The 109,806-nt window shown below is 57.7% G+C and carries 119 protein-coding genes, 1 tRNA gene and 2 pseudogenes (1 of these 122 only partly in view); 65 read left to right on the top strand and 57 right to left on the bottom strand.

The features are described from left to right. The 17 genes from GNF76_RS23070 to GNF76_RS22985 all read left to right on the top strand — a co-directional run. Positions 1-429, top strand: the 3' portion of a protein-coding gene (locus tag GNF76_RS23070; protein ID WP_155585382.1) for a phage tail protein. The gene continues 204 nt to the left of window position 1, outside the view; only the last 429 of its 633 coding nucleotides appear in the window; the start codon falls outside the window, past its left edge; its stop codon occupies positions 427-429. Between the two features lie 2 nt (positions 430-431). Next, on the top strand, positions 432-674 hold the full coding sequence (locus GNF76_RS23065) for a DUF2635 domain-containing protein (RefSeq protein ID WP_155585381.1): 243 nt from the start codon (positions 432-434) through the stop codon (positions 672-674). Beyond that, positions 674-2,152, top strand: coding sequence for a phage tail sheath subtilisin-like domain-containing protein (locus GNF76_RS23060; RefSeq protein WP_155585380.1), 1,479 nt, complete (start codon positions 674-676; stop codon positions 2,150-2,152). The genes GNF76_RS23065 and GNF76_RS23060 overlap by 1 nt, the downstream gene beginning before the upstream one ends. 56 nt (positions 2,153-2,208) lie before the next feature. Then, complete coding sequence (locus GNF76_RS23055) at positions 2,209-2,574, top strand: phage tail tube protein (protein WP_155585379.1); 366 nt, start codon at positions 2,209-2,211, stop codon at positions 2,572-2,574. Between the two features lie 3 nt (positions 2,575-2,577). Further along, complete coding sequence (locus tag GNF76_RS23050) at positions 2,578-2,868, top strand: phage tail assembly protein (RefSeq protein WP_155585378.1); 291 nt, start codon at positions 2,578-2,580, stop codon at positions 2,866-2,868. A gap of 111 nt (positions 2,869-2,979) precedes the next feature. Continuing rightward, positions 2,980-5,118, top strand: a complete 2,139-nt coding sequence (locus GNF76_RS23040) for a phage tail tip lysozyme (protein ID WP_155585377.1) — start codon at positions 2,980-2,982, stop codon at positions 5,116-5,118. Continuing rightward, positions 5,115-6,545 carry a DNA circularization protein gene (locus GNF76_RS23035; protein WP_155585376.1) on the top strand — a complete coding sequence of 477 codons (1,431 nt, stop codon included), beginning with the start codon at positions 5,115-5,117 and terminating at the stop codon, positions 6,543-6,545. The genes GNF76_RS23040 and GNF76_RS23035 overlap by 4 nt, the downstream gene beginning before the upstream one ends. Positions 6,546-6,581: 36 nt before the next feature. Next, positions 6,582-7,676: a phage baseplate assembly protein gene (locus GNF76_RS23030; RefSeq protein ID WP_155585375.1), complete on the top strand. Its 1,095-nt coding sequence runs from the start codon at positions 6,582-6,584 to the stop codon at positions 7,674-7,676. After that, on the top strand, positions 7,676-8,272 hold the full coding sequence (locus GNF76_RS23025; RefSeq protein ID WP_155585374.1) for a phage baseplate assembly protein V: 597 nt from the start codon (positions 7,676-7,678) through the stop codon (positions 8,270-8,272). The genes GNF76_RS23030 and GNF76_RS23025 overlap by 1 nt, the downstream gene beginning before the upstream one ends. Then, complete coding sequence (locus GNF76_RS23020) at positions 8,269-8,712, top strand: phage GP46 family protein (RefSeq protein ID WP_155585373.1); 444 nt, start codon at positions 8,269-8,271, stop codon at positions 8,710-8,712. The genes GNF76_RS23025 and GNF76_RS23020 overlap by 4 nt, the downstream gene beginning before the upstream one ends. 53 nt (positions 8,713-8,765) lie before the next feature. Continuing rightward, positions 8,766-9,893, top strand: a complete 1,128-nt coding sequence (locus GNF76_RS23015) for a baseplate J/gp47 family protein (RefSeq protein ID WP_155585372.1) — start codon at positions 8,766-8,768, stop codon at positions 9,891-9,893. 5 nt (positions 9,894-9,898) lie between these two features. Next, positions 9,899-10,495, top strand: coding sequence for a YmfQ family protein (locus GNF76_RS23010; RefSeq protein WP_155585371.1), 597 nt, complete (start codon positions 9,899-9,901; stop codon positions 10,493-10,495). Between the two features lie 8 nt (positions 10,496-10,503). Beyond that, positions 10,504-11,928 carry a hypothetical protein gene (locus tag GNF76_RS23005; RefSeq protein WP_155585370.1) on the top strand — a complete coding sequence of 475 codons (1,425 nt, stop codon included), beginning with the start codon at positions 10,504-10,506 and terminating at the stop codon, positions 11,926-11,928. Next, positions 11,928-12,374 carry a tail fiber assembly protein gene (locus GNF76_RS23000; protein ID WP_178123508.1) on the top strand — a complete coding sequence of 149 codons (447 nt, stop codon included), beginning with the start codon at positions 11,928-11,930 and terminating at the stop codon, positions 12,372-12,374. The genes GNF76_RS23005 and GNF76_RS23000 overlap by 1 nt, the downstream gene beginning before the upstream one ends. Positions 12,375-12,623: 249 nt before the next feature. Further along, complete coding sequence (locus GNF76_RS22995; protein WP_155585368.1) at positions 12,624-13,790, top strand: hypothetical protein; 1,167 nt, start codon at positions 12,624-12,626, stop codon at positions 13,788-13,790. A 118-nt stretch (positions 13,791-13,908) separates the two neighbouring features. Continuing rightward, entirely contained in the window at positions 13,909-14,334 is a 426-nt protein-coding gene (locus GNF76_RS22990) for a structural protein (RefSeq protein ID WP_155585408.1), read from the top strand. After that, positions 14,331-14,849, top strand: coding sequence for a lysis system i-spanin subunit Rz (locus tag GNF76_RS22985; protein ID WP_155585367.1), 519 nt, complete (start codon positions 14,331-14,333; stop codon positions 14,847-14,849). Before GNF76_RS22990 ends, GNF76_RS22985 begins: the two co-directional genes overlap by 4 nt. Here the strand turns inward: GNF76_RS22985 and GNF76_RS22980 are convergent. Then, entirely contained in the window at positions 14,836-15,522 is a 687-nt protein-coding gene (locus GNF76_RS22980) for an SOS response-associated peptidase (protein WP_155585366.1), read from the bottom strand. The genes GNF76_RS22985 and GNF76_RS22980 overlap by 14 nt on opposite strands. Positions 15,523-15,623: 101 nt before the next feature. On the opposite strand from GNF76_RS22980, the gene GNF76_RS22975 reads away from it, so the two are divergent. From GNF76_RS22975 to GNF76_RS22960, 4 genes are all read left to right on the top strand, one after another. Further along, positions 15,624-16,049: a LexA family protein gene (locus GNF76_RS22975; protein WP_155585365.1), complete on the top strand. Its 426-nt coding sequence runs from the start codon at positions 15,624-15,626 to the stop codon at positions 16,047-16,049. Then, positions 16,042-17,319: a translesion error-prone DNA polymerase V subunit UmuC gene (gene umuC, locus GNF76_RS22970; protein WP_155585364.1), complete on the top strand. Its 1,278-nt coding sequence runs from the start codon at positions 16,042-16,044 to the stop codon at positions 17,317-17,319. The genes GNF76_RS22975 and umuC overlap by 8 nt, the downstream gene beginning before the upstream one ends. Positions 17,320-17,779: 460 nt before the next feature. Further along, the gene (locus tag GNF76_RS29835; RefSeq protein ID WP_343037837.1) at positions 17,780-18,820 is read left to right on the top strand and encodes a polymorphic toxin type 44 domain-containing protein; all 1,041 of its coding nucleotides are present in this window, start codon (positions 17,780-17,782) and stop codon (positions 18,818-18,820) included. 213 nt (positions 18,821-19,033) lie between these two features. Then, positions 19,034-19,438, top strand: a complete 405-nt coding sequence (locus tag GNF76_RS22960; RefSeq protein WP_155585363.1) for a hypothetical protein — start codon at positions 19,034-19,036, stop codon at positions 19,436-19,438. Between the two features lie 220 nt (positions 19,439-19,658). Here GNF76_RS22960 and GNF76_RS22955 read toward each other — a convergent pair whose 3' ends face one another. Together GNF76_RS22955 and GNF76_RS22950 are read right to left on the bottom strand one after the other, a co-directional pair. Continuing rightward, the gene (locus GNF76_RS22955) at positions 19,659-19,868 is read right to left on the bottom strand and encodes a hypothetical protein (protein ID WP_155585362.1); all 210 of its coding nucleotides are present in this window, start codon (positions 19,866-19,868) and stop codon (positions 19,659-19,661) included. A 457-nt stretch (positions 19,869-20,325) separates the two neighbouring features. After that, the gene (locus GNF76_RS22950) at positions 20,326-21,159 is read right to left on the bottom strand and encodes an enoyl-CoA hydratase/isomerase family protein (protein ID WP_155585361.1); all 834 of its coding nucleotides are present in this window, start codon (positions 21,157-21,159) and stop codon (positions 20,326-20,328) included. Between the two features lie 104 nt (positions 21,160-21,263). Here GNF76_RS22950 and GNF76_RS22945 point away from each other — a divergent pair, with 104 nt between their 5' ends. Both GNF76_RS22945 and GNF76_RS22940 read left to right on the top strand, forming a co-directional pair. After that, positions 21,264-21,638: a winged helix-turn-helix transcriptional regulator gene (locus GNF76_RS22945; RefSeq protein WP_155585360.1), complete on the top strand. Its 375-nt coding sequence runs from the start codon at positions 21,264-21,266 to the stop codon at positions 21,636-21,638. 173 nt (positions 21,639-21,811) lie between these two features. Beyond that, complete coding sequence (locus tag GNF76_RS22940; protein ID WP_155585359.1) at positions 21,812-22,228, top strand: Ivy family c-type lysozyme inhibitor; 417 nt, start codon at positions 21,812-21,814, stop codon at positions 22,226-22,228. 45 nt (positions 22,229-22,273) lie between these two features. Here the strand turns inward: GNF76_RS22940 and GNF76_RS30000 are convergent. Then, positions 22,274-22,420, bottom strand: a pseudogene (locus GNF76_RS30000) (siphovirus Gp157 family protein); the annotation flags it as partial. Between the two features lie 668 nt (positions 22,421-23,088). Between GNF76_RS30000 and GNF76_RS22935 the strand changes: the two are divergent. Next, the gene (locus tag GNF76_RS22935) at positions 23,089-23,592 is read left to right on the top strand and encodes a hypothetical protein (RefSeq protein WP_155585358.1); all 504 of its coding nucleotides are present in this window, start codon (positions 23,089-23,091) and stop codon (positions 23,590-23,592) included. A gap of 145 nt (positions 23,593-23,737) precedes the next feature. Beyond that, on the top strand, positions 23,738-24,394 hold the full coding sequence (locus GNF76_RS22930; RefSeq protein ID WP_155585357.1) for a hypothetical protein: 657 nt from the start codon (positions 23,738-23,740) through the stop codon (positions 24,392-24,394). 211 nt (positions 24,395-24,605) lie between these two features. Here GNF76_RS22930 and GNF76_RS22925 read toward each other — a convergent pair whose 3' ends face one another. The 5 genes and pseudogenes from GNF76_RS22925 to GNF76_RS22905 all read right to left on the bottom strand — a co-directional run bounded on the left by GNF76_RS22925 (position 24,606) and on the right by GNF76_RS22905 (position 30,316). Then, positions 24,606-25,289: a peptidoglycan DD-metalloendopeptidase family protein gene (locus GNF76_RS22925; protein WP_178123506.1), complete on the bottom strand. Its 684-nt coding sequence runs from the start codon at positions 25,287-25,289 to the stop codon at positions 24,606-24,608. A gap of 166 nt (positions 25,290-25,455) precedes the next feature. After that, a complete protein-coding gene (locus GNF76_RS22920) occupies positions 25,456-27,162 on the bottom strand; it encodes a hypothetical protein (RefSeq protein ID WP_155585356.1) in 1,707 nt (568 codons plus the stop codon). A gap of 229 nt (positions 27,163-27,391) precedes the next feature. Then, the gene (locus GNF76_RS22915; RefSeq protein ID WP_178123504.1) at positions 27,392-27,913 is read right to left on the bottom strand and encodes a GNAT family N-acetyltransferase; all 522 of its coding nucleotides are present in this window, start codon (positions 27,911-27,913) and stop codon (positions 27,392-27,394) included. 440 nt (positions 27,914-28,353) lie between these two features. Continuing rightward, positions 28,354-29,649 (bottom strand): annotated as a pseudogene (locus GNF76_RS22910) (sensor histidine kinase); the annotation flags it as partial. Continuing rightward, positions 29,642-30,316 (bottom strand): response regulator transcription factor, encoded by a 675-nt coding sequence (locus GNF76_RS22905; protein ID WP_178123502.1) that lies wholly within the window; start codon positions 30,314-30,316, stop codon positions 29,642-29,644. The gene GNF76_RS22905 and the pseudogene GNF76_RS22910, both read right to left, overlap by 8 nt. Before the next feature lie 138 nt (positions 30,317-30,454). Between GNF76_RS22905 and GNF76_RS22900 the strand changes: the two genes are divergently transcribed. The 3 genes from GNF76_RS22900 (at position 30,455) to GNF76_RS22890 (ending at position 32,768) form a co-directional block, all read left to right on the top strand. Continuing rightward, positions 30,455-30,628 carry a hypothetical protein gene (locus GNF76_RS22900; RefSeq protein WP_155585354.1) on the top strand — a complete coding sequence of 58 codons (174 nt, stop codon included), beginning with the start codon at positions 30,455-30,457 and terminating at the stop codon, positions 30,626-30,628. Further along, positions 30,609-30,929: a hypothetical protein gene (locus tag GNF76_RS22895; RefSeq protein ID WP_246211963.1), complete on the top strand. Its 321-nt coding sequence runs from the start codon at positions 30,609-30,611 to the stop codon at positions 30,927-30,929. The genes GNF76_RS22900 and GNF76_RS22895 overlap by 20 nt, the downstream gene beginning before the upstream one ends. A gap of 129 nt (positions 30,930-31,058) precedes the next feature. Further along, a complete protein-coding gene (locus tag GNF76_RS22890; RefSeq protein ID WP_155585353.1) occupies positions 31,059-32,768 on the top strand; it encodes a polyurethane esterase in 1,710 nt (569 codons plus the stop codon). Positions 32,769-32,824: 56 nt separating this feature from the next. On the opposite strand, the gene GNF76_RS22885 is transcribed toward GNF76_RS22890, so the two are convergent. Both GNF76_RS22885 and GNF76_RS29830 read right to left on the bottom strand, forming a co-directional pair. Then, a complete protein-coding gene (locus GNF76_RS22885; RefSeq protein ID WP_155585352.1) occupies positions 32,825-33,034 on the bottom strand; it encodes a hypothetical protein in 210 nt (69 codons plus the stop codon). Between the two features lie 179 nt (positions 33,035-33,213). Then, on the bottom strand, positions 33,214-33,579 hold the full coding sequence (locus GNF76_RS29830; RefSeq protein ID WP_321210563.1) for a hypothetical protein: 366 nt from the start codon (positions 33,577-33,579) through the stop codon (positions 33,214-33,216). A 29-nt stretch (positions 33,580-33,608) separates the two neighbouring features. Between GNF76_RS29830 and GNF76_RS22875 the strand changes: the two genes are divergently transcribed. Together GNF76_RS22875 and GNF76_RS22870 are read left to right on the top strand one after the other, a co-directional pair. Continuing rightward, complete coding sequence (locus tag GNF76_RS22875) at positions 33,609-34,442, top strand: oxidoreductase (RefSeq protein ID WP_155585351.1); 834 nt, start codon at positions 33,609-33,611, stop codon at positions 34,440-34,442. A gap of 22 nt (positions 34,443-34,464) precedes the next feature. Next, on the top strand, positions 34,465-35,391 hold the full coding sequence (locus tag GNF76_RS22870; protein WP_155585350.1) for an AraC family transcriptional regulator: 927 nt from the start codon (positions 34,465-34,467) through the stop codon (positions 35,389-35,391). A gap of 15 nt (positions 35,392-35,406) precedes the next feature. Here GNF76_RS22870 and GNF76_RS22865 read toward each other — a convergent pair whose 3' ends face one another. Then, entirely contained in the window at positions 35,407-37,461 is a 2,055-nt protein-coding gene (locus GNF76_RS22865) for a prolyl oligopeptidase family serine peptidase (protein ID WP_155585349.1), read from the bottom strand. Positions 37,462-37,638: 177 nt separating this feature from the next. On the opposite strand from GNF76_RS22865, the gene GNF76_RS22860 reads away from it, so the two are divergent. The 4 genes from GNF76_RS22860 (at position 37,639) to GNF76_RS22845 (ending at position 40,189) form a co-directional block, all read left to right on the top strand. Beyond that, complete coding sequence (locus GNF76_RS22860) at positions 37,639-38,247, top strand: LysE family translocator (RefSeq protein ID WP_155585348.1); 609 nt, start codon at positions 37,639-37,641, stop codon at positions 38,245-38,247. Positions 38,248-38,783: 536 nt separating this feature from the next. Next, positions 38,784-39,263 carry a VOC family protein gene (locus GNF76_RS22855; RefSeq protein ID WP_155585347.1) on the top strand — a complete coding sequence of 160 codons (480 nt, stop codon included), beginning with the start codon at positions 38,784-38,786 and terminating at the stop codon, positions 39,261-39,263. 34 nt (positions 39,264-39,297) lie between these two features. Continuing rightward, on the top strand, positions 39,298-39,690 hold the full coding sequence (locus GNF76_RS22850) for a GFA family protein (protein ID WP_155585346.1): 393 nt from the start codon (positions 39,298-39,300) through the stop codon (positions 39,688-39,690). A gap of 97 nt (positions 39,691-39,787) precedes the next feature. Further along, positions 39,788-40,189 carry a hypothetical protein gene (locus GNF76_RS22845; RefSeq protein ID WP_155585345.1) on the top strand — a complete coding sequence of 134 codons (402 nt, stop codon included), beginning with the start codon at positions 39,788-39,790 and terminating at the stop codon, positions 40,187-40,189. 143 nt (positions 40,190-40,332) lie between these two features. Here the strand turns inward: GNF76_RS22845 and GNF76_RS22840 are convergent, their stop codons facing one another. Next, positions 40,333-40,788 (bottom strand): carboxypeptidase regulatory-like domain-containing protein, encoded by a 456-nt coding sequence (locus GNF76_RS22840; protein ID WP_155585344.1) that lies wholly within the window; start codon positions 40,786-40,788, stop codon positions 40,333-40,335. Between the two features lie 376 nt (positions 40,789-41,164). Here GNF76_RS22840 and GNF76_RS22835 point away from each other — a divergent pair, with 376 nt between their 5' ends. Then, a complete protein-coding gene (locus tag GNF76_RS22835; protein WP_379652598.1) occupies positions 41,165-41,878 on the top strand; it encodes a hypothetical protein in 714 nt (237 codons plus the stop codon). A gap of 156 nt (positions 41,879-42,034) precedes the next feature. Here the strand turns inward: GNF76_RS22835 and GNF76_RS22830 are convergent. Beyond that, a tRNA-Leu gene (locus GNF76_RS22830) sits at positions 42,035-42,121 on the bottom strand. Between the two features lie 317 nt (positions 42,122-42,438). Here GNF76_RS22830 and GNF76_RS29655 point away from each other — a divergent pair. From GNF76_RS29655 to GNF76_RS22820, 3 genes are all read left to right on the top strand, one after another. Continuing rightward, positions 42,439-42,630: a DUF2188 domain-containing protein gene (locus tag GNF76_RS29655; protein WP_246211962.1), complete on the top strand. Its 192-nt coding sequence runs from the start codon at positions 42,439-42,441 to the stop codon at positions 42,628-42,630. A 134-nt stretch (positions 42,631-42,764) separates the two neighbouring features. Then, positions 42,765-43,400 carry a LysE family translocator gene (locus GNF76_RS22825; protein ID WP_155585342.1) on the top strand — a complete coding sequence of 212 codons (636 nt, stop codon included), beginning with the start codon at positions 42,765-42,767 and terminating at the stop codon, positions 43,398-43,400. A 48-nt stretch (positions 43,401-43,448) separates the two neighbouring features. Further along, entirely contained in the window at positions 43,449-43,907 is a 459-nt protein-coding gene (locus GNF76_RS22820) for a GFA family protein (protein ID WP_155585341.1), read from the top strand. 1 nt (position 43,908) lies between these two features. Here GNF76_RS22820 and GNF76_RS22815 read toward each other — a convergent pair whose 3' ends face one another. Beyond that, positions 43,909-44,436, bottom strand: a complete 528-nt coding sequence (locus GNF76_RS22815; RefSeq protein WP_178123500.1) for a DinB family protein — start codon at positions 44,434-44,436, stop codon at positions 43,909-43,911. Positions 44,437-44,609: 173 nt separating this feature from the next. On the opposite strand from GNF76_RS22815, the gene GNF76_RS22810 reads away from it, so the two are divergent. After that, a complete protein-coding gene (locus GNF76_RS22810; RefSeq protein ID WP_155585340.1) occupies positions 44,610-45,374 on the top strand; it encodes a tellurite resistance TerB family protein in 765 nt (254 codons plus the stop codon). A 43-nt stretch (positions 45,375-45,417) separates the two neighbouring features. Here the strand turns inward: GNF76_RS22810 and GNF76_RS22805 are convergent, their stop codons facing one another. The 8 genes from GNF76_RS22805 to GNF76_RS22770 form a co-directional block, all read right to left on the bottom strand. Continuing rightward, positions 45,418-46,245, bottom strand: coding sequence for a hypothetical protein (locus GNF76_RS22805; RefSeq protein ID WP_155585339.1), 828 nt, complete (start codon positions 46,243-46,245; stop codon positions 45,418-45,420). Between the two features lie 160 nt (positions 46,246-46,405). Then, on the bottom strand, positions 46,406-46,753 hold the full coding sequence (locus GNF76_RS22800; RefSeq protein ID WP_155585338.1) for a DUF2493 domain-containing protein: 348 nt from the start codon (positions 46,751-46,753) through the stop codon (positions 46,406-46,408). A 144-nt stretch (positions 46,754-46,897) separates the two neighbouring features. Continuing rightward, positions 46,898-49,612, bottom strand: coding sequence for a magnesium-translocating P-type ATPase (gene mgtA, locus GNF76_RS22795; RefSeq protein WP_155585337.1), 2,715 nt, complete (start codon positions 49,610-49,612; stop codon positions 46,898-46,900). 272 nt (positions 49,613-49,884) lie between these two features. Then, entirely contained in the window at positions 49,885-50,199 is a 315-nt protein-coding gene (locus GNF76_RS22790) for a hypothetical protein (protein ID WP_155585336.1), read from the bottom strand. 317 nt (positions 50,200-50,516) lie between these two features. After that, positions 50,517-51,128: a LysE family transporter gene (locus tag GNF76_RS22785; RefSeq protein ID WP_155585335.1), complete on the bottom strand. Its 612-nt coding sequence runs from the start codon at positions 51,126-51,128 to the stop codon at positions 50,517-50,519. Positions 51,129-51,198: 70 nt separating this feature from the next. Next, positions 51,199-51,669 carry an arsenate reductase ArsC gene (locus tag GNF76_RS22780; protein ID WP_155585334.1) on the bottom strand — a complete coding sequence of 157 codons (471 nt, stop codon included), beginning with the start codon at positions 51,667-51,669 and terminating at the stop codon, positions 51,199-51,201. Positions 51,670-51,681: 12 nt separating this feature from the next. Further along, the gene (locus GNF76_RS22775; protein WP_155585333.1) at positions 51,682-52,965 is read right to left on the bottom strand and encodes an arsenic transporter; all 1,284 of its coding nucleotides are present in this window, start codon (positions 52,963-52,965) and stop codon (positions 51,682-51,684) included. 19 nt (positions 52,966-52,984) lie between these two features. Beyond that, a complete protein-coding gene (locus GNF76_RS22770) occupies positions 52,985-53,341 on the bottom strand; it encodes a metalloregulator ArsR/SmtB family transcription factor (RefSeq protein ID WP_379652597.1) in 357 nt (118 codons plus the stop codon). A gap of 177 nt (positions 53,342-53,518) precedes the next feature. On the opposite strand from GNF76_RS22770, the gene GNF76_RS22765 reads away from it, so the two are divergent. From GNF76_RS22765 to GNF76_RS22750, 4 genes are all read left to right on the top strand, one after another. Continuing rightward, positions 53,519-53,734, top strand: a complete 216-nt coding sequence (locus GNF76_RS22765) for a hypothetical protein (protein WP_169354475.1) — start codon at positions 53,519-53,521, stop codon at positions 53,732-53,734. Between the two features lie 129 nt (positions 53,735-53,863). Further along, a complete protein-coding gene (locus GNF76_RS22760; protein WP_155585331.1) occupies positions 53,864-54,559 on the top strand; it encodes an alpha/beta hydrolase in 696 nt (231 codons plus the stop codon). Positions 54,560-54,676: 117 nt separating this feature from the next. After that, positions 54,677-55,372 carry an AzlC family ABC transporter permease gene (locus GNF76_RS22755; RefSeq protein ID WP_155585401.1) on the top strand — a complete coding sequence of 232 codons (696 nt, stop codon included), beginning with the start codon at positions 54,677-54,679 and terminating at the stop codon, positions 55,370-55,372. Next, positions 55,369-55,680: an AzlD domain-containing protein gene (locus GNF76_RS22750; RefSeq protein ID WP_155585330.1), complete on the top strand. Its 312-nt coding sequence runs from the start codon at positions 55,369-55,371 to the stop codon at positions 55,678-55,680. Before GNF76_RS22755 ends, GNF76_RS22750 begins: the two co-directional genes overlap by 4 nt. A gap of 178 nt (positions 55,681-55,858) precedes the next feature. Here the strand turns inward: GNF76_RS22750 and GNF76_RS22745 are convergent, their stop codons facing one another. After that, positions 55,859-56,098: a hypothetical protein gene (locus tag GNF76_RS22745; RefSeq protein WP_155585329.1), complete on the bottom strand. Its 240-nt coding sequence runs from the start codon at positions 56,096-56,098 to the stop codon at positions 55,859-55,861. Between the two features lie 121 nt (positions 56,099-56,219). Here GNF76_RS22745 and GNF76_RS22740 point away from each other — a divergent pair, with 121 nt between their 5' ends. Beyond that, positions 56,220-56,573: a hypothetical protein gene (locus tag GNF76_RS22740; RefSeq protein WP_155585328.1), complete on the top strand. Its 354-nt coding sequence runs from the start codon at positions 56,220-56,222 to the stop codon at positions 56,571-56,573. Positions 56,574-56,719: 146 nt separating this feature from the next. Here the strand turns inward: GNF76_RS22740 and GNF76_RS22735 are convergent, their stop codons facing one another. The 7 genes from GNF76_RS22735 to GNF76_RS22705 all read right to left on the bottom strand — a co-directional run bounded on the left by GNF76_RS22735 (position 56,720) and on the right by GNF76_RS22705 (position 64,020). Next, positions 56,720-57,424, bottom strand: a complete 705-nt coding sequence (locus GNF76_RS22735) for a YoaK family protein (protein WP_155585327.1) — start codon at positions 57,422-57,424, stop codon at positions 56,720-56,722. Between the two features lie 82 nt (positions 57,425-57,506). Continuing rightward, positions 57,507-59,141: an ABC-F family ATP-binding cassette domain-containing protein gene (locus tag GNF76_RS22730; protein ID WP_155585326.1), complete on the bottom strand. Its 1,635-nt coding sequence runs from the start codon at positions 59,139-59,141 to the stop codon at positions 57,507-57,509. A 154-nt stretch (positions 59,142-59,295) separates the two neighbouring features. Beyond that, positions 59,296-60,375: a molybdenum ABC transporter ATP-binding protein gene (gene modC, locus GNF76_RS22725; RefSeq protein WP_155585325.1), complete on the bottom strand. Its 1,080-nt coding sequence runs from the start codon at positions 60,373-60,375 to the stop codon at positions 59,296-59,298. A 5-nt stretch (positions 60,376-60,380) separates the two neighbouring features. After that, positions 60,381-61,061, bottom strand: coding sequence for a molybdate ABC transporter permease subunit (gene modB, locus GNF76_RS22720; RefSeq protein WP_155585324.1), 681 nt, complete (start codon positions 61,059-61,061; stop codon positions 60,381-60,383). Continuing rightward, positions 61,062-61,829 (bottom strand): molybdate ABC transporter substrate-binding protein, encoded by a 768-nt coding sequence (gene modA, locus GNF76_RS22715; protein ID WP_155585323.1) that lies wholly within the window; start codon positions 61,827-61,829, stop codon positions 61,062-61,064. A gap of 127 nt (positions 61,830-61,956) precedes the next feature. After that, the gene (locus GNF76_RS22710) at positions 61,957-63,021 is read right to left on the bottom strand and encodes an NAD(P)H-dependent flavin oxidoreductase (protein ID WP_155585322.1); all 1,065 of its coding nucleotides are present in this window, start codon (positions 63,019-63,021) and stop codon (positions 61,957-61,959) included. 120 nt (positions 63,022-63,141) lie between these two features. Beyond that, positions 63,142-64,020 (bottom strand): alpha/beta fold hydrolase, encoded by an 879-nt coding sequence (locus tag GNF76_RS22705; RefSeq protein ID WP_155585321.1) that lies wholly within the window; start codon positions 64,018-64,020, stop codon positions 63,142-63,144. Positions 64,021-64,194: 174 nt separating this feature from the next. Here GNF76_RS22705 and GNF76_RS22700 point away from each other — a divergent pair, with 174 nt between their 5' ends. Further along, the gene (locus GNF76_RS22700) at positions 64,195-64,788 is read left to right on the top strand and encodes a CGNR zinc finger domain-containing protein (RefSeq protein ID WP_155585320.1); all 594 of its coding nucleotides are present in this window, start codon (positions 64,195-64,197) and stop codon (positions 64,786-64,788) included. An 18-nt stretch (positions 64,789-64,806) separates the two neighbouring features. On the opposite strand, the gene ada is transcribed toward GNF76_RS22700, so the two are convergent. The 5 genes from ada to GNF76_RS22675 all read right to left on the bottom strand — a co-directional run bounded on the left by ada (position 64,807) and on the right by GNF76_RS22675 (position 67,929). Beyond that, the gene (ada, locus tag GNF76_RS22695) at positions 64,807-65,871 is read right to left on the bottom strand and encodes a bifunctional DNA-binding transcriptional regulator/O6-methylguanine-DNA methyltransferase Ada (RefSeq protein ID WP_155585319.1); all 1,065 of its coding nucleotides are present in this window, start codon (positions 65,869-65,871) and stop codon (positions 64,807-64,809) included. Between the two features lie 77 nt (positions 65,872-65,948). Beyond that, complete coding sequence (gene alkB / locus GNF76_RS22690) at positions 65,949-66,614, bottom strand: DNA oxidative demethylase AlkB (protein WP_178123512.1); 666 nt, start codon at positions 66,612-66,614, stop codon at positions 65,949-65,951. 4 nt (positions 66,615-66,618) lie between these two features. Further along, a complete protein-coding gene (locus GNF76_RS22685; protein ID WP_155585317.1) occupies positions 66,619-67,347 on the bottom strand; it encodes a 2OG-Fe(II) oxygenase in 729 nt (242 codons plus the stop codon). Between the two features lie 82 nt (positions 67,348-67,429). Then, the gene (locus GNF76_RS22680) at positions 67,430-67,597 is read right to left on the bottom strand and encodes a hypothetical protein (protein ID WP_178123498.1); all 168 of its coding nucleotides are present in this window, start codon (positions 67,595-67,597) and stop codon (positions 67,430-67,432) included. A 29-nt stretch (positions 67,598-67,626) separates the two neighbouring features. After that, positions 67,627-67,929 carry a DUF1883 domain-containing protein gene (locus tag GNF76_RS22675; protein ID WP_155585315.1) on the bottom strand — a complete coding sequence of 101 codons (303 nt, stop codon included), beginning with the start codon at positions 67,927-67,929 and terminating at the stop codon, positions 67,627-67,629. A 211-nt stretch (positions 67,930-68,140) separates the two neighbouring features. On the opposite strand from GNF76_RS22675, the gene GNF76_RS22670 reads away from it, so the two are divergent. From GNF76_RS22670 to GNF76_RS22655, 4 genes are all read left to right on the top strand, one after another. Further along, the gene (locus tag GNF76_RS22670; RefSeq protein ID WP_155585314.1) at positions 68,141-68,491 is read left to right on the top strand and encodes a hypothetical protein; all 351 of its coding nucleotides are present in this window, start codon (positions 68,141-68,143) and stop codon (positions 68,489-68,491) included. Positions 68,492-68,706: 215 nt separating this feature from the next. Continuing rightward, on the top strand, positions 68,707-69,357 hold the full coding sequence (locus tag GNF76_RS22665; RefSeq protein WP_155585313.1) for a c-type cytochrome: 651 nt from the start codon (positions 68,707-68,709) through the stop codon (positions 69,355-69,357). Next, complete coding sequence (locus GNF76_RS22660; RefSeq protein ID WP_155585312.1) at positions 69,354-70,277, top strand: c-type cytochrome; 924 nt, start codon at positions 69,354-69,356, stop codon at positions 70,275-70,277. Before GNF76_RS22665 ends, GNF76_RS22660 begins: the two co-directional genes overlap by 4 nt. 64 nt (positions 70,278-70,341) lie before the next feature. Next, on the top strand, positions 70,342-70,572 hold the full coding sequence (locus GNF76_RS22655) for a hypothetical protein (RefSeq protein WP_155585311.1): 231 nt from the start codon (positions 70,342-70,344) through the stop codon (positions 70,570-70,572). Positions 70,573-70,580: 8 nt separating this feature from the next. Here GNF76_RS22655 and GNF76_RS22650 read toward each other — a convergent pair whose 3' ends face one another. Beyond that, the gene (locus tag GNF76_RS22650; RefSeq protein ID WP_155585310.1) at positions 70,581-70,862 is read right to left on the bottom strand and encodes a hypothetical protein; all 282 of its coding nucleotides are present in this window, start codon (positions 70,860-70,862) and stop codon (positions 70,581-70,583) included. A gap of 135 nt (positions 70,863-70,997) precedes the next feature. Beyond that, complete coding sequence (locus GNF76_RS22645; RefSeq protein ID WP_010562799.1) at positions 70,998-71,183, bottom strand: hypothetical protein; 186 nt, start codon at positions 71,181-71,183, stop codon at positions 70,998-71,000. A gap of 307 nt (positions 71,184-71,490) precedes the next feature. On the opposite strand from GNF76_RS22645, the gene galU reads away from it, so the two are divergent. Then, entirely contained in the window at positions 71,491-72,330 is an 840-nt protein-coding gene (galU, locus tag GNF76_RS22640) for a UTP--glucose-1-phosphate uridylyltransferase GalU (RefSeq protein WP_155585309.1), read from the top strand. Between the two features lie 120 nt (positions 72,331-72,450). Next, entirely contained in the window at positions 72,451-73,809 is a 1,359-nt protein-coding gene (gene gorA / locus GNF76_RS22635; RefSeq protein WP_155585308.1) for a glutathione-disulfide reductase, read from the top strand. Here the strand turns inward: gorA and GNF76_RS22630 are convergent, their stop codons facing one another. After that, the gene (locus GNF76_RS22630) at positions 73,810-74,817 is read right to left on the bottom strand and encodes a DNA-binding protein (RefSeq protein WP_155585307.1); all 1,008 of its coding nucleotides are present in this window, start codon (positions 74,815-74,817) and stop codon (positions 73,810-73,812) included. Positions 74,818-74,999: 182 nt separating this feature from the next. On the opposite strand from GNF76_RS22630, the gene GNF76_RS22625 reads away from it, so the two are divergent. The 3 genes from GNF76_RS22625 to ahpF all read left to right on the top strand — a co-directional run bounded on the left by GNF76_RS22625 (position 75,000) and on the right by ahpF (position 78,326). Further along, on the top strand, positions 75,000-75,932 hold the full coding sequence (locus GNF76_RS22625) for a site-specific integrase (protein ID WP_155585306.1): 933 nt from the start codon (positions 75,000-75,002) through the stop codon (positions 75,930-75,932). Between the two features lie 132 nt (positions 75,933-76,064). Then, entirely contained in the window at positions 76,065-76,628 is a 564-nt protein-coding gene (gene ahpC / locus GNF76_RS22620; protein WP_154742004.1) for an alkyl hydroperoxide reductase subunit C, read from the top strand. A 132-nt stretch (positions 76,629-76,760) separates the two neighbouring features. Continuing rightward, positions 76,761-78,326, top strand: coding sequence for an alkyl hydroperoxide reductase subunit F (gene ahpF / locus GNF76_RS22615; RefSeq protein ID WP_155585305.1), 1,566 nt, complete (start codon positions 76,761-76,763; stop codon positions 78,324-78,326). Positions 78,327-78,388: 62 nt separating this feature from the next. Here ahpF and gloA read toward each other — a convergent pair whose 3' ends face one another. Beyond that, complete coding sequence (gloA, locus tag GNF76_RS22610) at positions 78,389-78,910, bottom strand: lactoylglutathione lyase (protein WP_155585304.1); 522 nt, start codon at positions 78,908-78,910, stop codon at positions 78,389-78,391. Positions 78,911-79,109: 199 nt separating this feature from the next. Between gloA and GNF76_RS22605 the strand changes: the two genes are divergently transcribed. Beyond that, on the top strand, positions 79,110-79,646 hold the full coding sequence (locus GNF76_RS22605) for a DUF4946 domain-containing protein (RefSeq protein ID WP_246211961.1): 537 nt from the start codon (positions 79,110-79,112) through the stop codon (positions 79,644-79,646). 200 nt (positions 79,647-79,846) lie between these two features. On the opposite strand, the gene GNF76_RS22600 is transcribed toward GNF76_RS22605, so the two are convergent. The 3 genes from GNF76_RS22600 to GNF76_RS22590 all read right to left on the bottom strand — a co-directional run bounded on the left by GNF76_RS22600 (position 79,847) and on the right by GNF76_RS22590 (position 82,945). Continuing rightward, positions 79,847-80,212: a histone-like nucleoid-structuring protein, MvaT/MvaU family gene (locus tag GNF76_RS22600; protein ID WP_155585302.1), complete on the bottom strand. Its 366-nt coding sequence runs from the start codon at positions 80,210-80,212 to the stop codon at positions 79,847-79,849. Between the two features lie 198 nt (positions 80,213-80,410). Beyond that, positions 80,411-81,952: an EAL domain-containing protein gene (locus tag GNF76_RS22595; RefSeq protein ID WP_155585301.1), complete on the bottom strand. Its 1,542-nt coding sequence runs from the start codon at positions 81,950-81,952 to the stop codon at positions 80,411-80,413. 120 nt (positions 81,953-82,072) lie between these two features. Further along, complete coding sequence (locus tag GNF76_RS22590; protein ID WP_155585300.1) at positions 82,073-82,945, bottom strand: LysR family transcriptional regulator; 873 nt, start codon at positions 82,943-82,945, stop codon at positions 82,073-82,075. A 78-nt stretch (positions 82,946-83,023) separates the two neighbouring features. Between GNF76_RS22590 and GNF76_RS22585 the strand changes: the two genes are divergently transcribed. The 3 genes from GNF76_RS22585 (at position 83,024) to GNF76_RS22575 (ending at position 87,919) form a co-directional block, all read left to right on the top strand. Further along, positions 83,024-83,959 carry a DMT family transporter gene (locus GNF76_RS22585; RefSeq protein WP_155585299.1) on the top strand — a complete coding sequence of 312 codons (936 nt, stop codon included), beginning with the start codon at positions 83,024-83,026 and terminating at the stop codon, positions 83,957-83,959. 262 nt (positions 83,960-84,221) lie between these two features. Next, positions 84,222-85,298 (top strand): 4-hydroxyphenylpyruvate dioxygenase, encoded by a 1,077-nt coding sequence (gene hppD / locus GNF76_RS22580; protein WP_155585298.1) that lies wholly within the window; start codon positions 84,222-84,224, stop codon positions 85,296-85,298. Positions 85,299-85,537: 239 nt separating this feature from the next. Further along, positions 85,538-87,919, top strand: a complete 2,382-nt coding sequence (locus GNF76_RS22575; RefSeq protein ID WP_155585297.1) for a dermonecrotic toxin domain-containing protein — start codon at positions 85,538-85,540, stop codon at positions 87,917-87,919. A 68-nt stretch (positions 87,920-87,987) separates the two neighbouring features. Here GNF76_RS22575 and rarD read toward each other — a convergent pair whose 3' ends face one another. Next, on the bottom strand, positions 87,988-88,869 hold the full coding sequence (rarD, locus tag GNF76_RS22570) for an EamA family transporter RarD (RefSeq protein WP_178123496.1): 882 nt from the start codon (positions 88,867-88,869) through the stop codon (positions 87,988-87,990). A gap of 133 nt (positions 88,870-89,002) precedes the next feature. Here rarD and GNF76_RS22565 point away from each other — a divergent pair, with 133 nt between their 5' ends. After that, a complete protein-coding gene (locus GNF76_RS22565; protein ID WP_155585295.1) occupies positions 89,003-89,479 on the top strand; it encodes an Lrp/AsnC family transcriptional regulator in 477 nt (158 codons plus the stop codon). Positions 89,480-89,533: 54 nt separating this feature from the next. Here the strand turns inward: GNF76_RS22565 and GNF76_RS22560 are convergent, their stop codons facing one another. The 4 genes from GNF76_RS22560 to GNF76_RS22545 all read right to left on the bottom strand — a co-directional run bounded on the left by GNF76_RS22560 (position 89,534) and on the right by GNF76_RS22545 (position 93,060). Next, the gene (locus tag GNF76_RS22560; protein ID WP_155585294.1) at positions 89,534-90,544 is read right to left on the bottom strand and encodes an aldo/keto reductase; all 1,011 of its coding nucleotides are present in this window, start codon (positions 90,542-90,544) and stop codon (positions 89,534-89,536) included. Positions 90,545-90,679: 135 nt separating this feature from the next. Next, a complete protein-coding gene (locus tag GNF76_RS22555; protein WP_155585293.1) occupies positions 90,680-91,294 on the bottom strand; it encodes a hypothetical protein in 615 nt (204 codons plus the stop codon). After that, complete coding sequence (locus GNF76_RS22550) at positions 91,284-91,958, bottom strand: hypothetical protein (RefSeq protein ID WP_155585292.1); 675 nt, start codon at positions 91,956-91,958, stop codon at positions 91,284-91,286. The genes GNF76_RS22555 and GNF76_RS22550 overlap by 11 nt, the downstream gene beginning before the upstream one ends. Continuing rightward, positions 91,951-93,060, bottom strand: coding sequence for a T6SS immunity protein Tli3 family protein (locus tag GNF76_RS22545; protein ID WP_155585291.1), 1,110 nt, complete (start codon positions 93,058-93,060; stop codon positions 91,951-91,953). The genes GNF76_RS22550 and GNF76_RS22545 overlap by 8 nt, the downstream gene beginning before the upstream one ends. Before the next feature lie 210 nt (positions 93,061-93,270). On the opposite strand from GNF76_RS22545, the gene GNF76_RS22540 reads away from it, so the two are divergent. Then, on the top strand, positions 93,271-93,459 hold the full coding sequence (locus GNF76_RS22540; protein ID WP_155585290.1) for a hypothetical protein: 189 nt from the start codon (positions 93,271-93,273) through the stop codon (positions 93,457-93,459). 82 nt (positions 93,460-93,541) lie between these two features. On the opposite strand, the gene GNF76_RS22535 is transcribed toward GNF76_RS22540, so the two are convergent. Next, the gene (locus tag GNF76_RS22535) at positions 93,542-94,852 is read right to left on the bottom strand and encodes an MFS transporter (protein ID WP_155585289.1); all 1,311 of its coding nucleotides are present in this window, start codon (positions 94,850-94,852) and stop codon (positions 93,542-93,544) included. A 159-nt stretch (positions 94,853-95,011) separates the two neighbouring features. Between GNF76_RS22535 and GNF76_RS22530 the strand changes: the two genes are divergently transcribed. Both GNF76_RS22530 and GNF76_RS22525 read left to right on the top strand, forming a co-directional pair. Next, on the top strand, positions 95,012-96,112 hold the full coding sequence (locus tag GNF76_RS22530; RefSeq protein ID WP_155585288.1) for a sugar diacid recognition domain-containing protein: 1,101 nt from the start codon (positions 95,012-95,014) through the stop codon (positions 96,110-96,112). A 97-nt stretch (positions 96,113-96,209) separates the two neighbouring features. Further along, complete coding sequence (locus GNF76_RS22525; RefSeq protein WP_155585287.1) at positions 96,210-97,352, top strand: glycerate kinase; 1,143 nt, start codon at positions 96,210-96,212, stop codon at positions 97,350-97,352. Here the strand turns inward: GNF76_RS22525 and GNF76_RS22520 are convergent. The 4 genes from GNF76_RS22520 to GNF76_RS22505 all read right to left on the bottom strand — a co-directional run bounded on the left by GNF76_RS22520 (position 97,349) and on the right by GNF76_RS22505 (position 101,656). Next, positions 97,349-98,461, bottom strand: coding sequence for a class II histone deacetylase (locus GNF76_RS22520; protein WP_155585286.1), 1,113 nt, complete (start codon positions 98,459-98,461; stop codon positions 97,349-97,351). The two genes, GNF76_RS22525 and GNF76_RS22520, sit on opposite strands and share 4 nt — an antisense overlap. Before the next feature lie 34 nt (positions 98,462-98,495). Then, positions 98,496-99,659 carry an MFS transporter gene (locus GNF76_RS22515; RefSeq protein ID WP_155585285.1) on the bottom strand — a complete coding sequence of 388 codons (1,164 nt, stop codon included), beginning with the start codon at positions 99,657-99,659 and terminating at the stop codon, positions 98,496-98,498. Positions 99,660-99,681: 22 nt separating this feature from the next. Then, positions 99,682-100,557: a transporter gene (locus GNF76_RS22510; RefSeq protein ID WP_155585284.1), complete on the bottom strand. Its 876-nt coding sequence runs from the start codon at positions 100,555-100,557 to the stop codon at positions 99,682-99,684. Between the two features lie 127 nt (positions 100,558-100,684). Further along, positions 100,685-101,656, bottom strand: coding sequence for a helix-turn-helix transcriptional regulator (locus tag GNF76_RS22505; protein WP_155585283.1), 972 nt, complete (start codon positions 101,654-101,656; stop codon positions 100,685-100,687). Positions 101,657-102,884: 1,228 nt separating this feature from the next. On the opposite strand from GNF76_RS22505, the gene GNF76_RS22500 reads away from it, so the two are divergent. Beyond that, entirely contained in the window at positions 102,885-103,397 is a 513-nt protein-coding gene (locus tag GNF76_RS22500) for a GNAT family N-acetyltransferase (protein ID WP_155585282.1), read from the top strand. On the opposite strand, the gene GNF76_RS22495 is transcribed toward GNF76_RS22500, so the two are convergent. Further along, positions 103,385-104,086, bottom strand: coding sequence for an aspartate/glutamate racemase family protein (locus GNF76_RS22495; RefSeq protein WP_155585281.1), 702 nt, complete (start codon positions 104,084-104,086; stop codon positions 103,385-103,387). The genes GNF76_RS22500 and GNF76_RS22495 overlap by 13 nt on opposite strands. A gap of 126 nt (positions 104,087-104,212) precedes the next feature. Here GNF76_RS22495 and GNF76_RS22490 point away from each other — a divergent pair, with 126 nt between their 5' ends. Then, positions 104,213-104,707, top strand: coding sequence for a hypothetical protein (locus GNF76_RS22490; protein WP_155585280.1), 495 nt, complete (start codon positions 104,213-104,215; stop codon positions 104,705-104,707). A 127-nt stretch (positions 104,708-104,834) separates the two neighbouring features. On the opposite strand, the gene GNF76_RS22485 is transcribed toward GNF76_RS22490, so the two are convergent. The 3 genes from GNF76_RS22485 to GNF76_RS22475 form a co-directional block, all read right to left on the bottom strand. After that, positions 104,835-105,056 (bottom strand): cbb3-type cytochrome c oxidase subunit 3, encoded by a 222-nt coding sequence (locus tag GNF76_RS22485; protein ID WP_155585279.1) that lies wholly within the window; start codon positions 105,054-105,056, stop codon positions 104,835-104,837. Continuing rightward, a complete protein-coding gene (ccoN, locus tag GNF76_RS22480) occupies positions 105,056-106,483 on the bottom strand; it encodes a cytochrome-c oxidase, cbb3-type subunit I (RefSeq protein WP_155585278.1) in 1,428 nt (475 codons plus the stop codon). The genes GNF76_RS22485 and ccoN overlap by 1 nt, the downstream gene beginning before the upstream one ends. A gap of 126 nt (positions 106,484-106,609) precedes the next feature. Then, positions 106,610-108,868, bottom strand: a complete 2,259-nt coding sequence (locus GNF76_RS22475) for a multiheme c-type cytochrome (RefSeq protein ID WP_155585277.1) — start codon at positions 108,866-108,868, stop codon at positions 106,610-106,612. Positions 108,869-109,063: 195 nt separating this feature from the next. On the opposite strand from GNF76_RS22475, the gene GNF76_RS22470 reads away from it, so the two are divergent. Beyond that, positions 109,064-109,738, top strand: a complete 675-nt coding sequence (locus GNF76_RS22470; RefSeq protein ID WP_155585276.1) for a DUF3313 domain-containing protein — start codon at positions 109,064-109,066, stop codon at positions 109,736-109,738. Positions 109,739-109,806: the final 68 nt, after the last annotated feature.

Below are 109,806 nucleotides of genomic sequence, written 5' to 3'. Positions count from 1 at the left end.
GTCAGTGCCAGGATTCAGTTGAAGGCACTTCCCGGCAACGCTGCGGCGGCCAAGTCGATTGATGAGCTGGAGGTGTTCCAGCAGCAGATCAAGAGGGCATTGATCAATTACCCGCCATTGATGGAGCGGTTGCAGCAGTTCCCTTTTATCCGATCACAGATTCAGGAAGACGGGGATGCCGCTCTGGAGCTTGCCGAGCTGGTGATGGATGTCGGCATGGAGTTTTACCAGGGACCAGAAGAGTTTTATCCGGTCCCGACCGATCCCCTGCATGAGTTGAGCATCACCAGTGATCTGCTCAACGTTGTAGATGCTACAGGCACATATCTCGATCCAATGTTTCCCGATTCCGTTACCCCGGCGCCGCGCGTCGTTGGTCCGGACGGGCGGGCAGAAGGCTTCCTTTCGTACGAATTTCCGCAGGAGTAACTATGCGCATTTATCCCTCCCCTGGGTTGCTGGTACGCGACCCGGTCAAACGCGACGCACTGCCGGAAGAAGGCCGAGAGGTCGCAGACAACGATCACTATTGGCTTCGCCGGCTCAGTTGTAATGACGTGACACTTACCGCTCCGAAGGTGGTCGCTGTGGTTGAGCCAACGCCGGCGGACGAAGAAAAACCGGCAGTTGCCAAGGGCGCCAAGCCTGAAACCTCCAAAGGGAGCGACAGTTAATGACCGTCCCATTTAGCAACATCCCGTCGAACCTGCGGGTTCCGCTGTTCTACGCCGAGGTCGATAACTCCCAGGCCAACAGCGGCGCACAAACTCAGCGCACCCTGATCATCGGGCAGATCACAGATACCGGTAATGGTGTGGTTAATGTGCCGGTGCTCGGCCAGGGTAAGAGCGATGCCCAGGCTAAAGGCGGTCTTGGCTCGATGTTGGCGCTGATGACCGCAGCCTACAAGGCTTCGGATAACTTCGGTGAGGTGTGGTTTCTGCCCCTGGCTGACGCTGCGGGCTCGGTGGCGGCAACTGGTACTTTGCTGGTCGCTGGCACTCCGAGCGGTACGGGTGTTATCTCGCTTTACATCGCTGGTCAGCTCCTTAGCTTCCCTGTGTCCACGGCTGAACCGGCAGAAGACATTGCGACGGGCCTGGCGGCCCTGGTCAATAGCTCCAGCAATCTGCCGGTGACCGCTGAAGCCACCGCCGCGACCGTGAAAATCACGGCCAAGAACAAAGGCGCCACCGGCAACGACATTGACCTGCGCTTGAACTACTTGGGCACTGCGGGCGGTGAGGTAACTCCGGCTGGCCTGACACTGACCATTACCGCCATGGCTGCTGGCGCAACCAACCCGGTGCTCGATGTGGCTTTGTCGAGCCTGGGTGACGAGGCCTTCGACTTCATTGTCAGCCCATACACCGACACGGCATCCCTGAACGCCCTGAAAAACCTGCTCAACGACAAAACCGGGCGCTGGAGTTATGCCAGCCAGATCTATGGGCACATCTTCGCCGCTCAGCGCGGCACGCTCGCGACCCTGGCCACTGCGGGCAACGCTCGTAACCACCAGCACGAGTCGATCATGGGCTTCTATGACTCGCCGTCCCCGGCTTGGATTTGGGCGGCAGATGTGGCGGGTTCCGCTGCGGTGGCGCTGCGTGCTGATCCAGGCCGGCCACTGCAAACCTTGACGTTGAGCACGGTGCTGGCGCCGCCGCCGTCGTCGCGTTTTGATCTGGGCGAGCGCAATACCCTGCTGTGGGATGGTATCTCCACCTTCACCGTGGCCAGCGATGGCACCGTTGCGATTGAAAACCTGATCACCACGTACCAGAAAAACAGCTTTGGCGCCGCAGATGACAGCTATCTACAGGTCGAGACGCTGTTCCTGCTGATGTATGTGTTGCGCGCCCAGAAGTCGTTGGTGACCTCCAAATATGCCCGGGTGAAGCTGGCGGCTGACGGCACACGCTTTGCGCCAGGCTCGGCGATCGTCACGCCAAAAATCATCAAGGCCGACTTGATCGCTCAATACGGCGAGCTGGAGTACGACGGGTTTGTCCAGGATGCCAAAGCCTACGCCAAGGAACTGATCGTCGAGAAGAACCGGACCAACCCCAATCGAGTCGATGTGCTCTGGCCGGGGACCCTGATCAACCAATTGCGGGTCTTTGCGCTGTTGGCTCAGTTCCGCCAATAACCCAGGCATTTCGCCTATCGCCGCCTTGAGCGGTTTTTTTTCGCCTGGAGAAACCTATGGCTGATCCCAACCGCCTTGCCGGGACCTGTTACCTGTCCATCGACGGCGTGAGTTACATGCTGGCCGGTGACTTCTCTTACAAGATTTCCGGGGTCTCCCGCGAAACCTTGAAAGGGCAGGACGGCATTCACGGCTACAGCGAGACCCCGCAGCCCGGCTACATCGCCGCCACGCTGCGTGATGCCTCAAACCTGAGCATTGGTGACATCAATGCAATGAACAACGCCACGGTCGTCGCTGAGCTGGCCAACGGCAAAACCATCATCGGTCGCAACATGTGGACCACTGACCAACAAGAATCCAAATCTTCCGACGCCACTATTGAAGTGAAGTGGGAAGGCCCTTCTGTTACGGAGAACTGATCCATGTTTGAAGACGAAATCACCATCACCCTGAGCAAGCCCGTGATCATCGGCAAGGGTGAAAACGCTATTACCTACGAAGAGATCAAGCTGCGCGAGCCGACCGCCGGCGAGATGGAAAAAGCCGCTCGAGCAGACACCATGGTCGGATCTGCGATCACGCTGATTGGTCTGGTAGCGGGCATTCCACGCAGCTCTGTTGAGAAACTCAGCAAGCGTGACCTGGTGGCAGCCAACAAGTTCTTGGAGGGTTTTACCGAAGCTGGTCAGCCGGAGGAGGCTGGCCAGAGCTGATTGCCGAGCTCACCAAGTATTACGGTTGGGGGCCACGCGATGCGTGGTCGCTCACTTTGAAGGAACTGGTCGAATGGAACAAACAAGCCATTCGCATGGCGGGTAACTCAGATGGGTAATACCTTCACGATCACGATTGACGCGGTTGATAAGGCCTCGGCGACCGTTCGCAAGGTCAACGATTCTGTCAGCCGTCTGACCCGGCCCTTTGAAGAGGTCGGTAAGTCCTTCAAAAGCCTCGGCCGTGAGCTCGGCTTTGAGCGTATCGGCAAGAACCTCACCAATATTGGCAGGGAAGCCGGCGGTGCCGCTCGCAGCATCGGCAACATCGTTGCTCCAATGGCGGCGATCACTGGCATTGGTTCGGTGGCCGGCGTAGCGGCGTTGGCTGTTAACTGGGCCAAGCTGGGAAGGTCGATTGACAGCAGCGCGCACGGGATCGGTATTTCTGCGGATCAGCTGCAGACCTTCCAGGGCGCCGCCAAGATGGTTGGCATTGATACCGAATTGGCTACGGGCAGCCTCAACAGCCTGGCCACCACCATGCAGGACGCACAGTGGGGGCGTAACCAAGGCGCGCTGCTGATGCTGAACAAGCTCGGCATCGGCCTGAAGAAAGCCAAGGACGGCTCCTGGGATGTGGTGGGCGAATACAAGGCGATTGCCAACGCGATTGCCAGCCAGAAAAGCCCGCAAGTCCAAGCCCTGATAGCGAACAACCTGGGGCTGGGCGGCATGCTGCCATTCCTGCGTGAGGGCGCTGCTGGCATTGAGCGCTACGAAGCCACGGTGAAACGCCTGGGCTACGTCATGAGTGACGATGCGGTAAAGCGCGGCAAGGAATTCTCGCAGAGCCTGGCAGGCTTGAACCTTGTGGTCGACGGGACCAAAAACTCTATCGGCGACAAGTTGATTCCTGTCATGAAGCCGCTGGTTGACCAGTTCACCAATTGGCTGGCGGTGAATCGCGATTTGATTGCCAGCGACATTGGCGAGTGGGCCAAAGGTTTTGCCATCTGGATCAACAAGGTCGAGTGGAAGAAGATCGGCGACGGGATCGTCAACTTCGGCAAAGGAGTTGGCAAGGTCGTTGAGTGGTTGGGCGGCTGGCAGAATACGGCCTTACTGGTGATCGGTGTGATGAACGCCGGCCTTATTGGCAGTGTCCTGTCCCTCGGCGTGACACTTCTTCGTGGTGGCGCCGGGGTCTTGGCATTCACCAAGCTTCTGCTGGGCTGGGAAGCCGCTGCGGTTGCGGCGGGCGCTGCAACTGGCGCCGCTGGCGCTGCGGGAGCCGGTATGGGGGCTGCTGGTGCGGGCGCCGCTGGTGCCGCTGGGGCTGGCACGGGCGCCTTGCTTGGTGCTTCCGCAGCAGGTCTTGGGGCGTTGTTCTACTCCTCGACACTGAACGATGGCGAGGACAAGGAGGTTGCGCGTATTCGCCGCGCTCAGGGGCTTCCTGAAGTATCGCCTTCAGAGGTTTTAAGCAGCGCCTGGAAGGCGAAGGGCGGGATCAATGAAGACTCCACCAAGCGCTCGATGCAGTTCTTTCAGGACAAGGGCTGGACCAAGGAGCAGGCGGCCGGAATCAGCGCGAACCTCGGCCTTGAAAGTAACTTTGACCCGGCTGCGGTCGGCGACAGCGGACGCGCCTATGGCATTGCTCAGTGGCACGACTTCCGCCAGAAAGAGTTCGCAAAGTGGGCTGGCAAACCCATCAAAAACTCAACCTTGGATGAGCAGCTTGGTTTTGTTCATTACGAGCTGACCAAGGGTGGAGAGACTTCTGCCGGGGATGCGTTGCGGGCCACTAAAACAGCGGCCGCTGCGGGCGACATCGTTTCCAGAAAGTACGAGCGACCTGCCGACGCAAATGGTGATGCTGCCAAGCGCGCCGCTGTGGCTGACATTCTGGCGAGCTCGGCGGTAAATATCTCGAGGGCGCCGGCGGTACCGGGAGCACTCCCATCCTCGACACCGGCTCCTGCGCCCGCAGCGATGTCGGCACCGACGCTGATGCCAGCACCTGCAACAACGCAGACACCAGCGCCAATGCCGGCACCTACGCCGGTGAGAGCACCAGAGGGGCCTTACACCCAAGGCGCGGCCCAGGCCTCGACAAACGGGAGTGTGAAGGTGGAAATCGAGCACAAGAACGCGCCCGAAGGAATGAAAACAAAGGTCAAGTCTGACGGTAACGTCCAGGCTTCGAGTCGTGTCGCCTATACGGGCATGGGGGCTGTCGCATGAGTTTGCTGTCAGACATCATTCAGATCGCCCAGGAATCCAACAAGACCTGGCCGGAGATGCTCAATCAGGCATCGTTTCGTGGTGTTCCGTTCGCAGTTTACGGCGGCGATGCACGTTTTGGTCGCCGCCTGGCGCTCCACGAATACCCGGGGCGTGACAAACCCTACATCGAGGACATGGGGCGCTCGACCCGCCGAATCCGCATGAGCGGGTTTCTGGTCACCGACAGCCTGGTGTATGGCGGTGGTAGCGTTCTGGCTCAGCGTGACGCCCTGATCGGGGCTGTTGAGGCAGCAGGGCCGGGGGCATTGATGCACCCAACTCTGGGCGCGCTGAAGGTCAGCGTTCCCTCTGAAGGTCTGAGCGTGATCGAGCGCTGGGACATGGGGCGGTACTTTGAAATCAGTATCGTCTTCATCGAGTCGGGTGATCGGGTCTTTCCCTCAATCACCACCTCGACCGGTTCACTGCTGGACAAACTCGCCTCTGCCCTGGGGCTTTCGTCGGCGCTGGACTTTGTACGCAAGGTGATTGGTGGCGTCACGGCGGTGATCAATGCCGTGGAGGGCGTCATCAAGTTCGGCAGGGCTATTGTCGGCATGGTGGTGGGCGTGATCGCCGACTTCCAGGTGCTTGTGGGCCGTATCACCCGCGACGTGCGGAGTATCACCAGCTTGGCCAGCCTGATGACCGGTAACTTTGGGCGCTATGCCAACGGCAACGTCAGCAGCGCGCTCACGGTCAACAAAAAAGCCAAGGACAGTACGGCGACCATGGCCGACTTGATCGCCAAGAACACGACCAACCGTGCGGCAGTGGACACGGCGATGGATGTGCTTTTGGTCGCGGCTGCGAATCTGGACGCAAACAGCGGCCAGCAGTTCACGGACGCTGTGCAAGGTGTGATGGATGCGCTGGTGGCCAGCATTGCAGACCCTGGCAATGCCATTGAGCTGCTTGGATCGCTGGCCCGATTTACGCCGCCACCGGTTTCCGGTAGCAGCATCATTGGTGTCGCGCGGGAGGTTGCTCAGGATGCCACCAGTGCGCTGCTCCGGCGTTCGGCCCTGGCCTCAATTGGCAAGGTTGTCGCGACTTACGTGCCGACCTCCTACGACGAAGCCATGACCACCATGGCGACGGTGACCGGTTTTATTGACGGGGAGCTGCTGGTGGCGGGCGACAGTGGAGACGACGAAAGCTATGGCGCCTTGGTTGCACTGCGCCAGGCCGTGGTGAGTGCTCTGACCACCACCGGCGCCACGCTTCCAACGTTGGAGACGTTCACCTTTCGCGCTCCCATGTCAGCCCTGGCCATGGCCAACCGACTGTATCGGGATACCGGGCGCACGGATGAGCTGATTCAGCAGGCCAACCCAATTCACCCGGCGTTTATGCCGACGACCGTTAAAGCCCTGGCCCGCTAGGGCGTTTCCCCCCGTTCGTATTCATTGAGGCCTTCCATGCAAGATGACGACCTGACCATCACGTCGGGCGGCTTTGATATCGCCGGCTGGACGGATGTTCGCGTGACATGGGGTATAGAGCGCCTGCCCAGCGACTTCAGTATTGGCATGACCGAACTTTACCCGGGGGAATTTGACCGACTGGAACTCCCACCAGGTGCTGCGTGCCAGGTGCGACTTGGGCAAGACCCGGTGGTGACCGGTTATGTGGACCACTACATCCCGAGCATGAGTGCGGGTGATCACTCGGTACACGTCAGCGGACGCTCCAAGTGTTCCGATCTGATCGACTGCGCGGCGGAATGGCCAGGCGGCCAACTGAGTAATCAGACCGTACTCGGGATCGCCCAGCGCCTTGCGGCAGTTTACGGGCCAGCCGTCAACGGCGTGGCCGAAGGCATACCGGTTGCAACGGATGTGAGTGATTTGCCGGTACTACCCCAGGCAAACCTGATGTTGGGTGAATCCGCCTTTGACATCATCGACCGGATGGCGCGCTTCTCAGCCGTGCTGGCCTACGACCTGCCTGATGGGAGTCTTTTCCTCAGCCGGGCGGGGACGCGCCGTGCTGCCAGTGGCTTTGTCGGTGGCGCCAACGTTGAGAGGGCTTACATCGACTTTTCAACCGACCAGATCTACTCGGACTACAACGCCTATATCCAGTCGGTCGACACGTTTACCGACCTTGGACAGGGTGGGAACCAGATCCACACGGTGAGGGACCTCAACTGCAAGCGGCATAGGGCGCTGGTGATCATCTCCGAGGGTGGCGGCCTGGGTAATGATGTAGCCATCAAGCGCGCCGAGTGGGAAGCGGCCAGGCGATTTGGGCGCTCCCGGGTAGTCCGTTTGACCGTTGATAGCTGGCGAGACTCGGCCGGCGCCTTGTGGGAGCCAAATACCCTGGTGCCGGTTCACCTGCCGAAATTGAAGTTCTCGGCCGAGAGCATGCTGATCAGCGAGGTGACATTCCTGAAGAACAGCTTTTCCGGAACAACCGCAGAAATCACGCTCATGGCGCCTGAAGCGTTCCTGCCGCAACCCATCAACCTCACGCCGCTGTATGGCGAGCTTTTGCAAGGTGGTTTCTGATGACCTCAGCCACGAATCAATCCAGTGACTCCGGCGGCGTTCTACAGCGCATGATGCGGCGGATTCAACTCGCTACCGGCTGGGGCCGGGTGACGTTCAGCGACGACAGCAAGACCGCACAACTGCTGCAGGTGAAACTCAACGATTCCGAGACGCGAGACGGCACGCCTCGTATTGCTGAATTTGGCTTCACCTCTCTGCCGCCATCGGGTTCTGATGTCCTGGTGGTGTTCCTGGCTGGTGACAGGTCGAAGGGTGTGGTGGTTGCCACTGCGCACCAGGCCAGCCGTCCCACCAACCTGAAGGAGGGTGAATCCATGATTTATGACCTCTGGGGTAAGTCGATCTACCTGACCCAATCCGGCGGGATCATCGTCGACGCGAAGGGCACGCCCGTCACCGTCAACAATGCCACCACCGTCACGATCAATGCCGCCGAGGCGGTGCAGATGAACACCCCTGTTCTGCGCGTCTCTGGTGATATCGAAGCCGGCGGCAACGTCCAGGACAAGGTCCGCACCATGGCCGCCGACCGGCTGCTGTTCAACCAGCACACCAACGGGAGCGGCACCACCACGCCGAGCCCTCAACAATGAGCGATATCACCACTACCTGGATCGTAGAAACCGGCACGGGCGACTGGTCCATCACCGGTGGCGCTTTGGCGAGCGGCAATGACCTGGCCAGCGCCGTATTGATCAGCCTATTCACCGATCGAATTGCAGATGACGCGGACATCCCTCCGGACGGCGGTGATGACCGGCGCGGTTGGTGGGGCGATGCGGATGAGGACGTAGCCATTGGCTCCCGTCTATGGCTTCTGGACCGCTCCCGGCTGACACAGGCAGTTGCCAACACCGCCAAGATCTACATGGATGAGGCGTTGCAGTGGCTCATCGATGACCAGGTGGCGCTCAGTGTGAAGGTCGCGACTGCCATTGCTGGAGGGAGCCGGCTTAACGCCATTGTCACGGTGACCCACCGTGACGGGACGGTCACACCGCTCAATTTCAACTGGGTTTGGAACCAGACCTGATAGCACGTCATAGCCCGCCTTGAGCGGGTTTTCTTTTTCTGGAGAAAGACCCCATGCCGTTTACGAGACCTACGCTCTCGGACCTGCGCGCGCACGTCGCAGCGGACATCACCTCTGGTTTGCCCACCGCCGACGGGCTCCTGCGCTTTTCCAACCTGCAAATCACAGGTAAAGCCGTCGCCGGCCTGGCCCACCTGAACTATGGATACCTTGACTGGATCGCCAAGCAGGGCGTGCCCTATACCGCTTCGGGGGAGTACCTGGAGGCCTGGGCAGCCCTGAAGAAGGTTTATCGGAAAACTGCAACCGCAGCCGCGGGCAGTGTGACGTTCCGGGGAGCCCCGGGGCGGATAGTCGATGCCGGAACCCAGGTGGGGCGGAGCGACTCGGCGACCTTCACCACTCAAGCGTTGGCCAAGGTCGCGGCTGACGGCACGCTGGTCGTGCAGGTAAAGGCGGACCTGGCAGGAGAGGCCGGAAATACCCCGATGGGGAGCCTCATGACACTTGGCGTCTCGATTGATGGCGTCCAGTCCACTGGGGCCGTGACAGCCGCAATTACCGGTGGTGCTGATCAGGAGCAGGACGAATCGCTATTTGGGCGGATGCTGGAGGCCTATCAGAGCGTGCCCAATGGCGGATCGAACTCCGACTATCCAATGTGGGCGAAGCTGGTGCCGGGCGTTACTCGGGCCTGGGTAGCTCCGAATGGATTCGGCACGGGAACCGTGGTGGTCTACGCAATGCTCGATGACGCGAACTCGGCCCAGGGTGGCTTCCCCCAAGGTACGAACGGCATATCACCGAGCGATAACCGTGTCACCTCGGGAAACCTCGCCGCCGGCGATCAACTGATCATTGCAAACACCATCTATCCCCTGCAGCCGGTGACGGCAATGGTCTACGTTTGTGCGCCTATCGCATCCCCTGTTCCTTTCACGATCACCGGCCTGACAGGAGCAACCCTTGCCACGCGCGACGCGGTGGCTGCTGCCATTGCGGATGTTCTGCTTGATCAAGGCGCCCCTCTGTCGAACGGTACGTTTGTAGGCGTCTCTGACATCGATTCCGCAGTCTCCGCGATTGCAGCAACGAAAGGGTTCGTCATCACGTCACCGGTGGCGAACATCCCGAACCTACTTGGACGCATGCCCACCTTGGGCAGCATTACCTGGGCCTGACAACAATGTCGAAACCTTCATTTACGAGCGGAGACTTCACGTCTGCGCTGCTTGGCCTATTGCCGCGCGGGAGGGTTTGGCCGAAGGAGCTAAGCAGCATTCAGGCGCAGGCTATGTCCTGTTATGCACCCACCTTCCAAAGGCTCAGCGACTCGGCACTCAACCTGCTCGAGGACATGTTTCCGGCAACGACGGTGAACTTCTTGGATGAGTGGGAGGCAACGTTGGGGTTGCCAGATCCGTGTTCAGGGCCATCACCCACGTTCCAGGGGCGCCGCAAGCAAGTTGTCGCGCGCCTAACGAATTCAGGTGGCCAATCCATCCAGTTTTTTACGGCGTACGCCCTGGGCCTGGGTTACACGATCACAGTTACACAGTTTGCCCCTTTCCGCTGCGGGCAGAGCACCTGCGGGCAACAGCTTGGTGGCGTTGACTGGTTTTTTACCTGGGCGATCAACACCAAGGTCAACACGATCAACTACTTCAGGGTTGGCCAGGCGGCAATGGGTGAACCGCTCTCGTCGTGGGGAAACGCGGTGCTTGAGTGCGAGCTCACCGAAGTGAAGCCGTCACACACCATTCTTCAATTCCATTATTCGTGAGGCTCTAGATGTATCAGATTGATAACTCGACTGCTGCGACCACAATTCCGCCATCAGCACCCGCTGGCACTCCTGGCTTCTTTACCGACGGCAATCCCGCAACCGGCGTGGCAGCGACGATCCTTCCGGCGGAATTCATGAATACGATCATGATGGAGACATTGAATGTTCTGTCAGCGGCCGGCATCACTCCGGTTAAGGGGCAGTACAATCAGTTGGCTCTTGCCATATCGAAGATCGTTTCCTCCGGAGTCAGCTGGGACAAAATCGCCAACAAACCAACTACCGTTGACGGTTTCGGTATCACCGATGCGATGAAGACGGGGGCGGGTGGGCTCCTTTCAAAACCAGCCGTGGTGAATGGCAACATCAACGCAATCTCTGACACGCGTTTCTTTTCGATGGCCGATGCCACTGGGGATCGCCCAGCAGCGGTGGCGTATGGTGCCGGTGTCCACATATCTTTTCCGAGTGGTGGTGCGACAGATATTGGCATCGATTTCGCCGGCAGTGTCTCCGGAAACAGCTGGTTCGGTGGCCGTCGCTACTCGGCTGATGGCACGGGCGTTTGGGTTCAATTTTGGACTTCTAACGACTTTGATCCAGCAAACAAGGCTGAAAAAGCGACCACCTTGAGCGGTTATGGAATTGTCAACGCTTACACCAAATCTGAAACTGATGCCGCCTTGGCAAATAAAGCAAACAAGGCCACCACTCTCAACGGTTATGGCATTACTGATGCTTACACAAAGGCCCAGTCCGACGCCTCGATCAGTGGTGCCATATCCAATAAAGCCGATAAAGCCACAACTCTGGGTGGATATGGCATTGCAGACGCATATACGAAAACTCAGGCCGACACAGCTATCGGAAATGCTGTATCCAATAAAGCGGATAAAGCTACAACCTTGTCCGGCTATGGCATTACTAATGCCTACACGACCACTCAGGTAGATGGTTTATTGTCTGGGAAGGCGGACAAATCGGGGGCTGCGTTTACGGGGGCGATTTCTATCTCGGTCGCTCAGGATACTGGCTCACCAGGGCTCCGGCTTACAAACTCTGCTTATCCGGGAGCGCAGGTAGCGTTAAAGCTTGAAACTACCTCAACGGCTTTATACCTCCTTCACAACGGCGGATCGAGCGGTGGGCTGCTTCGCAATGCTTCAGGTGGCGTTGCTGACCTAGACCTTGGCACGGTCACCTCAAATGGCTCTGCCTGCCATACCGCCGCCACCTTCATGAAGCCAGTCGCGGGCCAGTGGGTTTCGCTTGCGAATGGTGCGACTTTACCCGCAGGCGGGACATGGGCTTATAGCCTGACAAACTACAACAGTTCGGGCGCGCTAATCAGCTCCTCTACTGGGCTGACTCCGGGCGGAACCCAGCTTGGCGGCACTTATTCGACTGGTTTTGCATGGAGATTTCAGTGATGGCTACGAAGGCAATAGAAGAAACTTCAGGCGTAGCAGCTACCGAGCCACCTCAGGTAATTATCGAGAGCATTCAAAAGAGAAAGGATGGGACCTATGTGGTAATCAACAACGGCTACCCATATCACGCGACTCTTAATGAAACGCCGGATGTGTATCAGCAGGTCCTTGATATGATCAAGGACGGCGCCGAGGTTGCGGACTACGCTGAGCCTGTAATGGTAAAGCCGAGCCCGGCCGAGGCTGCTACGGATGAGTACAACCGATTGCGTGGTGTTGCTGATTTCACAATTGCACCACTACAGGATGCTGTTGAGCTTGATGAGGCTACGGAAAAAGAGATAACGGATCTTAAGGCATGGAAACAGTATCGGGTGTTGTTGAGTCGAGTGTCTTTGCAGCCGGGCTACCCCAACACCATCAAATGGCCCTCCGCGCCGGAGTAATTCAAGCCTGAACAACTTTGCGCCTGGAGCGGTTTTTTGGTAAGCGCGTCGAATTAGAGGAGGATCTAAAATTTATTCAAGATAATGCTGTCAAATTGACAGTATTATGTATAGAATGCCGTGGCAAAAAATAGACCTCTCTTGATTGTTTATTGTTGCTTGGTGTAAGAGGAGCTTTCTCCTTTTACTTTATTGTTTTATCTGCCGCAATCTTGCCGTCAAAATTCTTGACGGGCGAAGGGACTCGTAATGTCTGTAGTGCAAGTCGTTAAGTTCGTGCAGCACCAAAAAAATGGCTTTGCTGCAAACTTGTGTGCTCTCTTGTTTTTATTGTCGCCCGTTCTTTCGAATATGGCAATTTTTGAAAAATTGTCTTTCGGTGACTTTACAATTATCGCCACTTTGATTGTTTGTGTTCTCTCAACAAGGAAATTCGATTTTAATTGCTTTTTAGGCGGGGTGAGCCTTGTTGTCATTTCGCTGGTTGCTGTGTTTCAGTATTTAAATTATTATCCTGAAGGGGTGATGGTGGTTGTTAGAATGAGCTTTTATATGATTTCTTTTTTCATCATATTAAGTTCATTTAAGAGTATGAAATATTCCTTTGCGGTGAAGAATATATATTTGTTCATGGTGTTGATTTCTTCGGTTCTCCTAATATTTCAAGTTTTTGTATATAATGTTTTTGATGCTGTATTTGTGTATATCGACACTCCTATTGATATACAGCCTAACTCTGTTCTAGGTCTTGATATCGCCACCCAAGGATTCAGAAGCGGTGGACTGTTTAAAGAACCTAGCTATTTTGCTATATTTGTGGCTCCCGCTATGATTTACGCGGCTTCAGTTAGGCGGTCATTTTTATGGCTTGTCATATGCTGTGCAACTATGTTGTCAACGTCCGCGCTTGGATTCGTATTTATTATGCTTTCGTTGACAAGATTTTTTAATGTGCGGTATCTGTTATTCTTTAGTCCTATCGTTATCTTCTGTGTCGGGCTTGTTGTATCTGGAATTGTTCCAATTCTTCCTGATCGAGTGATTCAAACCATGAATGGCGAAGGGAGTCTTTCTATTCGAGTGATTGAGCCATTTTTAAGAGTGTTTGTTGATGGTGATATGTTTTTACCCAACTACTCTGTGTTGCAGGATCTTGCTGATCCCGATATAGCTGCAGGGATATGGTTTAATTCTATCTCCTACGCCGTTGTGGTATTTGGTGTTTTGGCTTTTATCCCTATCTATTTTATTTTTGCGGTAAGTGGGTTAAACCAGTTTGCATTCATATGTGTTATGTTGATTGCTGTTAATGGTTTGACTAATCCATTCTTCCTGGTTTCCGTGGTGGTTTTGAAGGTCCTTGATGATATTATTAAGTTCTCTCCTGATCGGAGGCGGAAAATTGTTTTTTTCTAGTTGATGGGTTGTGCTTTGATGTTGCCCTAAGGAAAGCCTACTTGCGACTTACGCAATTTTGAGAATTTTCAAATAACAGCCCGCCATGAGCGGGCTTTTTTTCGCCTGGAGAAAAAGTATGCCTATCACCGAGACCCGTGGGGTACGCAACCGCAACCCAGGAAATATCGACTACAACTCGGCCAACCAGTGGCAGGGCCAGCTTAAGCCAGACCCGGCTATCGAGAAGCGCTTCGCCCGGTTCGATACGCCGGAGAACGGAATCCGTGCCCTGGGCAAGCTGCTGCTCACCTACCAGCGCAAGCATGGGCTTAAGACGGTGAAGGCTATCATCAGCCGGTGGGCGCCGGCGGTGGAGAACGACACGGCGGCCTATGTACGTGCCGTAGAGGCGAGCACCGGCACCGCGCCGGGCGCAGAGATCGACCTGACCCAGGCGCCGCTCATGCGTGGTTTCGTCAAGGCGATCATCCATCACGAGAACGCAGGGTATGCCTATCCGGACGCGGTGCTGGCCGAAGGCGTCCGCAGGGCGTTGGCATGACGCCGGTGCAGAGGCTGCTCGGTCTGGCGGTGTTGATCCTGTCGCTGATGGTTTTTGCCGCCGGAGTGACCTGGCAGGTGCAGGCCTGGCGATACACCGGGCAGCTTGAGCGTTTGGCGGCGGCCCGGGCCAATGATCTGAACGACCTGACCCAGGGCGTGTTACGTCAGCAGCAGGCCGAGCAGGCCAAGCGCGCGGCCCTGGAGCAACAGCTGGCAAGCCAAGACCAACAACACACCAAGGAGCTTTCCGATGCCCAACGTGACCAAGCCCGCCTACGTGACCGCCTTGCTACTTCTGACCTGCGGCTGTCAGTCCTTATCGACGCAACGGATTCAGCCAGTGGCCGCAACGTGCCTACCGCTCCCGGCGCCGTCGGCGTGGTTCATGGAGCCCAGAGAGCCCGACTTGACCCAGCGCATGCTCAACGAATTATCGGAATCACCGACGACGGCGACGAAGGATTGATCGCGCTACGAGCTTGCCAGGCTTATGTCAGGGCTATTGCGCGCTGATTGGCTGGATGAGTTCGGGTCCCTTGTTCCTCACATTGCCCACGGACACATTTACCTTGAACCATTCGAAGGCCTCGGCCGGTTCTCCTTGATGCAACACCATCTGCTCGGCGCGCTCCTTGGGCGTGGCCGGATCCAACCATTCCCGGGCCAGGTCCGGCGCCAGAACCACGGGGCGCCTGTCGTGAATATCCACCATGCCGCCGGCGCTGTCGGCGGTGATGATCACGAAGCCGTCATGCTCGCCCGGGCCTTCATCACTGTCGGGTAGTTGGCCAATGGATGCGCACAGCACCGGGGAGCCATCTCGCCGGCGGATCAAATATGGCTGCTTCTTCGGCCCACCCTCATCAACCCATTCAAACCAGTTGTCCACGGGAGTGATCGCCCTGTGTGGCCAGATCGCCCGAAAGAATTGGCCGTGGGCCACCTTCTCCACGCGGGCGTTGATCGGCGCCGCCCTGTCCTTGGCCCAGTGTGGCCGCCATCCCCACCGAACCAGATCAGCGTGCAGCGTCTCACCTTGGAGGTGGAGTAGGGCGACTTGGGTTGTCGGTGCCACGTTGTACCGTTCAAGCGGTGCGTCACCCACGGAGTTCACCAGGGTGTCGCCCATGCCCAGCGTGGCAACGTACTCTCGAATATCGCTGTACTGCGAAATCCTCCCGCACATAGGCACCTCTCCGTCTGTCGAAATCCCCTACAGAAAAATTGACCGCAAGCCGACTGCAAAGTTAACTGTACATTCGTACAGTGTCTGCAAAAGGCAGCATCATGAGCTTTACCATTTTAGGCCCTATATCCGAAGGCGGCACGAAGCTGCCTTTCTGCTCGTTTCGGGTGCCAGCGGGTTTTCCATCGCCGGCGTCCGATCACATCGAGCTGCACATCTCATTGGATGAGGTCCTAAATATTCGTGCCCCTCACATGTACATGATCCGGTTCACGGGCGACAGCATGCAGGGTGTAGGCATTTTTGAAGGTGATCTTGGAATAGTTGACCGCTCAATTGAGCCTGGCCACGGGCACTTGGTGGTCGCCGCGTTGAACAATGAACCCATTTGCAAGCGGTTCTGTAGGCGCGGGAAAGAGCTCATCCTATTGTCGGAAAACCCGAAGTACCCGGCGCGGTATGTCTTGGAAGGCGACGAGCTTTCTATCTGGGGGGTGATCACCAGCACCGTGCGCAGCCATGTCTAAGCCGGAGCCAGTCTTCGCCCTGATCGATTGCAACAGCTTCTATGCGAGCTGCGAGCGAGTCTTCCGCCCGGACCTGGCCAGGGTGCCTATCGTGGTTCTCAGCAATAACGACGGCTGCGTCATTGCCCGGAGCTACGACTCCAAGCCCTTTATCAAAATGGGCGAGCCGTATTTCCAGATCAAGCACAAGCTGAAGCAGCACGGCATCGTGGCCTTTTCCTCGAACTATGCCCTGTACGGGGACATGAGCGAGCGGGTTATGACACTGATTGAAAGCCTGGTACCGGCGGTTGAGGTGTACAGCATTGATGAGGCGTTCGCCGATCTGTCCGGTATCGATGGCCTGGACGACCTGGGCCGGCGGATCCGTGCCCAGGTGCTGCGTTGCACCGGAATCCCCGTGGGGGTGGGGATCGCCACTACAAAGACCCTGGCCAAGCTGGCCAACCACACAGCGAAGCGACTGCAGGCCCAGACCGGCGGTGTGGTGAACATCACTGACCCTGCCAAACGAGACTGGGTGCTGCGCAACACGGACGTGGCCGAGGTGTGGGGTGTAGGCCGAAAAATGAAACTCCACCTTGACGCCCTGGGCATCAAGTCCGCCATGGACCTGGCCAAGGCTGACCCGTGGATGCTGCGCAAGAAGTTCAGCGTGGTGATCGAGAAGACTGCGCGGGAGTTGGCCGGAACGTCCTGCCTGGAGCTGGATGAGCCCGACCCACCAAAGCAGGAGATTTGCTGTAGCCGGATGTTCGGCCAGCGCCTGACGGAGTTGCCGCCGATCAAAGAGGCGGTGGCCACCTACATGATGAGGGCTTCGGAAAAGCTCCGAGCCCAGGGCTCGCTGTGCAAGAAGGTCCGTGTCTGCATCCGCACAGGCATGTTCAATCCGGAAGAGGCAAAGTACGCAAACGGGGTGGTGGTCGATCTGCCATATCCAACCGATGACGTGCGCTTGCTGACCAGGGCGGCCGTTGATGCGGTCGGCCACATATACCGGCCAGGCTTCAGATACAGCAAAGCCGAAGTGATGCTGCTCAATCTGTGCCAGCCCGGCGAGTACACCGACGATCTATTCGCGGTATCGCAGCCGGCAGAAGCCACCAGGGTGATGACGGTGCTGGACCAGATCAATGGGCGGTGGGGAAGGGGAACGCTGCGCTCGGCCAGTGTGCCGACGAATCCTGATTGGGGGATGCGCCGGGAAATGATGAGCCAGAGCTACACGACTCGTCTGGATCAGCTGTGGCAGGTTCATTGCGGCTGATCTTAGGTTGAATTGCAGTTTCTTCTTGGTGTTGGGTCTACCACAACGATGCTAAAGGGATGGCCAAAGAGCGTTTTCGATGCAGCCCATAAGCATCTGGCAGTTGCGATGAGCTCATGAGCTGTGAGGAGGTCGTCCCTTGGAGCAGCTTGCGGCTATGCAAGTTTCTTTACTCATCCAATCAAATGCAAATAAAAATCAATACCATTTGTCGGAATGTATGCATTTTGCATAATTCAGATTGGATGCAATGCTGTATTTATGTACAGTCATCGGGTGACGTGGTTTCGCCTCCTAAAGCACCACTGCCACAGGAGGATTGTCATGACACGAAAGTCAGGAGTCCCAAGTATGGGTCTTCTTTTAGCGTGAACAATCAGCATAGATAAATCGAGCGTTTCACAGTTAGTGGCTCAGAATTTTGCATGTTGGTAAACTTAATCATAAAGGAATATGAATTATGCCAGTAGAACTTGGAAAAACAACTGTTACAGGGCAGCAAAGTGGTCCGTCGCTGTTGTCAGTACCAAATGGTACAGTAATTGGCCAACCTTCAATGGATGAGTATGACGTACTTGGTCAGCTTATTATTGTGGAAGATAATGTAGAGAGTTGGATTGCTGATAGTAAGCAGAAAGTAGATCAGCAGCATAAGAGTAATGTCGCCGCCATCGACTCTGAGATCGATGCGGAAGTTAAGGCGGCGGGCGGTCTAAATGTACGAATGGATATCTCCACTCCTAACCAGACAGTCATCAAAGAAAAAAATATCCTGGTAAAACTTTATCTGACGAAACAATCAAATGCCGATGGCAAATCAAAAGATTCGACATACGTTTTGAATGGTCGTACTGATAAGGCTGAAAGTAATCCGAGTGCTCGAAACTTTATACAAACCGGTATGAAGAGCGTTTATGTGCATCAAGAAAGCCTCCTTGGCTGGGCCCGTGGCTATGAAGCCTCGAACCTCGCTCTGGTCTACTCGGAAATGGCTCGACGTTTGAATGAAAAGGCACAGGCTTTGGACGGTGTATTGGCCGCTCAACAAGCCCGAGCGAATATTGAAGCGCAGCGATTAAGTGATGCTGAGGCGCGAGCAGGGCGTCAGGAAGTGCCAATGATCCCGCCTGGGGTTTCTTTGGATAACAACATGATTGAAGCCAAGGCCCTGAGAGAGTCGTCAAAGCTTGTGGTAGGTGGTGAGGAGGCGATTGTTTATGGGGTGTTTTACACAAAAGTCAGGAACGGTGGTGAATGGGATTACAAGCAGCGCGGCCCTCAATATGAAGAGGTTGGCAATTTTAATTATGGCGCCACTGGCCGAGCTGCGGGCATTCCCGAACAGGTACTGCTGAGAGCCGCAGGTGCGGCGCAGGGGATTGCGGGTACTTCGATGGAGGATTTCGGCAAGTGGTGGGCAGGATCACCTTATGGTGATGACAAGGTGGACCAAGTATGGATTAAGGCGGGAATTGAATTCGCCAAGGCAAAAGGATTTTGAGATCATCTACGGCGATAGAAATAATCTGAAACGCAAAAAATGGTAAATTTTTCTGCATTTTGAGCGTTTAAAATACAAACAAGCCATGCAAAATGTGGCTTGTTTGTCAGTTTGTGCTAGCGCCATAGGTTGTGACTTGTTGATAGGCTTTGTCGCAAGTTGGAGTTTGGTTTCTAGCTCTCCTTAATTTGATTTGTTGTCAAGGAATAGTAAATGTCTAAGTCATGGATTCAGACGGCATGTAACGGTTTGTTAGTCGCTTGCCTGTTGTATGTAGGAGTTGATTGGCTTGTCGAGCCATCTAAGCCTGCTTTGGATAAAATTGTATTTACATATCCTCTCGGCAACGGTAACTCCATTTACGGAGCACGCGACAACAGAGGCGGTGCGACGGCTGGGTTCTCTTATCGTTATTATATATCTAGTGACATAGTTTCTGATGAGGAGAATTTAAAGGTTTTAGGTTCAAAGCATGCGTTCTTAGTAACCAAGCAGCCAGACGTATCGGTAGAGAAGAACAATGGTGAGCTTAAAATTTCCACTAGAGGTAGAGTTTATGAATTCAGCAGTTATAGTCTGGAGAGCGCGGGAGCCGTAAATATAAACATGATATTGTGACGAGCACTTTATACGAGGACGCTTGCACGCCGATAATTATTTGCGGTGTTACAACCCGCAGATGCATCCATAGTAGTTAGTGTATTGCTCCAGAATAATGGATTGTGGGGAGCACTGCGGTCGGCCAGCCGACCAATCCTAATTGGAGAGTGTGCCGGGAGATGCTGGCCAGAGTCCACCACAGGGCTCGATCAACTTTAGTCGTAGCGGCATCTAGCGATCAGTCAGGAGTCATGAGGACGGCCAGGGTCAGCTTGATGAACTCTTCGTTACGGTCGAGGGTGTCCAGGGCGCCGCGCACGTTCTCGGCGACTTCGGCACCGCCTTGCTGCTCAACCCAGCTCGAGAGTTCCATGATGGAAGCTTCAAGGGCGAGCTGGTTTTCGTTCATTTTGGAAAGCAGGGAAGGGAGTAGATCTAAGTTCTGCATCGGTGTTCCTCCGTGGAGTGAACAGCGTAGCAGTTGGGTTGTTTACTGGTGAGTGGTGTTCGGTCGGCAGGACGCCGGGGAGGGGGCACGAGACGCTAAAAGAATACCAAAACTGGAAGCTACCCCTTTGGCAGGCGGGGGCTGTAGAGGTACGAAATTGCGAATGTTATGGTACTAAATATGTAATGTAGGCCTTGCCCTGCGGGCCTTTGGAGGTCGGATTGCAAATCCGCCTACGCCGGTTCGATTCCGACCTCGGCCTCCACTCTTAAAAACCCCGTAGCTCAGTGAGTTACGGGTTTTTTTATTGCCTGTGATCGACGTCTTCCTCTTGGCGCAGATCCGCTCTATAGCCTGCTCGATACCCGGCCCGACCTTCCAGGTGGTCCTACGTAACAGCACCTATGATGATCTGTAATATTTGATTTTTTGAAACCCAGTCGAACTACGTGGTGGATCATATTTTCAGCCCTCGGAGAAGGCTCTCCAGATTTCGTTCTCCTTCTTTAGTCTGCGCGCCAGCCTTGAGTCCTCCCCGAATGAGTTTTTCAGCTGCCGGGCGCTCGAAGAGCCCCGCCCAGGCATCGTGCTCGCGGCGAAAACCTTCCCGCAGGTCTGTTCTAGGCATTGCTTTTTTGGCGGCGGCGATGACTCCTTCGGGCAGTGCGGCGATGTTGCGCGCCAGCCGATCAACGAAACCGTCAAGCTGCTCTTCAGGCAGCGCCCTGTTGATCCATCCGTAACGTTCTGCTGTATTCGCGTCGATGAGATCGGCGCCAAGTATCACTTCAAGAGCCCGGCCGCGCGTCATCCGGCCAGGAAGGTATTGAGTCGCTCCGCCGCCCGGAGTGATGCCCATCAACGCTTCGCATTGGGCAAGGCCGGCTCGGCCTTGTGCGGCAAATATCATGTCGGCCGCCGAGATGAATTCTGCACCTCCCCCGCGCGCCAATCCGGCGAGCTTGATGATTGTGACCTGCGGCTGACCTCGCAGCAGTTCGCCGAATGCCTGGAACGGGTTGAGAGCTTCTGGAGCTTCATGAACAAAATCGTCAAATGCGTGTGGCTCGTCGATCAATGTCATATCGACATGCGCAATGAAAAACTCTGGATCCGCACTCTGGAAAACCAGCACGCGGGTGTTTTTGTCATCACGAGCGGAAAGGAGAAAGCGGCGTATCTCGCTCATCAAAGATACGTCGAGGACGTTCACCGGCGGATTATTAATCGTGATCGTTGCGACGCCATCCGTGCTGGAAATGTGAAGCCTGCCGAAGTCTGTGTCTGTCATCTCAGTTTTTCCTAGGTTAGGTGCGTTAGTGACCTGATAGTATTTATTGGATACCTGGAGTCAATTACGCACCTGAAGCATCCCAGGGGTGCTGGAGGATACCAATGGAAGACACTGACCCGATCTACCGCGCCGATTGTCCGAGCCGCGTGATACTCGACCAGATAGCAGATAAGTGGTCGATGATGGTTCTGGCGGTATTGTGCGAGCCCTGTCGCTTCAATGCCATCAAGCGTCGTCTCGATGGCATCACCCAGCGCGTGCTGACCCAGACGCTACGTAAGCTGGAGCGTAATGGAATGTTGACGCGTAGAGTTCTGGATGGACGAGTGCTCGGTGTCGAGTATGCCCTGACACCACTCGGTAGATCGTTGCAGGGGCCTTTCTCGGTTCTGTTCGACTGGACGGTCGAGAATATGGACGTCATTCAAAACTGCCGACGTAGCTATGACGCAGGTGAAAAACAGGGCGAATTATAAAGGCTTTACCTGCACTTTTTCTGTGCGCCTGTCGTGGCGTATTCCAATACCGGATTTCTTTGCCGGGCGAATGTCGAAACTTAAGCAGCGGTGTTTTGTCCGAGGAGTCATACCTGCGTTAAATGCCGCCGGCGAAGAAACGGCTGAGAAGTCACCGACATGGAGTAATTCGAATGAAAAAATTGAGCCTTTCGATTCTTACGGGCGCCTCCCTGATGCTAATGGTTGGAGGCGCTTGTGCTGAGCAGTATCTGCCGGAGATTGCGAGTAAAGCACCATACAAAAAAGCCTATGCTGAGATGCTCGGTTTCCCAAGCTGGGTTAGCAAAGCACAGGGCACTGCGTCACCAGTTGAGGACGTTAAAGCCGACGGAAAAACCTTCACTGTGGGCCACATGTGTAAGCCTCACGATTGTGCAAATAACCAACTGATCGTGGTTTTCAACGCGGATGGGACAAAGTCTTGGGGACTTCTCGCAACTCGCTCAGGCGATGGCGAGGCCTTCAATAAACAGCTGCTTGGCAATCCCGACAGTGTTGTTCAGGGCCTACTGAGCAAGTCCTTTTCTGATAACAACCCAGAAGACTAGTCTGCACTCCATGGTGGCGTAACGGCGGGGGACGATCGGACCGCACCTGATCCGAATCGAACTGTCGCCGCGCTCCAGGTGCGCCCGGGCCGGTGCTTCAAGCAGTTCTTATTCGGCGTCCTCCCCAGCAAGCATTCGTTTGCGCACCACATCGTTATGATTGCGGATTTCCTTGAGCCTGCTGGCGATAGCCTGGTTCAGGTTTTCGTCATCGGTGTCGGCCAAGGCTGCCGGTTCGGCCATGGGCACCTCTGTATTTGCCGGAGTCCCCTACAGAGAAAAGGATGCACATAACTGTGGTTTATCGGGTGGCAAATCGTGGCGGAGCAAGGTCACAGGGCAATGCACCAATTTGTAAAGGCATTGAGTGGCTTATTGTGAAGCACACCAGCAGAATTGTGGAGTGATCATGTCAGCGTAGAGTTTTAGCTGATTTTGGATTGGTGTTCGATCGGCAGGACGCCGGGGGAGGGGTAAAAACAGTTCCGAAACAAAAGACAGAGCCCGTATTCTACGCGGCCTCCAGAGGATGCTTTTTGCTTCGGTTTCGGAACTGAATATCGCTACAGGCCTTGGCCCGCTTGAGTTTCAGGCCCGGATTGCAAATCTGCCTACGCCGGTTCGATTCCGACTTTGGCCTCCACTCTTAAAACCCCCGTAGATTAATGTCTACGGGGTTTTTTATTGGGTGCGGGAAAGTGCAGGGGTTTTGTAATTTACAATGCTCTGTGCGAGTACTAGCGCTGACCATCGTCATGCGCTGCGAAAGTTGATAACATCCTGTGAAAATTCGAAGACAGGATACGGCGTCGCATGTTAAGTTTTAAAAAGCACTAATTGAAAATTAGAGATTTGATAGTATGCTTACACTGCTGAAAGGGGACGGTCAAGGCTTGAAGGTTGGGCCCCGCTGGCCATCTTCTAAAGTATTAGTTGAACAGGAAGTTTTCCTTAAATTAATTGAAGTTCAGTCAGAGTTGCCCTCGTCAATTCGGCTGTTACTTGTTCGTGGGTATGAAAATAAAAACAGCCATCTCGGTTTTTTTAGAAGCCTGTCCAGGTGGCTGGGGATCAAGCTGTTTTGCGCATGTTATCCAGAGCGCAAAGAGGAAGTAAGTGAAATATTTGGCTCCAATGGACATGATGTGGATGGCACGCATGTCGATATTTCCATTATTTTGAATGGACGGCGACTACGGTTTCTGCCGTTAGGTGTATTTACATCGCTGAACCGTCAACACCTAAGAGCAGCGGAACACCTGCGTGTTATTGAAAAAGTCAAGACTACGTTAGAGCGGTGCGGCTTTGAAATTCACCAAAATCAAACAGAAAGTATGCAGATTCATTGTGATTACAAAGGGTAAGATGGTGCTTTAGTTTGCAGGTTGGTGCCCATGAGGAGGTTTTTGTACACATCGTGGCTTTTGACCTTGGCGACCCCCTGTGCTTAATTGGTCATTGCCTTTCTAATAAATCCAATTTTAGTAACTATTGATGAGGTAAGTAGGCATGAAAAAAATTGCCATCGTCATTCTTCTGTCTGTCATTGCTCCGGTTTGCTTTTCGAAAAATAATGATGAGGGCGTTAGGGAAAGTACCATCCAAAATTCCAAGCCCGTTTCTGGACGTTTGGATTTGGCAAATCTTACATTTAAAGAAAGTATTCAATCTATCTATGAGTTGGCTGGTGTTGAAGCGACTCCATCAGAAGAGAAAACATTGTTTGGCTATGAAAGAACGGAAAGCTCTTCGCCGGGCTTGTTGAATTATAGTGGCTTGGTTCTTTCTGGCGAATTTGAAAATATGAAAAACAAGATAGTTTTTCATTTTTCTGAGAGTGGAGAGAAGTTGTCAATGTATGAGTTGCGCGTTTATTCGCAACCACAGAATAGCAATTTTGTTGAAGTGATCCAGAAGAAGATTGGCCCGCCGCTTGTTACAAAACTCAGCACTGACAATGAGAGTGGTGTTAGCTTCAAACAAGCTGTGTGGGCAAAAGGAGATGTTATCTACTTTCTTTTGCAAGAGTTGGATAAAGCTGGTGTCAAAACCTCGAACTTAGCAGTGTTTGAAAATAAGGATAAGGATTTTTATAAGTTGCTTGGGCAAAAGGGTTATGCCATTGATCCCTCATCACTTATTGACGAGGCATTAAAGCGGCGTTGAGGGATGCTTTCAGGTTTTTTACCTTTAAATCGTTCATTTTCAATAAATATAAAATTGAGAAGCTCACGGCATCGCTAGTGTCTGTATGTACACCCAGAAATTTGGCGTACTGGATCTAAGAGAATATTCAGATACCCCCCTCGACATCCGCCCTATGCATCAGCCGAATATCTGCTAATCGCCAAAGCTCCATTGGGGGATTGAGTCATCCTCAACCCGGTGGAAGCAGCCGCTGCGGGTCGACTGGAATGCCATTGGCGCGGATTTCGAAATACAGCTGAGCACGGTCGGTGTCCTGGGATCCAGCTTCAGCGATCTTCTGCCCTTTGATCACCATCTGGTTTTCCTTGACCACCAACCGACTATTGTAGGTATAGGTACTGGTGTAAGAAGGGCTGTGCTGAAGGATTAGTACATTACCGTAGCCACGCATGTATCCGGCGAACATCACTTTGCCACCCAGAGAGGCATGGATCGGTTGCCCTTGAGCGGCAGCAATGCGGATGCCCTGGCTAAGCTTGCTGGTGGGTGAGAAGCGCCCGATCAATACGCCGCGGATCGGCCAGCTCCAACCCTGCAGGGTTTCTTTTGGGAGAGGGCGCTGAGATGAAACTGTTTTGCTCTTGCTGGTTGAGCCGATGAGACGGGGTGCTGCCCGAGTACTTCCAATACGTAGGCGTTGACCGACCTCCAGCGTATAGGGAGGGCTAAGCTGGTTAGCCCGAGCCAAGTCCTTCCAGCTCAGACCATTGCGTGCAGCGATCGAGCGCACAGTATCGCCTCGTTTGACCCGGTATTCGCCGGGCGCGTCCCCGTTCGTCGAGGAGCCAGGAGCGTTAGAACTGCAAGCTGAAAGCGTCAGCAGCCATGCGATGAAGAGGAGTCTTAAGAACACGCAACACCCTTTATGTCTTGATAGATGCACCCAGCCGAATACGCCGGCAAAGTAGGCATTATTTTGATACGGCTAAGTATCACATTGGATGCCACGCAAAGCTCTCAATTTTATTGAGGTTGATAGGGGAGGCTTAGTGCAAGAGGCTTAAGCCTCTTGCATCGCTTTACTGTGCCGCGGTTTGTACGGCGATGCTCATGACTCCGCCTACGGCGGGTGTCACTACCCGATATTCAATAGTGATATTTGTAGCGTCCACCACGGAGCAGCGTATGAAACCAAGATCCAGTGTTTTTACCGTTAGTCCTGTCAGGGAAGGTTTGATGTCCTGGCGTCTAGGCGCGTAAAGCAGGCCGTGTGGGATAACCAGGGTTTTAACCCCGACAGTGTCCAGGTCGCCGGCTATGGAAGACTGCTCTTTAGATAGAGTGGTTGATTTGGTACCGCCGCTCAAACCTGTTCCTTCGATATTGAAACGGTCCGAGTTTGCTATTGGCGCGTTGCCTGTCGTATAGGCACCGGATGACGGGGATATGTCTAGGTTGATCCGGTTTCTGCCTCCGTGTGAGTCCACAGGGGTGGTGTACTCAAAACCTGACACCAACGTGTTCGCAACCCAGCCACGGATTCTATTACGGCTTGAGGTTACTTTCAGGCCGGTCTTGGTTCCGCGAATAAATAGATCAGCGATTGCGGTACCAACACCGCTGACAAGAACACCATTGGAAAATGCAGCGGCTTCAGAGTTGTCGTAAATTTGCATGACGCCGACGCTGTTGAAGTCCCCCGTGATCTTGGCAACCCATGCGTCTGGTGTGGCTGTAGATCCTGCTGCGCGCGCGAGGCCTCGCCACACCCCAATCATGTTGCGAGAACCCGAAACAGTCACCATGTCGCCACCTTGGCCACCAAAGTACTGGTTCAGATTTGAAATCAAGCACGAGCCGGCGTTAATTTCTAATGAGCCGCCATCCACGGTGATTTGGCCGAACGAACCATTGGTGCCGATATAGATGTTCTTACGCTTGCGACCGCTTGCGCTTGTCCAGCTCATGTCGCCTTGAAAGCAGTGCAAAATGGTGCAGTAGGTGGGCGCCCCGTTGTACGTACCGTCGAGAATCTCACTGAAATAGTTCCAGCCTTCATTTCGCATGCCAGTGATATTGTCCATATGGACATTGTGTGGCCCACGGTTTACCCAGCCGTCCCCGTTATTGTCGCGGACAATTAAATCTCGAATGAAGCCTTCTTCTTGATCGGCAACCGAGGCATTGCTGGATACATTCGTTGCGTACTCAGTGTATAGGCCGCCGCTGGCACCCCAGCCGATAACAACGTGATCTATGATTGTATAGGCGCCATAGAAGCAGCATGCTCGGCCGGTACTGTTATTCTCTCTGTTTCCATTGACCTGAATGTTTCTTAAACCGAACCAGGAGGGCACTCGGCTATCTGTTGCGACTGGCAGGCCGGTGCCGGTCAAAGAGGCGAAATTTTCTGACGTTACAAAGTCTACGTTTGACCCGGCTTGCTGTTGCAGGATAGATACCAAGGGGTTCTCGCCTTGGATAATGACCCCCCTCGGAATGACAAGGGTGCTGGCTACGTAGGTTCGAGCACCTAGAACTACCGTTCCGCCAAGTGAGCCGAGAGCAGCCACTGCGTTTGCCAAGCCATCTGTATTGTCGACAAGTCCCGGCAGGCAGTAGTCGTCAGCGTGGACACTGCGCCGCAGTGCAGACTCCACTGTAGAAAGTACGGAGCTTGTGCCGCGAGGTACGAAAGGAATAAGAGAAGCCCCTTGGTTGGGGTCAATCAGTCCTTTTACAGGTGGGATGATTTCAGCTGGTTGCGTGAATTCGCCAATGGTCATATTTACCTCAAGTTATATCGATCCCAAATACATGGGTATGTGTGCCAGTCCTTGCTGGTTCAGGCGTTTTGTGAGCTACATCCGAATCCCAGACTTTTCTTGAATCGCCTGCAATGCTCTATGGCATTGCTGCAGCGCGGCTTCAAAGTGGGTTCTAACTTCCAGCGCGTCATGCTGATGATAGGCAAGATGAGGACGAGTGCCGCCAACCGGAAAAGTATGAAAGGCTCTACTGGGAAAGGTCGCAGCCCATCACAACCATTCCGATTTCGGCCTTGTCGGTACTGAAAGGAATTTCACCCAACGTCCTGAAGCCGAAACCTTCATAGAAACGTTGTGCGTTTGAGTTGGTCTTCAGCACATCCAGCCATATGAAGTCTTCATTGTGGTTTTGCGCTGAGTCTTGAATGAACTTGAGAAACTGCTTCCCGTAGCCTTTACCTGCCTGAGACTTGAGGAAGTAAATTTTCTGGAGCTCGGCGCCAACCTGGGCAGAGAGAGGCGCTGGCTTGGACCAGTTGATCTTTGAGAAGCCGATTGCTCGGCCTTCTTCGTCGAATGCGATGAGCCAGCAATGACGGGTAGGTGATTCGATCGACTTCTGAAGCTCGAAAACCGAGAAGTCCTCGCTTAGGAAGTTCTGTATTCCCGTGGTGGTCCAGATGTCAGAGAAATGTTCTCGGTACGTTTCGATGCCGATATCACGGAGCACGTGAAGGTCTTCAATGGTTGCCTCTCGAATCGTGATCACTGTCCGGCTTCCTTGCGCCAAATAATTCCCACCAATACCGGCAACCAGCCGCTATTTCAAGCTTAAGATGACTCTGGGGCCAGGACTGATAGCCATAGGGCGTAGAAGTAATCCTGTGCTGATCGAGGGGGGCTCCTCACTCGGCAGCAGGTGATCGATTATTTCTTGGGACGGCCTAGCTCTTCCAGTCTCCCGCTTTCAAGCAACTCCTTGTATTTGATAGCGTCATTTTTATCGTGATAGACACCCACGATAGCTTCGCCTTGGTATACGTCCCACATCTCCACGACCGAGCCAGCTGTTTCGTGGGACATCCCACTTTCTTCTCGCAGTTTTATGGTGATCTTCATATTCATACACTCCGAATTGAGGGGAGGAAAATATAACTCGACGGGTTGAGAGACAACCATACTGTTTGTACCGCCAGTGGTTGGAACGGTGCTGGCCGGGGCGGCAGTAAAGTCGAGCGTGACCGTGAAACATTGTTGTTCGATAGCGACTTCAATGTGCCAACCTAACTTGGCGCACAACTGGCGCATCAGCTCCAGCCCCAGCCCGTATCCGAAATCACCTGACTCCTGCGTCGGCTTGGCCTCTCTGATCTGATTGACGATGCGCAATTGAGGGTACTTGAAACTGATTTCCACGTTGCCTTCTTCTGCGTATTGCAGGGCGTTGCGCAGGAAGTTGCCGATAACGATGCGGCACGCGGTGGGGGGCAGCCGACAAGGTTCATTGTGGATGTCGATAATCAGCTCGATGTCCCGTTTGCCGATCAGGTAACGGTGTTTTTCAATCAGTTCACCCACCAGCCCGCTCAGGTCGATGTCTTCTTCCGGCAGTGGCTCGGGATTTTCGCGGCTCATCCACAGCAAGGTCTCTGCGATAAGTTGCATGTTCAGCACCGAGCGTTCGATACGCTGCAGGGGTGATGGCAGGACGCCGCCGGACTGCAGGGCCAGCAGTTCTATATTGGCCTTGAGCACCGCCAGCGGGGTGCGCAATTCATGACTGGTGTAGCGCAGCAGGCGGCCTTCACGCAGGCTGGCGGCCTGTACCTGCTTCACGCTTTGGGCCAGGGCGTCGGCCAGAATGTTGAATTCCTTGAAGCTGAAATCAGGACGCTCACCGGACATGGCGTCCGGGTTGTTCAGCGTGGTGGACCATTGGGCCAGCCGTCCCAGTGGTCGGACCAGCCACCAGACCAGCAGAGCGATGATGATCAGCGCTGGAATGAACACCGCCAGGCTGATGAAGGTGATTCCGCGCAGCTCCTGGTCGAAGTAGGCATCAGACAGCGGCGTCTCGACTTCGCCGCCTTCTTCATGGTCGTGCTCAATGTCGTACATATAAAGGGTCTTGCCGTCACCCAGGGGCTGGACGAGGATCACCCGTATCTCATCGTCGTCGTCATCGGAGTCCAGATCGCCGAAGACCTGAACCGCGCCGTAGGACAGGCTCGGCGGTGTGTCCAGCACCTGACGGACGTCCTCCGGCAAGGCGTCCTTGCCGATAGCGCCGATGTAGAAGTAGTTGTGCGGCGGCTTCGTGGTTGGGTCTTTCTTGTAGTGCCTGACGAAATACTGGGCTTCTTCTTCCATCATGGCGCTGGCGGTGTAGAGCAGGCCGCGTAGGGTGTATATGGGCAGCAGTTTGCTGTAGATGATCAGAACGACCGCGATCAGCAACAGGAAGCTGCCGCTGATCACCCACTTCAGGCTCAAGACGTTACGCATATGATGTCAACTGGATACCGACGCCAGGAAGGGTGTGGATCAAGGGTTGGCCGAAGGGTTTGTCCACGGTCTTGCGCAGTCGATGCATGTGAACTTTGAGGTTGTTGCTGTCCGGCGGCTCATCGCCCCAGATCGTTGCTTCGAGACGTTCTCGGGTGACCGGCTCGGGACTGGAGCGCATCAGGCATTCCAGCAAGGTCCAGCAGATGGGAGACAGATGCAGCTCCTGCCCGGCACGACTGACCTTGCGAGTGGTCAGCTCCATAACCAAGTCCTCGACCTGCAGACGACTGACCTGGCCGCTGCGCCGCATGCTCAGTGCACGAATCCTGGCCACCAGTTCGGCCAGCTCGAACGGCTTGACCAGGTAGTCATCGGCGCCTGCGGCAAAACTGGCGAGCTTGTCCGACAGTGCGTCCAGCGAGGTGAGCATCAAGATGGGTGTTTGATTGCCTTGCTGGCGCAACTGTTCACACAGCTGCTGGCCGTCCAGTCGCGGCAACATGATGTCCAGGAGAATGACGTCGTAGTGCTGATTGAGTGCCAGGTTAAGACCGGCCTGGCCATTGCTGGCGTGGTCGCAGACGATGCCGCTGATCTCCAGATACTCGATGACGGTAGTGGCCAGATCAAGGTTGTCCTCGACCAACAGCAGGTGAATATGCACGGGAAAGTCCCCTTGGACGCTTGTTGCTCAGAGGTCCGAAGGATAACGGAAGCCGGACGCTTTTCGATTGATGTTTACCTGATGTTAACCCATCGCTGTTTAGGCTGAGGCTCTTCTTATCCAGAGCTCGTCACCGTCATGAACCTGTCTTCGATGGTCAAAGGAATTCTGTTGGCCCTGATTTTCCTCGGCCTGATGGCGTGTGTCCTGCCATCGGGAGCGCAACTGGTGCGCATGGGGGGGAGCAGCTGGTTTCTGGTTGGTCAGGGCGTTGAACGGGCAGGGCCGTATTATGTCGCCAGTGCGTCCTGATGACGTCGGCGCCAGCTACGCCACTCAGTTGGTGTTGTGTGTGGTGCTGATTATTTGTGTAACGGTTTCATTGGGTGCCTACATTGTTCGCTTGAATGCGCGCATTGATAAAGCACGGGAACTGTCGCCGGTGTATTTGCTTGAGTGTGGCAAGGATGGCGGGGCTTTTATCGTTTATCCCGACGGCAGGCGACGTAGCAGTGACCGCTGTCACCCGATCGATGACGGTGGAGGCGATGGGGTTATGCGGCTCGTCAATGAGTCGCAGGAGATGAACCTCACGGCCACGGAGCGTGGTTAGTGACGGATCATCGCGCCAGCTATTCATTTTTTAGGTAACGATTGACAGTGCCCTCGACCCCGCCCCCAATCAACCCCGGCCCTCTGAACTGAGGCCCTATAGAAAGCCATCAGAAAAAGGACAAGCAGCATGGGCGTTTTCGATTACAAGAGCATGACGGGCGAGAAGGGAAAGGTGCTGCTGAACGACGCCTTGGCGTTATCCGAGTACGCTTATGACTCTACCGGCCAACCACTGGCAACCGGTGGCTGGGCGCCTATCGGTGCGCAAGCCTTGGGCGTGACCCAACATGTCGACAAGCAAGGCACTTTCTGGGGCGAGACAGCATTGGCGTCTTCCGCCAACGTCGAGGTGCTGGGGCAATACGATAGCGCCGGCAAGCTGGTTGCGATGGGGATCGCGTTCCGCGGCACCTCCTTTGGCTTGACCCTGGATGGGCTGGGCGACGTGGCCAGCGATCTGGCGGCTGCCGTACTTCCCGGATACGCCACCGACTACGCCAAGCTTGCCTTTAACTCTCTACTGGACAGCGTCGCCAGTTATGCCAGGAGCCAGGGCTTGACCGGCAAGGACATCCTCGTCACCGGCCATAGTCTGGGCGCGCTGGGTGCCAACAGTTTGGCGACCTTGAGCCACGATCATTGGGGCGGCTTCTATCAGGACGCCAACTACGTAACCTTTGCCTCACCCACTCAAAGTTCGGGCGATACCCAGGTCTTGAATATCGGCTATGAAAATGACCCGGTGTTCAAAGCCATCGACGGCAAAGGCATCAATACTTCGGCGCTGTTGTGGGGTAACGACAGGGTTTGGGATTCGGCCGCCAACAACCTTGTCAGCTTTACTGATAATTACGCCTCGGCCTCGGCACATTTGCCCAACAGCCTTAACTGGGGTGTCGCCAAGGCCCATTCCCTGGACGGTTACACCCAGGGCCTGGGGCGAATCGCCGCCTCAGACTTCTACGACCTGACCAGCAAGGATTCGACCATCGTCGTCTCCAGCCTCTCAGATGCTGCGCGTGGAACCACCTGGGTGCAAGACCTGAACCGTTACGCTGAAAAACACACTGGCAACACCTTCATTATCGGCACTGAGGGCAACGATCTGCTCAAGGGCGGGGCGGGCAATGACTTCCTGGAGGGGGGCGCAGGCAATGATCGTTTCCGCGATGACGGTGGCTACAACATCGTACTGGGAGGCAAAGGCGATAACGTCTTCGAACTACAAAAGCCCCTGGCCACCTTCAGCTTTGCCAACGATGGCGACGGCACGCTGTACATCAACGACGCCTATGGCGGCATCAGCATGACCCGGGATATCGGTGCGCTGGTGAGCAAGGAAACCTCCTATATTCCATGGACCTCCATCCCATGGGGCTCACATGACATCACTTATCAGGTGACTGGCAACGGCCTGCTGGCCGGAACCGATTTGACGCACTACGCGACCTCGGCCAAAGGCGATGCCGGTGACAACGTCCTCACCGCCCATGCCGCCGGCGACTGGCTGTTTGGCCTGGGTGGCGACGATCACCTGATCGGAGGCCAGGGCAATGACGTGTTTGTCGGCGGGGCCGGCAACGACCTGATGGTTTCGGGCGGCGGCAGCAACACGTTCCTGTTCAATGGCCTCTTCGGCAACGACCGGATCGAGGGCTACCAGGCCAGCGATAAACTCGTGTTCATGGGCATCCCGGGACTGGGCCAAGACTACGATTACCGCTCTCATGCCACGACGGTCGAGGACAATACCGTGCTGTCGTTTGGTGATAACTCTGTGATGCTGGTGGGCGTAGGCATGACCCAATTGAACGGTGCGGGGATTTTCATCTCCTGATCTGACCCCGCGGGAGACATCGAGCAGAAGACTGGTCGCTGCTGCAGGTCAGTGGATCAGTCTGGCTCCATCATCAACGCGATACTCAGGTCTATGAACGCCTGGTTATGGGTGAGCGTTTCGAGGGCGCCATAGACATTTTTAACGGTGTCCACTGAGCCGCGATCACCGACCCATTTGGCTAGCTCTTCGATAGCCGCGGCCAATGCAAGTTGGTTCTCATTGAGCGCCTTGAGCAATGGGGGGATGACATCTTCATGTCGCATGGATAGAGACCGGCGAAGGAGGAGCTCATGAGCTGAGGTGGTTAGCGGCTGTATAAACTCAGCCTTTGCGTCGAGTGAGCACTGTTCCTTCAGCCACGGCAGTCTGCATTGCAAATGATTGCTGATCAATCAGATGGCGACGAAGTGTAAAGGAGAGGATACAAAGGTGACGCAGGCCGTTATTGGTCGTGAGAATCCGTCTTGAGCTTCTTCAGGGCCTGCGTTATTTGCCCGACGTTCTCCCCGATTGTCGATAGCGCTTCCCGAACGTTTTCGTCCACAGTCGCGTCGCCCTGGCGCTCGATCGCAAGGCTCAACTCCATGATCGCGGCCTCCAGGGCCAGTTGGTTTTCGTAGATCTTCTCGAGTACGTCAGGGAGTGAGTGCTGGTTTGGCATGGTGTCGATTCCATTCGCGGATAAGGCCAGTTTAGCAGGCAACCACAAAAAGCCTGTGGCCTTCCCGCTTAACTGTGGGCTCTGATAGGAATAGGCAATGCTGGAAGACAAACCGGCATAGGTGACCGGGTTTTCGATAGATACCATGGTGCTCTACCGACTTATTGGAGTTCGCCATGAGCAGCAGAAAAACCCTCTTCATCACGGGGGTGAGCAGTGGTTTTGGCCAGGCGCTGGCACAAGAAGCCCTTGGCGCAGGTCACTGCGTCATCGGCACCGTGCGCAGTCAAGCGGCCTTGCAGGCCTTTGAGGCACTGTCCGTGGATCATGCGCATGGGGTGATCCTGGATGTCACTGACTTCGCCCGCATCGACGGCGTCGTTGCTGACGTTGAAGCTACGTACGGCCCGGTTGACGTGTTGGTCAACAACGCCGGCTACGGTCATGAGGGCATCCTTGAAGAGTCGCCGTTGACGCAGATGCGTCGTCAGTTCGACGTCAACGTGTTTGGCGCGGTGGCGGTGATCAAGGCGTTCGTGCCTTATTTTCGCAAGCGGCGTGCCGGCCATATCCTCAATATCACTTCCATGGGCGGCACCATCACGATGCCGGGGATCGCGTACTACTGTGGCAGCAAGTTTGCTCTCGAAGGTATCTCCGATACGCTGAGCAAAGAACTGCTGCCGTTCAACATCTTCGTGACTGCGGTGGCGCCTGGCTCGTTTCGCACTGACTGGGCCGGTCGTTCGATGCAACGCACGCCACGGAGCATTGCCGACTATGACGCCAGCTTCGACCCGGTACGCAAAGCACGCGAGGAGAAGAGCGGCAAACAGCTCGGCAATCCGCAGAAGGCTGCACAAGCGATGCTGCAGGTGATCGCCAGCGAGGCCCCGCCGGCTCACTTGTTGTTGGGCAGCGATGCACTGGGTCTGGTACGTGACAAGTTGGCTCGCGTGGCCAGTGAGATTGATCAATGGGAAGCGCTGAGCCGTTCTACCGACGGTTGAGCGGCCAACAGAGGGGGCGTCAATGAATCAGGCTTCGCGCATGGTGCAATTGATGGAAAAGCTCGCGCCGCTTGAGGGCTACAATCTCAGCGCGCTGGAGGACATCCGTTTTTTGCGTTCGAATCGACCACTGACGCGCACGCCGGTGCTGTATGACCCAGGGATTGTGATCCTGTGCCAGGGGTGCAAGCGCGGCTATCTGGGGGATGACGTCTACGTTTATGACGCCCAGCACTACCTGGTGGTGTCCGTGCCGGTTCCGTTCACCATGGAGACCGACGCCAGCGAAGCGCAGCCCATGCTGGCGGTTTACATGCGCCTCGACTTGCAACTGGCCAGCGAGTTGATGCTGCAAGTGGATGAAGCGCTCGGCCCAAGTGATGCCCAGCCCAAAGGCATGTACGCCTCGCCGATGGACGATTTGTTGCGGGCCTCGACCCTGCGTTTTCTCGAGACGATGAGCCGTCCGGGCGAAGCGCACATACTTGGGCCGTCACTGGTGCGGGAAATCTACTACCGCATCCTGACGGGCGAGCAGGGTGGTTCGATGCGCGCCGCGCTCAATCGCCAGGGGCACTTTGGCAAGGTCACTCGCGCGATCCGCAAGATCCACAGTTGTTATCAGCAGCACTTGGATGTGGAGTCCCTGGCCCAGGAAGCCAATATGAGCGTGCCCAGTTTTCACCTGCACTTTCGCAGCGTGACAGACTCTTCTCCGATGCAGTACCTGAAGTCGACACGCTTGCACCAGGCGCGATTACTGATGCTACGCAACGCGATGAGCGCGTCGACGGCGGCGTTCAATGTAGGCTACGAAAGCGCCTCGCAATTCAGTCGCGAGTTCAAGCGCTTTTTTGGGCGAACACCTCAAGCGGAGATCGAATGGATGAAGGCGACCTATGCACTGCCCGCGCCGTCCACGCCATCCTTGTACGTTTCGTCGCATTAGCGATGTGCACCAGGCTCAGTTCTTTTTCAGTTGCTCCCACAGAAACTGATACACCAGGGCATCCATGTTCGCCGACTGGGCGTTGGTCGCGGCGCCGCCGTGTCCGCCTTCGATGTTCTCGTAGTACGTCACGTGCTTGCCGGCCTCAATCATCTTCGCCGCCATCTTGCGGGCATGCCCCGGATGCACGCGGTCATCGCGTGTGGACGTCAGGAAGAGCACCGGCGGATAGGCCTTGGCCGAATCGAACAGATGGTACGGTGAGAACTTCTGGATGTAGGCCCACTCGTGTGGCTGGTCCGGGTCGCCATATTCGGCCATCCACGAGGCGCCCGCCAACAGGTGGTTATAGCGCTTCATATCAAGTAATGGCACCTGAACCACGACCGCACCGAAAAGCTGCGGATACTGGGTCAGCATATTGCCGGTCAATAGTCCGCCGTTGCTTCCACCTTGCACGCCCAGGTGCTGGGGCGAGGTGATCCCGCGATTGATCAGATCCTGTGCGACGGCTGCGAAATCTTCGTAGGCCAGCGGACGGTTTTCCTTCAGCGCCGCCTGATGCCAGAGTGGACCGTATTCGCCACCACCACGGATGTTGGCAACCACGTAGACGCCCCCCTTCGATAGCCACGCACGGCCCAGGCCACCGGAGTAGTAGGGCGTCAGTGATACCTCAAAGCCGCCATAACCGTACAGCAGGGTGGGCGTGCTGCCATTCGGTTTCAGGTCCCTTGGACGCACAAGGAAGTACGGCACTCGGGTGCCATCTGCGGACGTGGCGAAGTGCTGTTCGGCGAGCATAGTGCTCGAGTCGAAGAAGGTCGGCATGGTCTTCAGCACATGCGGCGGTTGGCCGATCTGGGCCAGTGACAGAGAGGTCGGGGTCAGGAAGTCGGTGGTGGTGAGCCACACTGCGTCGCTCTCGTCAGGGTCCACCGCGTAGACATCGACTGATCCGACGCCCGGTACCCCGTCGAATCCGCTGTGCTTGAACCCATTCTTGCTGGGTGTCAGTACGCTGAGGCTATTTTTGACGTCATTCAGTACGTTCAGTATCAGGTGATTCCTGGTCCAGGTACTGTCGACCAGAGAAGTACTGTTTGTCGGTGTAAACAGAATCTCGAAATGGCGCTGGCCAACGAGGAAGTCATCAAGCCTGATCGCCAGTAACGAACCGGACGCATAGACCGTCCCCAAGTCCCAGTCATCGCGCAGTTCCAGCAGCAGCCATTCCTTGTGTACTGACTTGTTGGCTGAATCAGGAGCATCGATCTTGGTCAGTGTGCCGTCCTTGCTGCGTAAATACAGTTCGTCGCTGTAAAACGCCAGTGCACGGCTGACAAAGTCACGCTCATAACCCGGCGTGTGATCGTGTGCAGCATAGACATATTGATCATCAGGCGTGCCTTCATAGACAAGGCTGGCAGCGCTGAGCGGGGTGCCGCGTGCCCACTGTTTGACGATGCGTGGATAGCCCGACCGGGTCAGCGAGCCCTCACCGAAGTCGGTGAAGACATAGAGGGTGTTCATGTCGATCCAGTTTGTTCCGCCCTTGGATTCGGGTAGCTGAAAGCCGTTTTTTACCCATTGTTTATCAATCAGGTCGAACTCACGAACCACATGTGCGTCGGCGCCCCCACGGGACAGTGTTATCAGGCCGCGGCGGTAGTCCGGAGGCAGGCAGTCGGCGCCGCCCCAGACCCAGTTTTCTTCTTCGGCTGAGTTCAGGGCATCGATGTCGAGCACCGTCTCCCACGCCGGTTCGGGTTGGCGGAACTCATCCAGGGTGGTGCGGCGCCAAAGGCCACGCTGATGCGCCGCATCGGTCCAGAAGTTGTAATAGTACGCGCCGATTTTCTGCACATAAGGGATCTTGACGTCCGAATCCAGTACGGCCAGCAGCTCGGATGCTGTTTGTTTAAACGAGTCGGATTGCGCGAGCCGGGCTTCGGTGTCGGCATTCCGGGTGCGTACCCAGTTCAGGGACTCGGTGCCCTCAACGTCTTCAAGCCACAGATAGGGGTCCTCGGCCGAGGCGGTGAGGTGCGTTTCGAAGTGAGAGGGCATCTTGGAATTCCTGAAAACTTTAAAGATATCAGACCAAGCGCAGGCTGTTTTTGCTTTCCCGTGATGGGCGCAACGCCGGGGAAAGTGTATTCCTTGATTCACCCGTAGCTGTATGGGGCTCTTCAACCCTGAACACTCTACTGTCGCGGTTACAGTACTTCGTTCGGATGGTGTCCCATGTTCATGTCTTCAAGCCTGTTATCAGCCTTCGCGTTGTTCGCCTTCGTTTCCTCGATTACGCCCGGCCCGAATAACACCATGTTGCTCGCGTCGGGCGTGAACTTTGGTTTTCGCCGGTCGATCCCCCATGCCCTGGGGATCAGCATCGGTTTCATGCTGTTGGTGATATCGGTCGGTTTGGGGCTGGGGGAGGTGTTCAAGGCATTGCCTTGGGCCTACACGTTGCTGCGTTACGTGGGGGCTGCGTATCTGTTGTACCTGGCCTGGAAGATCGCAACGTCCAGTGCCATGGCCGATGAGCCTGATGCAAACCGCCAGCCGATGACATTTCTTGGCGCGGCGGCTTTCCAGTGGGTCAATCCCAAGGCTTGGGTCATGGCGTTGGGTGCCATTACCACTTACACGCCAGCCGAAGGTTATGTCGTTAATGTCCTGGTGATCGCTGCGGTGTTTGCCGTGGTCAATCTGCCCAGTGTCTGTGTGTGGGCCGGATTCGGCAGCGGCTTGCGCAATCTGTTGCGCGAACCGCGTTGGTTGAGGGTGTTCAATCTGTCCATGGCGGGGCTGCTGGTACTGTCGCTGTACCCGATGTTTTTCGCAGGGTGAAGTGAGGCCCTAGACCGGCGAAATGGTAGCGAGCAAGCCAATTGCGATGGTCAGCGCTAAAAATCCAAACAGAAAAAATGCCATCTTAGCCATAAGGCCTCCGAAAAGAAGGGGCGACGGGAAGGTGCCTGTCGTGCTCCACGGGCGTGTCGGGAGTGGGGTTATTGTCGCCGTTCAGTCGGGTGCGATACAGATGCAGGTGACGAAGAAAAAAGCGTATCAGATGCTCAGGCAACGCTTCAGCGACGGGGCTTGGCCTGAGTCTGATAGTTACCCATCAGTGTTGGTGCCGTCACGGTGAGCTCAGGATTTAAGGCGGGAGGCGTCGGGCTTGTCTATTCTAAACGGGTTCTGGGCAAGATCGCTGGCATGAGGACAAGAGATGGGCAAAACACTGGGGGCGCTGTCGTTTTTGTTGACCCTGGCCTGGGTCTCGGTCGTCATTGCGGTGATGACTTACTTTTCTTGATCGGGCGTTTTCGCAGATAAGACCGAGGAGGAAACTGCTCTTACCCACGTGATATTGGAGAATTCACATGAACAACAAGAACAGTATTTGTCTCTGGTACGAAGGTACCGCGTTGGATGCAGCGACCTTCTATGCCCGTACGTTTCCCGACAGCGTCGTGACCGCCGTTCATCACGCTCCTGGCGAGTATCCCGCGGGCCAGCAGGGCGATGTGTTGATGGTTGAGTTCACGATCATGGGCATCCCTTGCCTGGGGCTGAACGGCGGGCCGGTATTCAAGCACAACGAAGCGTTCTCGTTTCAGGTCGCGACCGACGACCAGGCTGAAACAGATCGGTTGTGGAATGCGATTGTCGGTAATGGCGGCCAAGAGAGCGCCTGCGGCTGGTGCAAGGACAAGTGGGGACTGTCGTGGCAGATCACGCCGCGCGTCCTGATGGCCGCCATAACCAACCCGGATCGCGTGGCTGCCAAACGTGCTTTCGAGGCCATGATGGAGATGGGAAAGATCGATATTGCTAAGATCGAAGCGGCGCTGGCGTCGTAGGTATTTCGAGCGTGTGATGTGGGAGGAGGTGCAAATGGACCGATTCACCGGCGGTTGCCTGTGCGGCAGTGTCCGGATTGAGGCGTTGGGGGCTCCCTACCGGGTCGGTCTTTGCCACTGCCTTGAGTGCCGCAAGCATCACGGCGCGCTTTTTCACGCGTCAGCGGTGTTCCCACAGGGCTCGGTGACGATCAATGGCGAAACACATGACTACGCCGGACGATTTTTCTGTCCCCGTTGTGGCTCATCTGTTTTCGCCCGCTCCGGCGATGAAATCGAAGTGAACCTGGGATCTCTGGATACCCCGGACCAACTGATGCCAACCTACGAAAGCTGGGTCGTCCGTCGCGAATCCTGGTTGCCGCCGTTTCCGCTTACGAGGCGATACAAGGGTGATCGGGCCGCTTCAGGGCGCTTTGAGGAGTAGGCGCGCTTGAGTGGCGAGAAGGCAGGGGAGATCAGATACATCGCGTAGCCTGATTAGGGGGTGGTAGAGTCTCGTGACTTTATTACGAGGGAACGTTATGCGGGTTTTAATCGGAGCGTTATTGCTAGGCGTTATCGGCGGGTGTTCTACATCACCCATATCTGCCGAAAATGCTGACCCAGTACCTGCCCCAAGATTGTATGCGTTCACCGAGAAGAGCGCAGCTCAGTTAGTGGTGACCAGAGACTCGGGGATCTATGGTTCTGAGGTCCGCTTTATCCTGCATATCGATGGCAAACCGGCTGCTGAATTTCACCCGGGCGAGGTTGCCAGATTTGGCTTGGCTCCCGGTAAGCACATTCTTGGTGTGTCGAAATACATGATCTTTGGACACTCAAGACTCATCGAGTCAGAAGTTGAAGTGAAGCCGGGAGATCTGGTTCGTCGTAGAATTTCCCAACATGGCAGCAGTTTTTCTTTCACCCCGACTGCTTACTAGATCTCAGCGGGAATGCCTGCTATTGAGCGGCTGTTTTGTCTGGGAAAAGTGATGCGGTTGCCGCCTGTACACCCTGCTACGAGAAGCCCGCATCAGGTGCGGACTTCTCGTGAGCTGTAGCGTTTGATTTCAACCATCAGCGGTTACGTGGCATCGCTCCAGTGCAGATTCAGATCCTGAACAGCCCCGCCTTTAAGTTCAACGACACTCCGATGTTCGTGACCATTGCGAGTTCCGACAATCACATACCTTCCGGGTGCCAACTGAACGTAGACAATGGGGCCGACCTGGTTCAGCGTCAGCAGTGAGTGTCCCTGCATATTCTGAATCGCGATATCGACATCAGGCACGTATTCATTACCTGGGCCGGTGGAAAATGTCAGGTGGAGGGTATATCCCTTGGCCTGTTGAATGGCTCGTGACTCGTCCAGACCAATACCACCCGACAGGTAGGCAATACCGTTTTGCTGTTGCTGCTCAAGTTGCACGGCTGACGTATCGATCGGCTCACTGCTGCTCGCGTGCGAGACCATTGCAGGGAACCCCGACAGCACGACCAGGGCAGCTCCAGAAAACGCAAGTAAGCGTAAGGACTTCATGATGATGACTCCTGGGTCCTTACAGAACCCATGTACGGATGCCACCCCTTAGTGCAATGCCATAAAACGGTGGTATCCCGATTTGAGTACCCCCTGGTACTGTTGATCACTCAGGCCACAAAAAGTTTATATTTCGCCGACTGGCAGTCTTGATACCCATTGGGTGATGGCTTCCACGAAGCAGAAGTCCAGTGGGCGGCTGGGCTTTGGTACGGCGTTTGGACAGCGCTCATCTCAATAATCTGACCACCACCATCGCACTTTTTTTCATTTTCTCGATCTATGCCTGTCCCGATCACGCTAATTCCCAGCGTGGGCAGAAGAACCAGATTTGGTGTCGATGGATCGTACGTTACCTGTTTTTGTCATTCGATGGATGCGTCGGCCGCTGGTGCTGGCTGCAGTTTTCATGCTCTGTACCATCGGTTGCAGCCAGCAGCAGGGGCGCGATATCGCCAGGCAACTCAGTGATGGCAAGCCTGATGAGTTCTTCCAAACCAGCGTCGATCGTATGGCTACCCTGGGCATGCACGACAATCTGCAAAGCCTGTACTTGCTAATGAGCAAGCTCTATCTGCGTAACCCCAACCAGTGGCGTCAATCGGGTTATCCAGATGCTGTAAGCGCTGCTCGGGAAGTCCGTCAGGCCATCGAACTTCGTCGACCCCTGCCTGCCCTCGGGGAGCGTCGTGATCTAGACGCGTTGAGCTATTCCTTAAGCCCTGAGTTTCGCGGAGACAGGGTTGGGGCCTTTATCTATGCGATCGGCAGCATGCTTGTTACCGCACACGGCGGGCGGACCGAGTTTTATATGACGAACTCGATCAATCCGCAGTTCGTTAGCAATGCCGCGCGTAATATCGAGAAGGCTACCTGGCTGCTCAGCCAGCGCCAGGATGCCAATGGGGTTTTATTGTTGTTCTCCAACGAGATATCGGAGGAGGCCAGCAACCTCAGTTTCGCCGTTGAGTTCGGCAAGATAGTTGCGCGCCTGGACCTGTTGACCCAGATGCTCGATGAGCGTTACCGACGTGTTGCTCTCAACTACGCGCAAAGCTTGTTATTGATGAACTTCCTGCCGGTGCAGTAATGCTCCCCGCAGGCAATCGTTTTTGATTGGGGCACGCAGTTGCAGGTTCAGGACGTTCGGGGTTTGTGTTCGGTCGGCAGGACGCCGGGAGATGGGAATTGCGGAGCAAAAAATAAGGGCCTGCATCAGGTTTCCCCGGCAAGCCCTTGATATAGATGGTGCCCGAAGCCGGAATCGAACCGGCACGCCCTTACGAGCGGGGGATTTTAAGTCCCATGCGTCTACCAGTTTCGCCATTCGGGCGGTAGCGCGGTGAAGCGACTCAGGGCCCTTGATGGTTCAAGACAGCCTTGAGCGTTGCAGCAGGCTAGGGAATATATAGATCCAGCCTCATTGGTGCAAGTTCGAACACGGTCATTGGCTGATAAATATGCGGATAAAAAAGCCAGACAGATCAGTGATCTACATCGTTTGCGTGATCTTGCCTGCGAGGCATGACCACCGAGGGAAGGGCGATCATATCCATTCCCGGGGCGACGTTCGGTAGGCTAAAGCCCGGTACCCGGGTGTATGGTGGATCAGGCAACTCCTGGATTATCTCTGGATAAAGAGAGGTGACTATGAGCGCTCCCATGCTGAAAAAGATGCATCTCAATGGCTATGAAATCGTGCAGGTCAACAGTGGACCTTGGCGGGTATGCACCCGGGATGACCGGTTAGCGTCCTTTGGCTCCCGTGAGCAGGCCTTGGCGTATGCCGCAGCGTTGCCGGGGTACAGACCTCGTACTTGCCCCGTCTCAAACGATGATTGAGTGGGCTTGAACGCCATTAATAGCCTCGGCAGGCCCGGGGCTTTTTTGTGGCCGGTGGTTGGCGGTGGGACGGCTTTTAATGGATCATTCCCCGATTGTTGGCCTGAATAAGGCCCGTTAGATAGGAGTTCCCCATGTCCCTGGCTACCTTGTTTTTATTCATCATGATGAGTGCGGCGATTATCGCCATCCCCGGCCCTACCGTGTTGCTGGCGTTGCAGAACGGTTCGCGGCATGGCTTGAAGGCGGCGGTGTGGGGTATGGCGGGGGCGGTGTGGGCCGACGCATTGCTGGTGACGGCGGTGGCGTGCGGCCTGGGGCTGTTGCTGGCGGCCAGTGAAGGATTGTTTCAGGCACTGAAGTGGATCGGTTCGGCTTATCTGGTGTGGCTGGGCTGGCAGATGCTGCGTTCGCCACTCACGGCGTTGCCGACAGCGGGCGAGGGTGAAGAGGTCGCGGTTCGTTCGGTCAGTATTTTCACCCGTAGCTTTCTGGTGGCGATTTCCAATCCCAAGGCCTTGTTGTTCATGTCGGCTTTCTTGCCGCAGTTTGTCGACCTCACCCAACCCCAGTTGCCGCAGTATGCGTGCCTGTTGCTGGTGCTGTGCGTGCTGAACGTGAGCACCATGATGTTCTACGCGGTGTGCGGGGCGCGGCTGCTTCGTCGCTTGCGGCCTGCGCACTTGCAGCACTTCAATCGGGGCTCCGGAGGATTATTGATGACGATGGGTGTGCTGTTGGCCGCCTACCGTCGCTCGCCAGCGCAATGACCTGAAGCGCTATCAGTGCTTCAAACCAATCATGAAAAGGAGTCAATGATGAGTGTCGATGGTTTTTCCCAGGACGGCGGTTGCCGGTGCAATCGGGTGCGCTTCAGCATCACTCAGAAGCCGGTGATCACCATGGCGTGCCATTGCACCGGCTGCCAGAAAATGACCTCCAGTGCGTTCTCCCTGAGTGCGTTGGTACCCAGCAGTGGCTTTACCGTGACCCTGGGTGACCCGGTGATCGGCGGGCTGCATGGCGTGGATCGCCATTATTGTTGCCCCCATTGCATGAGTTGGCTGTTTACTCGGCCCAACGATGTCGAGGAGTTCATCAATGTGCGTGCTGTGATGCTCGATGACGCCAACGACTATGTCCCGTACATGGAAACCTGGACCAGCGAGAAACTGCCCTGGGCGTCCACACCCGCAGTTCACAGCTTTGCACAGCTTCCCGCGAGGGAAGCGTTTCCTGGTTTGTTGCAGGCGTACGCCGAGCGCGACGGGGCGTAACTCAGTCGATGAGACGCAGCAGGTCGGTATCGCCCACATCGCGTCCTGCCTGCGTCAACAGCGTCGTCACCTGGCCCCGATGGTGGGTCTGGTGATTGAAAAAGTGGGTGACCAGGCTGTAGAAGTTCTTGTCGGCAGCGACACCCCGCATGTTGTGGTAGCGCAGGCGCTGATCCAGGTCGGGCTCGCTGACCGATTGCGCCCAGTCGAGGATGATCTGGTCCAGCCAGACACGCTGGGCCTGGAGTTCGCGGATGTTGGCAAACACCAACTGATCCAGCCTTTTGGGCGTGTCCAGTATGCTCAGTGGCGTCAACGCGGCGTATTGGGCTGGATGCTCGGCAAAGCGCTTGAGCCAGACGGTATCCCCCAAAGTGAGGTGGTTCAGGGTGCCGATGATCGAACCGAAAAAGGCACTGCGGTCGGCCAGCAGCGCTTCGTCGCTCAGCCCTCGGGCCGCTTCATAAATCTTCAGATTCATCCACTGGTTATAGGTAGCCATCAGGCTAATATGCTCGGCGCGGGTCACGTGCGTCCCTCCTCGATGGGGCTGCTGCTGAGTGTGGCGAAGCCATGATAAGGCGGCCAGAGGATGGACGATACGGCAGGGAGAGCACAAACCCAGCCGGGCGGTCACGACGTTATCGCCCAGGCAAGCTATTGTTGCTTGTCTGGAACCTGATGCCCGAGGAGGGCGACACCATGAACACCAGCGATCTACTGGAAAAACTGTTGCAAGCCGGTCAAGCGTCGATGAGCCAGCAGGGCGGCTCGACGGCAGCACCTCAGGGGAGCTCGGGAGGCCTCGGTGGGCTGGGCGGACTGCTTGGCGGCTTGCTTCAGGGCGGCAGCGCGGGTGGTGCGGCGTCTGGCGGTGGCGGGCTGGGTGGCTTGGGCGGCCTGCTTGGCGGCCTGGGTGGCCTCGGTGGTCTTTTAGGCGGATCGAACTCGGGTAGTGCGACTCAAGGGCGCTCGGGCGGGGCCAACTACGCGGCGCTGGCCTCCCTGGGAATGATGGCGTTCCAGGCTTACCAGGCGTGGCAGAGCCAACAGGCTTCCGCGCCGCAGCCGGCGTTGCAAACCGTTGACCAGTTGTCTGGCTCCCAGGTAGATGAACATAGCCATGCGATCCTCCGTGCACTGATTGCAGCGGCCAAGGCCGATGGCAAGATTGATGATCAAGAGCAGGCGATGATTTCGGCGGAGCTGGCGCGTCATACTGATGAGCCCGAACTGAAGGCGTGGCTTGATAGCGAAGTCGAAAAACCACTCAATGCCTCGGATTTCGCCGAGTATGCGAATAACCCTGCGATTGCCGCCGAAATCTATCTGACCAGTGTGATGCTGGTGAATGATCAGCAGGAGGATGAGCGCAGCTATCTGGATGAGTTGGCGGTCCAGCTCAATATCGAGCCTGAATTTCAGGTGCAGTTGGAGCGTCAGGCCAAGGGGCAGGCTAACGCCTAATAATGAAGGTGAGCGGGGCAAGCCCGCTCACCTTCATGCTCCTTCAGAACCGCAGCGTAGCTCCTGTCGTCAGCCACTGATGACGATCCCCGATCAGGCTGCGGCCCACCACCAGATCCACATCGATATTCTTCCCGACATGCACTCGTGGCCCCGCTTGCCACGCCTGGTCGCCACCTTCCTGGCCGTAGCGTTCGGCGATCAGCGTCAGCGACTGCGCCACGTCGTATTCAAATCCCGTACCCCAGGTCAGCCGATGATGTTGCTCGCCACCGTCATAGGCATGGGTCCACCCCGCATTGACGTTCAGCCGCAGGGCCTCCAGCGGCTGCCAGGTGAAGGGAATGCTCAGGTCGGCGCCGTCAAAGGTATGTTGCCGATTGAGGGCGAAATGCGCGGTAGCGGACGCCGCCACTTCTATCCCCAAGTCCTCCCGTGACCACAATTGCGCCTTGAGCTGTGGGCTGACCTGGGTTTCGCCATCGCCCTCGGCGGTGGCCCGCGCCACGGCGGCGCCCCATTGCAGCCACGGTACGCCAGCGGAGGTACACGCGGCGGACAGGGTTTCATTGTGGGTCGATCCATGGTGCCGATTGGCGGTGTGCCAGGCGTCGATGTTGCATTCCCCTGGCGCATTGATCGCGCCGTCGTCGACCACATACGAGCCGCCGGCGGCATATGCCTTGGAGATCAGGCTGAGGACCAGAACGACACCCAGGGTGGTGCCGATGAAGATCAGATTGCGCCGCAGCGCGCGTTGTTTGGAGAGGGGCAGGGCATGAAGGCTGGATTTGGATTTGGACTTCTGGTGTTGCTGGAGGCGGTATTTGGCAAAACCGTCAGGGCGCTGTGGCAGGTGTTTTTTGTACATGGTGAACCTCGATAAACAGCCGGCAGCGCGGTCCCGGTCGACCATTGAGCAATGGGCTTGGCAGGGACGCGCCGTGATTCAAATAAGAGGTGTGCTGCAGGGTGATGCCGCTACAACTGGGTTCTTCTGGCATGGGGTGATGCTCCAAATGGGGATTGATTCAGCTGTCCACGGTCAGCACATGGATGCCGCACGTTCTTGCCTGGATGATCAGTTGTGAGGTGTCGTCGCCACCGGGCAGTGCAATTACCACGTCGGGTCGGCTGTCCGTCAGCATGAACTGGTTGCGATGCCGTTCTGCCTGTTTGCCATGGCGTTGCCAGTTGGGTGGGTAACGCACCACATCCACTCCCGTTTCCCGGGCCCAGTCCTCTATGTCGCTGCCCAGGAACTGGCTGCCACCGTGGATCAGCACCTGTACAGGGCGCAGGCGGTGGTAGGCATCCAGCACTTGGCGGGACATTTTTGCATCGGCGTAATGACGACCTGCACAGATCAAGACGCGCATGGTGTTTTCCTTGTATTGCTTGTCGCTTTTCATTTTCTCGGTTGTAGCCGCTGCCGAGGCACGAGGCTGCGATGCGGGCCGCAGGACCGCCCTCGGCGCAGCCCATCGCAGCCTCGTGCCTCGTCAGCGGCTACAGGTGGTCGATCAGTACCACTGCTTGAAGCGGCGGATGTAGATCGTCTTCATCAGTTGGGCGACACAGCAGTAGGCGAGCAGGGTGCCCACCAGCCATGGGAAGTACGCCAGCGGCAGCGGCTCCAGGCCCACCAGGGTGCCCAGGGGCGAGAACGGTACGTAGATCCCGAGTGCAATCACGATGCAGGTCATCATGATCACCGGCCAGGCGGCGGTGCTCTGGAAGAACGGAATCTTGCGTGTGCGCAACATGTGCACCACCAGGGTTTGCGACAGCAGCCCCTCGATGAACCAGCCCGATTGGAACAGGGTCTGCATTTCCACGCTGTTGGCGGAGAACACGTACCACATCAGGGCAAAGGTGGTGATGTCGAAGATCGACGAGGTCGGCCCGATCCAGATCATGAAGCGGCCAATGTTTTTCGCATCCCACTTACGCGGCTTGGCCAGGTATTCCTTGTCCATCTTGTCCCATGGCAAGGCCAACTGGGAGATGTCGTACATCAGGTTTTGCAGCAGCAGGTGGATCGCCAGCATCGGCATGAAGGGAATGAATGCACTGGCCACCAGCACCGAGAACACGTTGCCGAAGTTGGAGCTGGCGGTCATGTTCAGGTACTTCATGATATTGCCGAAGGTTTCGCGGCCCTTGAGCACACCCTCTTCCAGCACCATCAGGCTCTTTTCCAGGAGGATGATGTCGGCCGACTCCTTGGCGATATCAGTACCGCTGTCCACCGAGATACCCACGTCGGCATCCCGCAGGGCTGGTGCATCGTTGATGCCGTCGCCGAGGAAGCCCACGGTGTGGCCGTTGGATTGCAAGGCCTTGAGCACCCGGGATTTCTGCAACGGTGTCAGTTTGGCGAAGACCGTACGCTCTTCGACTTGCAGCTTGAGGGTGGCATCGTCCATGGCTTCGATGTCCACGCCCAGCAATGGCTGGCCTGGATCCAGCCCGACCTGGCGGCAGATCTTGCTGGTGACCACGGCGTTGTCGCCGGTGAGCACTTTGACGGCCACGCCGATATCTTGCAGGGCAGCAATGGCCGGGCCAGCGGTTTCCTTCGGTGGGTCGAGGAAGGTCAGGAAGCCATGGATCACCAGGTTGCGTTCATCGGCGGTGGTGTATTGGTTACGCGCCAGGGATTTGGGAATATTGCGGGTCGCGACCACCAGTACCCGGAAGCCGTCTTCGTTGTAGTCACTGGCGAGGGCCAGCAACTCTTCACGGCGGCGCTCATCCAATACGACGGCGGTGTCGCCTTCCATCGTATGGGTGGAAATGCTCAGCATCTCCTCCACGGCGCCCTTGCACACCAGCAGGTGATCGCCCTGGGCATCCTTGACCACAATCGACAGGCGTCGACGTACGAAGTCGAAGGGCAGTTCATCAACCTTGCTATAGGCGAACGGCACCTGGAACTTTGGATTCTGTTGCGAGAACTGCACCACTGCCTGGTCCATCAGGTTGCGCATGCCGCTTTGGTGATGGCTGTTCAGCCAGGCCAGGGACAGCACCGAGTCATCACGTTGGCCGAAGGCGTTGACGTGGTGCTCCAGGATGATTTTGTCCTGGGTCAGGGTGCCGGTCTTGTCGGTGCACAGCACGTCCATCGAGCCGAAGTTCTGGATCGCATTCAGGCGCTTGACCACCACCTTGCGCTTGGCCATGGCGGTTGCGCCCTTGGCCAGGTTGGCGCTGACGATCATCGGCAGCATTTCCGGGGTCAGGCCGACAGCCACCGCCAGGGCAAACAGGAAGGCATCGCCCCAGTCGCCCTTGGAGAAACCGTTGAGGAAAAATACGATCGGTACCATTACCAGCATGAAGCGAATCAACAGCCAGCTGACGCTGTTCACCCCACGGTCAAACGCGGTTTGCACGCGGGAGCCGACGATGGCTTTGGCCAGCGACCCGAAATAGGTGCGCGCACCGGTGGCCACCACCACGGCTTGCGCCCGGCCACTGACCACGTTGGTGCCCATGAAGCAGATGTTGGGCAGGTCCAGCAGGTTGCCCTGGTCTGCCGCTTTGGACGTGGCGGATTTCTGCGTGACGTCCCCCAGGGTGTCGTACTTTTCCACCGGCAACGCTTCGCCGGTCAGTACGGCCTGGCTGATAAACAAGTCCCGGGATTCGATCAGGCGGATGTCCGCCGGGATCATGTCGCCGGCGGACAGTTGCACGATGTCACCTGCCACCAGGTCGCGCATCGGCACTTCCCGCAGAGTAGGCTTGGAGCCGACTTGTTCGCGACGCAGCACGGTCGCGGTGGTGCGGACCATGGCTTTCAAGGCTTCGGCGGACTTGGCTGAACGGTGTTCCTGCCAGAAGCGCAGCAAGCTGCTGAGCATGACCATGGTCATGATAATGATGACTTTGGTCAGGTCGACTTCTTCACCAGCCTGCAGTGGCAGCCAGTAATCAGTGACGAAGCTGATGGCGCCCAGGGTCAGCAAGACATAGATGAACGGGTTGTTCAGTGCCTGGAGAAATTGCACGAAAGCGTGCGGTGGCTTGTCGTGAGCCACCTCGTTATAGCCTTCCCGCTGCAGACGCGCCGAGGCGTCCAGTTCGGTCAAGCCATCCTTGGTTGCTCGCACGTTAGCCAGGGTGGCCGAGAGGCCGTTCTGGGCCTCCCGGGCAGCGCGCATCGACAGTTTGATATCGGTGTCGGTGCTATTTTTTTTGTGCAGGGGTGCGTTTTTTACTGCGCTCATTGTATGTGCTCCTGTCGCCAATTTTTCGACAAAACATACCCGGGACTTACCTGAAGACAGGCGAGCGAAAGCATGCCGAGTCGCTGACTTCGCGATCGGTTTAAATAAAGTGTTCAGCAACTTTCTAGAGGCCCGCTAGAAGCGCGTTAGTTAACTAGCGCGCAGCGGGCTACTACTGGCTTCGTCCATAGAGAACTCCAGCAAATCAATTAGCGGATAATAAGAAAACAGTCTTTCTCAAGCACTCGAAGAGGGGGCCTGGAGATGACTGTTCAACGCTTCCAGCCGTGAGCGCTCACGTAGAGACTCAGCATCAGGCTCGCTTGCGCGAACAGGCTGGAGGCGTTTCGACTCTGAGGGTCTTGAGGGTCGGCGTGATCCCAGTGCTGCAGCAGTTGGCCAGTCGTTGGGCAGATACGCCAGTGGGCCAGGGGAACCGGGCTTACGCGGGGGGCAGGGCTGATAAAGGCGGTGCGGCTAGGCGAAAAGCCCACGGGGTCGCGGCCCAGCTTGGCACGCAGGGCTGACGCCAGCGTACGTAGATCAGGCAAGATTACTTTAGGAAAAACAAAGGTTTGGAAGTTCATAACACACCTCGGGACCGGACTGGCGACCGGTGAGGCAGTTACGTGGAGCATCAAGCTCTAGCGCAGCTTACCCGACCTGAAAGGCGAGTCCCGTCATATTCTGGGTTTTGCGCCCGATTCGCCGATTTCACGGTGATCGGACAGCGACTAGATACTGTGTCCATTGGCTTCTTTTGTGAGGTTTAAAAAAGGCCCGAGTTGCAGGCACGGGCAATCTACTCAGGCAGTTACTGATTGTCAATGTTTAATGAATTAAATTGTCACTGGTTCAGAGTTCGTTCAGGCAAGAGGTACAAGGAAGTTTGCGTACATATGAATTAAATACCGCGCAGGGCTAACAGTGCCAGATAGATCAATACCAACCCGCAGGCGCCATAACTGATCCGTTGCCAAGTTGCCGATGCCGTTTTGCGTAACAGATTGACCAGTGCCGCAATCAGGAAGCACGACAGGATCGAGGCCGCCATGAAACCGGCGAAAAACATCAACGTCTGGTTGTGGCTTGGTGTGGCACCGACAATGCCTGAGAGCGCGCTGCCCAGGGCGCCCCAGTAGACAATGTTCTTCGGGTTGGCCAGGGAAATCGCCGCGCCGACCATCAGAGCGTTCTGTCCGGATCGGGCCGGTGTGCTGTCTGCTTCGGGCAAGCGCCAGGCATCCCTCAGGCTCTGAAGGCCGAGCCAGGCCAGATAGAGACCGCAGATGAGCGTCAGCGGGATGCGTATCGACTCATGCTGGATCAACAACGCCATGCCCGTCAGGCCAACCACCGCCCAAACGGCATCCCCCACCAGCGAGCCGATTTGCACCAGCAATGCCGGGGAAAACCCGTGGAGCAGGCCGCGGCGCAAGGTTTCCGCCAGCACGGCGCCGGGGGAAAGACAAAACACAAAACCGAATACCAGCGCCGAGAAAAAGATCGTCAGCATGCCTGCCTTCCTTCCTATGGGAGATGGCGAGCATACGCGGGTGCTGCCCCTTGCGAAAAGTCGTCGAACGTTACAGCGCGGCGATACGTTCCAGCTCACTCTGGAGCTCAACCGCGCCAAGGCGGGTGAACGGCAAGCTGAAGAAGGATCGGCAGCGTGTTTCGATGGTTTCCAGGGTGGCATTGAAGGCCGCATCGATGTGAGCCTCATCAGCCTGAACATCTGACGGGTCCTCAAGCCCCCAATGGGCCTTGAGCGCCGGGCCGAAATACACCGGGCAGGTTTCACCGGCGGCCTTGTCGCAAACGGTGATCACGATGTCTGGCGGGTTGCCCGCAAAAGCATCGTTGCCTTTGCTGTACAACCCTTCGATGCTGATTCCGGCGGCCTGCAAGGCACTCAAACTACGAGGCAAGACGTGGCCCTTGGGAAAGCTGCCGGAACTGATGGCGTGGAAACCTGGCGGGGCCAGGTGGTTGAACACCGCTTCGGACAGAATGCTGCGGCAACTGTTGGCGGTACACATGAACAGGACTTTCATGACAGGACTCCGTTAAACACTGAGGCGCAAGGCCAGGGCGGCGAGGGTGATCAACAACACGGGCAGGGTCAGGACAATGCCGACCTTGAAGTAGTAACCCCAAGTGATGGTGATGCCCTTGCGCGCCAGGATGTGCAGCCAGAGCAGTGTGGCCAGGCTGCCGATGGGCGTGATTTTCGGGCCCAGGTCGCTGCCGATCACGTTGGCGTAGATCATCGCGTCCTTGACCACGCCCACAGCGTGGCTGGACTCGATGGACAGTGCCCCGATCAACACGGTGGGCAGGTTGTTCATTGCCGATGACAGCAGCGCCGTCAGCACCCCGGTGCCCAGCGCTGCGCCCCAGATGCCGTATTCGGCAAAGGCATCGAGCCAGGTGGCGAGGTAAGTGGTCAGTCCGGCGTTGCGCAGGCCATAGACCACCAGGTACATGCCCAGGGAGAAAATCACGATCTGCCACGGCGCTTCTTTCAACACTTTGCGGGTGGAGATCTTGTGACCCTTGGCGGCGATCACCAGCAGCAACAGTGCACACACTGCAGAGATCGCGCTGATGGGAATGCCCAAGGGTTCCAGGGCGAAACAACCCACCAGCAGGATGCCCAGCACCCACCAGCCGGCACGGAAAGTGGCGTGATCATGGATGGCACTGGCCGGGTCATCAAGGTCGGCCGGGTCATAGGCTTGTGGAATGTCACGGCGGAAGAACCACAGCAACACCGCCAGGGTTGCGGCGATGCTGACCAGATTCACCGGCACCATTACCGCTGCGTATTCGTTGAAGCCGATCTTGAAGTAGTCCGCCGAGACAATGTTCACCAGGTTGGAAACCACCAGCGGGAGACTGGCGGTGTCGGCAATAAAGCCTGCGCCCATGACGAAGGCCAGGGTGGCCGCCGGGGAAAAACGCAGGGCCAGCAACATCGACATGACGATCGGCGTGAGGATCAGTGCGGCGCCGTCGTTGGCGAACAACGCCGATACCAGGGCGCCCAGCAACACCATATAGGCAAACAATCGTCGTCCGCGGCCTCGACCCCAGCGGGCGACATGCAAGGCGGCCCAGGCGAAAAAGCCGGCTTCGTCGAGTAACAGGCTGATGATGATCAGCGCGACGAAAGTCCCGGTGGCGTTCCAGATGATCTGCCACACCACCGGAATATCGGCCAGGCTGATCACCCCGCAGGCCAGTGCGAGGATCGCGCCTGCGGTAGCACTCCAACCGACACCCAGGCCTTTGGGCTGCCAGATGACCAGAACGATGGTGAACAGAAAGATCGCACCAGCGACAAGCATGGAAACACTCTCCTATGGGTCAGCAGCAACTGCTGGCACGTTGTGGTCTGTCGCCCATTGCGTCCAGGCGTAGTGCGTCGGTTTGCAGCCAGGATTGGTTGGCTTGCAGGGTGGTTTCCAGCACGGTCGTTACCCACTGTGGCAGTGCCGGATTGAGGCGGTAGTAGATCCACTGTCCCTGGCGTTGATCCAGCAGCAACCCCGCGCTGCGCAGTTGGGCGAGGTGACGGGAAATTTTTGGCTGGCTGTCGTTCAGGGCATGGATCAATTCGCAGACGCAAAGTTCGCCTTCGCGCAGGATCAGTAGGGTGAGCCGGATGCGTGTGGCATCGGCCAGGCATTTGAAGAGGTGGGGCGGGGAGAAAAGATCTGGCACGGTCAGGGCCTTTATGTATTCGATCATTCGAATATACGTATTTCCATATATTTCAGTCAAACCCTGTATCGATTGATGTGGATCAAACCCCGTGCAATGAGTGACAAGTGGTTGAAATTAAAATGAAACAATAATGTCCTAAAGTGCCCGCCCATTGGTGATGAAGGAAGAAAACGCGTGACCCGTGCCACACGAAACCTGCGCAAGACCCTCGATTCCGTCGCGGAAAATAACGAAACCGCGGCCTTTGACCTGATGCGCGCGGTGGAAAAACTCAGTGATGAAGTATTGCGCCAGCGCCTGCTCAACACCATCCACCGCCTTAACCAGGACGCCGATGAACTGCGCGAAGCCCGCGATTCGGTGGAGCAGGTGTCGGTCAAGCTGGCCTGATATTGGGGCACGACCGTTCGGCGATTGGCGAGTGAATATCCCCGGTGATAAGTGGACACTGAGTACGGCTGCGGTCGTGTGAAGTGAGGGCCGTCAGCCCAACTTACTCAATACACAGGAAGTCACCCGATGAGTGAAAAACCGGCAATTGTCCTCGTACATGGTTTTTGGGGCGGTGCGGCGCACTGGAACAGAGTGATCGCCCTGCTGCATAAAAAGGGTTACACGGATCTTCACGCGGTAGAAATTCCTCTGACCTCGCTGGCCGACGACGCCGAGCGCACCCGCAAGATGGTGGCCCAGATCAAGGGGCCGGTCTTGTTGGTCGGCCACTCCTATGGCGGTGCTGTGATCACCCAGGCGGGCAACGAGCCCAATGTCCAAGGGTTGGTGTTCATTGCCGCCTTTGCTCCGGACGCGGGCGAAAGCCCAGGCGGGATTACCCAGGAACATTTGCCCAAGGCGGCACCGAACCTGGCTCCCGACAGTGACGGCTACCTGTGGGTCAAGCCCGAGCTGTTCCACGAAAGCTTTTGCCAGGACCTGCCGCTGGAAGAAGGGCAAATCATGGGCATCACGCAGAAAGCCCCGCTGGCAAGCACCTTTGGTGACGCCATCAGCAACCCGGCCTGGAAAAACAAACCGTCCTGGTACCAGATCTCCAGCCAGGACCACATGATCCACCCGGACAACCAGGCGCGCATGGCCAAGCGCATGAACGCTAAAAAGGTCATCACCCTGGATGCGAGTCACGCCTCTTTGGCGTCAAAATCCGCCGAAGTGGCAGCGTTCATTGACGAAGCTGCCAGCTCTCTAAAGAAGTAATGTCCGCAAGCAAGGTCCCTCCCAACGGTCGGGGCCTTGTTTTGTGCACGATCATTCAAGACAACGTGTAACAGTGCTGGCATGCTCATCGACTGTCTGTTGATGAGCCCGTTGTGTATGCCTACTGCCTTGCCTCACCACGCGTTTGCCCGTGGCGCAATCGCGATCATTCCCTTATCCCTGGCCTGCGCGCCCTGGGGCCTGCTGGCGGGTTCGACCGCAATCGACGCCCAATTCACCCCACTGGAAAGCCAGGGCCTGTCGGCCATTGTGTTTGCCGGTGCTGCCCAGTTGGTGGCCATCGGCATGGTCAAGAGCGGGGCCAGTCTGATTTCCATTCTGCTGACCACCTTGCTGCTGACCTCCCAGCACTTGCTCTACGGCATGCACATGCGGCCCACGTTATCGCCGCTCAAGCCGCGATGGCGCATGAGCCTGGGCTTTTTACTGACGGACGAGTTTTTTGCTCTGGTTAACCACTATGACCGTGAGACCTTCAACCGTTGGTACGCCTTGGGCGTGGGCCTGACCTTCTACCTGATCTGGAACCTGTTCACCTTTGCCGGCATTGTGCTCGGCAAAAGCATTCCCGGCCTGGACCAGTTGGGCCTGGAATTTTCCATTGCTGCGACCTTTATCGCCTTGATCACGCCGGTGGTGCGGGATGTGCCGACGGTGATCTGTGTCGCCGTGTCGCTGTTCTTCTCGGTGCTGCTCAGTTACTGGCACTGGGAGTCGGCGGTGGTGGTGTCGGGCGTGTTGGGGATGAGTGTGGGCTATGCCTGCAAGCGACTGGGAGTGGGGTTGCAATGATATTTGTGATGATTGTTGCCATGGGCCTGATCGTTTTCTTTAACCGTTATCTGTTCCTCGAGCCGCGCTTGCCGGTGCGCCTGAACCGTGGCGCACGGGAGTTTCTCGGGTTTGCAGTGCCAGGCATGCTGACCGCGATTTGCGGCCCGATCATTTTCATGGCCGACCATAAGCTCAATGTGAGCCTGGGCAATCCTTATCTGTTGGCCGGAATTTGCGCGGTCGGCCTGATGTTCTGGACCCGCAGCGTATTGATCACCGTGCTGCTGAGCATGGCGTTGTTCTACCTGTTTCGCTGGCTGTTCTGAGGCCCCTGATTCCGTAGATACCGTCCTGAACCGCTACGGGGCCACGGGGAAACACAGGCGAAAAAAAGCCCGCGGGGAAGCGGGCAGGAAGGAGACTTCTAAAAATGAGCCAGCCCACTATAGGTGGCGAGATCTCCCTTCACAGTGAAACAAAGTTCACTGGGTTGTCAGCAGGGCTTCACTTCTTGTTCGCCTGGGCCTCGGCTGCCAGGCATTCCAGGGCGAACTGTTCGGTATAGGTCATCTGGATCGGGCTGGTTTCGCCTTTGACGGTACGCTCGCCATCGAGGATGTAGCGGATACGCTTGTCGGTCACACCGATACGCTTGGCAATCCACGAGGGGGTCTGGCCAATGCGGCTGATCAGTTTGTCGGCATAGTCGGTGGACGGGTTATAGCGCTCGGCGTTGGGTGTCATGGGGGTTCCGGATAAAAGCAGGTTCACAGGTAGCCCACAGGGTGACGCAATAATCGGTCGGTGTCGCCTGCCAAGGCGGAACCAGTGGTACAGTCGCGTTTTTTTCCAAGGAAGCAACGGTATGCGGATGGTGGTGATAGGCGCGTTGGTACTGGCATCGCTGGCCGGTTGCGCAGGATCGAAGATGAAGGAAGCGCGCTCCGGTGTGCCTTACAAAGCACTGGCCTCGGACAAGGCGGCCCTGGTAGTTGCGCAATGCGTTCAGTTCGGTTGGCAGGACGAGGCCGTATTCGGCGTCGACGCCGGTGGGTTCATGGAAGCGGCTCCGGCCGGCGGTTATACGATCTATACCACTGCCGGTGATTACTTCGTCGATGTGTTGACCACCGGTAAAGGGGCTACTGCCAATTATTACGCCGCTGAAGACAACTGGGCGGCCAAGCGGCGCCTGGCCGCCTTGGCGACCTGTCTGTAAGAATCAGCTTTAGATTTATTCAGAAATGCCCGGCGGACAGCCACCGGGCGTTGCCTTAAAATTCGCCAGCTCGCCCGACATCCAGGCTCTTTACCGGTACAGGGACGTCGAGGCCGAAATGTCGGGCGGGCACCTTTTCTGCCGATTCAGCGTGGCATATACCCCAGGTGCCAACGCCGCGGAATCTTCAATGACACCAGCCCCAGCAACGCCGACAGCAGGCCACTGACCAGCAGCGCGTGAATCCCCATCTGCCGCTCGAGCAGCGCACCGATCACGGCACCTGCAAACATCCCGGCCCACGGAATCAACTGCACTCGCCAGCCGTTGCGTCGTTCCCCCAGCATCCATCGCCCCAGCCCGCGCCCGAAACGTGACAGTGCCCCAGTGACGTAAGTCAGCCCCACCGGCAGGCCGTTGACCTCTTCGACCGCTGCATTGAGCATGCCCATGGCGATGATCGCCGCCAGCAAGGCGGGCAATTGATCGGCGAATGGCCAGGCCGCCGCGCCGCACAACAACGTGGCGATGCACAGCAGCAAGGGCAGGGCATGGCGTTTGCTGACACGACTGATGATTACCCCCAGAGCATTGCCCGCGATAAAGGTCGCCACCAACAGTGTCAGACGCCCGATCAGGCCCAGCTCGCCTTCGCTGATCGCCACCGCCAGGCGCGTGGTGTTGCCGCTCATGAACGAGACAAAATCACCGCTGGCCATGAAGCCGATTGCATCCGTCATACCGGCCAGTACCGACAGGCTGGCCACCAGCATCAACCCGACGCGGCCGCGCCATTTGTGTTGATGCAGTAATGCCGTGTTGGTGTTCAGCCTGAGGGATGAAGGCAGCATGGGGCCAGGTTCCTCGATGAGATTATCCGGCCACTACCGTAGGGGGCTTTGGTCTCGGCTGCAATGGCTTGGGGCATTCCATTCAAACCCCCTCGAAACGCCAACCTTCGGCGTGCCAGGTCAAGGTGTGAGTGGGCTGGAGTGCGGCGAGAAAAACCGGGTCATGGGACACCGCGACCATCGCGCCGGCAAACCCCTGCAGCGCCTGTTCGAAGGCAATGACGGACTCCAGGTCCAAGTGGTTGGTGGGCTCGTCCAACAGCAGCAATTGCGCCGGGACTGCACGCCACATGGCAATCGCCATGGCGGCTTTCAATCGTTCGCCACCACTGAGTCGCCCGACCGGCTGCGTGACCCGCAAGGCGTTCAGTTGTAATAGCGCCAGGCGTGTACGCACCTCACCTTCGGCCAGCGGCGTGTCCAACAAACGGAGGTGTTCGACAATCGATAGGTGATCCTCCAGCAACGCCAGTTGTTGATCGATGTAGGCAGTGGGGACGTGAATCGCACACTCACCGCTGACGGGCGGCAGGTGACGTGCCAGTACCTTGAGCAAGGTAGATTTGCCACAACCGTTGGGGCCGTTGACCACTAGCCGCATCGGCCCGATCAGATTGGCATTGACGTAGCTGGCGGGTGACTGCGGATCCAGCCAGGGCAATTGCAGGCCGTCCAGAATCAGCACCTGGCGCCCAGTGGGCAATACCGTGTCGGGCAAAGCCAGCAGCGTCGGCGTTTCATCCACTACCCGCGAATGCGCCTGGCGTACACGGTCATCCAGTTCCTGCTTGTGTTGCAGATGATCACTGCGCACGTTGCTGACGATTTCGTTGGCGGCGGCTTTCCAGTGCGCCCGGGTGAGCCGGTCGACATTGGCGGTGTCTGCGTTCTTGCGGGACCTGGCAGCGTGGCGCTGGATGTTGTCATGGTCTTTTTGCAGGCGCTTGCGTTCGCGGCTGCGGTCCAGGCGCGCATGTTCAAGGGCGGCCTGGGCGGCCTGCCGTTCGGTCTCGCGTTGAGCGCGAAAATCCTCGTAGTTGCCGCCGTAGATCTGAGCGCCCAAGGGAGAGAGTTCGATGATTCGACCCATGGTATTGAGCAACTGGCGGTCATGGCTGACCACAATCAAGCCGCCGCGCCAGTCGCGCAAGGCACCGAGTAGCCAGTCGCGGCCCTCCCTGTCCAAGTGGTTGGTCGGCTCGTCAAGCACCAGCAACTGAGGGTTGGATAACAGCGCGCCGATCACCACCACGCGTGCCAGTTGGCCGCCACTGAGGGTGTCGGCCGGGGTGTCGGCACGGACCTCAGGCAACCCCGACGTGTCCAGCGCGTGGCGCAAGCGTTCGGCCAAGTCCCAGCGGTCATCGATCAGCTCCAGGTCCTCGGGCGCGGCTTCACCCTTGGCCAAGCGTTCAAGCGCAACCAGGACCTTGGCGGTGCCCGTCACGTGTGCAACGGTTTCGCCAGGTGTCAGGCTGATTGTTTGTGGCACGTAGGCCAGGCTGGCCGAAGATTTACGGGTGCCGGAAGAGGGGGCAAGCACGCCCGCAATCAAGCGCGCCAAGACACTTTTGCCCATGCCGTTACGACCGACAATGCCGGTGGGCGTGTGATCGAACGACAGGGTCAGATTGTCCAGCAAGGTTTCGCCATTGGCGAACTGGAAGCACAGGTGTTGCAGGGATACGAGCACGGGCAGCCGTTTGACGTCAGTCATCAGCACCTCCAAAAAAATGTGAAACAAGCCAACAAGCGCGCCAGGCGGCTCGTTGCGAATACATTTTGGAAGGCTTAGAACTTCACGTCGGCGATCATCCCGGGAATTGGAAAGGGTCGATAGGGTAACGCAATTGAGTTTTTTCCTACAAGGGTCAGGCCAGTACCGCCACCGCCTTGATTTGTGCCCATAGCACTTGGCCTGGGTGCAGTTGCAACTGGTCCCGGGAAAAACGTGTGATACGCGCCAGCAATGGCGTGCCGCCCGCGTCCAGGCGCACCAGTACGTGAGCACTGTTATCGGCGGGAATTTCCTGGGTCACCGTCACCGGCAGACGGTTGAGAATGCTGCTGTATTCCTCGGCCTGCAAACTCAGGCTGACATCCCGGGCCTGCACCTTGAAGCGCAGGTGTTTGCCCAAGTCCAGCGGCGAATGAGCGACCCGGATTTGTAATGAGCTGTCGGGCAGTTGCAGGGTCAGCAGTTGGTAGTGGCTGTCATAGGCACTAACTGTGCCATTGATCACCACGCCCGCGTCGTCACCCAGCGCCATGGGCAGGTCAAGCCTGGCGAGGGTCTCGCCAATCGGGCCGCTGGCCAGGGCGTTGCCGTCACTGAGCAAGACGATGTGATCGGCCAGCCGCGCCACTTCATCCTGGGCATGGCTGACGTACAACACCGGGATTTCCAGCTCGTCATGCAGACGCTCCAGGTACGGCAGAATCTCGTTTTTGCGTTTGCTGTCCAGCGCGGCCAAAGGCTCGTCCATCAGCAGCAGTTGCGGGCTGGTCAGCAGGGCGCGGGCAATACCGACCCGCTGGCGTTCGCCGCCGGACAGGTGCTGGGGATGACGGTCCAGCAGGTGGCCGATGCCCAGCAACTCCGTGGCATGGGCCATGTCCACCCGACGTTGCTGGCGCGGGATGCGCTTGAGGCCGAATTGCAGATTGGCCAGCACCGACAAATGCGGGAACAGGCTGGCCTCTTGAAATACGTAGCCCAGGGCGCGTTTATGCGGGGGGACGAACAGCCCCCTGCGACTGTCCTGCCACACCTCATCATTGATCCTGATGAAGCCATCATCTGCGCGCTCCAGCCCGGCGATACAGCGCAGGCAGGTGGTCTTGCCGGAGCCGGAATGCCCATACAGCGCCGTCACGCCGCGCCCCGGCAACTGCAGGTCAACGTCCAGGGCAAACCCGGAATACTTCAGTTGCAGGCGTACTTCTATCATCGACATCAACTCCAGCCCGCTTTGGTTTTACGGCTGGAGTAGAGCGCCAGCAACACCAGGAAAGAAAACACCACCATGGACCCGGCCAGCCAGTGGGCTTGGGCATACTCCATGGCTTCGACGTGGTCGTAGATCTGCACCGAAACCACCCGGGTCTTGTCGGGGATATTGCCGCCGATCATCAGTACCACGCCGAACTCACCGACGGTATGGGCAAAGCCGAGAATCGATGCCGTGATAAACCCTGGGCGAGCCAGAGGCAGTATCACGTTAAAAAAAGTGTCCCAGGGGTTGGCCCGCAAGGTCGCGGCCACTTCCAGCGGGCGGGTGCCGATGGCGCAGAAGGCGTTCTGCAACGGCTGCACCACGAAGGGCATGGAATAGATCACCGAGCCGATCACCAGCCCGGTAAAACTGAAGGTCAAGGTGCCCAGGCCCAGCCATTGGGTGAACTGGCCGAAGTAGCCATTGGGACCCATGGTCAGCAACAGATAGAAACCGATCACCGTCGGTGGCAGCACCAACGGCAGGGCGACGATCGCCCCGATCGGGCCGCGCAACCACGAGTGGGTGCGCGACAACCACAGGGCGATCGGAGTGCCGATGACCAACAATATGGCGGTGGTCAGCGATGCCAGTTTGATGGTCAGCCAGATTGCGGAAAAATCGGCACTCGACAGGGACATTTAGAGCTCGTAACCGTAGGACTTGATAACTGCGGCGGCTTTTGGCCCTTTCAGGTACTCAACCAGGGCCTTGGCAGCAGCACTGTCCTTGCCTTTGTTGAGAATCACCGCGTCTTGCTTGATCGGGTCATGCATGGAGGCTGGCACGATCCACGCCGAACCGCTGGTGACCTTGCCGTCTTTATAAATCTGCGACAGGGCGACAAAGCCCAGCTCGGCATTGCCGGTGGACACGAATTGATAGGCCTGGGTGATGTTCTGGCCTTCGACGATCTTGTCCTTCACTTTTTCAGTCAAACCTTCCTTGGCCAGCACCTGAGTGGCGGCGAGGCCATAAGGGGCAGCTTTCGGGTTGGCGATGGACAAGTGCTTGTATTCATTTTTCTTCAGTACTTCGCCCTTGGCATCGACGTAGCCTTCTTTGGCCGACCACAGCGCCAGGGTGCCGACCGCGTAAGTGAAGCGCGAGCCTTTGACGGTATCGCCTTCAGTTTCGAGTTTTTGCGGGGTGGTGTCGTCGGCGCTCAAGAACACTTCAAACGGCGCGCCATTCTTGATCTGGGTATAGAACTGGCCGGTGGCGCCGTAAGCGGCAATCAGTTTGTGCCCGGTGTCTTTTTCGAAGTCGGCGGCAATCGCCTGGATCGGCGCGGTGAAGTTGGCGGCAACGGCCACCTGGACTTCATCGGCCTGGGCCGAACTGAAGGTAAAGAGGGCAATCAGGGTGGCCAGGCTGGTAGGGGCCAGGCGTGAGGCGCGAATCATCATGAAGCTGCTCCTTGGGGGGCCGACTGTACGGCTTGTTATAGGCAGAAAGGTCTACCGCTATGTATGGGAATATATAGCGGTTGGCCATTGCCGGTACAGTGTAAAGTTGCCCAGGAAGTCAGTGTTTTCAGGTTCTTTTGAATTTTTCCAGCGCTTGCTCCGCCAGCGTGCGGGTCAGTTGGTAAGTCGAGAGGTCTTTGCACAGGCGTAATGCCTGGCCTGACCACAAGTTACTGAAGCCAGCTTCATCCTTGGCTTTCAACGGCATCAACGCGCCGCCGGACAGCGGAAATGCGGGCGCTGTCGGGTTGATTGATCCCAGCTCACGCATTACCCGGTTGATGATGCCCCGCGCCGGACGCCCGGTGAACAGGTTGGTCAGGGCCGTCTCACTGGCCTGTGCCGTGCGCAATGCGTGGTGGTGCGACGGTGTGACATTGGCCTCGGGGGTAAACAGGTACGCCGTGCCGACCTGCACTGCCGAGGCCCCCAGGGCGAAGGCGGCGACAATGCCTCTGGCATCACCAATCCCGCCGGCGGCAATCACCGGCACACTCACGGCGTCGACAATCTGCGGCACCAGGGCCAAGGTGCCGATCTGGCTGCTGAGGTCTGCGGTGAGAAACATCCCGCGATGACCCCCGGCTTCATAGCCCATGGCAATGATCGCGTCGCAGCCGTGCTGTTCCAGCCAGATGGCTTCTTCGACGGTGGTGGCGGACGACAGCACCTTGGCACCGGTCGCTTTGACCCGGTCCAGCAGGGCTTTTTCCGGCAGGCCGAAGTGGAAGCTGACGACTTCTGGACGAAACGCTTCTACGACTTCGCAGGCGGCATTGTTGAACGGTGCGCGGCTGGAGGTGGGCGTCGGCGCATCGAAGTCGGCACCCAGTTCACGGTAGTAGGGTTGCAGCAGATTTTTCCACTGGCGGTCACGCTCGGCATCGGGTGTCGGCGGCTGATGACAGAAGAAGTTGACGTTCAGCGCTCGCGTGCTGCTTTGACGGACAGTGGTCAGCGCCTCACGCAGTTGTTCGATGCTCAACGCTGCAGCCGGCATCGAACCCAGGGCGCCGGCCTCGCTGGCGGCAATGACCATGGCTGTGCTGGTGGCACCGGCCATGGGCGCCTGAATGATCGGCAGTTCAATGCCCAGCAGGTCAATAATTCGAGTGTCTGGCCAGGTGCTCATGGGTTGCCTCTCCAACGGTGGAATGCCTGCCCGCTGTTTTAGCAGGGGCCAACAGCCCTCGCCAGTCTGTTTTATTCACTGGACGAACCCGGCGTTTCGTGCCGGGTTCAACCGCAGGTTTCAGTCGATGGCGTGCCCAAGTACCTCGTGGATACGCTGGGCAATGGGCGCAACATGGGTTTCAAGGGCGAAGTGGCCGGTGTCGAGCAACTCCACCACCGCGTTGGGGTTGTCGGTCTTGTAGGCGTGAGCCCCCGGCGGGATGAAAAACGGATCATTACGACCCCAGATCACCAGCGTCGGCAACTGTGTGGCCCTGAAAAACGCCTGGAAGGCCGGGTACAGGGTCAGGTTGTTGCGATAGTCGAGGAACAGGTCGAGTTGGATTTCGTCATTGCCGGGGCGCTGCATCAGTAGGGTGTCAAGGATGTAGGACTCCGGCGCTACCAACTCCGGTTGATCAACACCGTGCAGGTACTGATAGCGGGTGCCGTCCAGGCTGATCACCGCAGTGCGAATCACCTCCCGGTTGGCCTGGCTCGGATCGGCCCAGTAGGCGCGGATCGGCGCCCAGGCATCACCCAATCCTTCCAGATAAGCGTTGCCGTTTTGCGACACCAGCGCGCTGACCCGCTGCGGGTGTGCCACGGCCAGGCGCAGGCCAACCGGGGCGCCGTAGTCAAAGACATACAGGGCGTAGCGGCTGAGTTTCAGCGCGTCGACGAAGTGGCCAATGGTGACTGCCAGGTTGTCGAAGCTGTAGTGGTAGGCGCGTTCAGCGGGCACCTCGGTAAAGCCGAACCCCGGCAGGTCCGGCGCAATCACCCGGTAACGAGTGGCGAGCAGCGGGATCAGGTTGCGGTACATATGGGAGGAGCTAGGGAAACCGTGCAGCAACAGAATGACCGGCGCGGCAGGATCGCCGGCTTCACGGTAGAACACGCGCACACCATCGGCGTTGACGTGATGGTAGCGAATCACTGGCGCGAGGATCGACATGATCAGACTCCTGTGTAACTGGTTAATTTAATTTATCGGGTTACTGGTTGAGCAGGCTGATCTTATTTTTGTAACCTGTCAAATCAAATTAAGAGGTTACTTTTCTATTGGGTTCCGTAACTACACAGATGCTTGAATAGTGGTTACGATGATGGGCGTTCAAGAGGATTCGACATGACTGCCATCCCCCCATCCGATTTACCGCTGGAACCTTATGTACTGGCCGATGATCCGGTATTGGATATGCTCAATACGCGGGCGAATGTCGACGGTGTGGCTCGGGACTTCTGGGAGACGGATGCCGATGTCGAGCGTTGGCTGGTACGCCTTGGCTGGACCGAGGAGGGCGCCGTGCCTGCGTTCGAGGAGGGTGCTTTGCTAGGCGCGGCGCGGGGGTTACGGGAGGTGATCCGGGATCTGCTGGAGCAACGCAAGGCAGGCTTGCAAGGTGAGCCCGCGGCCCTCAACGGATTTTTGCGCAAGGCTGTCAGTCATCCACAACTGTCCTGGCCTGCGCCGGGCGAGGTGCACCTGGAGCGTCAGCGCAAACAGCAAACGCCTGAACAGTTTCTCTCGCCGCTTGCGGAGGCCGCTGCGGTGCTATTGGTCGAGGGCGATTTTGCTTTGATCCGCACCTGTGAGCATCCGGATTGCGTGCTGTGGTTCTATGACCGCACCAAGGCCCACAAGCGCCGTTGGTGCAGCATGGCGCTGTGTGGCAATCGGCATAAGGTCGCGGAGTTTCGTCGGCGCAAGCTGGAAGGGTAGCAGCCTCTTGCCGGGGCCTCAGGTGTGTGTCGAGCCTTCTCGCTCCAGCAACTGGCGTTTACGCTCCACGCCCCAGCGATATCCCGACAGGTTGCCATCGCTGCGCACCACCCGATGGCAAGGAATCGCTACCGCCAGGCTGTTGGCTCCACACGCCTGGGCCACGGCGCGGAAAGAGGTCGGGGCGCCGATGCGCTTGGCAATCTCGCCATAACTGGCGGTGCTGCCCACCGGAATTTCCCGCAACGCTTGCCAGACCCGTTCCTGAAACGCCGTACCGCGTAGATCCAGAGGCAGGTCCAGGCCCAGCGCCGGCGCTTCAATAAAACCAACAACCCGGGCGATCAACTGTTCGAACCCGTGATCGGCGCCGATAAGGTTGGCCAGGGGAAATTGATCCTGCAGGTCGTGCACCAATTTGTCTGGGTCGTCCCCCAGCAGAATCGCGCATACCCCCCGATTACTTTGCGCCACCAGGATCGCTCCCAGCGAGCATTGGCCGACGGCAAAGCGGATGTCACTGTTGGTGCCACCGGCTTTGTAATCACTGGGTTTCATCCCCAACAGTTGGTCGGCAGACTCGTAGAACCGACTGTTGGAATTGAAGCCGGCGTCGTACAGCGCATCGGTCACCGAATGGCTGTCCTTGAGCCTGTCACGCACCTTGCGTGAGCGGTGGGCACTGGCGTAGCCCTTGGGTGTCAGGCCGGTGACGGCTTTGAAGATCCGGTGGAAATGAAAGGGGCTCAAGCCGGCGAGGGTGGCCAGCGCTTCCAGGCTGGGCACGGTCTCGGCCTGTTCGATATGCCGGCAGGCGGCTGACACAATCCGGGCATGACGCTGCGCTACCTGAGTTTGATCCCCAGAAGCGCGTTTGCTGGGACGGTAGCCGGCCGCTTCGGCGTGTTGCGGGGTGTCGAAGAACTCGACGTTTTCCGGGCGTGGCAGGCGCGACGCGCTGCTGGGGCGACAATAGACACCGGTGGTTTTCACGCCATAGACGAACTGCAAGTCAGCCTTGGGGTCGCGGGCGACGATAGCGGCCCAGCGTGGGTCTTGTTCAGTGGGGTGGCGCGAAGTCATGGTTGATTACTCTTGAACGAACACGGCCAGATTAGTCGCACGCTGTATCCGCAACACTCCGATGCTTGCGGTCAAATTCAGCCGGCCATACGGAACGTCAGGTTGATGCGCTGTGGTCCCATTTGCGGGTGTACGCCTTCCTTGATCGGCAGCACGCCATGAAAGCGCAAGCGATCCACACCGCCCCAGACGACCACATCGCCATGGAATAACGAGACCTTTTGTACCTTGTCGCTGCGTTCATGGCCGCCGAATAGAAATACCGCCGGCAAGCCCAGGGACACCGAGACCACGGGCGCGGTGTAGTGACGTTCGTTCTTGTCCTGGTGCAGGGACATTTTTGCCCCCGGTACATAGCGGTTGATCAGGCAGGCGTCCGGTTCAAAGTCGTTGAATCCCGCTTCCTCCGCTGCCATTACCGCCAGTTGATGCAAGGCTTCGGGCAGTGCTGGCCAGGGTTGCTGGCTGTTGGGGTCAATGGTTGTATAGCGATAGCCCGTGCGGTCCGTGGTCCATCCCAGCTCGCCGCAACTGCTCAAGGCCGCCGACATGATGAAGCCGCCAGGTGTGACCATCTGCCGAAACGGTGACTGGGCCAGCACGCGCCGCAACTCCGGCAGCAGACGTTCGATCCAGGGCAGGGCATAACCTCTGAGAACATAGGACTGTTCGCCGATTTGCTCGCGCCCCGCCGGTTGCTGCAAAGCATCGTCGGCGAACAGCTCAGCGGTGGGGCCGGAAATCGGCTTATTGCGCATCGTGAAAGATCACTCCCAAAGTATGACGTTTGCCACTGTGCAGAACACTGACCCCATGGCGCAAGGTCACCCGATGAAAACCACGAGTGCTGGGCATTGGGCGCTGATTGACCGCAAAGATCACGGCATCCCCCTTGTTCAATGGCACTACCTGGGCCCGAGATTGCATCCTCGGGCGTTGCTCGGTCAGTACGAATTCCCCGCCATTGAAATCCTCGCCAGGCTGGGATAACAGGATCGCTACCTGCAGGGGGAAGACATGCTCACCATAAAGGTCTTGATGCAGGCAGTTGTAGTCTCCCGGGCCATATTGCAGCAGCAGGGGGGTGGGACGTTGTTGTCCGGCAGCGTGGCAGCGAGCGACAAAGTCGGCGTGTTGTGGCGGGTAGGTGATCGGCAGATTCATCTGCTCGTTCCAGCGATTGGCCTGTGGCGCCAGATAAGGATAAAGCTGTTCGCGCAGGTCGCCGACAAGGGCTGGCAGCGGGTAGCGAAAGTATTTGTACTCGCCCCGGCCAAAGCCATGCCTGGCCATCACCACGTGGGAGCGGAATGCCTCCGGTCGTGGGTAGTGGTCGCTGAGATCGGCGCATTCGCGGGCATTGAGCAGTCCGGGGATCAGCGCATTACCCTGTTGGTCAAGAGCGCTTTCGATGGCGCGCCAGTCCTGGGAAACCAGGCGATCGGCCAGAGGGAGGTGAGTGGATAAAGAAAGCATCGGCGATTTCCTGTGGCAGTGGGTGAGGGCTGCCAGTCTAGGAAGTCGCCGGGGGCACGGCACTCCGATGCTTGCGCTCGAATTACAGGGCTTTGCTCACATTGATATCGGTGATTTCGTCGCTGGCATCATGAATCTTCGCCAAGGCGGCTTTAGCCTCTTCTACACTGGCCGATTGCAGCTGGGCGAATTCAAAGCGGCGCTCACCATTGAGCTTGTACTTGATGACGTATTTGGTGGTTTGAGTCACGGTCTTTCCTGTCGGCTGCGGTTGAACAATCAGCTCAGTTTGGAGTTGGTACGGCGAACGATTCGGATTTTGTGAGACAAGGTTGGCTTGCGCGTCACGCTGATGGCGCGGCGGCTGACCACGTCGAGGGTAATGTTCCAGAAGCCGGTACTGGGTGCGGTGATTCTAGCCGGGAACGTGTCAAACGCGCCGCCGTGGTAGCTGTGGCGGCCACCGTTCTTGAAGCTGCGAAAGTTGGCATCGCTCATCAGGCGGATATTGCAGGTTTGGGAGCACTCGATGACGACAATGTCCCCTTCGTTAAGGTGCTCGCGCTGGTGAATGAATTTCATGGGGTGTCTCCAGAAGGGCTTTTTCTGAAAAATCAGAACGATACGTAGGTTAAGATGGAGTTTATCAGCCCCAGCACGTTTATTATCGGGCCGTCGTCGGTGTCTTCGACAATTTAAAACAGTTATTTACCGAGTTATCAGGGATAAGTCCTACGTTTGCGGGAGAAAAATACCATTCTCGCTGTCGTAGGGTCTTTATCGGAGGTTTTGTATGAAGTGGAGTGTGTTGGTCCTGGCCTTGGCGTTGGGTGGGTGTGCTTCGGTATCAGATATCAAGCAGACACCGCCAACGTTGGCGGTCATCTCCGGGAAAAAACCACAGGAGTATGCGGCCTGTGTGGTTCAGAAATTGTCGTCGACCCGCAGACCGTCGCAGATCGAGCCCCACAAGGACGGTGTTCGGGTGATCGTGCCGCAGAAATTTTCCGCTGATCCGTCGGCTGTCTTTGAAATTGAAGATCGCTCCAGCGGCAGTAGCATCAAGCTCTATGAAAGCATGTCCAATGTGCCTATTCGTCCAGGCGATGTGAAGAAAGCCGCCGAGGATTGCATTTCCGGTTGAGGCCAGGGCCGCTCATACGAATCCGATTCAAAAAGCCTGACACTGATGCCGTGTCAGGCTTTTTTTTGCCTGCGCTTCCCGTGAGGGCGCGTATTTACCCGAAGATGTTTATTTTTGTGCAGTGCGAAGGTGTTGTAGCTATCAGCTCATTGCCCTACCATTTGTAGGCTTATGCTTTGAGGGTCTAAGCATATAACTATAAGAATGGAGTCGTGATGATGTCTCTGGAACGAGTTTTGATGGGGAGTGCGCTGCTGCTGATACTGGGCAGTGCTCACGCGCAAGAAGGCCGAAACGTCTTTACCCAAGGAGGTTCGCAGCCTGGCGCTGCGCCTTGTGTGGCGTGTCACGGAGCGGATGGCCTGGGACTGGCGGCGGCCGGTTTTCCGCGTCTGGCCGGTTTGCCGGCGGGCTATTTGCGCAAGCAGTTGGAGGATTTCAAAAGCGGGGCCCGCAGCAGCCCGGTCATGCAACCGCTGGCCAGCGCCCTGACTGAAGAGGAAGTCGGCACGGTGACCCAAGCGTTGGCGACGATGCCCGCACCTGCCGTTGCAACCCTTCACCGAAGTGTCATGCCCGCCAATGCGGCGCAAAAAATCGCCTTGCAAGGTGCCTGGGATCGACAGATTCCTGCCTGTGTCAGCTGTCATGGGCCAGCTGGCGTAGGCGTTGGTGAGGCTTTTCCACCCCTGGCCGGTCAATCCGCCGCTTATCTGGTCGCACAACTGAATGCCTGGCAGAGCGGGGCACGGCATAACGATCCCAATGACTTGATGGGCCATATCGCTAAGTCGCTCACGGCTGAGGAAGTGCAGGGCGTGGCAACCTATTTCTCCTCATTGAGCGGCCAGGAGGCCAAGCCATGAAGGTTTTCCTGTTTGCCCCCGTATTGAGCGTGTTGATCAGTCTGCCCGTCTTGGCTGCGACTATCGCCATGGAAGATCAGTCGCAGTTACAGGCCCCTGTTGCGGCCCATCCGGCGAGTCAGTTCCAGCCACCACTGGAAAGTGAACTGCCGGACAATGCCTACGGCAAGCTGGTCAGGCAGGGATATGCGTTGTTTGTCGACACCAAGCGCCTGGCCCCGAAATTTGTCGGTAATGGCCTCAATTGCAGCAATTGCCACTTGGATCAGGGGCGGTTGGCTAACTCGGCGCCGTTGTGGGGGGCCTATCCCATGTACCCGGCCTATCGAAAAAAGAACGACAAGGTCAACACCTTTGCCGAGCGCTTGCAGGGCTGTTTCCAGTTCAGCATGAACGGTGGCACGCCACCGGCAGCTGACAGTCCGGAGATTACGGCGTTGTCGGTCTACTCCTATTGGTTGGCGAGCAAAGCGCCGTTGGGCGTTGAGTTGCCGGGGCGGGGTTATCCAGAGGTGCCGTCATCCGCCAACGCTTATGACTTGGCTCGGGGGGCCGAGGTCTACAAGGGGCAGTGCGCGGTCTGTCATGGTGCCGAGGGCCAAGGTCAGAAAGTCGGCGACAGCTACGTAATGCCGCCTTTGTGGGGTAAAGACTCCTACAACTGGGGCGCCGGAATGCACCGGATCAACACGGCGGCATCCTTCATCAAATACAACATGCCCCTGGGCAAGGGCGGCAGCCTGACCGACCAGCAGGCATGGGATGTGGCGGCGTACGTCAATAGCCACGAACGGCCGCAAGATCCGCGGCTGGTGGACGGTTCGGTGGAGAAAACCCGGGTCAAGTTTCACGCCAACGACGGGGTCAATCTGTATGGGCAAACGGTAGAGGGCGTGCTGATAGGCCAAGGCATCCGTTAAACTGTTGGTCACCCACAAAAATGCCGCTGAAACCCAGCGGCATTGTTTTTTTCGGAATTCAGTCATGAAGCGTGAGCAAGTCAGAGACCGACATGCAGCAGGTCACATATCGGCAACCCATGTCATACAGAACCCGGCCGATCCTGGAGAGTGGATTGTGTTCTTCAAGAAAAGCGCCGGGCGCAGTTTTTTTCTGGTGGATGACCAGGATGAGGTCGAGGCCTTCTCGCGGTTGGATGACCTGATCGAAACCATTCGTGGCCTGGGCATCAAGTTCGCCGAAATTCACATGTAGCTGATCGGTTACTTGCAGACGACGACTACGCTGCGGCTTTTGAAGTTGCCGACATCTTTGCCCAGGGTCTTGTCGCTTTCCTTCAAGGCAGGCGTACCTTCTGTACCGACGATGCGGTAGCCGGTGCCCGCGCAGGAGGCGTCGGCTTTCTCGTAGCAACTGGCCCAGGAGTTGGCCTCGCCGGAACAATCGATGGTCAGGCCTTGCTCGCCATTTTTCAGGTAAGTATCGGAGGTGGTAGTGCAGCCGGTGAGCACCAGTACCGCAATCAGTGCCAGGATCTTGTTCATGGTGTGGTCGTCGCTGAAGGTGTTGGAAGGGGCGCTGAAACGGTTCAAGCGAGATTATAGCGAACGGCCATTAACGTACAGACAAACACAAAAAAGCCCCGCTCACGGGGGCTTTGATGTACAGGGCTACAAGGCTTACTTGCCCTTGGGTCTTTTGCTTGACGCGTGGCCAGCTTCATCTACGAACACTTCCGCTACCGCAATAGCTTCACGTTCGGTTGCGAATGACCCGGCGACGCTGTCACCGTGGAAGTTGATCAAGTGCCAGCCATCTGCTCGCTGTGTGATCAGGTAGCCGTTCACGCCTTTTGGTTCTGACATCTATCTTTCTCGTTGTCTGGTTCAAGAGCGCAATGATAGCGCCAAATGCATTTGGACCGCCCAACTTGTTGCAGGTCAGTGCTGATCCTCATAAAGCATGCTAAAAAGGGTAAAACCCTTTAAAACAACGGGGCGCAGTCAATGTTTGCGATGCCGCCGGGAAGGCTTGTTCGAAGATGGGCGGAACTTAAGCCGACATTTTTTCTCTATGTTGACATCGCAACGCCAGCAGGACCCATTGTAAGGTGACTGCGGCCTGATTAGACTGCGCCGAATTTCGTACGCACAGCCCTTATTAAGGACTTTTATGATCAAGAAATGCTTGTTCCCAGCAGCCGGTTACGGTACTCGCTTCCTGCCAGCGACTAAAGCCATGCCCAAAGAGATGCTGCCGGTGGTGAACAAGCCACTGATCCAGTACGGCGTTGAAGAAGCACTGGATGCGGGTCTGAACGAAATCTCCATCGTGACCGGCCGTGGCAAACGCGCTCTGGAAGACCACTTCGACATCAGCTACGAGCTGGAAAACCAGATCAAGGGCACCGACAAGGAAAAATACCTGGTTGGTATCCGTAAGCTGCTCGATGAGTGCTCGTTCTCCTACACTCGTCAGACCCAAATGAAGGGCCTGGGCCACGCGATTCTGACCGGTCGCCCGCTGATCGGTGACGAACCCTTCGCCGTGGTACTGGCGGACGACTTGTGCGTCAACCTGGAAGGTGACGGCGTGTTGACCCAGATGGTCAACCTGTACAAGAAATACCGTTGCACCATCATTGCCGTTCAAGAAGTCGATCCTCAGGAAACCAACAAGTACGGCGTAATCGCGGGCGACGAAATTGGCGATGGCCTGATCCGCGTACGTGACATGGTTGAAAAGCCGGCGCCGGAAGATGCACCGTCGAACCTGGCGATCATCGGTCGCTACATCCTGACGCCGGACATCTTCAAGCTGATCGAAGAGACCGCCCCAGGCAAAGGTGGCGAGATTCAGATTACCGACGCGCTGTTGAAGCAGGCGAAAGATGGCTGTGTGATCGCCTACAAGTTCAAAGGCCAGCGTTTCGACTGCGGTGGCGCCGAGGGCTACATCGAGGCGACCAACTTCTGCTACGAGCACTTCTACAAGACTGGCAAGGCTTACTGATTCACGCTTGCCTGCCTGATCTCAAGAAAGCCACCTTCGGGTGGCTTTCTTGTTTTTCGGCCCCCTATATTGCTCAGAGGATGGCAGCAGGTATGCTGTTGGCCTGCCGAGGAGAGTGAAATGGCCTACGATTTTGATCTTTATGTAATAGGTGCCGGTTCCGGCGGTGTTCGGGCTGCGCGCTTTGCCGCAGGCTTTGGCGCCAAGGTGGCCGTGGCTGAAAGCCGCTACCTGGGCGGTACCTGTGTCAACGTCGGTTGCGTACCGAAGAAGTTACTGGTCTACGGGGCACACTTTGCCGAAGATTTTGAGCAGGCCAGTGGTTTCGGCTGGTCTCTGGGAGAGGCGAACTTTGATTGGACAACCTTGATTGCCAACAAGGACCGCGAGATCAATCGCCTCAATGGCATTTATCGCAACCTGTTGGTCAACAGCGGCGTGACCCTGCATGAAGGGCATGCGCGCCTGGTGGATCCCCACCAAGTGGAGATCAACGGTGAGCGCTTCACTGCCAGGCACATTCTGATCGCCACGGGTGGCTGGCCGCAGATCCCGGAAATCCCGGGGCACGAACATGCCATCGGCTCCAATGAGGCTTTTTTCCTCAAAGCGCTGCCCAAGCGTGTGCTGGTGGTGGGCGGTGGTTACATCGCGGTGGAGTTTGCCGGGATTTTCCACGGCCTTGGCGCACAAACGACGCTGTTGTATCGCGGCGATCTGTTCCTGCGTGGTTTCGATGGTGCGGTGCGCAAGCATTTGCAGGAAGAGCTGACCAAGCGTGGGATGGATTTGCAGTTCAATGCCGATATCGAGCGCATCGACAAGCAGGCCGACGGCAGCCTAAAGGCCACCCTGAAAGACGGTCGGGTGCTGGAGGCAGATTGCGTGTTCTACGCCACGGGTCGACGTCCAATGCTCGACAACCTGGGGCTGGAAAATACCGGCGTCAAACTGGACAAGCGTGGCTTCGTTGAAGTGGATGAGCGCTACCAGACGGCTGAGTCGTCGATCCTGGCCATTGGCGATGTGATCGGGCGTGTGCAATTGACGCCGGTTGCGCTGGCGGAAGGCATGGCTGTGGCGCGTCGTCTGTTCAAGCCTGAGCAGTATCGCCCGGTGGATTACGCGATGATTCCGACAGCAGTATTCAGCCTGCCGAACATCGGCACCGTGGGCTTGAGCGAAGAGCAGGCCAAGGCTGACGGTCACAAGGTGCAGATTTTCGAAAGCCGTTTCCGGCCGATGAAGCTGACCTTGACCGAGTGCCAGGAGCGCACGCTGATGAAGTTGGTGGTTGACGCAGAGACTGACAAGGTCCTGGGTTGCCACATGGTGGGGCCGGATGCCGGCGAAATCATTCAGGGGCTGGCGATCGCGCTCAAGGCGGGCGCGACCAAGCAGCATTTCGATGAAACCATCGGCGTGCACCCGACGGCGGCGGAAGAGTTCGTTACCATGCGCACGCCTGTGGCAGGTTGATCAACCTTCGGTAGTCGCCTCTGGCGCCGTTGCAACGACGGCCGCCAGGTGCAGCGCCTCGATACGGGCCTGGGCTTTGACCAGGTCCAGTTCGAGGGCCTTGTTGGCCTGCTGGTGTTCGCTCAATGCCTCCTGGCGTAACTGAACCTCCAACAGCGCAACCCGCAAGCGTTCCTGGAGGAGGGTGCGCTCGCTGTCGATCAGGCTGACCTGTTCGCTCAACTGGCGCTGCTCGTCCCGTTCCTTGCGTGATTGCTCTTGCAGCATACCCAGCTCCTTCACGGTGACGCGATGCTCAATCAGCAGTCGCTCGTTATCGCGGTGCAACTGGGTAATCTCATCCTGGCGCACCATCGCACTCTGCTGCGCCTGGCGCAGTTCCGCCTGCACTTGCTGCAACTGGCCTTCGTGGCGTCGCTGTTCCTGCTCACGCTGATCCTTGATGGCGTTACGGTAATGCTCCAGGGCATCTCGAGCGTGCAGGTGCTTTTCTTCCAGTGAGCGAATCTGCTCGTCCTTGTCGTTGATTCGTAGCTCGTAGTCGCTGCAGGCCTGGCTCAGGCCTGCGTTGCGGGTCTGTTCGGTTTGCAGGCTGGAACGGGTGGTGTTGAGTGCGGCGCTCTCATCGGTCAGCGCGTGTGCCTGAACCTCGAATGCTTGCTTGAGTTGGCTGTGCGCCTGTTCCAGTTCTTCGAGTTGAGCGAGCAGGGCGGCTTTTTGCTGTTTGAATTGCGCCAGGGCGCTATCAATCGGCTCTTGGGCCTGGTCTTTCAGGCGTTGGGCCAGTTTGCCCACAAGCTCCGCCAGTTCATCGTCTATAGGCGCCTGGGTGATGGTTTGCCGCGATTCGCTTTCGTCCAGCTCCTTCAGATAACGATGAATTGTGGTTTTCGAGCCGGTATTGCCCATCTCGATACGTACGGCATCGATGCTGGGGTTTTCGCCGCGGGCCAGGATCGCCAGGCGTGCCGTTTGAACTACTGCTTTATTGATGCCGCCGCGAGCCATGGGGTCTCCGTCGATTTAGTACTGTGGTACGTATTATGTAATTACATACTCTATCACGATTTATTTTCCATTGAAATTCATGAATTAACAGATGGGATATTGGCGTATTATCCCGTGTCATAGCCGTTTTGAAGCCTTCTTCGTCCAATGGCAGTACGCATACATCCTGCAAGGCCATCCCTATGAGCGAGTTGGACCGTTACCTCAACGCCGCCACCCGCGACAACACGCGTCGCAGCTACCGAGCGGCCATTGAGCATTTTGAAGTGAGCTGGGGCGGATTCCTGCCGGCCACCAGCGACAGCGTCGCGCGCTATCTGGTGGCGTATGCGGGTGTGTTGTCGGTCAACACGCTGAAGTTGCGTTTGTCGGCGCTGGCTCAGTGGCATACCAGTCAGGGATTTCCCGATCCCACCAAGGCGCCTGTGGTGCGCAAGGTACTCAAAGGTGTTCGCGCCCTGCACCCGGCGCAGGAGAAGCAGGCTGAGCCTTTGCAGCTCCAGCATCTCGAGCAGGTGATTGCCTGCCTGGAGAAAGAGGGGAGAGACGCCAGAAATGCCGACAATCAACCAGGCTTTCTGCGAGCCAAACGTGACACGGCCTTGATCCTGCTTGGTTTCTGGCGTGGCTTTCGCAGCGATGAACTGTGTCGTCTCAACATCGAGCATGTGCATGCCGTACCCGGTTCAGGGATCAGTCTGTACCTGCCCCGCAGCAAAAGTGACCGGGAAAACCTCGGCAAGACCTACCAGACCCCCGCATTACTACGGCTGTGCCCGGTGCAGGCCTACAGCGAGTGGCTCAGCGCCTCGGCGCTGGTGCGTGGCCCGGTATTTCGCGGCATTGATCGCTGGGGCAACCTCGGCGAAGCAGGGCTGCACCCCAACAGTGTGATCCCGTTGTTGCGCCAGGCTTTGGAGCGTGCGGGTATTGCCGGGCAGTTGTACACCAGCCATTCCTTGCGCCGTGGTTTTGCCACCTGGGCCCATCGCAGTGGCTGGGATTTGAAGTCGTTGATGAGTTACGTCGGCTGGAAGGACATGAAATCCGCCATGCGCTATGTTGAAGCGACGCCCTTTCTTGGAATGACGGTGGCGACTGATCAGCTGATATGAGATTTCTTCTATTAATACAGTCGCCTAATAGCGAAAACCAATCGTCAGCATCAGGTTTGCCAATGAGCCATCGGTGATGAGACTGGGTAGGATTCCCCCATCAACTTTTTAACCCCTGACGGAGAGTCAACGATGCCTATCATCAACAGCCAAGTAAAACCGTTCAAAGCAACCGCCTACAAAAACGGCAGCTTCGTCGAAGTGTCGGACGCTGACCTGAAAGGCAAGTGGTCTGTCGTTTTCTTCTACCCAGCCGACTTCACCTTCGTCTGCCCAACCGAGCTGGAAGACCTGGCTGACAACTACGCCGAGTTCCAGAAACTGGGCGTCGAAATCTACAGCGTTTCCACTGACACCCACTTTGCCCACGCTGCCTGGCACAACACTTCGCCAGCCATCGGCAAAATCCAGTACACCATGATCGGCGACCCGACCCTGGCCATCTCCCGTAACTTCGACGTACTGATCGAAGAAGTCGGCCTGGCAGATCGCGGCACGTTCGTGATCAACCCTGAAGGCCAGATCAAAATCGTTGAAATCAACGATGGCGGTGTAGGTCGTGACGCTTCCGAGTTGCTGCGCAAAATCAAGGCCGCTCAGTACGTTGCTGCTCACCCAGGCGAAGTTTGCCCAGCCAAGTGGAAAGAAGGCGAGGCCACTTTGGCGCCGTCCCTGGACCTGGTCGGCAAGATCTAAGTCTGTGAAACACCTCAGGGCGGAGTTGTCCGCACCTTAAGTAGGCCGCACCGCCCTCAAAAACGCCCGGGCGAGATTCGCTCGGGCGTTTTTTTTCGACCGTATTAAACGAATTAACAGGAAATCGCCCGTATGTTGGACGCCAATCTTAAAGCTCAGTTGAAGTCATACCTGGAACGGGTCACCCAGCCGATCGAGATCGTCGCCTCCCTCGACGACGGTGCGAAATCCCAGGAAATGCTTGCCTTGTTGCAAGACGTAGCCAGCCTTTCAACGCTGATTACCTTGCGCAGCGATGGCGATGATGCGCGCAAGCCATCGTTCTCCATCAACCGCCCGGGTGCCGATATCAGCCTGCGTTTCGCCGGCATCCCCATGGGCCATGAATTCACTTCGCTGGTGTTGGCGCTGCTGCAAGTCGGCGGCCACCCTTCGAAGGCCAGTGTCGAGGTGATTGAGCAAATCCGCGCCTTGAAAGGCGAGTTCAGCTTCGAGACTTACTTCTCGCTGTCGTGCCAGAACTGCCCGGACGTGGTCCAGGCGCTGAACCTGATGGCCGTGCTAAACCCGAACATCCGCCACGTTGCCATCGACGGTGCATTGTTCCAGGCTGAAGTCGATGATCGTCAGATCATGGCCGTGCCCAGCGTTTACTTGAACGGTGTCAACTTCGGTCAGGGCCGCATGGGCCTGGAAGAAATCCTCGCCAAGCTCGACACCAGCGGCATTGAAAAACAGGCCGAGAAAATCAGCGCCAAAGACGCTTTTGACGTGCTGGTCGTCGGCGGTGGCCCGGCCGGTGCCTCGGCGGCGATCTACGCTGCGCGTAAAGGCATCCGTACTGGTGTCGCGGCTGAACGTTTCGGCGGGCAGGTGCTGGACACCATGGCTATCGAAAACTTCATCTCGGTCCAGGAAACCGAAGGACCGAAGCTGGCCAGCGCCCTGGAAGAACACGTCAAGCAGTACGACGTCGACATCATGAACCTGCAGCGGGCAAGTCGCTTGGTTCCTGCGAAAAACGCCGGCGAGCTGCACGAGATTCACTTCGAAAGCGGTGCGACACTCAAGTCCAAGGCAGTGATCCTGGCCACCGGCGCCCGCTGGCGCGAAATGGGCGTGCCGGGTGAGCAGGAATACAAGGCCAAGGGCGTGTGTTTCTGCCCGCACTGCGATGGTCCGTTGTTCAAAGGCAAGCGCGTTGCGGTCATCGGCGGCGGTAACTCCGGCGTTGAAGCGGCTATCGACCTGGCCGGAATTGTCAGTCATGTGACCTTGCTGGAGTTCGACAGCAAACTGCGCGCCGATGCCGTGTTGCAGCGCAAGTTGTACAGCATGCCTAACGTTGATGTGATCACCAGCGCGCTGACCAGCGAAGTCAAAGGTGATGGCCAGAAAGTGACCGGTCTGGTGTACAAGGACCGCAATTCGGGCGAGTTCAAGACGGTCGATCTGGAAGGCATCTTTGTGCAGATCGGTTTGCTGCCCAACACCGACTGGCTCAAGGGCACTGTCGAGCTGTCGCCCCGTGGCGAGATCATCGTCGATGCGCGTGGTGAGACTTCACTGCCCGGCGTGTTTGCTGCCGGTGACGTGACGACTGTGCCGTACAAGCAGATCGTGATTGCGGTGGGCGAGGGGGCCAAGGCTTCCCTGAGTGCCTTTGATCACCTGATCCGCAGTTCTGCTCCGGCGTAACGGTTGGCCTGAAACTGAAAAACCCCATGAGTGATCATGGGGTTTTTTATTGGGTGAAACTTTTACAGCGGTGCTGGCTGGATGATCTCTACCCAGTAAGCATCCGGGTCCTTGATGAAGGCCAGGCTTTTCATGCGGCCATCAGTCAGGCGCTTCTGGAAATCGCAGCCCAGGGCTTCAAAGCGCTCACACGCGGCAACGATGTCCGGCACCGAGATGCAGATGTGGCCAAAGCCACGCGGGTCGGTGTTGCCGTTGTGGTAGGCGAAATCCGGATCGTTTTCGGTGCCGTGGTTATGGGTCAGTTCCAGAATGCCGGGAATCGACTTCATCCACTGAGTACGTTCAGCGGCGTCGGCAGGGATCTGGGCTTTGTCCACCAGGGCCAGGAAGTACAGGCTGAATTCGGCGTCCGGGAAGTCGCGCTTTTCCACCAGGGAGAAGCCGAGTACGCGGGTGTAGAAGTCCAGCGACTGGGTGATGTCCTTGACCCGCAGCATGGTGTGGTTGAAGACGAAGCGGCTGGTGGCGGTGTCCGGTTGGGCAGTCACGCCCGGGAAAGTGTTCAAATCGTGCAGGCTCATGGGCCCTCCAGAAAAAATGGGGTAGACGCAGCTCGTGGTTTGAGCGGTCCCTTGGCTTGCGGCTGACAGGCATCCGTGCAACTGAGCCATGATACGCAAGCCCCGCCTGTTGCGACAAATGAAAAAGGTCACGCGACCCTTGCGACCAGCGGGCTGGCGGGCTCAAACTTTGAGGCTTGAACCTCGAGTGTTTTTTGCAATGAGCCGATTGAGTAAACCGTTGTTGACCACCTTGTGCCTTGTATGGGGCAGTGCTGCTGTCTTGGCGGCGGACCCGGAAATTCATTGGCCCAGCGGCTGGCAAGTGGAAGAGGTGGTGCCTGATGCGGACGCACCGCCCAAGCCGTCATCGGTTTCTCGCCAGCGGGCGATAAAGAATGATGAAAACGGCGCAACGCTGATGGTTATGGAACTCACCGGTACGCCGATCGAAGCAGGGCATGCGGTCAATCTGCAAGGTGTGCTGCTGGAGATGCGCAAATCCATCCAGAAGGATTTTGCCCGGAGCGGTTATCAGAGTGTCTGCAGCAAGATGCACCCAACAACGTTAAGTCGTCTTGAGGCGTTGGAAACTACCTGTGTCGTCACTGAGAACGGCCGGCATGTGCTGTCGCAAACGCTGGTGGGCGCTGTCGATACGGATAAGGCGTATGTTTTTTCATACGCCGGGCAAGCCGATGCTTATGAGGCGAGTAAGGCTGAAGTCAGCTCCGTACGTGATAGCTTGAAACTTTGATGCTTTGGGCTAAACGCTTGGCGTGGGTCGGCGACAAAAAACGCACAACTAGAAGGCATTAGCGCGAAAGCGCTGACAAGTCGGATTTGTACCAAGTGAAATGTATTTTAAAGTTCACTTTCGAAAACATCCAGGTTTCAAATCACGACCCAAAATAAAAAAGCCCCGCGTCTGCGGGGCTTTTATTTAGTGCGCTTCTATTAGCCGCGCAGCCAGGAATCTACAGTGGCTGCGCCATACTCTTCTTTCCAGGCCTTCAAGCCGCGGTGGTTGCCGCCTTTGGTTTCAATCAGTTCGCCGGTATGCGGGTTGTGATACACCTTGACCACGCGTGCACGGCGCGTTTTGGGTGCGGCCGCTACTTGAATACCGGACTTGCCCGGGTTTGGATCAAGGATGGAAATGATGTCACGCAGGCTCTTGCCGTAGGTTTTCATCAGCCCTTGGAGCTTTTCTTCGAATTCGATTTCTTTCTTCAAGCCAGCGTCGTTCTTCAGGGATTCCAGCTGGGCGAGCTGCTCTTGAAGGGCTTTTTCTGCTGCGCGAAATTCGGCGAGTCTGGACAAAATCTTTACTCCAATAGTGTATTTGGCTGATACCAACTGTAAACAAAGCTATAAGCCAAGAGCCTCAGCGTGACTCATTGAAAGTGGCTCTCCTGCCCATTCAGCGCAGGCAGGAAAAATTGTAGTAGTTAATGAGTCACGAGTAAATCATGTCTTTTGTATAAATAACAATATTTCCTCCCGGCGCTAGATGGCTATTCAATGGCCGTGCAAAGACTTAATGAATGCATCAAAGGGCTCGGGGCGACCAAACAGGTAACCCTGCAAAAAGTCCACGCCTTGGGCCGCCAGATATTGGCACTGCTCTTGTGTTTCCACGCCTTCTGCGACGATCCCCAAGTCGAGCTTGGCGGACAACTCAATGATGCTGTCGAGTATATGCCGCGATAACGCGTCGACACCGATCATCGCGACAAAGCTTTGATCAATCTTCAAGTAGTCAACATTGAAGTTGCGCAAATAGCCCAGGCTGGAGTGGCCGGTACCAAAGTCGTCAATGGCGATCATCACCCCCAGTTCGTGCAGCGCCTGGAATAGCTGGCGGGTAACGTCGGTTGGTTCGATCAACTCGCGCTCGGTCAACTCAAGCACCAATATGACCTGGCCTGGCGTGAAGGCCGCGAGGAACTCGCGGCAGTCGTCCACCAGCGCCATGTCATGGCAATGACTGGCGGTGATATTGATGCCGATGTGGAAACCGCTGGTGAAGCGGTCTGCATGGGGCGCCAGGCAGGCGGCGGTCCGGCGCATCAAGGCACGGGTCATCGGCACGATCAGCCCGGAGTGCTCGGCCAGGGGGATGAACAGGTCCGGGCGCACGAGGCCTTCCTTCGGGTGGTTCCAACGCATCAGCACTTCACAGCCGGCCCATTGCAGGCTGTCACCGCGCACTACCGGTTGAAAATAAGGCACGAACTCATTGGCGCCCAATGCTCGTTGCAGTTCGTGAGTGGGCGCGGAGGAGCGCTTTTGTAGCCAGTGAGCGAAGACGCCCGCCAATACGCCGAAAAACACCACCAGACTGAACAGTGCCGGGTATCGAGCTTCCATATAGCGCCAGACTTCACCTTCAGGCATGCCGGCTTCAACGCTGTAGACATAGCGCTTGGAGTCGAGACGCTGATGGGCCACGGCAAACACGGGGGGCGCGGTCTGATGGACTTTGCCATCGGCGCCCAGCCAATTGGGCCCCACCTGCAATACCAGGTAGGCATAGCGACTGATCAGACGCAGGGCGTTCGTCAGGTGGTAGCCGTCAATGGAGGCAAAGGCGCCCTGGTCACCGTCTGTGAGCCGATACACCAGCAAAGCTGTGTCAGGGGTTACCGGATTGCCTTTCATCAGCCACAGCCGGCCGTCGACGTAGTCTTCAGGGTTGACCGGTGACACGTAATTGCCGCCAAACAGTGAGCTGCAATAAATGGTTCTCTTCCACGACAGAGTAGTAGCGCGTACGAAGGGGCGGCGCGTGACTTGCTCGCGAAGGGCCAGCTTCACCGACCTGTCACAGTCCTTGCCGGCCAGTGGCAGGAGGTCCTGGGCGGCGAGGGCGGTGTTGTCGAGCATCAGGTCAAACTGGCGCACGGCCTCTTCGGCCGTCTGCGCAGTGCTTTGTTCCAGGGTGCGTTCGGCCTGCAAGTACAGGATGACCACTCCCAGCAGAATCGGCAGCAGTACGCTCAGGGCGGTGATCAGGTAGCGAGTTGTAGGTTTTCGTGGGCCTTTGACGGTCAGTGGCATTTACGCGGCCTGTAGCAGATAAGGGCAATTGGGCTCTCAAAGGCGGACGGGACAACAAGGCCGTTCAAAAAAGAGTGCGGGCAGTCGCCATGATAGATGGCCTTGCGAGTCTGCGCCTGCTCAGTGGCGATTCAAACGGGTAGCCAGGTCGATAAAGGCCAGGGTGGCGGGGGACGATTGGCGTCGGTCCAGCACTGCCAACCCTACCTGACGCGTGACCGCCGGTTTGAGGGGTTTTTTCAGATAGCCTGGCCCTTGGGTTTCAGGTAGCGAACCTTCGGCAACGACCGTCACGCCATCACCCCGTTTTACCGCATCCAAAGTACTGAGCAGTTGAGAGCAGCGGTAGCGAATATCCGGTTTGAGTCCGGCGCCCGTGAACAATCGAGATACCAGCTCCGACGATCCTGCTTCGGTCAAGATAAACGGATCATTACACAACGCCCTGAGGCTGATGTTCTCCTGTTCGCCCAGTGGATGAGCGAGCGGCAGCAGCGCCACCAGTTGATCCTCGATCAGCGTGAAGGTGTCGAAGCGCTCCTCGGGTAACACCACAAACCCCACATCGATCCGCCGCTCTTCAAGCCATTGCAACACCTGCCGATCCGGGCCTTCGTCTACATGCACCTCTATCCCCGGGTGTTCCTGGCGAAAACGCTGCAGGATGGCGGGCAGCAAACGAATGGACGCGGTCGGTCCGAAGGAGCCGATGCGCAAGGTGCCGCGCTTCATACCCCGGGCATCCGCTGCTTCCTGCTGCAAGGTATTGGCCAGGCCCAACATGGTCCGGGCCCGCGTCAGCAATTGCTGGCCGATATCGCTGAGTTCTACCCGAGATTGATGCCGACGGAACAATTCGACACCCAGTTCCTGTTCCAGGGATTTGATGGCATGGGACACCGCTGACTGACTGATGCTCAAGCGATGGGCCGCGCTGGTGAACCCATGGAGTTCGGCCACCAGGGAAAAGATTTCAAGCTGGGTGAGGGTCATGAGGTTTTACTCATTTTACGATGATCTTGCATTAGGCGAAGAATACGCCAAACGTCCCCTCCAGTGCGCAGGATCCTTATGAGTACAACGCTTTCCTTGAAGTCAGACTACCTCACGTATTTGAAGCTGGCTGCCGTCACCATGATCTGGGGCGGTACCTTTGTGGCCGGGCGCTTCCTCGCCGGTAGCCTGGACCCGTTTCTAGCGGCGAGCCTGCGGTTTGTACTGGCGAGTCTGGCGTTACTGCTGTTCATGGCCTTCGCGCGGATTCCCCTGGTGTGTCCAACGCCCCGACAACTGGTGCAGTTAGTGACGCTGGGATTTTTCGGGATTTTTTTCTACAACCTGTGCTTCTTCTATGGCCTGCATTACATCAACGCTTCGCGGGCCTCGTTGATCGTCGCCTTGAACCCGGCGGTAATCGGATTGGCATCCTGGCTGTTGTTCAAGGAGCGACTGGGCGGGGTCAAGTTGCTGGGGATTGGTGTGTGCCTGGGCGGGGCAGGGTGTGTGATTGTCAGCCGCAACCCGCAGCTGCTGGAGGGCACGCCCGATGCCTGGATCGGCGACCTGCTGATTTTCGGGTGCGTGCTGGGCTGGGGTATTTATTCGCTGTTTTCCCGCTCGCTCAACCAAAGCCTCGGACCGTTGCAGACGGTCACCTGGTCGATTCTGCTGGGAACCCTGATGCTGGCAATCACCACGCTGGTGACCGGCCGGATGACGGCACAAGGTCTGAGCGCTATTCATGGGCCGCAGGTGTTGAGCTTGCTGTATCTGGGGGTGTTGGGTTCGGCGCTGGCCTATATCGGCTACTACGACGGCATTCGCCGCATCGGCGCAACGCGTTCAGGTGTGTTTATTGCCCTCAATCCATTGACGGCAGTGATCTGCGGGGCGCTGTTGCTGGGGGAGTCACTGACGATGCCGATGATCCTGGGCGGCGTGCTGATCTTGCTGGGTATCTGTCTGTGTAACAAACCCCTTGCGCGAGCCAGGGCAATGGGGATTTGATAAGAGTACGGACAAATGTGGTTACGCTGTGTAGAATCGGTTTACGCATACAAGAATAAGGACTTCCGATTACGGAAGCCTCGTCCCTCCGGGACGCCCGTAAGAGAATGATTCAACCATGAAGCTACTCGGGTCCCCACTCATCTACGGTGACTTCCTCGCCCGCAGCGTGCGGGGCATTTCCTGTGCGCCACCTTCCCACCTCATCCTTGCTGGCAATTAACGATCCGTTAACTACAAAAAGATGATGAGGCGCCAAACCATGGCAGATTTATACGAAAACCCAATGGGCCTGATGGGCTTTGAATTTATCGAATTCGCATCGCCGACACCGGGCACCCTTGAGCCGATCTTCGAGATCATGGGCTTCACCAAGGTCGCGACCCACCGCTCCAAGAACGTGCAGCTGTACCGTCAGGGCGCAATCAACCTGATCCTCAACAACGAACCCAACAGCCTTGCATCGTACTTTGCGGCCGAGCACGGCCCGTCGGTGTGCGGCATGGCGTTCCGGGTCAAGGACTCGCAGCAGGCCTACAACCGTGCCCTGGAACTGGGTGCCCAGCCGATCCACGTTGAAACCGGTCCGATGGAACTGAATCTGCCGGCCATCAAGGGTATTGGCGGTTCGCCGCTGTACCTGATCGACCGTTTCGGTGAAGGTAACTCGATCTATGACATCGACTTCGTTTACCTGGAAGGCGTTGACCGCAATCCAGTGGGCGCGGGCCTGAAAGTCATCGATCACCTGACCCACAACGTGTATCGCGGGCGCATGGTCTACTGGGCCAACTTCTACGAGAAGCTGTTCAATTTCCGTGAAGCGCGCTACTTCGACATCAAGGGTGAGTACACCGGCCTGACCTCCAAGGCCATGAGCGCCCCGGACGGCATGATCCGTATCCCGTTGAATGAAGAGTCTTCCAAGGGCGCCGGCCAGATCGAAGAGTTCCTGATGCAGTTCAACGGCGAGGGCATCCAGCACGTGGCCTTCCTCACCGACGACCTGATCAAGACCTGGGACGCGTTGAAGAAAATCGGCATGCGCTTCATGACTGCGCCGCCGGACACCTACTACGAAATGCTCGAAGGCCGTCTGCCCAACCACGGCGAACCCGTGGACCAACTGCAAGCGCGGGGCATTTTGCTGGACGGTTCGTCGGTGGCCGGCGACAAGCGTCTGCTGCTGCAGATCTTCTCGGAAACCCTGATGGGGCCGGTGTTCTTCGAATTCATCCAGCGCAAGGGCGATGATGGCTTCGGCGAGGGCAACTTCAAGGCGTTGTTCGAGTCCATCGAGCGCGACCAGGTGCGTCGTGGTGTACTGACAGCCGACTGATCGCTGATACGTCTGTAAAAAAGCCCGGCCGGGGTTTCCCTCGGTCGGGCTTTGTTTTGCCTGCAAGCATGCCTTGCACTGATGTACGAGGTGTGTGGCCCCTTCGAAATAATATCTAACCGCTTTTCTGGAACAAAATCTTACAGCCAGACCACATAGAGATGACGAATCTAAGTCGCGCAGTCCTGCGTTACTGGGCAGATATTTCGTCAACTTTATCCATGAATCGGTGGCTGAACATGACAACCCCTATTGGCAACTTTCCAGTAAGCCGCAATTCGATAGCTCCTCCGTCGGGGGGCTTGCTCAATGGCCATTTCATACCCTCCATCAGCCTCTCCCGGTCGGCACCGGTCGCCCCCTGGAGTGTGCCCGGCGATACTTACACCCTGAAAACAGTTAAGGAGACGTTTTCCGACAGCATTGTGAGGGATCTGAACAGTGGTGCGATGAAACCTGAAATCAAGGAACTGGTCGATGCCGTGCTGTACCCGGAGAAATCAACGACGCATAAGGTTCAGGTCAAGACATTTGCAGTAGACGGAATTCAAGCCAATGATCTGATCGTTGTTCAACGCGTGCCATCCAACCCGAATGGGCTAAACATAGTGTTGTACATGCCTGACCAACAGGGCGCTTCATTTCACGGGTTCAAAAATACCGAGGACATGAATACCTGGCTGAAAGAAACTGCCGCCGACCCTGAGCGTTTAGATAACTTCGCTCTTCACTTCACAGGTGTATCCCCTGAGCGGGCCAATCGTGTCAAAGAGGTAATGACCCGGTTCAAAGACAATGATAGCAATGCGATAGTCGGCCCTTACGCCCTTGAGGGCGATGATATTTTTACCCGGTTGGACAAAAAGACAACAGTGCCACCTGCTCCTGTCAATGGGCTGACTGACCTTCAATGGGAACGTGAGTCGCCTGAGGGCCGTAGCCTCTATTCGGGTAGACGCGCGGACGGGGAGAAGGTCTTCTATGAGTATGATGCCTACGGCAACCTGCTAGGCAAGACCCGTCAGGACGATTTCTATTTTGCAAAAAATGGATTGGCTAGCCACGAGTTGCCTTCTCCGATAACTCATCAGCAGTTCAAGCTGAAGGTTTCAGACGTAACGCTGGATAATGTGGGCGCGAATGACGTACGTGGGTTTTATAAGGAGTTCATTAAGCACCTTGAGCACCCAGCGTATGGCATGAGTGACGCATTACACGTTTTTGGAATAGGAAAAGATGCGGCCGATACTGTCGAGCGTTATCTGGATAACCCTGTAGGCGCAGCATTGGTTGACCTGAACAAAGACAATCAGATCGGCAAGGTCTTCGGCGTAGACAAGCAAACCATGGATGCAGACCTGAAAGGGGTAGGTGATTTTGCTCAGGGGTTTATTCCTGTCTATGGTCAAGCCCGAATGTTGGGGGCGCTGACGGCCAAGGCCCTGAAAAATGAACCGCTGACACAGGAGGAAACCAGAAATCTCGCTGACGCACTCGCATTGAAGCCTGGAAGTCCAGCAAGAAAGAACCTGGATGTTTCCGGGTCCAGGCCTTCGATAAAACAGATGCAAATTGACAGAGAACAGCCGAGAGTAGCTCCACCGCATCCGGAAAACCCTACGCAGGTACCTGTCCCGACAGGGCCGGAACAAACACCAGAGGTTCTTCCTGGTTCAATTAACTACCCGGGAATGAAGCAAGTCGAGTTCCAGGGGAAAAAGTATTTCGTCGCCGACAACCCTGATGCAGGGGATGGCGAACATTATCTGTTGCGAATACCAGACCCGAAAGATCCGGCAAAACTGGTGAGCAGCAGTATCGTCGCGAAACCCAATGAGGCAGGGGGCTGGGAAAGGAGAGGTGTCAGAGGCGGGGGTGATGAGCCTCAGCCTTCCAGCAGTACAGGCGCCTCGGCTCATGCAACTGCGCCTTTCAAGGGCGTTCCCATAAAAGAGGCTACCGACATAGGACTTGCTTATCAGAAGCCAGCAGAGCCCGAGCAAATTTTTGAACTCAAAAGAAACCCTGATGGACGTTATACGTTAACTTCTCAAGACCCAACGGATAACCAGCCTTTTATCTATAAGGAAGGTCAGGCTTTGGCCTACGTGGTTCGAGCAGACGAACCTGAAACGATTTATGTAGGTTCGTTAAACAAAAGCCTGACTCCGGATGGGAAACCCTATCGTTTTAGTCATGAGAGTAATCCGGATCTTGTGCAGGGGCATTCGGGGCTGACCCATGGCTTGAAAAGTATTAAGGGCGGCAGTACCGATGTGGCGTACGCGGGAACGATATATATGAAGAACGGCAAAGTAGAGTATTGGACTAACGAAAGCGGCCATTATCAACCTGATGCGGAACTGCGCCATACGAATCTTTCTCCCAAAGTCAAGGCGTTGCTTCCGGAAGAAACGTTCCTTGAGTCAGGTAAACAAACTGCACAACAAGACATGGAATGGGAGAGCCTTATCCGACTCACCCCAGCTGAGGAGCAGGAGATCAATGAAGACATGAAAGACAGGTATCAGGTACAAAGCAGCGATTCCGAGTTGAGTGACGATGATGAAAGTGTCAACTATGCCAAGAAGCTTCGCAAAGAACGTCTGAATCGTACCTAGTGCTCCACATGGCTGGCGCTTCGAGTCGATGTGGCATTGATCTGAGCGCCAGTCTATTGCGTTAGATGTCAGCGCTTTCGCTGATGCACCAGGTGCTTGAACCCTTCGAACACCAACACCATCACCGCCAGCCAGATCGGAATGTAGGTCAGCCATTCTCCCGGGCCGATGCTTTCGCCCAGCAACAACGCCACCCCGAGCAGCAACACCGGCTCCACATAGCTGAGCAAGCCGAACAGGCTGAAGGCCAACAAGCGGCTGGCAATGATGTAGCACACCAGCGCCGAAGCGCTGATGAGGCCCAGCATCGGAATCAGCGCGTACAAGCCTTTGTGGGCGTCCAGCACGGCAAAGCCTTGTTCGCCACTTTGTACAAACCACAGGGCCACCGGCAACATCAGCGCCATGTCCAGCCACAAACCGCCCAGATGGTCAGTGGCCAGGCGTTTGCGCAGCACGAAGTAGACGGGGTAACCAATGATCACCAGCAACGTGGCCCAGGAAAAACCGCCGACCTGGTACAGCTCGTTAAGCACGCCGATTGCAGCTAATACCACCGCGATCAGTTGCAGCCGCGACAGTTGCTCGCCATACACCAGGCGCCCGGTCAGGACCATGGTCAGCGGCAACAGGAAATAACCCAGGGACACATCCAGGCTGCGGCCGTTGAGCGGCGCCCACATGAACAGCCACAGTTGCACGCCCAGCAACGCCGACGACAACACAATCGCGCCGATCAGCCGTGGCTTGCCTGCCAGTAGCCGCAGCAGCTCCCACACGCGTCGCCACTCACCGCTGACCGCCATGAAGACGGTCATGCACGGCACCGTCAGTAGCATCCGCCAGCCAAAAATTTCCAAACCGCTCAACGGCGTAAGCAGCGATGTGAAGTAATACATCACGGCAAACAACACCGAGGCCGATACCGATAAAACAACACCTTTAGACACGCAATCCTCGCGAAACCGATTCAAACAAAAGAGGGGGGAATTTCAGGTGGGAATATATTGCTTTTGAGGTGAGACGTTTGCTCTGTTTTACGGCATCTTATGGGAAATTTTCTCACGCCCAAGGTTTGCCAGGATGCCCGTCACCCCACAACCACCCCTCGATGACTTCGACCGGGCGATTCTCAAGCACCTGCAACGCGATAACACCACTGCGCTGCGGGTGATCGGCGAACAGGTCAACCTGTCGACAGCCGCCGTGCAGCGGCGCATCAAACGCATGGAGCAGAGCGGGGCGATCAGCGCCAACACGGCGGTGGTGAATCAGGAGGCAGCGGGCAAGCCCATCACGCTTCTGGTGGAGGTGCACGCCGAGCGCACCCACATCGAGGACCTGGACGCGCTCAAGGCACAGATGTCGATCCCCGAGGTTCAGCAGTGCTATTACGTCACCGGTGATGCGGACTTCATGCTGGTGGTCGTGGTGGAAACCATGAAGGCCTATGAAGCCTTGGCCCGGCAGTTGTTCTACGAGAACCGTAATATCAAGTGGTTCCGCAGCATCGTGGTGATGGACCGGGTCAAGGTGAGCCTGGATGTACCGCTGGACTGACAGGCAATGCGAATCAAACGGGGCTCGACATCTCCCACAGGGTTAAGGGTGTTCTCAAGGGTGGGCAATCCGCCCCGAAACGAAATGGCCCACGTCATTGAACCCCGGTGTCGACGCATGCCCCGGCGTCACCAGCGAATCAATGAATGCCTCATCCTCGGCACTGATCTTCACCTCCAGCGCGCCCGTATAGGAATCCCACTGGGCCTCGGTACGCGGTCCGACAATCGCTGAGCTGACGGCCTGGTTGTTCAACACCCAGGCAATCGCAAATTCGACGATGCCCACGCCACGGCCCTGGGTGTACTGCTGGATCTGCTGGGCGATGCGCAGTGATTCCACGCGCCATTCGGTTTCCAGGATGCGCTTGTCCTGCCGTGCGGCGCGGCTGCCGGCCTCAGGGGCCAGGTCCGGCGCGTACTTGCCACTGAGCACCCCACGGGCCAGCGGACTGTAAGGCACCACGCCCAGTCCATAGGCCGCGGCAGCGGTGATCTGCTCGACCTCAGCCTGACGATTGACGATGTTGTACAACGGCTGGCTGATCACCGGCCGGTCCACCCCCAGGCGCTCGGCCACGCGGATCACTTCGGCGATGCGCCAGCCGCGGTAGTTGGACAGGCCCCAGTAACGGATCTTGCCCTGGCGGATCAGGTCGCCAATCGCCGATACCGTGACCTCCAGCGGTGTGTTGTGGTCTTCGCGATGCAGGTAATAGATGTCCAGGTAGTCGGTGTCCAGACGGCGCAGGCTGTCCTCCAGCGCAGTGAACATCCGCTTGCGGCTCAAGCCATTGCGGTTGGGCAAACCATCCAATGGGCCGATGCCGACCTTGGACGCGAGCACCCAATCCTGGCGATGGCGGGCGATGGCTTCGCCGACGATTTCCTCGGAACGTCCACCGGTGTAGACGTCAGCGGTATCGATGAAATTGATGCCTTGATCCCAGGCTTTGTCGATGATGCGCAGGGAGTCTTCGGTGTTGGTCTGCTCGCCAAACATCATGCTGCCCAGGGTCAACGCGCTAACCCTTAAGCCGGACTGACCCAGTGTGCGGTAAATCATGGTGAACACCTCAAAAGGGGAAACATGAGGGTATGCAATACCAGAGAGCAGGGCTCTGGAACAAGCCCTGCGTCAGTAGGTCAGTGTTCTTGAATCGATAGGTACTCACGACCATCACCGGCGTAGCGCGCCGTACTACACAGACCGAACGGACCTGTCCGGTGCCAGCGGCGAACCCAGGTCCAGGCAGCGATAGACCGCCTCCGTGACGCGTTGCCGGCGTGTGGGGAACCCGGCTTTCCAGCGCCAGCGCATGACGTACAGCGGCACTGCGGCGAGCAGCCATGCGCCGATGCACAGGCTGCTCAGGAAGAACCAGGACGCGCTGTCCGTTCCCGTCAGCGCGCCAATGCAGGCACCCATGACCAGCAGGGCAATCAGCAGGGCGCTCAGTGTCAGGACGTAGCGGTGTTCGCTGGCGGGCGGGATGCGTGTCGCGGCATAGGGCTCGCAGGTGCGTTGCCAGGCGAAGTGCGTGACGTAGACAGTATCGTCCTCCAGGTTGCGCAGGGCGTATACCCAGCGTTCGCCGGTAGGTGTGAGGGGGGTATTCAACACGGCCAGTTCGACGCGGTCGCCTTCGGCCAGGAAGGGCGAGCTCGGGTGCCATGAGGGCTCGCGGGTAAGGAGCCACATCGATTGGCCATCGACGTCGAAGCTGTAGGCGTTGCCCCGCTTGTAGAGCGACTTCGCTGCCAGTTTCTTGAGTCGGCCCTCGACCCTCAGGATGTCAGGGAGTTCAGCGGTCATGAGTGTACTCGCCGCAGTATTTCGTCATCACCGATGCCATCAACTGCAAGGTTTGTCGGCGGCTGAAACTCTCCCAGAGCGTGCTGATGGAAAAGGCGATCTGGAACAATGAGAGCATCAAGGCCGCCGTGGCCAGGGCCGCGACGATGAGGAACGGGAGGTTCCAGGCGGACTCGATCCGCAGCGCCAGAAAGAGCGCGACAGCCCCGATCAAGCCGCTGGCGACACCCAGCCGCAGTGCGCGGGGCAGCGACTGCCTAATTTTTTTGGTTTTCACTGACGTAGGCTCGGGTGCGATGGGTTGCTGTGCGCCCTGGGGCAGTAACCAGTCAAGCGTGTGCGTGCCGTCATGCATTTCGAAAACCCCGACCAGGACCGGTGTGCGCTGATCGGCCAGTGCCTGCAGAATCTGGGGGGTGGTGTGCTGTTCGCGCAGGCGGGCGTCGATCAGGATGCCGTCTAGGGTAAACCGCACTCGGCCGATCTCCATCGACGTAGTGACGGCGACACGCAAGTGCTCGAGCGGACCTTCTAGGACCTTGATCGCGCGTGCGCGACGGTCCCGTGCGAGGGGAATGAGTTCTTTCATGGTTTCAGCTGCCTGCGCCGAAGCGAATCCATTCGATGGGGGCGTCACGCCAGTGTTACCCATGAAATCACTCATAGCCGTTGCCCTTGCAATGAAACTGTTTGTCGATGGGCCACTTGCCGACAGGGGGCAGGGAGCGCTCTTTCAGTTTGAAATGGGTCCAGTTTTTTTCCCAGTCCCAGCCTGGGACTTGCGGCGTGGGGAGGTGCGTGCTCCAGGCCTCGTCATCCAGAACCAAGTAGAGGTTGTCACCGTTGAGATAGGCCAGGCGGCCTCCCAATCCGGTCGGGCTGCGCGACTGCCATGTCTTGCCGGCGTCGGCCGAGTAAAGCAACTGGGTCCGACCGCCGCCGCCTCCTGCATAGACGCCGGATATGTCATTGCGCCACGGTGCGAGCAGATAGCGGGTGTTGGCGGCGTCGACGACGAGTTGGTCGCTCCTGCCGGAGTACTCGTGGCGGCCCCAGTCTTCGACCCGGGAACGGATACCTTGCTGACGGTCAACGTACATCATCGTGCCGGTGATGCAGAAGTAGGACTGGCGCGGTACGAACTCAAAGTAGCGGTTGTCGTCGATCCGGTAGACCACCTGCGGTGCCGCGACCGGGCCTCGGTAGGGCTTGCCATTTTCGGGGGCGTCGCGATCTGCGTTGGGGTTCAGGTCATCCCAGTACCTGAAGTCGAGTGCATCCGTACCTGGCCACTCCGGGTCCATCGTGCCGTCCTGCCTGGTACGCAACTGCAACGCCTTGAAGTGAATGACATCGCCATCGAGCCAATACAGAACGAACCCACGGGCTTCGGTGGTCTTCGTATTCTCATACGTGCGCAGGGTGTTCTGCGACTCGAGCCGATACGGCTTGGCGCAACCGGGTTGGGCGTTGCGGATGCTTTGGGCCAATGTGTCCCAGCGATCACCTTGCAGGGTGTAGCCACCCGCCGTCGCCCAATCGATCGCGAGCTTGCGTGCTCCCGTCACTTGGTCCACGTAGTAGATGTTGGGTGCGGCGCAGGGATTATCCTGGTTCGGCTCGGCGACGAAATAGTGCTTGTCGTCGATCTGATTGATGATGCCGCCGGCGCCCGCGAGGGCGGGAGATAGATAGACGTTCTGGTTAGTGCATCCGGCGAGCAGCAGTGCAACGGCCAGTGCGCAAAAGCTGGTTTTTTTCTTCATTATTGTTCTCGCAAGGGCATGGCTCGCCGCCGCAGCATAACGGGAGAACGATGTAGCCTGCACGTTCAGTCTTTCTGTGGATGAGCTCGAAGCACTTGGCGGGCCGATCCCGCCACAATGGGGAACCGGTTGGGTCAGCAGACCACACACTGATGACGTGTTTGAAAACGACAGTCAACGTTAAATCAATCTCAGTTCGGAGAAATGCTCATGTCTTCAGTCAACCCACTTTCGCCGTTCCCTCAGGTCAATGCCCTTATTGACTCCGTGATCGCAGCAGTCCGGAACAACCAAAACCCGTCTGCTGCAGGACAAGAGAAAAACGCAGATGAGCCGTGGCGCAAGGCGGTGCTGGAAGGGCGTCCATTTGAGCGCAAAGGTTCGCCTATCACCTTTTGAAAAGGCCCAAGCCTTCAACCGCCAGCGCCGGTGAGCGTTGAAGGATCGTTCCCTTGCGAGGGAACGATCGGGCTACCGGTGTTTACGCGCGCAACGTCCGCGTCATCCGCAACGCCAACACGCTCCCCGCGACAATCACCGCCGCCAGCAGGTACAGCGCCAGATCGGTCGACCCGGTAGCGTCTTTCACAAACCCGACGATATACGGGCTCAGGAAGCCTGCCATCTGGCCCATGGAGTTGATCAACGCCAAACCACCTGCTGCCGCACCGGCACTGAGCATCGCGGTCGGTACCGGCCAGAACATTGGCAGGCCGGTCAGAGCGCCCATGGTGGCGATGGTCAGGCCGAGGATGGCGATAGCTGGCGTGGTGGCGAAGTTCACCGCGATGATCAGGCCGATGGCGCCCATCAACATCGGCACCACCAAGTGCCAGCGACGCTCTTTGCGCAGGTCGGCGGAGCGGCCCACCAGCAACATGAACACCGCCGCCAGCAGGTACGGAATCGCGCTGAGCCAGCCAATCACCAGGTTATCGCTGAACCCCATGTTCTTGATGATCGACGGCAGCCAGAAGTTGATGGCGTACACGCCGCTCTGGATACAGAAGTAAATCAGGCCAAAGGCCCAGATCGCCGGGTTCTTGAAGACTTCCAGCAAGGAGTCGCTGGCGGTTTTCGGCTTGTTGGCCAGGTCCGTGGCCTGGTCGGCTTCGAGGACTTCGCGTTCATGGGGTTTAAGCCACTTGGCATTGGCAAAGTTGTCGCTGAGCAGGAAGTAGGCGAGGGCACCGAGGATCACGGTCGGGATGCCTTGCAGCAGGAACATCCATTGCCAGCCCGCCAGGCCACCTTGGCCTGCAGCGAAGTGGTTGAGGATCCAGCCGGAGAACGGGCTGCCCAGCAAGCCGGACACCGGAATCGCCGACATGAACAACGCCATGATCCGCCCACGGCGGAACGTCGGGAACCACTGCGAAAGGTACAACACCACGCCTGGGAAGAACCCGGCTTCGGCGGCACCGGTAAACAGGCGCAGGGTGTAGAAATGCGTCGGCGTAGTGACGAACAGCAGGCAGGTGGACAGAGTGCCCCAGACGATCATCATCAGCGCGATCCAGCGCCGTGGGCCAAATCGGGTCAACGCCAGGTTGCTCGGTACGCCGCACAGCACATAACCGATAAAGAAAATCCCGGCACCGAGGCCGTACACGGTCTCGCTGAACTTCAAGGCGTCGAGCATCTGCAACTTGGCAAAGCCGACGTTGACGCGGTCGAGGTAGTTGAACAGGTAGCAGATGAAAATGAAGGGGATCAGGCGCAGGGTAATGCGCTTGTATACGGCGTTTTTATCGTCATCGTTGGCCTGGGTGACAGCGGCGCTCTGTGACATGGCAGTCTCTCTTTATTATGATTTTTCGCGATGCGAGGGTAACGTTGATCGCCCAACGAGTCTCGGCCACCTTGCAGGGTGATGTCTTTGTGCTTGCGCACAGTGAAGCATCGTTTGCGCTGTGCCTATGAACAACCTGTTTTCAAGGAATTTAGCCCCATGTTCGAGCTGGATCATGACCTGGCGCAGGATATCGTCGATCGCACCATGGCGATCCTGCCCTATAACGTCAACGTCATGGACAGTCAGGGCCTGATTCTCGGCAGTGGCGAACCGGAGCGGATCAATACCCGCCATGAAGGTGCGCAGCTGGTGCTGGCGAATGGCCGGGTGGTGGAGATCGATGGCCAGACTGCCAAGCATCTCAAGGGTGTGCAACCCGGGATCAACCTACCGTTGTTGCATGATCAGCGCTTGATTGGCGTGCTGGGCATCACCGGTGAGCCGGAGCTGTTGCGCACGTACGCCGAACTGGTGCGCATGACCGCCGAAATGTTGGTCAGCCAGCGCCACCAACAGGCCGAGCAACAATGGCGGCGCCAGCGCTGCGATGATTTGCTGGCGCTGCTGCTGGCCGAGACCGGCGACTCGCCGAGGCTGGTGGATGAGGCGCAACAACTGGGCCTCAAACCGCAGCTGCCGCGCACGCCGTACCTGTTCGAGTTGGGCGTTGGCCAGTCGGCGGAGGCCCTGAGCACATGGTTGATGTCACGCTACCCGGACAGTTGGTGCGTCAGTTCTGCGCAGTTTTCGTTGTTGTGGTGCCGCCCGGCGTCGGTGTCGGTGGACAATCCGCGGCTGCTGGAGAAGCTCGAAGGCCTGGGCTGGAATATTCTGCGGGTGGCGGTGGGCGGGCAGGCCGATGGGCTGGCGGGCCTGCGTCGCTGCTATCGACGGGTCGGCGACTTGCTGGCCTACGGGCGCGATGTGTTGCCGCAGTCGCGCTTGCTGACCCTTAACCGCTATCGCCTGCCGGTGATGCTCTGGCGTCATCGCAACGACGACGCCCTGGACGAACTGCTCAACCCGCTGCGCAAAGTGCTGGCCAAGGACAGCAACGGCCAATTGCAGGCAACCCTGCGCAGTTGGTGCGAACACGACGGGCAAAGCCAGGCCTGCGCCGATGCCTTGGGCATCCACCGCAACAGTCTGCGCTACCGCATGGAGCGGATTGCCGAGTTGAGCGGGGTCGACCCGTTGACCCTGGACGGGATGCTGGCGCTGTACCTGGGCGTACAGCTGTTGCCGCAGACTTTGTAGAAATGAACAACAAACCCCGTCCGCACTTGTGCAATGGACCGGCGTTATTGCCGATGCCAACTGGCAGCATGGGCGTTATAAAAACCGGAGAACGCCCATGAAGATCATCATCGCCCCCGACTCGTTCAAGGACAGCCTGAGTGCTGAAGGCGTGGCCCAGGCCATTGCCGAAGGGTTGGCGCAGGTCTGGCCCGACGCCGAGCTGATCAAGTGCCCGATGGCAGACGGTGGTGAAGGCACGGTGGAATCGGTTCTCGCCGCCTGCAACGGCGAACTACGCAGCCAGCGGGTGCAGGGGCCATTGGGCGGTACGGTTGAAGCACGCTGGGGCTGGTTGGCCGAGAGCGCGACGGCGATTATTGAAATGGCCGAAGCCAGCGGCCTGCAATTGGTGGCTCCGGTTAAACGTGATGCCTGTTCCAGCACTACGTTCGGCACGGGTGAGCTGATCCGCGCCGCCCTGGATGCCGGCGCCCAACGTATCATCCTGGCGATTGGCGGCAGTGCCACCAATGACGGTGGTGCGGGTGCCATGCAGGCCCTCGGCGTGCAATTGCTGGATGCCGAGGGCGTGATTCTCCCCAACGGTGGCCTGGCACTGGCGACGCTTAAGCGCATCAGCCTTGAGCAATTGGACCCGCGGCTGGCCCAGGTACGCTTTGAAATCGCCGCCGACGTCAACAATCCACTGTGTGGTCCTCACGGTGCCTCGGCGATTTTCGGTCCGCAAAAAGGGGCCAGTCTCCTGCAGGTAGAGCAGTTGGACCAGGCACTTGGGCATTTTGCCGATCACTGCGCCCAGGTCCTGCCCAAGGACGTGCGCGATGAGCCGGGCAGCGGTGCCGCGGGCGGCCTCGGGTTTGCCGCCAAGGCCTTTCTCGGGGCGCAGTTTCGTCCTGGTGTGGAAGTGGTGGCTGAGCTGGTGGGCCTGGACGCGGCCGTCCGTGGCGCCGACCTGGTGATCACCGGCGAAGGCCGCTTCGACGCCCAGACCCTGCGGGGCAAGACCCCGTTTGGCGTGGCGCGGATTGCCAAGCAACACAACGTCCCGGTGATCGTGATCGCTGGCACCTTGGGCGACGGTTATGAGCAGATGTACGCCCATGGCGTCGACGCGGCCTTTGCCTTGCCGTTCGGGCCGATGAGCCTGGAACAAGCCTGCCGCGAAGCGCCACGCTTGTTGCGCGAGCGGGCCGCCGACATCGCCCGGGTTTGGCGACTGGCGGCGCCCAAGGCTTAAGCCAAGAAGCCCTGCGCCAGCTGCTCGATCAACTGGCGCTGAAACCCCAGCAGTGCCTCGTTGGGCTGTTGCAACTGGATAAATGCCAGCATCGGGTCATCCACTGCCGTACGCACCCCGGCCAATTCTTCAATCGTTGCCAGCCCGCAAAACGGCACATAGGCTTCGCTGTAACCCCCTTCATGCACCAGCACCAGACGGCCCTGGCACAACCGTTCGGCAGCCAGGCGCACGGCCCGGGTCATCAGGCGGAACGATTCACTGTGCAGCAACATGCGCGCCAGCGGGTCGACGGCGTTGGCATCGTAGCCGCAGGCGACGATGATCAGTTCGGGCTCGAAGCGCTCCAGAGCCGGCAGCACGATACGCTCCATGGCATGCAGGTAAGCGAGGTGACCGCTGCCCGGCGGCAGCGGGATATTGATGTTCGCTCCCAGGCCATCGCCGTGACCGCGATCCTGTTCGCCGCTGTAGCCCGGCGGAAAGCAGCCGTCCTGATGCAGGGAAATGGTCAGCACATCACCACGGTTTTCGAAAATCGATTGGGTGCCATTGCCGTGGTGCACGTCCCAGTCGATCACCGCCACCTTGCCCAGTCCATGGCGTGCCTTGGCGGCCTCGATGGCGATGGCGATGTTGGCCAGGAAACAAAAACCCATGGCGCCATCCGCGAGGCAGTGATGCCCCGGTGGCCGTGACAGCGAATAGGCGTTGTCGGCGTGTCCGGTGAGCACCGCGTCCACGGCGGCCATAGTCAGCCCGGCAGAAAGCCGGGCGATGTCGTAGCTGCCCGGGCCGATGGGCGCTTGAGGTCCAAGGTCGCCGCCACCAGCGTCACTCATGGCCCTGAAACGTTGTAGATACTCGGCGCTATGGACCCGCAGCAAATCTTCTTCACTGGCGGGGATCGCGCTGTGCTGATGCAAATGGTGACTTAATCCAGACACGTCCAGCAGGCTTTTCAGGCGTCGCTTGGTTTCCGGTGATTCGGCATGTCCGGTGCCTGCAGGCGGCTGCACCCAGCCGCCCACGGGCAAGGTCAAGACATGGGCGCCGGCGCTGTGCCAAAGGCTCAACTCATCAAAGAAAAACGCAGTGTTTCGGGTCATTAGGGTCTCCAGTTCAGCAGGGTAAAAAAGGGCTTCAGGCTTTGGTACGGCTGCCTAGGATCAGCCCCAGGGACAACAGGGTGATTCCGGCACCGTCGATCAACAGCGGGGCAAACCCACCGCTGGCTTCTATCAACCGACCGGCGACGGCAGGCCCAATGGCCAGGCCGCCGCCAATCACCAGGTTGGAGGCGTTCATCAGTTTTCCCGTGGGGTCGAGGTCGGCCAGGCAGGCAAGGATCAGCGGCAGGATGAAGGTCCAGGTGAACTTGAACAGCAACGCGGCCAAGGCAAACCGCATCAGTGTTGGCTGGCCCAGCAGCAACAGCACGGCACCGGCCATCAGGCCGTAGCCCAGGAACAACAGCAGCAGGCGCGGCAGGCGGGTGCCGATCAGCGAGGCGCAACCGGCGCCGACAATGCCCATGACCGTGGCAATGGCGAGGATTTCGCCGCTGTGTTGCGGCGAAATCCCGGCGCTGGCGCTGATGGACCCGATAAAGGTCCAGATGCCGCTGAGGCTGATGTAGAAGGTCAGGACGCCGAGAATGCCCAGCGCGGCTTTGCCCCGTGAGCCGGGCGGCGCCTCAGACCCGGTTTGACACGCGGCCGGGCTGCCGGCCGGAAAACAGCGGGCCAATGGCAACAACAGCGTCATCAACCCCGCAAGAATCAGGTAACAGGCGCCCAATCCGTAGCGGGCAAACAGTCCGGGCAGCACACCCAGGCCAATGGCACCGACCACCAGTTGGCCCATCACCCACAACCCGTACACCCGGCTGGGGTTGGCCGTGGCGGCAGCACTGGCCAGGCAAATGATCATCAAGGAACCGCCGGCCAGGGCGCTGGCAAAGCGCAAGGCGAGCAGGGTGCTGTAGGTGTCGACCAGCATCGACAGCAGGTTGGCGGCGATAAACAACACCCCGGCGACCAGGGCCGCCTGGCGCCAGTCCACCCGCTTCAGCCACCAGAAGGCGGGCAGGGTGGCGAGGCTCATGGCGCCCAGTTCGGTGGAAAACAGATCGCCGATGCGTGACGGGCTCAGTTGCCATTGCCCGGCCAGTTGGGCCGCCACCGCCGGCGCGGTCATCAGGATGGTTGGGGTAATGGCGGCAAACAGCACGATGGCCGCCAGCAGGCTCCAGGAGGTGGTTGTCAGTGAGGGTTGGTCAGCGATGGCGTGAGTCTGAGTGTTCATGTTCAAGCTCCGGGAAGGTGATTCAGAACACATGGACCAGGCGCAACAGTGCGTCGGTGCCTGCGTAGCCGTTGGACGCCGCGACGTTTTGCGACAGGCTGAACATCAGCTGGTTCTGCCGGTCGAGCCAGTGCCCGACTTCAAAGCCGACCTGGGTGTAGCGCTTGTGGGTGTCGTCGATGCGCTGGTTGTTGATGCGTAATTCGCCGCCATCGGCCTGAATCAGCCGCAGTGCGCCGTAGGTGCTGGGGGTGAAGTCATAGGAGGCGAAGGCTTGCAGGCGATACAACGGGTCTTGTTTGAGGTCGCTGCCGAAGTAGTCGTCATTCTTGCCGTAGAGCTGGGCTTCGAGGTTGGCTTCCAGCACCCACTTTTCGCCAATACCCTGGGTGTAGTTGTAAACGAAGGTCGCGCCCCAGCGATTGGCGCCGGGCGACACGTCCGGGTTGTTGCTGTGGTATTCACCCACGGGCAGGGTGATCAGCGTCAACAGGCCGCTGTAGGTACGGGACGCCGGGTCGTTGATGAAAAATACGGTACCGCCGACCTGGGGATCGCCAAACCCGCTCTCGCCGGTATGCCCGCTGGCACCGGGCAAGCGAGCGTTGATGTCGGCATACGGCAGGATAAATTGCGGGGTACACAAAGTGCCGCAGAGGTCCGTGAAAAACACCTGGCGGTAGGCCACTGCGTTGACCTTCAATTCGGCCTTGCCTGTGGTATCCGCGGGGCCGTGGAAATCACCGTCGCGGGTGGCGGGCAGATACAGCACGCCAAGGCTGGTGCCGGGCGGTGCGCCGAAAAAGTCCCGGGCGTTGAGGTCGGCGGCTTGACTGTCCAGGCACAACAGGGGGCCGCCCAACAGCAAGGTCAGGTTACGCAAGGTTCTGTGCTTCATGGCAAGGCGTCTCGTGTGAATTGTTATTGCGGCTATATCGCCGGTACGCGGCAGCTGGAAATGGGGCAAAGCGCACCCGTGGCCGTCAAAGCGACAGCGCAAAAAGAATCGAGGGAAGGCTTAGTAATCAGTTGGGTGGGGCGTGCAACAGGTGCGCGATTCGCGCCTTGTCCTTGACCCCAAGCTTGCTGTAGATGGCGCGAATGTGATGCCGCACGGTGTTGGGCGACAGGCCCAGGTCGCGGGCGACTTCCTTGTAGGTCTTGCCTTCGCCAAACCCTTGGGCGACGTCGTTTTCCCGAGGACTGAGCTGGGGCAGCGTACGGTTGATCCGCGCGGCCAGCAGGAACTGATTGCCCACGGCCGACGCTTCGATATGCACCTGCTTGCCGTCATGGCCGCGCTCATCCAGCGTCACGGGCAGGGTGGGGCCGCTCCACTGCGGCCACTCGCTGAGCAACAGGTCGACAAAGCCGGCCTCGGCACACTGCAATACTCCGCGCTGGTCACACACCGCCAGGGCCAGGTTGCGCGGGCTGGTCAGGGTCTCACGCATGGCCACCAGGGTGCGGATCTGATTCGCCGACACCGCAGCCACCAAATGCAGCATCAGGTTGTTGAGGAGTTGGCAGTCCTGTTCGTTGAACCGTGGTGCGTCGGGGCTGCGGTAGAGGGCCAGGTGGTCGCTGAGGTGGGTTTGGGGATCGATGTAGACAACGCAGAGCAACTGACCGATGCCATAGCGCTCGCCCAGCCAATTCACCCCGGGACCATGGGCCGGATCACGCATGTCGACAATCACCGACTGGCCTGGCGACTTGTGGACCAGGCCCACCGTGACATCGACATGGCGGATCGATTGCCAGTCCGGCAGGTAGCTCGGCGGCAGGTTGTACAGGTGGCAACTGTGCTCTTCCGGTAAACCCTCGATCAACGCGGCGCGGCCCCACCAAGCGCTGTCGAAGGTCATCAGTTGGCTGATCCGTGCCAGGGCGTGTCGGTGGAAGTGTTCTATATCCTGATGCTGCGCCAGGCGCTGCAAATCCAGGGTCAGGGTGCTGAAAGCCTGCAACAGGCTGGCGTGATCATCGCAGCGCATGGGGATTCCTCTGTGGGACGTTCTTATTGTTTTCGTCACAGGGTTTTCAGGCCGGGCGTTCGATGAACGGGGCAGGGCCTGGTGTGAGTATCGGCGCAGCGGGGGAGGATCGCTATCCTACAGATGCAGGATGTGGTGTGGCGGGGGGCTTCGGTGTACATATCCGTTGCTGCGGTTACGGCTGCTATTGGTTCCGCTCTTACAGCGGGTCACTTTGGAAAAGAGCCCCAAAGTAACCAAAGGGCTCTTGCCCCACCACTTGGTGCCTCGCCTAGGCTCGGCATGCCCTCACTCCGGCATTACTCCGTGGGCCGCCGCGACGGGCCATCCATGGCCCAACGCGGCTAAACCGGCGTCCTGCCGGTTTACCCACTCCGTAATACCTGCGTTCGGCCAGCGTGGTTTAACGGGGCGCCTAAGATCAAAATCAAAAGCACGGCGGCCTGAAAGCCGACCTGAGTGGTAGAAGCAAAGGCAAGGGCCGGAGCGAAAGCAGAGCTGCTTTTCTGTGGGAGCTGGCTTGCCTGCGATGCAGGCAACTCGGTCTTTCAGGAACACCGAGGTGATGCCATCGCAGCATAGGTATCTACACAATTTTTGTAGCCGCTGCCGAGGCACGAGGCTGCGATGCGGTCCGCAGGACCGCCCTAGGGGCTGCTACGCAGCCCATCGCAGCCTCGTGCCTCGGCAGCGGCTACAGGATTTCGCAGGATTCAAAAGATGTGTAGATACCCCTGGCCATCGCAGGCAAGCCAGCTCCCACAGTCGACCGTGCCCGCTTTTGATCTTGCCTTTGCTTCACACCACTCAAGCCGGCCGGTAGGCCGCTGTGCTCTTGATCTGCTTTTGACCTTGATCTTAGGCGCCCCGTTAAACCACGCTGGCCGAACGCAGGCATTGGTCCGTGGGTAAACCGGCAGGACGCCGGTTTAGCCGCACTGGGCCAGGGATGGCCCATTGCGGCGGCCCACGGAGCAATGCCGGAGTGAGGGCACACCGAGCCTGGGCGAGGTGCCGAGTGGTGGGGCAAGAGCCTTTTGGTTACTTTTGGGCTCTTTTCAAAAGTGACCCGCCGTAAGGGCGGAACCCTAAGCAGCCGTTACCGCAGAAACGGATATGTACCCAACTCCCACCCCCATCATCAGACCCCCCACGCATCAGGTCTCGCCACATCAGCTCCCCACCCTCTACACTGGCCTGCCACTTGTCTTTCAAAGGATGAAACACAATGCACCCACCTGAACCCAAGATCGTCATCCAGCGCTTTGCCGAAGCTCATCTCGAAGGCATGAACGCGCTCTACAACGACCCGGCCGTGTGCCGTCAGGTACTGCAAATGCCTTTCCAGTCGGTGGAGATCTGGCGCAAACGCCTGGCAGACACCAATGAGCGACTGATCAGGCTGGTCGCCCTGCACGGCGCCGAGGTGATTGGCAATTGCACCCTGGACCAGTATTCACGCAGTCGCCAAAACCATGTCGGCGCGATTGGCATGGGGGTCGCAGTGGCCTGGCAGGGCAAAGGCGTGGGTACAAAGTTGCTGGGGGCGGCGCTGGATGTTGCCGACAACTGGATGAACCTGCGCCGCGTGGAATTGACGGTGTATGTCGACAACGAGCCCGCCCAGGCGCTCTACCGCAAGTTCGGCTTCGAGACCGAAGGCCGGCTGCGTGATTACGCCGTGCGTGACGGCGTATTCGTCGATGCCCTGACCATGGCCCGCTTGCGTCAGACCGCCTGACCTTCCAAGGCAAACGCCACCGCAGCCCGCGCATGCAGCTCGGTGGTGTCCAGCAGCGGCAGGTCGCTGTGTTCCGGCTTGATCAGCAGACTGATTTCCGTGCAACCGAGGATGATCGCCTGGGCGCCGCGAGCGGCCAGGGAGTCGATCACCCGCAGGTACTCTTGGCGTGACGCTTCACTGATCACCCCGACACACAACTCTTCATAGATGATCCGGTGCACGGCCTGGCGCTCATCCGCGTCCGGTATCAGCACGGTCAGCCCCTGGGCGCTGAGACGAGACTTGAGAAAGTCCTGTTCCATGGTAAACGCCGTGCCCAGCAGGCCCACCGTGAGCGTGCCGGCCTCGATGGCTGCAGCGACAGTGGCGTCAGCGATATGCAGAAAGGGGATCGACACCGCTGCCTCAATCTGTGGCGCCACCAGATGCATGGTGTTGGTACACAGCACCACACACTCGGCGCCGCCCGCTTGCAGTCGGCGTGCAGCATCTTCCAGGATCAGCGCCGCGTCATTCCAGCGCCCGGCGTGTTGAGCCTGTTCCACCGGGCCGAAGTCAACGCTGTACATCAGCATTTGCGCCGAACGCAGCGGGCCCAAACGGTCGCGGACCTGCTGGTTGATGATCCGGTAATACTCGGCGCTGGACTCCCAGCTCATACCGCCGATAAGGCCGATGGTGCGCATGCGATGCTCCTCAAGCAGATGGGCGAAAGGCACACATTACCCAAGACCGACACGTTAGTCATACGCATCGGTGCCGCATCTGCCATGCTGGTTGTTCGCAGTCAGGGTTACCCGAGGAACACCGCAATGGACGATGTACAGCAACTGGGCGAGATGCTTCGTCATTACGCCGACAGCGAAGCGCACAAACAGCAGCAGTTCGAGGTGCAGTCCGCGCACTGGGCACAGAAAATCACTGAGCTGTTCGGCCAGATCGAGCAGTGGCTGGAGCCGGTTAAAAGCGTCGGACTGCTGGAAGTGCAGCGTGAAGCGTATGTGGCGTCCGGCCCCAGCGTGCCGCTGGAAACATCGACTTTCAAGACCGAGAAGCTGACCATCCACATCGCTGGAAAACCGGTGGAGTTCGTGCCGGACGTGATGGGCGTCGGCGGTTTGATTTCGTTGTCGGTGATGGGCCTGACCGCCGCCCGCTATGGCAGCATTTCCCTGGTGCTGCTGCCGGGCAAGAACGACTGGCTGTGGAAGAAAACCAATGGCCTGAAAGACCCGGACACCTTTGCCTTCGATGCCAACTTCCTGGCCTTGCAGTTGCAGAGCCTGATTCCCCGCGAGCGCGGGTAAGGCCTCGGTAACACTGAAGATCAAGTGTGGGAGCTGGCTTGCCTGCGATGCAGACGCCTCGATGCATCAGTTACACCGAGGTGATGCTATCGCAGGCAAGCCAGCTCCCACACAAGCCCACCCACATTCAGAGCTCTATCTTGCCCCAACCCTTCTTTGTTTCCTCAGGCGCCACAGCCTTGACCTGCTTGCCCGTTGCCAACTCCACCCGCCGCGCTACTTCAGGGTCATCGGCAAACGGAATCAGGCTCGCCTCATCCAAGTCATCCCTCGACTGACCCCGCAAGCAGTATTCCACTGTGATGTAGAGGCAAATCAGCGCCGCCAGGTTGAAGATCATCTCCCACATCAGGCGATCTGCGCTTCATGCTGCGCCACCTTCAAGTCCGCGACCCTCACCGTGCGCCAGGTGTTGTACGCCATCAACAACATCCCGCTGAGGAAAAACACCCCACCGACAAATCGCACCACAAACCCCGGATGACTGGCCTGCAAGGCTTCGACAAACGAGTAGGTGAGGGTGCCGTCGTCATTGACCGCCCGCCACATCAGGCCCTGGGTAATGCCGTTGACCCACATCGAGGCGATGTACAGCACCGTACCGATAGTCGCCAGCCAAAAGTGCAGGTTGATCAGCGGCACGCTGTGCATCTGTTCGCGGCCGAAGATTTTCGGGATCATGTGGTACAGCGAACCAAAGGTGATCATCGCCACCCAACCCAGGGCACCGGCGTGCACGTGGCCGATGGTCCAGTCGGTGTAGTGGGACAGCGCATTGACCGTCTTGATCGCCATCATCGGCCCTTCAAAGGTCGACATGCCGTAGAACGCCAGCGACAGCACCAGAAAGCGCAGGATCGGGTCGGTGCGCAGCTTATGCCAGGCGCCCGACAGGGTCATCATGCCGTTGATCATGCCGCCCCAGCTCGGCGCCAGCAGAATCAGCGACATCGCCATGCCCAACGACTGCGCCCAGTCCGGCAGTGCGGTGTAGTGCAAGTGGTGGGGGCCGGCCCAGATGTACAGGGTGATCAGCGCCCAGAAGTGCACGATGGACAATCGATAGGAATACACCGGCCGCCCGACCTGTTTCGGCACGAAGTAATACATCATTCCGAGGAAGCCGGTGGTCAGGAAAAAGCCCACCGCGTTATGCCCGTACCACCACTGCACCATGGCGTCGGTGGCCCCGGAATACACCGGATAGGACTTGAACCAATCCACCGGGATCGACAGGTGGTTGACCACGTGCAACATGGCAATCACCACGATAAATGCACCGAAGAACCAGTTGCCGACGTAGATATGTTGGGTCTTGCGCTGCACCACGGTGGTGAAAAACACAATGGCATAAGCCACCCATACCACCGTCATCCACACCGCGCCGGAAAACTCGATCTCGGCGTATTCCTTGGTGGTGGTGTAACCCAGCGGCAGGCTGACCAACATGACGACGATCACCGACTGCCAGCCCCAGAAGGTAAACGCCGCCAACGTATCGGAAAACAATCGCACCTGGCAGGTACGCTGTACTGCGTAGTAGCTGGCAGCAAATTGCGCGCTGCCGGCAAAACCGAAAATAACCAGGCTGGTGTGCAACGGCCGCAACCGGCCAAAGGTGGTCCAGGGTAAATCCAGGTTCATCTCTGGCCACACCAGCTGCGAGGCGATCCACACCCCCATGGCCATGCCGATGACGCCCCATGCCACGGTGGCGATGACGAATTGGCGCACGACCTTATAGTTATAGGCTTGCCCGGTTGATGCTGTGCTCATGGTCAGTCTTCCCACGGTTCCAAGTCATGCCAGGCCGACCGGTCTGGCAGGTGGGGGACTGTAGGAAGTCCGGGGAAAACAAAACAGCCTCAGGAAAGATGCATTAAAGCGGATCAGATGCCTTGTTCATTTCAACGCAGGGTCTCCAGGGTTGAGCTTTTTCCAGCTCTGCATCACCCCCTGAGCCTTGGGTTCGTGAGCGTTTTCCAGGTAGTACTGAATCAACGACAACCGGGCATTGCGGTTATACGGTTGGCGTTTGAGCAGGTCTTCCAACTGCAGGCAGGCCTTATCGACGCTCCCGCTGTCGTGCAACGCCACCGCCCACACAAAACTGTATTGACCATTCCCAGGTTCCAGGCGGGCAGCCTCACGCAGGTGAGGCAGGGCGTTGGTCGTATCCCCGGAACGAATCAGCATCAGGCCCTGAGTGTGTTGCAGCAACGCCGCTTCGGGGTGTTGCTTGAGGTTGTCGGCTATCAGGCGGCGGGCCTCCTCACTGCGACCGTTGGCCTCCAGCCACTGCGCCAGCGTCACCAACGCCGGGTAGAAATCCGGATCGCGCAGCAGGGCGGTGCGCAGTTGCGCCTCGACCTTGCTCCCACGGCCGCTGGCCTGGTACAGCATGGCCAGGTTGAGGTTGGCTTCGGCGCGCTCCAGCAAGCTCAGTTGTACGTTTTCGTACTCGGTGATGGCCTGCTCCCAGGCAGGGCCCAGGCCTTGAGCGGAGACGCTCAGCAGGTCGCGGGCGGCGATGATGCGCACCGCTCGCACCGGGTCCTTGAGCAGTGGCCCATACAGCGCAACCCGTTCGGCCGGTGGCAGGAATGCACTGACTGCCCGTACTGCACTTTCGCGTACTTGCGGGGCGGGGTTGCCCAGGTCCCTGGTCGCCAGTTTCAGTGCCTGTTCGCTCGGGTAGTTTGCCAGTTCTGCCAGCAACGTCGCACGCTGGATCGCTGGCAGGTTGTTGCGCGCCAGTTGCTCATACAGCGCCTGCGCAGCACCCGGCTGGCCGCCCCGAATCAGCACCAGGCTTTCGTCGTAACGCGGTGCGTGAACGGTTTCGCTGCTGCTCCAGAGCTTGAATTGCTCGCTGACCTTATCGCCCGCCCTGGGAATACTGAAACTGTGGTCATGGCGAAAGTCGTTGCCCATATAGAACTTGCCGGGCATATGGCAATCGACGCAGAACGATTCGGGTTGCCCGGCGATGTTGCGCGTATGTTCAGGGGCTTCGTAGTTCTTGGCCTGCAACCCTTGGCCGTCCACTGTCGCGACAGCGCTCTTGCCGGCGGTGTTGTGGCATTGCAGGCAGACGCCATTGCCGGGGGCCTTCAGTTGGTTGCTATGGGGGTTGTGGCAGTTACTGCAGCGCACACCCTTGTCGGCCATTTTGCTCTGGGCAAAGGAGCCATGTTCGAACACCTCATCCTTGATCTTGCCGTCCAGGGCATACAGCTCGCGGGTCAATACACTGGGCAGGTAGTCGTCCATCAGGCGTTTGCCAACGGTGTAGCCGTCTCCCAGCGGTGCGCGACGGGCATGGCAGCGGGCGCAGGTTTCGATCTCGACGGTGGCGTCCTGGTCTTTCAAATCCACCGCAAAACCGGCATGCAGCAAGTCACCCTTTTTCGCCGCCCATTGCACATGATCGGATGCCGGGCCATGGCAGGCCTGACAACCCACTCCGAGGCTGTTCCATTGGCTGTCGAAGCGGTTGGTGGCGGCATCGAAATTACGTTTGTAGCCGGTGGTGTGGCATTCGATGCACATGAAGTTGGCGTTCTGGCTGGGCTTGCTCCAGTGCAGCGGGTTCTTGAAGTTCACGCCCTGGCCGGGGTAGAGATGAAACCAGCGGCTTTTCTCGGTATCCCAGGCCACGGCCAACGCCTGCAAACGGCCATCGCCGACTTCGATCAAGTATTGCTGCAACGGTGCGATGCCGAAGGTGTAGGCCACCTTGAAGTCAGCGGGTTTTCCGTCGGGCCCCGGGGTGTTGACCCAGAACTCATCGCTTCGACGAAAGAATCGCGTGGTTTCTTCCGCGCTTTTAAAGGACACGTCATTGAAATCGGCTGGCACCGTCTGGGGCGTCGCCGCCTGCATTGCCAATTGATGGTGAGAGCCTTGCCAGTCCCTGGCCTGGGCCTGGTGGCAACCCTGGCATTGTTGCTCGTCGACCATCCGGGCAGGAGCGGCCACTACCGGCTTGGTCGTTACAGCGACCGGGGCGGGCACAAGGGGTTGCGGTTTGGGCGTGCCGGCCTGGAGAAAAAACCAGATCCCGGCCATGGCCAGCAGCAACAGGGCAATCAACAGGGGGTAGAAGTAACGACGGGGTGAATCACGGTGGGTAACGGTTTTATTATCAGGCTTGGGCATTGCGACGTCCGATGTCCAGATGCATTGACGCTCTATGGCGTACTTAAGCTTCGTGCAGCTTTGACGCTGAGTGCCGGCCTGTCAAATTAGCGTTGTGAAATACTCCGCAACCTGCAACGCTGAAGGCGCTTTTTTCCCAGAGTTGGCTATACCTACAGCTCAGTGTTTCGATGATGACCGCCAAGGAGTTCCATGATGAAGATAGGGCTAATGATCAGTACGTTGTGCATTGCCTCGATTGGTGTAGTGGGGTGTTCCAGCAAGGTGACGCAACCGGACGAGTACTCCGGGTTTCTCTCGGACTACAGCCACTTGAAGGAAGCCAAATCACCGTCGGGCGCAGAAGTGATGCGCTGGGTTGATCCCAACCTGAACCTCAGCCGCTACACCTCGGTGTACATCGAGCCGACCCAATTCTTCCCCAAGCCTCAAGCCACGACCAAAATTCCTGAAAGCACGCTGCAAGGTATCAGCAACTACTACAACCAGGCGCTCAAGCGTGAGGTCGTCAAGTCGCTGCCGCTGGCCAACGGGCCAGGTCCTGGGGTGATTGTGGTGCGGGCGGCGATCACGGCGGTCAGCAGCAAAACTGAAAGTCTCAAGCCTTATGAGTACATTCCGGTTGCACTGGTGGCCGCTGCGGTGAGTACGGGTGCCGGGATTCGTGATCAGGAAACTACTCTGGGCACTGAGGCGCAGTTCCTTGATGGTGACAGTGGCAAGGTCGTTGCTCAGGTTGTGCGTAAAGGTACCGGCAAGCCGCTGGCAAATGATTCGCAGGTGATGAAGGCGGATGATGTGAAGGGTGTGATTGATGGTTGGGCTGTGGATATGCATCAGTCTTATGTCAAGCTCAAAGGGAATAAGTAAGCGGTTTGGATTGGGGGGCATATCCGTTGCTGCGGTAACGGCGGCTATTGGTTCCGCTCTTACAGCGG

This window comes from Pseudomonas spelaei, assembly GCF_009724245.1.
Taxonomy (GTDB): Bacteria; Pseudomonadota; Gammaproteobacteria; order Pseudomonadales; family Pseudomonadaceae; genus Aquipseudomonas; species Aquipseudomonas spelaei.
Note: the sequence above shows the minus strand (reverse complement) of the source record. Positions and strands in the feature narration are given on the sequence as shown.

Coding starts and splice junctions, on each gene's coding strand:
- GNF76_RS23065 (WP_155585381.1), top strand. CDS start 432: ATGCGCATTTATCCCTCCCCTGGGTTGCTGGTACGCGACCCGGTCAAA.
- GNF76_RS23060 (WP_155585380.1), top strand. CDS start 674: ATGACCGTCCCATTTAGCAACATCCCGTCGAACCTGCGGGTTCCGCTG.
- GNF76_RS23055 (WP_155585379.1), top strand. CDS start 2,209: ATGGCTGATCCCAACCGCCTTGCCGGGACCTGTTACCTGTCCATCGAC.
- GNF76_RS23050 (WP_155585378.1), top strand. CDS start 2,578: ATGTTTGAAGACGAAATCACCATCACCCTGAGCAAGCCCGTGATCATC.
- GNF76_RS23040 (WP_155585377.1), top strand. CDS start 2,980: ATGGGTAATACCTTCACGATCACGATTGACGCGGTTGATAAGGCCTCG.
- GNF76_RS23035 (WP_155585376.1), top strand. CDS start 5,115: ATGAGTTTGCTGTCAGACATCATTCAGATCGCCCAGGAATCCAACAAG.
- GNF76_RS23030 (WP_155585375.1), top strand. CDS start 6,582: ATGCAAGATGACGACCTGACCATCACGTCGGGCGGCTTTGATATCGCC.
- GNF76_RS23025 (WP_155585374.1), top strand. CDS start 7,676: ATGACCTCAGCCACGAATCAATCCAGTGACTCCGGCGGCGTTCTACAG.
- GNF76_RS23020 (WP_155585373.1), top strand. CDS start 8,269: ATGAGCGATATCACCACTACCTGGATCGTAGAAACCGGCACGGGCGAC.
- GNF76_RS23015 (WP_155585372.1), top strand. CDS start 8,766: ATGCCGTTTACGAGACCTACGCTCTCGGACCTGCGCGCGCACGTCGCA.
- GNF76_RS23010 (WP_155585371.1), top strand. CDS start 9,899: ATGTCGAAACCTTCATTTACGAGCGGAGACTTCACGTCTGCGCTGCTT.
- GNF76_RS23005 (WP_155585370.1), top strand. CDS start 10,504: ATGTATCAGATTGATAACTCGACTGCTGCGACCACAATTCCGCCATCA.
- GNF76_RS23000 (WP_178123508.1), top strand. CDS start 11,928: ATGGCTACGAAGGCAATAGAAGAAACTTCAGGCGTAGCAGCTACCGAG.
- GNF76_RS22995 (WP_155585368.1), top strand. CDS start 12,624: ATGTCTGTAGTGCAAGTCGTTAAGTTCGTGCAGCACCAAAAAAATGGC.
- GNF76_RS22990 (WP_155585408.1), top strand. CDS start 13,909: ATGCCTATCACCGAGACCCGTGGGGTACGCAACCGCAACCCAGGAAAT.
- GNF76_RS22985 (WP_155585367.1), top strand. CDS start 14,331: ATGACGCCGGTGCAGAGGCTGCTCGGTCTGGCGGTGTTGATCCTGTCG.
- GNF76_RS22980 (WP_155585366.1), bottom strand. CDS start 15,522: ATGTGCGGGAGGATTTCGCAGTACAGCGATATTCGAGAGTACGTTGCC.
- GNF76_RS22975 (WP_155585365.1), top strand. CDS start 15,624: ATGAGCTTTACCATTTTAGGCCCTATATCCGAAGGCGGCACGAAGCTG.
- umuC (WP_155585364.1), top strand. CDS start 16,042: ATGTCTAAGCCGGAGCCAGTCTTCGCCCTGATCGATTGCAACAGCTTC.
- GNF76_RS29835 (WP_343037837.1), top strand. CDS start 17,780: ATGCCAGTAGAACTTGGAAAAACAACTGTTACAGGGCAGCAAAGTGGT.
- GNF76_RS22960 (WP_155585363.1), top strand. CDS start 19,034: ATGTCTAAGTCATGGATTCAGACGGCATGTAACGGTTTGTTAGTCGCT.
- GNF76_RS22955 (WP_155585362.1), bottom strand. CDS start 19,868: ATGCAGAACTTAGATCTACTCCCTTCCCTGCTTTCCAAAATGAACGAA.
- GNF76_RS22950 (WP_155585361.1), bottom strand. CDS start 21,159: ATGACAGACACAGACTTCGGCAGGCTTCACATTTCCAGCACGGATGGC.
- GNF76_RS22945 (WP_155585360.1), top strand. CDS start 21,264: ATGGAAGACACTGACCCGATCTACCGCGCCGATTGTCCGAGCCGCGTG.
- GNF76_RS22940 (WP_155585359.1), top strand. CDS start 21,812: ATGAAAAAATTGAGCCTTTCGATTCTTACGGGCGCCTCCCTGATGCTA.
- GNF76_RS22935 (WP_155585358.1), top strand. CDS start 23,089: ATGCTTACACTGCTGAAAGGGGACGGTCAAGGCTTGAAGGTTGGGCCC.
- GNF76_RS22930 (WP_155585357.1), top strand. CDS start 23,738: ATGAAAAAAATTGCCATCGTCATTCTTCTGTCTGTCATTGCTCCGGTT.
- GNF76_RS22920 (WP_155585356.1), bottom strand. CDS start 27,162: ATGACCATTGGCGAATTCACGCAACCAGCTGAAATCATCCCACCTGTA.
- GNF76_RS22900 (WP_155585354.1), top strand. CDS start 30,455: ATGAACCTGTCTTCGATGGTCAAAGGAATTCTGTTGGCCCTGATTTTC.
- GNF76_RS22895 (WP_246211963.1), top strand. CDS start 30,609: ATGTCGCCAGTGCGTCCTGATGACGTCGGCGCCAGCTACGCCACTCAG.
- GNF76_RS22890 (WP_155585353.1), top strand. CDS start 31,059: ATGGGCGTTTTCGATTACAAGAGCATGACGGGCGAGAAGGGAAAGGTG.
- GNF76_RS22885 (WP_155585352.1), bottom strand. CDS start 33,034: ATGCGACATGAAGATGTCATCCCCCCATTGCTCAAGGCGCTCAATGAG.
- GNF76_RS29830 (WP_321210563.1), bottom strand. CDS start 33,579: ATGGTATCTATCGAAAACCCGGTCACCTATGCCGGTTTGTCTTCCAGC.
- GNF76_RS22875 (WP_155585351.1), top strand. CDS start 33,609: ATGAGCAGCAGAAAAACCCTCTTCATCACGGGGGTGAGCAGTGGTTTT.
- GNF76_RS22870 (WP_155585350.1), top strand. CDS start 34,465: ATGAATCAGGCTTCGCGCATGGTGCAATTGATGGAAAAGCTCGCGCCG.
- GNF76_RS22865 (WP_155585349.1), bottom strand. CDS start 37,461: ATGCCCTCTCACTTCGAAACGCACCTCACCGCCTCGGCCGAGGACCCC.
- GNF76_RS22860 (WP_155585348.1), top strand. CDS start 37,639: ATGTTCATGTCTTCAAGCCTGTTATCAGCCTTCGCGTTGTTCGCCTTC.
- GNF76_RS22855 (WP_155585347.1), top strand. CDS start 38,784: ATGAACAACAAGAACAGTATTTGTCTCTGGTACGAAGGTACCGCGTTG.
- GNF76_RS22850 (WP_155585346.1), top strand. CDS start 39,298: ATGGACCGATTCACCGGCGGTTGCCTGTGCGGCAGTGTCCGGATTGAG.
- GNF76_RS22845 (WP_155585345.1), top strand. CDS start 39,788: ATGCGGGTTTTAATCGGAGCGTTATTGCTAGGCGTTATCGGCGGGTGT.
- GNF76_RS22840 (WP_155585344.1), bottom strand. CDS start 40,788: ATGAAGTCCTTACGCTTACTTGCGTTTTCTGGAGCTGCCCTGGTCGTG.
- GNF76_RS22835 (WP_379652598.1), top strand. CDS start 41,165: ATGCGTCGGCCGCTGGTGCTGGCTGCAGTTTTCATGCTCTGTACCATC.
- GNF76_RS29655 (WP_246211962.1), top strand. CDS start 42,439: ATGAGCGCTCCCATGCTGAAAAAGATGCATCTCAATGGCTATGAAATC.
- GNF76_RS22825 (WP_155585342.1), top strand. CDS start 42,765: ATGTCCCTGGCTACCTTGTTTTTATTCATCATGATGAGTGCGGCGATT.
- GNF76_RS22820 (WP_155585341.1), top strand. CDS start 43,449: ATGAGTGTCGATGGTTTTTCCCAGGACGGCGGTTGCCGGTGCAATCGG.
- GNF76_RS22810 (WP_155585340.1), top strand. CDS start 44,610: ATGAACACCAGCGATCTACTGGAAAAACTGTTGCAAGCCGGTCAAGCG.
- GNF76_RS22805 (WP_155585339.1), bottom strand. CDS start 46,245: ATGTACAAAAAACACCTGCCACAGCGCCCTGACGGTTTTGCCAAATAC.
- GNF76_RS22800 (WP_155585338.1), bottom strand. CDS start 46,753: ATGCGCGTCTTGATCTGTGCAGGTCGTCATTACGCCGATGCAAAAATG.
- mgtA (WP_155585337.1), bottom strand. CDS start 49,612: ATGAGCGCAGTAAAAAACGCACCCCTGCACAAAAAAAATAGCACCGAC.
- GNF76_RS22790 (WP_155585336.1), bottom strand. CDS start 50,199: ATGAACTTCCAAACCTTTGTTTTTCCTAAAGTAATCTTGCCTGATCTA.
- GNF76_RS22785 (WP_155585335.1), bottom strand. CDS start 51,128: ATGCTGACGATCTTTTTCTCGGCGCTGGTATTCGGTTTTGTGTTTTGT.
- GNF76_RS22780 (WP_155585334.1), bottom strand. CDS start 51,669: ATGAAAGTCCTGTTCATGTGTACCGCCAACAGTTGCCGCAGCATTCTG.
- GNF76_RS22775 (WP_155585333.1), bottom strand. CDS start 52,965: ATGCTTGTCGCTGGTGCGATCTTTCTGTTCACCATCGTTCTGGTCATC.
- GNF76_RS22760 (WP_155585331.1), top strand. CDS start 53,864: ATGAGTGAAAAACCGGCAATTGTCCTCGTACATGGTTTTTGGGGCGGT.
- GNF76_RS22755 (WP_155585401.1), top strand. CDS start 54,677: ATGCCTACTGCCTTGCCTCACCACGCGTTTGCCCGTGGCGCAATCGCG.
- GNF76_RS22750 (WP_155585330.1), top strand. CDS start 55,369: ATGATATTTGTGATGATTGTTGCCATGGGCCTGATCGTTTTCTTTAAC.
- GNF76_RS22745 (WP_155585329.1), bottom strand. CDS start 56,098: ATGACACCCAACGCCGAGCGCTATAACCCGTCCACCGACTATGCCGAC.
- GNF76_RS22740 (WP_155585328.1), top strand. CDS start 56,220: ATGCGGATGGTGGTGATAGGCGCGTTGGTACTGGCATCGCTGGCCGGT.
- GNF76_RS22735 (WP_155585327.1), bottom strand. CDS start 57,424: ATGCTGCCTTCATCCCTCAGGCTGAACACCAACACGGCATTACTGCAT.
- GNF76_RS22730 (WP_155585326.1), bottom strand. CDS start 59,141: ATGACTGACGTCAAACGGCTGCCCGTGCTCGTATCCCTGCAACACCTG.
- modC (WP_155585325.1), bottom strand. CDS start 60,375: ATGATAGAAGTACGCCTGCAACTGAAGTATTCCGGGTTTGCCCTGGAC.
- modB (WP_155585324.1), bottom strand. CDS start 61,061: ATGTCCCTGTCGAGTGCCGATTTTTCCGCAATCTGGCTGACCATCAAA.
- modA (WP_155585323.1), bottom strand. CDS start 61,829: ATGATGATTCGCGCCTCACGCCTGGCCCCTACCAGCCTGGCCACCCTG.
- GNF76_RS22710 (WP_155585322.1), bottom strand. CDS start 63,021: ATGAGCACCTGGCCAGACACTCGAATTATTGACCTGCTGGGCATTGAA.
- GNF76_RS22705 (WP_155585321.1), bottom strand. CDS start 64,020: ATGTCGATCCTCGCGCCAGTGATTCGCTACCATCACGTCAACGCCGAT.
- GNF76_RS22700 (WP_155585320.1), top strand. CDS start 64,195: ATGACTGCCATCCCCCCATCCGATTTACCGCTGGAACCTTATGTACTG.
- ada (WP_155585319.1), bottom strand. CDS start 65,871: ATGACTTCGCGCCACCCCACTGAACAAGACCCACGCTGGGCCGCTATC.
- GNF76_RS22685 (WP_155585317.1), bottom strand. CDS start 67,347: ATGCTTTCTTTATCCACTCACCTCCCTCTGGCCGATCGCCTGGTTTCC.
- GNF76_RS22675 (WP_155585315.1), bottom strand. CDS start 67,929: ATGAAATTCATTCACCAGCGCGAGCACCTTAACGAAGGGGACATTGTC.
- GNF76_RS22670 (WP_155585314.1), top strand. CDS start 68,141: ATGAAGTGGAGTGTGTTGGTCCTGGCCTTGGCGTTGGGTGGGTGTGCT.
- GNF76_RS22665 (WP_155585313.1), top strand. CDS start 68,707: ATGATGTCTCTGGAACGAGTTTTGATGGGGAGTGCGCTGCTGCTGATA.
- GNF76_RS22660 (WP_155585312.1), top strand. CDS start 69,354: ATGAAGGTTTTCCTGTTTGCCCCCGTATTGAGCGTGTTGATCAGTCTG.
- GNF76_RS22655 (WP_155585311.1), top strand. CDS start 70,342: ATGAAGCGTGAGCAAGTCAGAGACCGACATGCAGCAGGTCACATATCG.
- GNF76_RS22650 (WP_155585310.1), bottom strand. CDS start 70,862: ATGAACAAGATCCTGGCACTGATTGCGGTACTGGTGCTCACCGGCTGC.
- GNF76_RS22645 (WP_010562799.1), bottom strand. CDS start 71,183: ATGTCAGAACCAAAAGGCGTGAACGGCTACCTGATCACACAGCGAGCA.
- galU (WP_155585309.1), top strand. CDS start 71,491: ATGATCAAGAAATGCTTGTTCCCAGCAGCCGGTTACGGTACTCGCTTC.
- gorA (WP_155585308.1), top strand. CDS start 72,451: ATGGCCTACGATTTTGATCTTTATGTAATAGGTGCCGGTTCCGGCGGT.
- GNF76_RS22630 (WP_155585307.1), bottom strand. CDS start 74,817: ATGGCTCGCGGCGGCATCAATAAAGCAGTAGTTCAAACGGCACGCCTG.
- GNF76_RS22625 (WP_155585306.1), top strand. CDS start 75,000: ATGAGCGAGTTGGACCGTTACCTCAACGCCGCCACCCGCGACAACACG.
- ahpC (WP_154742004.1), top strand. CDS start 76,065: ATGCCTATCATCAACAGCCAAGTAAAACCGTTCAAAGCAACCGCCTAC.
- ahpF (WP_155585305.1), top strand. CDS start 76,761: ATGTTGGACGCCAATCTTAAAGCTCAGTTGAAGTCATACCTGGAACGG.
- gloA (WP_155585304.1), bottom strand. CDS start 78,910: ATGAGCCTGCACGATTTGAACACTTTCCCGGGCGTGACTGCCCAACCG.
- GNF76_RS22605 (WP_246211961.1), top strand. CDS start 79,110: ATGAGCCGATTGAGTAAACCGTTGTTGACCACCTTGTGCCTTGTATGG.
- GNF76_RS22595 (WP_155585301.1), bottom strand. CDS start 81,952: ATGCCACTGACCGTCAAAGGCCCACGAAAACCTACAACTCGCTACCTG.
- GNF76_RS22590 (WP_155585300.1), bottom strand. CDS start 82,945: ATGACCCTCACCCAGCTTGAAATCTTTTCCCTGGTGGCCGAACTCCAT.
- GNF76_RS22585 (WP_155585299.1), top strand. CDS start 83,024: ATGAGTACAACGCTTTCCTTGAAGTCAGACTACCTCACGTATTTGAAG.
- hppD (WP_155585298.1), top strand. CDS start 84,222: ATGGCAGATTTATACGAAAACCCAATGGGCCTGATGGGCTTTGAATTT.
- GNF76_RS22575 (WP_155585297.1), top strand. CDS start 85,538: ATGACAACCCCTATTGGCAACTTTCCAGTAAGCCGCAATTCGATAGCT.
- GNF76_RS22565 (WP_155585295.1), top strand. CDS start 89,003: ATGCCCGTCACCCCACAACCACCCCTCGATGACTTCGACCGGGCGATT.
- GNF76_RS22560 (WP_155585294.1), bottom strand. CDS start 90,544: ATGATTTACCGCACACTGGGTCAGTCCGGCTTAAGGGTTAGCGCGTTG.
- GNF76_RS22555 (WP_155585293.1), bottom strand. CDS start 91,294: ATGACCGCTGAACTCCCTGACATCCTGAGGGTCGAGGGCCGACTCAAG.
- GNF76_RS22550 (WP_155585292.1), bottom strand. CDS start 91,958: ATGAGTGATTTCATGGGTAACACTGGCGTGACGCCCCCATCGAATGGA.
- GNF76_RS22545 (WP_155585291.1), bottom strand. CDS start 93,060: ATGAAGAAAAAAACCAGCTTTTGCGCACTGGCCGTTGCACTGCTGCTC.
- GNF76_RS22540 (WP_155585290.1), top strand. CDS start 93,271: ATGTCTTCAGTCAACCCACTTTCGCCGTTCCCTCAGGTCAATGCCCTT.
- GNF76_RS22535 (WP_155585289.1), bottom strand. CDS start 94,852: ATGTCACAGAGCGCCGCTGTCACCCAGGCCAACGATGACGATAAAAAC.
- GNF76_RS22530 (WP_155585288.1), top strand. CDS start 95,012: ATGTTCGAGCTGGATCATGACCTGGCGCAGGATATCGTCGATCGCACC.
- GNF76_RS22525 (WP_155585287.1), top strand. CDS start 96,210: ATGAAGATCATCATCGCCCCCGACTCGTTCAAGGACAGCCTGAGTGCT.
- GNF76_RS22520 (WP_155585286.1), bottom strand. CDS start 98,461: ATGACCCGAAACACTGCGTTTTTCTTTGATGAGTTGAGCCTTTGGCAC.
- GNF76_RS22515 (WP_155585285.1), bottom strand. CDS start 99,659: ATGAACACTCAGACTCACGCCATCGCTGACCAACCCTCACTGACAACC.
- GNF76_RS22510 (WP_155585284.1), bottom strand. CDS start 100,557: ATGAAGCACAGAACCTTGCGTAACCTGACCTTGCTGTTGGGCGGCCCC.
- GNF76_RS22505 (WP_155585283.1), bottom strand. CDS start 101,656: ATGCGCTGCGATGATCACGCCAGCCTGTTGCAGGCTTTCAGCACCCTG.
- GNF76_RS22500 (WP_155585282.1), top strand. CDS start 102,885: ATGCACCCACCTGAACCCAAGATCGTCATCCAGCGCTTTGCCGAAGCT.
- GNF76_RS22495 (WP_155585281.1), bottom strand. CDS start 104,086: ATGCGCACCATCGGCCTTATCGGCGGTATGAGCTGGGAGTCCAGCGCC.
- GNF76_RS22490 (WP_155585280.1), top strand. CDS start 104,213: ATGGACGATGTACAGCAACTGGGCGAGATGCTTCGTCATTACGCCGAC.
- GNF76_RS22485 (WP_155585279.1), bottom strand. CDS start 105,056: ATGTGGGAGATGATCTTCAACCTGGCGGCGCTGATTTGCCTCTACATC.
- ccoN (WP_155585278.1), bottom strand. CDS start 106,483: ATGAGCACAGCATCAACCGGGCAAGCCTATAACTATAAGGTCGTGCGC.
- GNF76_RS22475 (WP_155585277.1), bottom strand. CDS start 108,868: ATGCCCAAGCCTGATAATAAAACCGTTACCCACCGTGATTCACCCCGT.
- GNF76_RS22470 (WP_155585276.1), top strand. CDS start 109,064: ATGAAGATAGGGCTAATGATCAGTACGTTGTGCATTGCCTCGATTGGT.